The sequence below is a fragment of the Tenacibaculum caenipelagi genome (assembly GCF_004363005.1).
Classification (GTDB): Bacteria; Bacteroidota; Bacteroidia; order Flavobacteriales; family Flavobacteriaceae; genus Polaribacter; species Polaribacter caenipelagi.
In genome coordinates, this window is sequence record NZ_SNYH01000003.1 from 57,672 (window position 1) to 173,014 (window position 115,343).

Consider the following 115,343-nt stretch of genomic DNA (forward strand, 5'->3'; position numbering starts at 1 on the left):
CTTTTGGGAACTTGCTAAATGCTTGCTCAGAACTTAAAATAGATGCTTGCCCTATGGAGGGATTTAATACGATCGCTTATAACAAGATATTAGGCTTAGATAAATTAGGATTAAATGCCACTGTAATTGCTGCTATTGGTTATCGTTCAGAGCAAGATAATTCTCAAAATACAAGCAAAGTGAGAAAACCTATGGAGAATCTTTTTATAGAGCATAAGTAATTACCATATTTAGAGCACAATATTGCAACCGTACACTTTTGTACGGTTTTTTATTTTGTTTTATATTGGCTACGCTAACTAAAAAGAATAAAATTGCTAAAAATTCCGCTTATCCTACCAAAAAAGAGGTATAATGGTAATTTTATTCTGTATATAAACTAGTTGTGTGCAATTTGAGAAATGAAAATACAGAAAGATAATTTAACCCCAAAACAGAAAAAAAATGCATATCTGAAAATATTCTTTTTGGTAATACTCATCTGTGGATTTTTCATTTATAAACATTTTGACAAAACTTACCGAACAAATTTATTAAACAAAAATACTGACTTTACTTTCGGTAAAATTATAGGAAACAGCACTTATAAATCGACACAAAACTTTATTGAGTATGAGGTAAACGGAGTAAAATATGAAATTCGACCTTTAAGTTCACGGATTTTTAATATTGGAGAATTTTATAGTATTAAATATTCTAAATCTAAACCTGAAATTTCAGAAGTTAATTATTCAAAACCAATCATAATAGAAAATTCTGATTTTGACACTCTCGTTGGAATTGTAACCAAAACTTTTGAAAATGAACGTTTGAGTGTTTTATCATTCTCTTATAATTTTAACAACAAAAAATATGACCGAGATGTTATTCTGGAAAAAATAGGAGAATTAAAAAAAGAGAATAGAATAAAAATATTAGTTAATAAGAAAAATCCGAAAATCTCATATTTATCGGAACAAATAAAAACGGAATAAAAACTGCACACAACACCGGCTATAGTTCATTGCTTCTGACTTTCCTATCGGAAAGTCCTCGCAAATTTGCTATCTTCGGTTTACGGCGGAAAATCCTAGCGGATTTTCACGCAACGAAACCATAGCCAAACACGTTACCAACAATTAAAACCAAAATATTGAAAACAGGAAAAATACGATTAACCGACAAAACCAAAATCTCAAAAATTCTGAATAGAAATAATTACCTACTAATAATTGTTGGAATAATTTTCTTAATAGTAGATTATGATTTATTTAGTTCTCAACCAAAGTTTTTGATTACAGAAGGCTTTTTTTGGAAAGGAATTGCGATTGTATATCAATTAATTTTTATAGGAACACTAATACAATGGGAATATAAAAAACAGAGGATTATTGATATTCTCTCAAACGGAACAATTACTCGTGGAAAACTTGAAATGAGCCAAAGAATAAAACCTAATGATACATCTTCGTTTTATATTCATTTATTTGAATATGAGGTTAACAACAAAAAATATGAAGTAACACTAAAAAACAAAAAAAGTAGTGTAAAATCTGATTTCATAATATATCAATCAAATAATCCAAAAATTGGAATTGTTTATGAGGATTTGAAAAATGAACTAAAAACAATGGTTGAGGAAAAAATAATAACTGAATAAATAACCGTTGGTAACAATGTATAACCGCAATTACGGCGGATTCGACTACGTCCGAATCCACTCGGAATTGCTAATGTCAGTGCCTAACCGAAAATTAACACATATAAACCCATAATTGACGGTTATACGAGACCGTTGTACAACATACCCAAAATGAACAAACTACTAACAATTTCACTTCTTATTTTTTTATTTCTGTCTTGTAAAAACGACAAGAAATCTGAATTGGAATATTATGCAGAAAATCAAACTTCATTTTTCGATTTAAGGAACTCGGATTGGACAAAAAACTCTTGGATTAGAAAACCCGAAAACTTAAAAATGGTTCACGAATCATTTAAAAAGTTTGGATATGGAAAACTTGAGAATCTGATTTCAAAAAGCGAAAGTCATTTCCTAATCGAAGGAATTTACATAAAGCGGAATTTTGAGAATTTAATGGACAGTTTGCAATTGACTTACAACAAACCCAAAATCCAAACCAAGTATTACGCTGAATTTTGGAATCGCAGAAAAGCGGAGCAAAATGACTCAATCGTTTATGAAATTATCCGAGAATTTAACTCTATGAAATCGGACAAAAAACAACTGAATTATGAAAACCAGTTTGTAAATGACACTTTGGTTGACTTATTAAAAATTGAGTTTGACAACGACAATCTGAATTTGGAAAAAGCAAAATCGGACTTTTATAAATTAAAAAAATACGGACTTCATCAGTCGGCTTATAACCTACTCTATGAGCGAGCAGAATATTCCGAATTGGATTTAGACCGAGAAAAATTAAAACAGGAATTAAATAAAACAACGGAATACTATAACGCTTGGTTAATAGATACGGAAAAATAAGTACGTTGTACAACACCGGCTATAATTCAGCGTTGCGACAGTGCAAAAACCGAAAGTAAAACCTATATTTAAGCTGATTTCTCTGCGGAATAGTCCTGCGGACGATTCCACGCCGAAATCATAGCCAAACCGTTGTGGGTAATTTGAGAAACGACAATTAAAAAACTAAAAGTTAAGAAATAATACTAATGAATAAACTTTTTTTATCATCTTCATTTGTTGATGTTGCAGAATTTTTAGAACCTTTTTTAGGTGAAAAATTAAAAGATAAAACAATTACTTTTATTCCGACTGCAAGCATTCCTGAAGAATATAAAGGCTACGTAGAAAACGATAGAAAAGCATTTGAAAAACTTGGACTAATTGTAAAAGAGCTAGAGGTTTCAACCGCTTCTCGAAAAGCAGTAAAAGAAACGATTGAAAAAAATGATTTTATCTACGTATCTGGAGGAAACACATTTTATTTACTTCAAGAACTCAAAAAATCAGGAGCTGATAAAATTATAATTTCTGAAATTGAAAAAGGGAAAGTTTACATAGGAGCTTCCGCAGGTTCTATAATTATGTCGAAAAACATAAAATACATAGAGAAAATGGATGATAAAACAAAAGCAAAAGACTTAACAGACAATAATGCTTTAAATATTGTTAACTTTTACACTTTACCACATCATACAAACGAACCTTTTAAAAACTCTGTAGAGCAAATTCTTAATCAATACAAAAATCAAATTGAACTAATTCCCATTAGCAATACCCAAGTCATTCAAGTAGAAGGAAATAAAACATCAATTATTGGAAATAAATAAAAACTGCTCACAACAATGTATAACCACAATTCTGGCGGATTTGACTATGCCCGAATCCACTCGAAATTGCTAACCCCAGTTCTTAACCGAAATGGAAATTATAATTAGAAATGCAGAAATAAAAGATTCAGAATCAATAACCGAACTTTCAAATCAATTGGGTTATGAAGCGGTAAATGCAGAAATTCAAAATCGACTGAAAAAAATTTTAGAGCATCCAGATAATTGTATTTACGTTGCAACCCAAAATAAAAAAGTAGTAGGTTGGATTCACGGATTTTATTCAATGAGAGTAGAATCTGATTTTTTTGTAGAAATAGGAGGTTTAGTTGTTAGTGATAATTTTCGAAAAAACGGAATCGGTAAAAAATTAGTGGATAAAGTAATAGAATGGGCTGATTTGAAAAATTGCAGAAAAGTCAGAGTAAGATGCAATGTGATAAGAACGGAAAGTCATAAATTTTACGAGAAAATCGGATTTGAAATAAATAAAGAACAGAAAATATTTAACAAGCAACTGAATTAAAAACTACTTGCAACAAACAATTGTTTTTTCTCTCCTACTTCTTAAAATCTTCACGGATTTTCTATTTGGTTTGTATTTGCTAAATTAGGTGCTTAAACCACGCAATCTTATACAAACATTGTATGTCATTAAAAACTCAAAATATGAATGAGCGAATAAAATCTTCAAAAAAGCTAACCATTGTCAGGAAATTTGGAGAAGGAAAAAAATATTGGATGACAGACAAAGAATATACTGGCATAGTCGTTAGTAAAGAGGAAACCAATTCTGAATACATAATTTCTGATGGTATAATAGAGCCAGAAGGATTTGTTCCTGATCATTATCATAAATGGGAAGACCAAACTTTTCATATAATAACGGGAAAACTTGAAGCTAAAATTGGTGACAAAGTAGTTCAGGTCGGAGCTGGAGATACCATACATTGCCCAAGAGGGACTTCACATTTTATGAAAAATATAGGAGATTCAGATGTTCGACTTATAAGTTATATTTTTCCTGGAGATTGGGCTGAAGATTTTATGGCAGAAACAAGTAAACAAGTTAAATCTGGAAATATTGACTTGGATTTAATTGAAGAAAAATTTGGGGTGGTTTATTTGAAATAAAAACGAACACACAACAATGTGTAAAATTCATACCCATCGGGATATACACCCGGAACATTGTAGGGCACTTGAATATGAATCTTAATAGGATTAGCAATTGCAATCTTGTGGATAAAATTGAATATAAAGAGAACAAAATTAAACGATTCAAAGAGAAAGTAAACTGATGCATATACCATTACTACAAGACATACTTATACTTCTCGGGTTTTCAGCCATAATTGTTTTTGTGCTTCAAAAACTTAAACTTCCCTCTATTATAGGCTTTCTGCTAACTGGAATAGTAATCGGTCCTTATGGACTTAGCCTAATCAATGCTGTAGAAGAAGTTGAAGTTTTATCTGAAATCGGAGTAATCCTTCTGTTATTTGTAATTGGAATGGAGTTATCTATAAAGCAATTGGCTTCAATAAAGAAAACCATCTTTATTGGGGGATTTCTTCAGGTTGGTATAACAGCAATTGTAACAGGGATTATCTATCATCTCCTTGGATACTCCTGGAGTGAATCTGTTTTTGTTGGCTTTCTTTTTTCATTGTCAAGTACAGCAATTGTTCTAAAAACACTTCAAGACAGGAAGGAAATTTTAACACCGCATGGTCGAAATGCGCTTGCAATCCTAATCTTTCAAGACATTATTATTGTTCCCATGATGCTTATTACACCGCTTATTGCAGGTGAATCAACGAACATTGGAATGAGCATTCTTTCATTGGTTATCAAATCGATTATTGTGATAGTGATTACATTAATAAGTGCTCGTTATATCGTACCTAAATTGATGCATGCTGTAGCAAAAACCAATAGTAAGGAATTATTTCTCTTAGTAACCTTTACGCTATGTTTTGCGATTGCTTTTTTTACTTCTGAAATTGGTTTATCCTTGGCTTTAGGGGCTTTCATTGCAGGTTTAATCATTTCAGAATCTGAATACAGCCATCAAGCAACCAGTATTATTTTACCATTTCGAGAACTATTTACCAGTTTCTTTTTCGTTTCAGTAGGCATGCTACTTGACTTAAGCTTTTTTATTGACAATATTCCGATAATAATGTTTTTTGTGCTTTTAGTATTTATAATTAAATCCGTTATCGCATGTCTTGCAATTGCTGCACTACAATACCCTACAAGAACAGTTTTACTTACAGGTCTTTCCCTTTTTCAGGTCGGAGAATTTGCTTTTATATTATCCAAGGTAGGCATTGAGTACAATTTATTAAGTGCCCAAACCAATCAATATTTTTTATCTGTATCAATTGTTTCGATGATATTAACACCATTCGTAATCATTTTTTCCGAAAGTATAGCTAACAATTTTATTGGAGTTTCTAAAAAAATTGGGTTTTCCCCTACCTTAGTCTTGGATAAAAATATATCGAAAATAGAAGATACTAATTTGGAGAACCACCTTGTAATTATTGGCTATGGAGTAAATGGTAGCAACTTAGCGAAGGCAGCCGCAGCAAGTAATATTCCTTTTATTGTAATTGAAATGAATGCTGAAACAGTTCGTCAGCAAAAAGCCAAGGGGCTTCCAATCATTTTTGGTGATGCTACTCAAGATCATATACTAGAAGCTGTTCACCTTTCTGATGCCAGAGCGGCAGTGATAGCCATTTCAGATAATAATGCAACCAAAGCAATAATTAAAAATATTAGGCATCACTCAGAATCACTTTATCTTGTGGTCAGAACAAGGTATGTCAAAGAGACTTCGGAACTTATCGCTTTAGGTGCTGACGAAGTAATACCAGAAGAATTTGAAACTTCGGTACAAATATTCACTCACGTGCTTCAAAACTTCCTTGTTCCTGAAGACGATATTGACCAACTTGTAGATAAAGTACGTGCTGACAATTATCAGCTGTTTAAGGGAGAACTTAAACTACCAAAAACTTATCGACCCAAAAACATAACCGACTTCAATATAACATGCTTAAGACTAAACTCTGACAGTAATGTGTTTTTAGGAAAACCATTAAACGAATTGAATCTGAGGGCAGATCATGGGATAAACATCTTGAGCATTAAGCGAAAAGACGAAATATTAGATTCTATTCAACCTGAAGAAGTGTTAAAGCAAGGTGATATTATCTACGTTCAGGGAAATCAAAACAAAATTGAGCAATTCCACAAAATGATTAAATAAAAATCAACGAAGACACAACATTGGTTATACATAACACGAACTAAAGTACAGTTACGGTAATCGACTCTGAAGTACCTTGAAACCCCTAACTACATATAGCTATAGAATTGTTAGCACCAACTATGAAAAAACAATTCTAATATTAATTTTTAGTCTTCTGACTAACTTTATGCTTTCACAGAGAGTCCTGTATTAAAAAAGAAAAACTAACATTGAAGGCTGAATAAAATGAACTGAAATTAATTCACCCATAAGTTACCGAATAAAAAACAGAAAATTATTAACTTTAATCCCATAACTAACAGTTATACGAAACCGTTGGTATGTATTATTCTCCTATGTATACAGGACTAAAAAAATATTTAACCAATTACGTTAACCATGAAAAAACTACAGTTTAAAAAAGACATTAACGCATCTGCTGAGAAGGTGTACAACACGATGCTTGGTATTGGCAATATAGAAACCTACGAGCAATGGACAGCCGAATTTAACCCAACTTCAACCTATGAAGGAAACTGGGAAAAAGGAACTAAAATTTATTTTGTAGGAACGGATAAAAATGGTAAAAAAGGTGGATTAGTCTCTGAAATTGTAGACAACATTCCATTTCAGTTTGTTTCCATTCGCCATTACGGAATTTTAGACGGTGAAAATGAAATTACCGAAGGTGCTGAAGTTGAGAAATGGGCAGGTTTACTGGAAAATTATTCATTTCATGAGCATAATGGTATAACAACGGTAACAGTAGAAAGCGAGGTAACTGAAGACTACCTCGATTATTTTAATACAACTTGGGCAAAAGCTCTAAATAAGTTAAAAGAGATTTCGGAAAAATAACACACGGAAAGAGAAACCATACATTAAAAGCAAAAAATGAAAATAGAAAATAGCAATCTTAAAGACGTCGATAAAATATTTGAGCTTTACAAAAACGCAACTGATTTTCAGAAAACAAAATCGGTTGTTCCCTGGCCTGAATTTGATTCAAAACTTATTAAAAAGGAGGTTATTGAAAAAAGACAGTGGAAAATTATCATCAACAATGAAGTTGCCTGTGTTTGGGCAACCACAGAAAGCGACCCTGAAATTTGGCAAGAAAGAAACGATGACCCTGCTATTTACATCCACCGAATTTCGACCAACCCTAATTTTAGAGGGAGAAATTTAGTAGAAGAAATTGTAAAGTGGTCGAAAGACTATGCAGCTAAAAAGAATAAAAAATATGTTCGAATGGACACCGTGGGTGAAAATATAGGATTGATAAAGCATTATAAAAAATGTGGATTTGAATTTTTAGGGCTTTCGAAACTAGAAGATACAGATAAACTTCCGGCACATTATCACAATGCTACCGTAAGTTTGTTTCAGTTATCCGTATAAAAAACCAGCTGGTAACATTAGCACTAAACCGAAAATTAAAGAGACCTTAACTATTATAAATTCTAAGTTAGAAACACTTATAATTGCTATTTAATGAACTTTATTACAAACCACCCCTATATATCAATAATCATAATTATATTTATTTTGAACTCTATAATTAAAAAAATTACACGAGCTAAACATTCTCCAATTGCAAAAGTGTTCTTATTTTTTATTGCAATTATTTCCCAAGCCTGTAGTCCTTTTGCGGGTCCAGTTGATAAATCTGTTTCAGATTCCTATTATTATTCAAAATCAAAAAGTAACATCTGTTATTCCCCCATGGGAAATTGGTTTGAATTGGGCAACACCAAACTAAATGCCGATGTTAAAAGTTTTAAAGTTTTAGGAAGAGAGTTTGGTAAAGATAAAAATCATGTATACTATAAAAGCCATATTATAGACAACGAAGTAGATATCGCTACTTTTTATGTTGACAAAGACAATTATATCTGTTTTGATAAAAATAATGTATACGTAGCTTTTAACTATTTACCATACGATTTTAACAAAGCCAATCAAGAAAAAAACCATCTGTGGAAAGTAGCGAAAGCCAACCCAGAAACATTCCAAAAAATTGATTATGATTGGTCTAAAGATGATAACCATTTTTTTTATAATTATGTTCCAATAGATGCAGATTATACCTCTTTCAAAGTTTTAAATGAAAACTTTGCTAAAGACAAGAACAAAGTGTATTCATTAAAAACGTATGAATTGCTACCAGCCTTGACAATAGATCCTGCTACAACTAAAAAAATCAACGATAGATATATTGCAGATAAAAATAATATTTATGATTTTCAAGAGTATCAAAATAGTGAATTAGTAGATTCACTAATCTCTATACCTCACCAGAACATTGATGATTTAAAAATTTTAGAAGACAAGTTTTTGTTATTTGATAACAATGTTATTTACGATGGTGTAAAAATTAAAAATGTTGATGTTTCGTCTTTTCAAATCATTCAGTTTCCATATTCTAAAGACAAAAATCATGTTTTCTATTACGGAGATATTATAGAAAAAGCAGATCCTAAAACCTTTAGCATTTTAGAAACATCTTTTTATGCAAAAGACAAAAACCATGTATTTGTTTATGGAAAACTATTGAAAGAAGCTGATGTAGCTACTTTTGGTCCTACTAATGAAAAACACTCATTGCTACATAAAGATAAAAACCACACCTATCGAGGTGATGAAATTGTAGAAGGATACTAACAATTATAAGAGACAAGAAATAAAACTCATTTGTATAATACCTATAGATAGGCACAATCATCCCTTTTAAAACCTTAATTTACAATCTATTTTTGTTTAAAATGAGAAAATTAAAAGTTACAAATGCAAATGACCATTAACGGATATATAGCACAACTTAATAGAAAAATAACTGGATGATTTGAAATCCTGACGAAGAACTTATAACTTTTATGTGTTCATTGCTTGATACCTCAGATTACGTATTAGACAAATGTCCTAAAAACGAACATTAACCTCTTAATAGATTTGCATATGATTTAACTAAAAAAATATATCATATGAAAACAATAATTTTAATTGGGGCAAACGGAATAGTGGGAAAAGCAGCTTTAACAGGATTAGGAAAACACAACGTTATAACAGCAGGACGTTCAACTGGTAACTATGATTATCAGGTTGATATTACTAGTGAAGAATCACTAAGAAAACTATACAAAGATGTAGGTCACTTTGATGCTGTTGTAAATGCTGTTGGTGTTTGTGAATATGCTAATTTTACTGAGATGACTGAAAAACAATGGATGAATACCATTCAAAGTAAAATGATGGGACAAATCAATGTAGTACGTATAGGTCAAGAGTATATCGCAGACAATGGTTCTTTCACACTAATTTCAGGAATTCTAAACGTTAAGCCTCTTCCCTATGCTATTGCTGATGCTACAACTAGTGGAGCGATTGACACATTTGTTAAATGCGTCGCTTTTGAAATGCCTAGAGGTATCCGTATAAACTCTGTAAACCCAACTGTTTTAGAAGAAGCTTGGGAAGCGCATGGAGAGTTGATGCCTGGTTTCCAACCTGTTTCTGGAACTTTAGTTGGGAAAGCTTTTGAACGTTCTGTAGATGGGTTTATTACTGGTCAAGTAATTTTTGTAGATGCATAAATAAAAGCTACCCAAACAATATAAAACATAGGGCGTTTGGTACAAAACTAAACGTCTTTTGTATTTATATTGTCTTGTACCAATTTAAAAGAAATCGCATGTCATCAGCCCTACACTTCTTATACCAGACCTTATATAAGAATATCTACTAATACCTCATGTTGAATACCGATTGACCAAAAAAGGAAAATCGCTGAAAGAGAATTTGACTAAAATAAAGGAATAAGGTAATCAAAATCTAAAATGTGGTTTAATGCATTTATAGCAAGTAGAAAATCTTCCTAAGTCGTTGCCTTGTTAAGAAAAAGTTTGTGTAAATTTACTAGGCTTGATTAAAAAACAATACTTATGAGTTTATTATCAGAAAATGTGATTCCAGGAAACCATGGGAAAGTATTCGGAACAAATGCTAAGTATATCAGGGATTTAGAAAAAATAAAAAGCAGGATTTTATCTGTGCATGGAGTGAAAGATGTTATTATTAATTCTGAAGTTTTTCCCAGAGAATTAACAGTGCAAACAACAGAATTGGTTAAGGTAAAAGAAATTGAAGACGCGGTAAAATCTACCGGGTTTCATGTAATACCAAAAGGTTTGTTTGAGTTATAATAGTTGAAACACAACACCTAAATCTAACTTTTTAATTGGGTTAATAGCCCTATTACTGCCCTTTTTGTAAACTAGGAAACTGAATGAACAAAACAATATTTGAAATTACCAAAATGGATTGCCCTTCTGAGGAAAACTTAATCCGAATGAAATTAGAAGGAATTTCAAATATTGCTCATTTAGATTTTGATATCCCCAACCGAAAATTGACTATTTTTCATAACGGACCGATTAATCAAATTGAAAAATCAATTCTCGAATTAAATTTAGGAAGTAAAAAAATCTCAACCGAACAAACCAACCAAACCGATTTTAACAAGAATACCATCCAAAAGAAATTGCTTTGGATAGTTCTTGCTATCAACTTTGCTTTTTTTATCATTGAAATGACTACTGGAATAATTTCTAAATCAATGGGATTGGTTGCTGATAGTTTAGATATGCTTGCCGATTCTTTTGTTTATGGCATTAGTCTTTTTGCTGTTGGTGGTACCATCACAAGAAAAAGAAGAATAGCTAAACTTGCAGGGTATTTTCAAATATTACTTGCAATTATAGGGTTTGTAGAAGTACTAAGACGATTTTTTGGAACAGAAAAGCTTCCAAATTTTTCAACAATGATTATTGTTTCTCTTTTTGCACTTATCGCAAATGGAATATGTCTTTATATTTTACAAAAGTCAAAAAGTCAAAATGAAGCTCATATAAAAGCCAGTATGATTTTTACTTCAAATGATGTGATTATAAATTTTGGAGTAATAACTGCAGGACTTTTGGTTAATTGGTTAAACTCAAACAAACCTGATTTGATTATCGGAACCATCGTTTTTGTCCTAGTAATACAGGGAGCTATAAGAATATTAAAACTCAAATAATATTTTTTGTACGTTTTGTTATCTTAGCTACTCTCGAGCTAAAAGAATAAAATTGTTGAAATTTCCGTTTATTTCTCTAACAATAGAAATACACATCTGTTATTTTATTTTAAAGTGATACCATTTAAAAACTCTTAATGAAATGAACAATAAACTAATAACCAATGTTATTTCCCAACTAAAAAACAACTTAGATGGTAATAACTGGCTTGACGAAAACTTCAAGAAAAAACTTAAAACTGTAACCGAAACAAATGCTTTTATAAGACCTATTCCTGAAGTTCATAGCATTGCTGAATTAGTTGCTCATATTTTAATTTGGCGTGTAGAGGGAATCAAAAAACTTCAAGGTATTAAATCTAAAGTTACCATGGATAGTCCTGAAAACTGGAGAACTAATGATGAGCTAAAAAAAATTGGCTGGAAAAAATTAAAAGAAGAATTGTTTAATAGTCAAACAGCACTAATCAAGTTATTAGAAGATAAATCAGATGATTTTTTGGAAGATAACGACTACGCTTCAGGGTATTCTTATAAATACTTAGTTGACGGATTAATTCATCACGATATCTATCATATGGGGCAAATAGGAACCACCTTAAAACTACTAAACAAAAAATAAATAGCATATTATTTTTCCTCATTCTGAAAAACCTATTGCCTTTAATAATTTATGAACAAAACAAATCTTAATAATTATTTTCATTCTTTATTTCCTATAGAAAAGGGAACTGTTGAAAAGATTACTGAAACTTTCTCAAATTTTACACTTAATAAAAACACCATACTTCTCAATAAAAATACCATCAGCACAAAAACATATTTTTTAGAAGAAGGTTATATGCGTTCATATATTATTAATGAAGATAATGAAGAAGTAACCACAAACATTTATGCTGCCCCTTGTTTCGTAAATGATTTTTTATCGTTTTTTAAAAAGCAACCTACCAAAGAGATTTATGAAACTCTAACTGATTGTTCTTTTTGGGCTACAAGTTTAGAGAACGTACAGGAAAACTTTCATAACATTCCTGAGTTTAGAGAATTCAGTCGATTGTTATTTGTTATCAATTATTACAAATTAAATGATCGATTAATTGAAACCGTGAGTCAAAAAGCAGAAACAAGGTATTTAAACCTTTTAAAAAAACAACCGCATATTTTTCAGCATGTACCTTTGAAAATTATTGCTTCTTATCTTGGTATTACCGACAGTACTTTAAGTAGAATTAGAAAAGATATTACCAAAATGTAATTTCTTGTCATTTGTCAAGTGCCCTTTCGTTCCGATTATCTCATTTTTGTAAAAAATTAAAAATGATGAATAAAAAACATATTGCAATAATAGGACTTGGAGGTGTTGGTGGCTATTTTGGCTTTAAAATAAGTCAGTTTAACGAGACGAATAATCTTCATGATATTTCCTTTGTAGCCAGAGGTAAAACTTATGAAACTATAAAAACCAATGGCTTAACCCTACTCTCACCCGAACATTCAAATAACACAACAAAACCTAACACTGTATACTCTAATATCAAAGAGCTAAAAAATCCTGATTTAGTAATTATTTGTGTTAAAGAATACGACCTAGAAAATGTATGTCTTCAATTATCTGAAGTTATCACGAATACAACTGTTTTGTTACCGATGATGAATGGCGCTGATATTTATGATAGAATTCGTAAAATAATTCCTAGTAACACAATTTTACCTTCTTGTGTTTATGTAGCATCTCATATAAAAGAAAAAGGAATTATAGAACACAAAGGGAAAGCTGGAAAGTTAATTTTTTCAAAAGACCCTCAAAACTCTACTTCTCAAATTGATTGGATAGTAGATTTAATGAAGAATAGTAAAGTAGATTTTGATTTTAAGGAAAATGCTTTAACAGATATCTGGACTAAATTTATTTTTATAGCAAGTTTTGGCCTAGTAACAGCAAAGCATAATTCATCAATAGGAAGAGTTTGTGCTGATGAGTTGCAAAAAGAAGAAGCCATAAAAATTATGGACGAAATTAAAAGTATTGCAGATCAAAAAGATATTGCACTAGAAGACAATATCATTCAGAATACTTTTGAAAAAGCAGCGACTTTTCCTCCTGAAACACCAACTTCGTTACAGCTTGACATACATTCTAATAAGAACAACAATGAGCTAGAGCTATTTGCAGGAGCCATTATAAAATATGGAGAGGATTTAAACATAAAAACACCTTTTACAAGAAAAATATACCACGAAATAAAAGCGCTATAATGTTGAGCTTTATACTAACATTAATTGATCTTTCCCTTTTCTTATAATTTAACCGTACACTTTTTGTACGGTTTTTATTTTATCTTGATTACCATTGAATAAGAAGTACTCAAATTGCTGTAGAATTCCACTTATAAACTACTTATCATCAAGTAAAAAAATACACGTCCAGTTTTCGGTTGTAAAACAAATCTTTCCATCGGTACTTTGCATTAAAACCTTAAAAGATGGAATTTAAAAACTTACACTATCAAGACACTCCTTTAGTTATAGCTAATGTTTGGGATGTGCCAAGTGCCAAAACAGCAGAGTCATTAAACTTTCAAGCAATTGGAACTTCAAGTTCGGCAATTGCAACCCTTCTTGGATACCAAGATGGAGAAGAAATTGAATTTTCCGAATTAGAATATATTATAAAACGAATTAAATCAAGCACTAAGCTGCCCTTATCTGTTGATTTGGAATCAGGTTATAGTCGCAACCCTATAGAAATTGCACAGCATATCAAAAAGTTATCTAATTTAGGCGTTGTGGGAATTAATATTGAAGATAGTATTGTAGAGCCAGCTAGAACCTTACTAAATGCAGAAAAATTCTCTCAAGTAATTTCCAAAATAACTGAAATTCTTCAAAAAGAAAACATAAAAGTTTTTCTAAATGTAAGAACAGATACCTTTTTGTTAGGGCATCCAAACTCAGTTGAAGAAACAAAAAAGCGAATTAAATTATATGAAAACGCAGGTGCTAATGGAATTTTTATACCTTGTATTGAACAGGAAACAGATATAAAAGAAATCGTAAATTTCACCAATCTACCAATCAACGTAATGTGCATGCCTAATCTTCCAAATTTTGATACATTAAACAAATTAGGTGTAAAGCGAATAAGCATGGGTAACTTTTTGTTTGATAAGATGTACAATCAATTAAAAGATATAACAGAAGAAATTATAAATAAAAAATCATTCAAACCTATTTTTTAATGCGAATTACCGACAGTAAAACCATAGATGTTTATTATCAAGCTTTGTTAGAAAAAAAACAAAACTTTGTAGGAATCTTTTTTGTTGGGGTAAAAACAACTTCTGTTTTTTGTATAGCTACCTGCAGAGCAAGAAAACCAAAAAAAGAAAACACTGAGTTTTTTACAACATTTAAAGATGCTTTAGATAATGGCTACAGACCTTGCAAAGTTTGTAAACCAACCGAAAATGCCAATGAAGCACCTAAACAAATTAAAGCTGCAATCAAACTTATAAAAGAAAACCCAAAAGTAAAAGTTACAGATTATCAACTACAAAAAGAAAATATAAGTCCTGTAGCAGTAAGAAGATGGTTCAAGAAAAACTATGGAATGACTTTTCAGTCTTATCAAAGAATGTATCGAATTAATGTAGCTTTTCAAGAATTAAAAAATGGAAAAAACGCAACACAAACTGCCTTTGATTCAGGTTACGAATCATTAAGCGGATTTGGTTATACTTTTAAAAAAATCATAGGTAATTCTCCTAAAAATAGCGACATTGAAAACATAATCTTAATTAGTCGGCTAACAACACCTTTAGGTCCAATGTTTATTTGCGCTACCGAAAACGGAATATGTTTGTTAGAATTTGTTGATCGGAAAATGCTAGAAACAGAATTTAAAGATTTACAAAAACGCTTAAAGGCTAATATCATTGCAGGAGAGAATAAGCATATAAAACAGGCAAAAACCGAAATCGAAGAATATTTTAACGGAACTAGAAAGTTTTTTAGCGTAAAGCTTGAAACACCTGGAACTGATTTTCAAAATTTAGTTTGGAAATATTTACAAAAAATTGAGTACGGAAAAACGTCTACTTATCAAGAACAAGCAAAAAGAATAAATAATCCTAAAGCTGTAAGAGCTGTTGCATCTGCTAATGGTCATAATCGAATTTCAATTATTATCCCTTGTCATCGAGTAATTGGAAAAGATGGAAAAATGACAGGTTACGGAGGAGGAATTGAACGAAAAAAATGGTTGTTACAACACGAGCAAAAAAACGTCAATATATAACAAGACTTATAAAATATAACTATTAAAGCACTTTAGTAAAACAGAAACTTCATAGATTTAGAGCCTGAGTTATATTGAAAATTTACACAATAAAATTGAACAAATTATTTGTAAATAGAGATAAAATCGGCAGATAATACTAGCGAGTTAGGAATTAAAACAAAAGCATATACGTAAAACAAAGATTGATGAAAAAATTTATGGTTATCGAAAGGTTCAAACCTAATTGTATGGAGAAAAACAACGAATTATGGAATAAAAAAGGAAGAATGCTTCCTGAAGGGCTTTACTACTTAAATTCTTGGGTAAATAAAGAACATACTATTTGTTTTCAACTTATGGAAACTAATAATCCTGAACTCTTTGATGAATGGACTGATAAATGGAAAAAGTATACCGATTTTGAGATATTCCCTATTGATTAAAATGTCTTATAACTTTAAAACAAGATAAGAACAAACAATGATTGAACTTAAAAAAGTTGAAAAAAGAACTGAGTTTAAAAGCATTGAAAAATTAGCAAATGAAATTTTGCACGAAGTTTACGACCCTATAATTCCTAGTGAACATACTGATTATTTTTTAGCAAAATTTCAATCTGAAAAGGCTATTGAAAATCAAATTACCAATGAAAACTTTGTGTATTATCTATTAAATTTTGATGGAAAAAGTGTTGGGTATTTGGGAATTCAAATACTGAATAACAAACTGATTTTGAGTAAACTTTATATTTTAAAATCATTCCGTGGATTAAAAATTGGAAAAACAGCTTTAGAGTTTGCCCATAAATTTGCTAGGAAAAAAAGGTTTGATAAGATTGAATTGATTGTCAATCAAAAAAACAAAAATACAATTGATATTTATCTAAAAAATGGGTTCAAAATAGTAGAATCTATTGTCAATTCATTTCCTAATGGACATTCTGTAGAAGATTATAAAATGGAAAAATTGATAACCGAAAATTACTAAGTTACTTGCTGCTATTAACATTTATATGAAGCCTTTTTGTACGTTTTTTCATTTTGTTTTATATTGGCTAGCGCTTAATATAAAAAGAATAAAATTGCTAAAGGTTCCGTTCCGCTTATTCTACCAGAAAAGCAATATAATGGTAAGTTTATTCTGCATATAAACTAGTTGTAAAACATTAAAACTGAATGAAAATAACATTATCAATAATTGCTGTAATCGGAATTGCTTTATTAATATCTTCTTGCACCAATAAGACCAAAAAACAAGAAAGTGAAATTATTACTATTGACCCAAATGAGTTGATTCCTGGACCGATTCAGCATGAAGATTTATCTGAAAATCAATTGACAAAAATTAAATTGATTCACAAGACTTTTGAGGAAGTATATCCAATAACTTTAGAAGAAACAATTACAAATTTTAAACGTGACCTAAATATTGACAGAGAAATAAATCTTTGGATAAAAATGAAAGAAACATTTGAGAATGTTCTGAATGAAAAGCAGTATGACAAAGTCGAAGAAAGAAAAGAAGTTTTTAAAATTATTTTTATGAGCACAATGATGCCGAAAAATAAAGTAAAGAGTAATGTTGAAATTAAGGAGCTATCTGAAAATGATGCAGATTATATATTGAGTGAATTCGAAAAGCAGATGAACAAATAAAAACGTTTTACAACAATGACTATTAGTAATTGCTTGTTCTCTCCTACTTCTGAAAATCCGCGAGGATTTTCAGTTTGGTGTGTACTTGTAAAGTTAACCGCAAATACTCATAGCCGAGACCGTTGTACGAAATTATGAGAAACTATGAAAAATCTAGTATTATTAATCTTACTATATCCAATTTTAATCAATGCTCAAGATAAAAAAATAATAGAACTACAAAATAAATACTTTGACGAAGCAGGCTCAGAATTAACTCACTTGAAAATAAAAAGTGCCTTTACATATTATAGGTTTGCATATGATTTACTTCCTGGTACTGAATTAGGGAAAAAATCGCTAAAATTATCTGATTCTTTAAAAATTATTTTAAGGAAAAACTTAATTACAGATATAGAAGGAAATTGGGAAATAAAGATATTTAATAAATTGAGAACTGAATCAGATAAAAAATTTTACGATAAACTAGGGAGATTTTTACGGATAACTAAAGATTCTATTTTTTATTTTACGAAAAAACGAAAATTAAGACGTAACAAACCTTCTAAAAGAATGAAAATTACCTTTTGCGAATTAATGAATTATTTTCCAAGTTATTCAGACTTTATACACCCAGATAATAAAATTTGGCATTATCGTTCTGATTCAACAGGGAACAAATTAATTATTTTAGATTATGGAAAAATAGAAAATGACCGAAAAAATAGAACGGGAAACATAAGTCATCCGTCAGGATATACATATAATCGAATAAAATAGGAAACTTCGTACAACACCCCATATGCGCCATTAAAATGGAGCATATAGGAAACGTTGTTTAGCATTAAACCGAAACGAAACTACACCACTCTACAGAAACTAAATGCAATGAAAAACTACTTTTCCGATAGAATGAAGAAAACAAGGAAGAATATTGTTAAATATATTCTTGAATTATTAATAGTTGCATTTGGTGTTTTCTTAGGCATTTATGTAGGAGAGCGAAATCACCAAAAAAAAACTGACTTAAATACGAGAAATGCAATAGTTCAAATAATCTCAGAGTTAGATTCTAACGTCAAGAGACTCGGGTCTGCAATTAGATATCATGAGCAAATAGGTGTAGAACTTGATAGTGTTAGGAAGTCACTTAAACAGAGTGATTTTAACTCTATCTATTTCAACAATAAAAAGTTTAATCATAACAATTTACCAAGCTGGACAGGAGTTGGAGTAGTTAGGTTATCAAAATCAATTTATGAAAGTGCTAAAATAGGCGGTGTTTTTCAAGAACTCAATATCTCAACAATCAACCTCATTTCTAGTATTTATGAATACCAAGAGATATACGACGAATTTAGTATGGCTACAGTCGACAAAATGTTAGAAATGGATTCGGAAACAAAAACTAGTGATGTCATTCAACTTTTGAGCCGATTATCTAAACATGATATTATAAAAATAGAAAAAGGACTTTTAAATCAAATTAACAAAAATATTGTAGAATTAGAGAGAAAAATAGAAAATAAATCATTCAAGAAATAACACTACAGAACCCAGTCTATAATTCATTGCCGCCCCATCCTACGGTTAGACAAATAAAAACCGAAAAATGACGATATTTGAAACTTATAACATTAATGATTGGAAGGCGGCAATGCATCATACACCAATCTGTTGGTGACAATTTTTGAAAACAAAACATAAAAAGACTAGAAGAAAATAAAGAATGAATAGACTATTTCAATCGACAGCTTTACTATTATTACTTTTAATAAGTTGCACGACACCAAACAATAAAACTGATTTACTACGAAAAAAAATTGAGAAAATCGTATCTGACAAAAATGCAGTAGTTGGGGTTTCAATAATCGGAAATAAAGGAAAAGATACTCTTTCTCTAAACGGAGATAAACGATTTCCAATGCAAAGTGTGTTTAAGTTCCATATTGCATTAGCAGTATTATCAGAGGTTGATAAGGGGACATTATCATTAGATCAAATAGTAGAAATAGATAAAGATGAACTCTTACCAGAGGACTTTTGGAGCCCCCTTAGAGATGAAAACCCAAATGGAGGTAGCTTTACAATTGAAAGGCTAATTCAATACAATGTATCTCATAGCGACAACACAGCCTGTGATGTTTTAATACGACTTATTGGCACACCTAAAACGATTGAAGAATACATAAAAAAGAGTGGTATAGAAGATATACAGATTACTTTCAATGAAGAAGGATTACAAGCAAGGTGGGAAAATATATTCCAAAATTGGACAACCCCGAATGCCGCAAGTGAAACACTAAAACTATTTTTTGAGAATAAAAATAATTTACTTTCAAAAAGCAGTTATGATTTTTTTTGGGAAACTAATAAAGAAACAACAACAGGAAAAGGCAGAATAAGAGGACAACTACCTAAAGAAACAATTGTTGCTCACAAGACAGGTTGGTCTGGTACAAATAAAGAAACTGGGATTACCGCTGCAGTAAACAATATTGGAATTGTCTTTTTGCCAGATGGGAAGCACTTTATCATCAGTGTTTTTGTGACAGATTCGCAAGAAAATTTTAAAACAAACGAGAGAATTATAGCGGATATGGCAAAAGCTACATATGACTTTTATACTACACAGACGATAAAATAAACTGCTACCAACAATGTGTATAAGTAATAGCGGTTTAAATTATATAACGGAAGTATTAACATAAAACAAAGGTCAGTAGGTTTCTGAGTAGAGACTCCCTACCCTCATACACGAGATCGTTGTACAAAATACAACATACTATGAAAACAGATAAAATAATTTTAGGATTCTTACTTCTTTTTTTAGTTTCTCTTGAAAATTTTTCTCAAAATGATTCTATAAAAAAGCAAATTATAGAAATAATTAATTTTAAAAATAAAAATTTTCCTTTTCCGATTGGTTACGTTAACGACTACGAACAAATTTTCACAAAAGAACAAAATGAAAAACTAGAAAAATTGATTTCTGATTATGAAAAATCAACAACTAATGAAATTGCAATAGTTACGATAAGTTCAATTGAACCATATGACAACATTAACGATTTTGCAACTGATCTATCAAATGATTGGGGAGTTGGAAAATCTAAAAAAGATAATGGGTTAGTAATAATTATTAGTAAAAATTTAAGGCTAATCCGAATTTCAACAGGAAACAATACTGAAAAAATATTAACAGATGAAATTTGTAAAAAAATAATTGACAATACTATGATTCCTGAATTTAGAAAAGGAGAGTTTTATACAGGAATTAAAAAAGGACTTAATAAATTGATATCCAAATGGAAATAAAATACGATATATCATTTTTGCTTAAATTGGTCAAAATTGTAAAATCAAAACATTTTAAAAAGTTAAAGTATATTCAACACAGTAACAACAATTAAACACAATGAAAAAAATTACATTATTACTACTAACATTAACAATAATACTTTCTTGTAAAACAGAAAAACCTACTGAAATAATTATTATTGGAGCTTTACATAAGCCTGAATCTAATTTTAATTCAGAAATTCTATTTAAAATATTAGAAAATGTAAAACCCGATTTTATTTTACATGAAAGAGATTCAGCAGCTTTCGATACCAATTTTAGATTTGTAGAAACTCCTACCGAAAATGAAGGGATGGCTTCTTCAAAGTACATCAACAAATATCCTTCTACTCAATTAAGACCTTATGAATTTGAAGGGCGAAATGAATATAGAATAAATATTGGTTCACGCCCTACTGATGGCTTAACCACAAAGCTTTTAGATAGTTTAAACAAAGCCAATTTATTAACTCCTTCAGAAGCTACAATTCATAATAAATACAACGCTCTTATAGAACCACTAATCGTATTAGCTTCTAAATCACCTGAAAACTTTAACAATCCGAAAACAGATAGTATTTGTGCAGAAAGACAATATTATCAATATAAAATGTTGCAAAAAATAACCAATGTAAGAGATGAATTTGCTACTCATTTTCATACCAAACCAAATGGAGAAAAAATAAGTTACCGTGATGGTTTTAAATTGGCTTCTGATTTTTGGGATTTAAGAAACCAAACAATGGCTAAGAACATAATGCGAATTTCAGAACAGAACAAAGGAAAAAGACTTGTTGTATTGTGTGGATTTATGCATAGATATTATCTTCTGAGTGAATTAAAAAATTTAACCAAAGGAAAAGATATTGTCTTAAAAGAGTTTTACGATTATAAAATATAATTGTAAATAATTACTACAACTCACCTACTCTTATACTATTAAAAGTCAAATATGTCTATAACAAAAGAATCAGAACTTATCGGGATGAAAAAAATTAGTGAAGTGGTTGGATTAACCCTTAAACTAATGAGAGAATATGCTAAAGTTGGAATGTCAACTAAAGAACTAGATGAATACGGTGGAGAAATTTTAAAAAGTTACGGAGCTAAATCGGCACCTTATATAACTTACGGATTTCCTGGTTATACTTGTATCAGCGTAAATGAAGAAGCTGCTCACGGAATACCTTCTAAGAAAAAAATTCTGAAAGAGGGAGATTTGATAAATATTGATGTATCAGCTGAGTTAAATGGCTTTTGGTCAGATAATGGAAGTTCTTTTGTGTTAGGTAAAGATATTCATAATCACCAACCATTAGTAGATGCTTCTAAAAACATTTTACATAAAGCTATAAGCAATATAAAAGGAGGAGTTAAAATAGCTGACATTGGGTATTTAATAGAAACCGAAGCAAGAAAGTATGGCTTTAAAGTAATTAAAAATTTAGCAGGTCATGGAGTTGGAAGAAGTTTGCATGAAAAACCTGAAAACATTTTAAATTATAGAGTAAAAACCAACCGAGAAAGGTTTAGAAAAAATACTACAGTGGCTATTGAAACTTTTATCTCTACAAATTCAACCATGGCTGTTGAACTAAATGATGGTTGGACATTAGTAGGAAACAAAGGAGGATATATAACTCAACACGAACAAACAATACTAGTAACAAATAACTCTCCTGTTATTCTCACAAAATCTAATGAAATCTGGAGTTAAATAGCCTGTGATAATACAAAAACTTGCTTTTTGAAGCTTCACCCCCTTAAGATCTACTCTTAATTTACTTATGAATGAGATTATGCTTTATTGAAAAATAATTAGATATTTTTCAATAAAGCATATTTTGTTAAATAGGTTGTTTAAGTTTTACTTCTTTTCATAGTCTATTATTTATAACAGTTGTATTATAAAATTATACACAGACAGACTTGTCTGTTTGTTTTATATTTTGTATTTTTGTCAAAAAAAGAATCGTATGAATTCACCTAAAGAAAGAATTTTAGAAACAACAGCACACCTATTCCATCAACAAGGCTACAACAGTACTGGGATTAATCAAATTATAAAAGAAGCAAAGGTTGCTAAAGCCAGTTTTTATCAACATTTTGAGTCAAAAGACAAACTATGTCTTCAATACCTAAATAATAGACATACTTTTTGGTTCAATCAATTATCAGAATTCACGGCAATAGCAAAGAATTCAAAAGAGAAAATAGTTCTTGCTTTCGACTTTATAATATATATGAATAAAAAAGAGAATTATAGAGGCTGTAGCTTTCTGAATATCTTATCGGAAATATCAAAAGAACAAAAGGACATTTTAAACATCATTCAATTGCATAAAAACGATTTAAGAAATTTCTTTCGAGAATTGATAGATGACGAACTATTGGCCACCCATATTTATTTACTATTTGAAAGTTCTATAATAGAAAGCCAACTATTTAAATCTAACGAGATTGTAACGAAATCAAAAACGATTGTAACTAATTTAATTTAAAAATAAGATGGAAAAAAAACACCCATTACCTCCATTCACTTTAGAAACTGCCAAACAAAAAATTCAACTAGCAGAAGATGCTTGGAACTCTCAAGATCCTGAAAAGGTTTCATTAGCATATACTGTAGATAGCGAATGGAGAAACAGAAATTTATTTGTGAATGGTAGAGAAGAAATAGTGCAATTTCTTTCAAAAAAATGGCAAACCGAACTTGATTATAAGCTTAAAAAAGAATATTGGGCACATGGAGAAAATCGAATTGCTGTTAGATTTGAATATGAGTACAGAACAAAGGAAGGAAAATGGTTTAGAGCTTATGGTAATGAAAACTGGGAGTTTGACGAAAATGGACTAATGAAAAAAAGATTTGCTAGTATTAATGACTTAGAAATAGACAAATCAGAGAGACATTTGTAAAAACAAAACAGTAATACATTTAAAATAAAAAGCTATATTAGTGACTGTTACACAAACTAACAGTCGCTAATATGTCTAAAAAAAATTGTTTTAAAAGAAGTCTTATCTATAAGTATTAAAGTATCTCTATAGAAATCTTCTCTTCTGCTTTTTAATTGAATAGTTATACAAGAAAAATGAAGCTAATAATTAAACTATGAAAAAATGATTGATAATTTCAGAAATGTTTGGCAAGAGTTTCAACAAAATATTTTAGAACATATTCCCAAAGTTTTACTGGCGTTATTAACTGTTATTGTTTTTGTTTTTATCGCTAGCACCGCTAAAAAAATATGCATCAGGTTTTATAAGAAAGCTTTTAAAGAAAACTATTTAAATATTGAGCAAACTATAGCTTCTTTATTTTATGCTTTATTTATTGCTGCAGGTATTCTATTAGCTCTTCATATACTTGGTTTAGACAAACCTTTTGAAAAATTATTAGCTGGAGCTGGTGTTATTGGAATCATCGCTGGTTTTGCTTTAAAAGATATTGCTTCTAATATGTTTTCAGGACTTTTAGTCGATTTGCAACGCCCCTACAAAGTTGGAGACTGGGTTGAGATTGATGGAAAATATGGTGTTGTATTAGCTATTAATTGGCTTACAACCAAAATAAAAACTGTTCCAGGTCAAGAAGTTTTTGTTCCTAACCAAATTATTTTCAACGCTACTTTTTCAAACTACTCTACTTGGGGTAAACGACGCGTTATTTTAAAAAGTGGGGTATCTTATGGTGATAATTTAGAACACGTTAGGGCTGTTGCTTTGGATGAAGTACAAAAAATAAAAGAATACCTTCCTGAAGAAGGTATCGATTTTTATTTTACAGATATTGGTGGTTCTACCTATAATTTTATATTACGCTATTGGGTAAAGTTTGAATCTAATGATGATTTCTGTAGAGGTATGAACGATATAATTATGCGTATTAAAAAACGTTTTGAACAAGAAAACATTTCTATTGCTTACCCTGTAACAACCTTGGACTTTGCAGTAAAAGGAGGGGTAAACTTATTTGATAAAGAGATAAAAGTTCAGAAATAAAGAAACCTTTCTACCCTTCTTCCAATTTAGAATGCTCTGAATAGGTACGCCATTTCGCTAAACACGCTTCAATATCTTCAGGAATTTCAGAATTAAACTGTAAAAACTCTCCTGTAGTTGGGTGTGTAAATCCTAAGGTTTTTGCATGTAGTGCTTGTCTTGGCAATACCTTAAAACAATTATCTACAAACTGTTTGTATTTGGTAAATGTAGTTCCTTTTAAAATGATATTTCCTCCGTAACGTTCATCATTAAATAACGTATGTCCTATATGTTTAAAATGGGCTCTAATTTGATGTGTTCTCCCAGTTTCTAACTTACATTGCACTAAAGTTACGTAGGTTAATCGTTCAATCACTTTATAATGTGTCACCGCATGTTTACCATGTTCTCCATCAGGAAAAACATCCATCTGTAAGCGGTTTTTTAAACTACGTCCTATATTTCCTTCAATAGTACCCTCATCTTCCTCTATATTACCCCAAACCAAGGCATAGTATAAACGCTCTGTTGTACGATCAAAAAACTGCTTTGACAAATGCGCCATAGCGTACTCTGTCTTTGCAACCACAAGTAACCCACTGGTATCTTTATCAATACGATGTACTAAACCAGGGCGTTCATTTGAGTTTTTAGGTAAATTTTCAATATGGTGAATTAATCCATTAACCAAGGTTCCTGAGTAATTTCCATGACCTGGATGTACCACCATGCCTGCTGGTTTGTTTACTACAATTACCTCGTCATCTTCATACACAATATCAATCGGAATATCTTCAGCAACCAATAAATTTTCGTGTGGTGGGTACGCTAAAACAACTCTAACTACATCTTTTGGTTTTACTTTGTAATTAGGTTTAACCACTACATCGTTAACCAAAACATTTCCTGCTTTAGCTGCTTGTTGTATTTTATTACGAGTAGCGTTTTCAATAAAATTCATCAAAAACTTGTCTACGCGCAAAGGTACTTGACCATCGGTTGCTACAAAGCGGTGATGTTCGTATAAATCATCGTTCTCAAAATCTGGAGTTGTATCTTCCTGCATCAATCAATAATAAAAAATTAATATCCATTTCCATCTCCTAAAATCAGGTCGATGGTTGTTTGTTTTGGTAATTTTGTTCCTGGTTCTATTTTCTTTCCGTTGTGCTTTAATCCACGAACTACATCTTTCCCTATATCATGAACCCAAGTAACATTTTTCCCTACTTTAAAACCTATAGAACGCAAATGTGTTGTTGCTTGACGTCTTGTACGACCATTTAAATCTGGCACCACAACATCACGATACTTAGACGGGTTTAAGGTAAGATATATTTTACGCTTTTCTTTTACAAAATCTCCTGCTTCCGGGTCTTGCTCTATAATCGATTTTTTTGGATATTCTGGATTATAATTTGCACTGTCAATCACTACAAAATCTAAATTCAACTCATCTAATTTTTGTGTTACTTCAGCCAAAGACATCTTGTGTAAATTAGGTACTTGTATTTTTTGATTATGGTTTGTAGTAACTCCCAACCACCATTGCAAAGTAAATACAAACACTAGTAATAAAACTATTGCTATTCCTATATTTTTAACAAATGTTTTACTTTTAATAAATTGAAATAATCCTTTAAGATTTTCTGAAAAATTACTCATATCGATTTTTTGTAAAGAGGCACAAATTTACAGTAAAAATATTACTATTTTAAATTCCACAAGTCTTTAACGAGTTTTTTTGGTAAGTTTGTATAATCCGACGGTCGGATTTTAAACAAACAACGATAAAATACCAATTGAAATACGTTTAAAGTGAAAAAAAACATCGCTATTATTATGGGAGGATATTCCTCAGAAGTAGGAATATCTTTAAAAAGTGGTAATGTAGTATACAAACATCTTAATAAGGAAAAATACAATCCATATAAAATACATATTTTAAAAGATAAATGGGTTTTAGTTGATGATGACGAAATTGAATACCCAATTAACAAACATGATTTTTCTGCAGAAATAAAAGGTGCCAAAATCACTTTTGATGTTGTTTTTAATGCGATACATGGTACTCCAGGTGAAAACGGAGTCATATTAGCTTATTTTGATCTTATAGGTTTAAAACACACCTCTGCCCCATTCTATCAAATGGCATTGACTTTTAATAAACGAGATACCTTAAGTGTCGTAAAAGAATACGGAATTCCTGCTGCTACTTCTGTCTACTTAAATAAAGGAGATAAAATTAGCACCAGTGCTATTATTGAAAAAGTAGGTTTGCCTTGTTTTGTAAAACCTAACGGTGCAGGTTCTAGCTTCGGAATCTCTAAAGTATACACCCAAGAAGAGTTGATTCCTGCTATTAACAAAGCTTATGAGGAAGATTCAGAAATATTAATTGAAAGCTTTTTAGATGGAACCGAAGTTTCGGTAGGAGTAATTCAGTACAAAGGAGAAACTAAAGTATTACCGATTACTGAAATTGTTTCTGACAACGATTTCTTTGATTACAAAGCTAAATACGAAGGAGAGTCACAAGAAATTACTCCAGCTCGATTAACTAAGGAGCAAGAAGTTAAAGTAAATGACATCGCGAAACGCGTATATGAAATTTTAAATATGAGTGGTTTTTCTCGCTCAGAATATATCTTGGTAAATGATGAACCTCATTTCTTAGAGATGAACACTGTTCCTGGATTAACAGAAGCTAGTATTTTACCACAACAAGCCAACCATGCAAATATTTCGTTAACCGAACTATTTGGAAATGCTATTGAAATGGCTTTAAATAACTAACTATAATGAAGAGAGCTATTTTTCCTGGGTCATTTGACCCCATTACTTTAGGACATCTAGATATTATTGAACGCGGTGTTACACTATTTGATGAGCTAATTATTGCTATTGGTATAAATGCCGATAAAAAGTATATGTTTTCTTTAGAAGAACGCAAACGTTTTATTGAAGAGACTTTTAAACATGAACCAAAGATTAAAGTACTTACCTATAGCGGACTTACTGTAAATTTTTGCAAAGAACAAAATGCTCAATTTATTTTAAGAGGCTTAAGAAACCCTGCCGATTTTGAGTTCGAAAAGGCTATTGCCCATACTAATAGAAAACTTTCAGAAATTGAAACTGTTTTCTTACTGACCTCTTCAGGTAAAAGTTATATCTCATCCTCTATTGTTCGCGATGTAATTCGAAATGAAGGAGACTATACTGGTCTGGTTCCTGACGCAGTTAGAATTTAATTCTTAAATAATTTTCTATTGAAAAAGCTAGTTGTACTATTGCTAATAATTACTGTTGCCTGCAAGCCAACTTCAACAAAGGAAACAAAAAATTTTACTACACTGTTTAAAAAATCAAACGGAACGGAGACTCCTACCTATAATGAGGTAATTTCTTTTTATAAAAATTTGGACAAGAAGTACTCAGAAATTTCTTTGTTTGAAATTGGTACTACTGATATTGGCAAACCATTACACCTAGCTGTTTTTAATGCGGATGGAAAAACAGAAATCAACCAAATTTATGAATCGTCAAAAAATAGAGTTTTAATCAACAATGGAATTCATCCAGGAGAATCTGACGGAATAGATGCTTCAATGTTATTATTACTAGATATTGTTCAAAACGATTCGTTAAAAAACAAGTATAAAAACTCTTTGATTTGTGTTATTCCTGTGTACAATATTGGTGGGGCTTTAAACAGAAACTCACATACTAGAGCCAATCAAAATGGACCTAAAGAGTATGGTTTTAGAGGAAATGCTCGTAATTACGATTTGAATCGTGATTTTATAAAACAAGACACTAAAAATGCTGCAACCTTTGCCAAAATATTTCATCTTATTAACCCTGATGTCTTTATCGATAATCATGTAAGCAACGGTGCCGATTATCAGTATGCAATTACTCACCTCTTTACACAACACAATAAATTGGGAGGTAAATTAGGTGAGTTTATTGAAACTAAAATGCGCCCAGAAATAGAACAATCCCTAGCTAAAAAAGACATCATCATAACTCCTTATGTAAATGTCTGGGGAACAACTCCTGAAAGCGGTTGGTCTCAGTTTTTTGATTCTCCAAGATATTCTACAGGATACACTACCCTATTCAATACGTTAGGTCTTATGGTTGAAACTCACATGTTAAAACCTTACAAAACACGTGTAGAACAAACCTATGAACTTCTGTTTTCTGCATTAGATGTTTCAGAAAAAAATACTGTAACTATCAAAAACTTGCGAAAAAAAGCAATACAGGAAATCATTAACAAAAAAACATACCCGATTGCTTTTGAAGTTGATAAAAAAAGTCCTTCTACCCTCGAATTTAAAGGATATGAAGGAGCGTTTATAGATAGTAAAGTTACTAACGGAAAGCGCTTGTTCTATGATAAAACGAAGCCATACACTAAAAATATTTCGTATTACAATAACTACATTCCTACAAAAAAAATTACCATACCAAAAGCCTATATACTAAAACAAGGATGGTATAGCGTTATTGAACGATTACAAAATAATAAAATTGAATTCACTCGTTTTAATAATGATACAATGTTGACTGTTGAAACCCAACACATCAATGGTTTCGAAACTCGAAAAACGGCATATGAAGGTCATTATTTACATTTCGACACAGAAATTATTAAAACTAAAAACCAGAAAATTCAGTTTTCTAAAGGAGACATTTATATTCCTACCAACCAAACAGGAATACGCTATATTATAGAAACTTTGGAAGCTGATGCTATAGATTCTTTTTTTAACTGGAACTTTTTTGATACTGTTTTACAGCAAAAAGAGGGGTATTCTTCTTATGTCTTTGAAGATATTGCAGAGAAGTTTTTACAAGAGAATCCACTAGTTAAACAACAATTTGAAGATAAATTAAAAACAGAGGACAGTTTTGCTAAAAGCCCACAAGCACAATTGTATTGGGTTTATACCCAAACTCCTTATTATGAAACAGCACATAAGAAATTACCTATTTTTAAGTTATATTAACAAAAATATAATCTTCAAATTACATTTTTATACATTTGTGCTGACTTAGAATAACAATCTAATGAATAAAGAACCCTTAAAATCGGTTTGTGAGCAAAAAAATTTTGAAACAATTTTCAATAAGCATTCACAAACTTTAAGAAATTATATATACTATAAATGTGGCGATATCCAACAAGCTGAAGATATCGTTCAGGAAGCTTATATTAAATTGTGGGGTAATTGTGCAAAAGTTATTTATGAAAAAGCAAAATCATTTTTGTATACAGTAGCGAACAATCACTTTTTAAATGAAGTTGCTCATAAAAAAGTAATTCTTGAGCATCAAAAACTGAGCGTTTCAAGCAATACAACAAATGAAACGCCTCAATTTATTTTAGAAGAAGAAGAATTTCATGAAAAACTAAAAAAAGCAATTGCTAGTTTACCAGAAAAACAACGTGAAGTGTTTTTATTAAGCCGAATTGATAAGAAAAAGTATTCTGAAATTGCTGATATTGTTGGAGTTTCAGTAAAAGCTGTGGAGAAGAGAATGAGTAAAGCTTTACTCACATTGAAAGAACAAATAGGTAAAATATAATAAAAAAGAGTATTTGTAGTAGGGTAATTAGCCTTTTAATTGTTTTTAATACAAATAGCACGAACAATAGAAAATGAAAATAGATTATACAGATGAAACTTTTTTAGCTAGATGGATAGCTAATGAATTATCTTCTGAAGAGTTGAAAGCATTTCAACAATCAGATGCATATCATCAATTCAAAGCAATTGATGAGGCTTCTCTATTATTAAAAGTGCCCGATTACAATCAAAAAGAAGCTTTTAATAAAATTCAAGAAAGATTGTCTTCTCAGAAGCAAGATAAGAAGGTTATTAAATTAATTCCTGCATGGATGTATGGTGCAGTTGCTTCAATAGCCTTATTGATTAGCCTTTTTTATTTTAATAACAGTACAACTATTTCAACAACTTATGGAGAACAAATTACTATTACCTTACCAGATAATTCTATAGTACACTTATCACCCAATACTACTATTAAATATAAAGAGCATAATTGGAATAAGAGAAGAAATCTATCTTTAGATGGTAAAGCTTTTTTTGAAGTTGAAAAAGGAAAATCTTTTACTGTAAATACAGAAGAAGGAAATGTAACCGTATTAGGAACAAAGTTTACTGTTGATGCTTCAAAAAATTACTTTGAAGTACTTTGTTTTGAAGGAAAAGTTAAAACTACATCAAAAAACAGTGATGAAACAATTTTAACAAAAGGAAAAGCTTACAGAACCTATAACAACGTTAGTGAAAACTGGGACTTTATTAATAGCTCCCCGTCTTGGTTGCTAGGAGAAACTACTTTTAATAATACGCCTTTATACCAAGTTATAAAAGCATTAGAAAACCAATTCAACTTAAAATTCGATACTTCGAAAATAGACCTTAATCAAAGGTTTACAGGTACTTTTACACATGAAGATGTTAATATAGCATTGAAAACTGTTTTTGCTCCTATGAAAATTTCTTATAAATTAGCAAAAAATAGTTCTGTTATATTAACATATCGTAAATGAAGATAAAATTAAGTATACTTTTTATATGCTTAGCTATGTCTATTTTTTCTCAAGAAAAGGTAGACATTTCTTTTATTGATGCATCTTTACTGACTGTATTAAAAAAAGCAGAAACAAGTTTTGGTGTAAAATTTTCATTTAATGCAGAGGTAATTGAAAAAAAGACTTTTTCTTTCAAAAAAAGAAACTGCCTACTAATTCATCTTATTACAGAGATTGAACGTCAAACTCCTTTAGTTTTTAATCAGATTAATGAACGTTACTATTATATTACCATCAACAAAAACCATATCCCTATAGACTACAACTTATTAAATGAAGTTCTAGTTACAAGTTATGTTACATCTGCTATTAATAAAAAGAAAAATAGTTCTATATCTATCAACCCTCAACAATTAGGACCTTTACCCGGACTTACAGAACCTGATGTTTTAGAAAGTTTAAAAATTATTCCAGGAGTGCAAAGTCCTAATGAAACAGCATCTGGTATTTATATAAGAGGAGGTACTCCGAATCAAAACCTAGTATTATGGGATGGAATAAAAATGTATTCCTATGGTCATTTTTTTGGGATGTTATCTGCATTTAATCCATATACTACAAAAGAAATTATACTCTCAAAAAGTGGTACGGAAGCTAGATATGGAAATCGAATTTCTGGGGTAATAGATATTAAAACCAAAGAAAACATTCCTGAAAAAATTACAGGAAATTTTGGTTTTAACATGACTCATGCTGATGCTTTTTTGAATATTCCTTTTTCTGATAAAACTTCTGTCTCTGTCTCAGCTAGAAGATCTATTTCTGATCTAATAAAGACTTTTACTTTTAATAAGTTATTTGCTCGTGTATTTAGCACATTTGACAGTAATCAAAAAGATAATAATATTATAGACAAAGAAATTAAATTTAATAGAGTTAATCAACTCGACTTTTATGACTATACTACAAAATTTGTTTATAAACCTTCTGAAAATGAATCTTTTCACCTTAGTTTTTTACATACTGGTAATAAAATGTATAATGATCTTGTTGTTCCTGAATACGAAGACCATTATAATGACAAACTAAATATAAAAAATACTGGTGTTAGTGTTAATTGGAAAAAAATATCAAATGAAAAAACTACACATAATGTAAAAGGTTATTACTCTAATTATAATTTGGCCTATAAAGGAGCCTATAGCTACTTAGATAAGTACCTCGATTTAGTATCTTCTAAAGATAATGCTATAAATGATTTTGGTTTTACATATAACCTGAACTATTCTTTTAATAAACAATCAGATTTATTTTTAGGATATGATTTTTCATCTACTAAAGCAAAATATGAATTAGATTATTCCTATGCTATTGAGGGAGAAAACAAATATTCATCTAATGAAAAAGATACAGGAACCAATAATACGCACTCTGTTTTTGGCGAATATCAATATGATGATAATGATTGGAATATTAATACGGGTGTAAGGTTTAACTATTTTTCTAAAATTGACAAATTTGTATTAGAACCTCGATTGTATTTTGAAAAAAAGCTTCATAAAAATTTTAACTTCAAAGCATCTTTTGAACAAAAACACCAAGCTTTAATTCAATTAATAGAATTTCAAACTTCTAGCTTAGGTTTCGACTTAGAAAATGAAATATGGACACAAGTAAACAATGATAACATTCCTCTTCAAAAAAGTTTACAAACTTCTTACGGAATCATTTTCAATCAAAAAAACTGGACTATAAATATAGAATCTTATTATAAAATGGTAAGTGGTATGACATCACTTACAAGTGGCTATAATGATCAAACAGATGATTTTTCAAATGGAAAAGGGAAAGTCTTTGGAGTAGATCTTCTTATTAGCAAACATTTTAATAATTATAAAACTTGGATTAATTACTCTTACACAAAAAATAGATTCAAATTTTTAGATTTAGAAAACATATATTTCCCTGCTAATCATGATATTACTCATTATTTTTCTTGGTCTCAAGCCTATAAATTAAAAAATTATGAGTTTTCTTTAGGATGGATTTATAGAACAGGTAACCCATATACTGCTGTAAAAGAATTTAATACTGATAGTGATGGTAATCCTTATATCGATTTAGATTCAGATAATATTAACGCTCATCGCTTACCTAATTATCATCGTTTAGATGCATCGATGTCTTATTCCTTTAATTTTTCACAAAAGTGGAAAGGGAAACTAGGGTTTTCCATTTTAAACATATATAATCAGAAAAATATTTTTAATAGATATTATACTGCTATTCCTGTAAGAAACTTAAACAATGAAATAGAATACCAGCTCAAACAAGTTGATAAATATTCTTTAGGAATCACACCTAATATTGTTTTTAGGGTTAGTTTTTAAACAAAAAAGCTTTACAAATTTGTAAAGCTTTTTTGTTTTAATAATTTCTATATTGTTTTGTTTCTTCAAAAACGTGTTCTAAAATTTGTTTCTCTCTTTCATTAAACTCAATGCCTCGTCTTTTCATTACCACTTCTGCAACTTCAAACACTTTATTCGTTTTATACTCAGTAAATCCTGAAGCTCCTCCCCAACTAAATGATGGAACAAAATTTCTTGGAAAGCCACTACCGAAAATATTAGCAGAAACACCAACAACTGTACCTGTATTAAACATTGTATTAATGCCACATTTAGAATGGTCCCCCATCATTAAACCACAAAACTGTAATCCTGTTTTAGCAAAACGTCCTGTTTCATAGTTCCACAATCTAACTTCAGCATAGTTATTCTTAAGGTTCGAATTGTTACTATCGGCTCCTATATTACACCACTCTCCTAATACCGAATTACCTAAAAATCCATCATGACCTTTGTTAGAGTACCCAAACAGAACAGAATTATTAACCTCTCCTCCTACTTTACAGTACGGTCCTAAAGTAGTAGCTCCGTATATTTTTGCTCCTAATTTTAAGACTGAATGTTCACACATTGCTAGTGCCCCTCTAACTACAACACCTTCCATAATCTCAGCATGCTTACCTATATAAATTGGTCCTGTAGAAGCATTTAACGTAGCAAATGTTAATTTAGCTCCTTTTTCTACAAAAATATCATCTCTATTAATACAATTAACAGTTACTGGAATTGGTTGTGATTTTCTACCTTCTGTAATTAAATCAAAATCAGCACGAATAGCCTTATCATTTAATGAGAAAATATCCCATGTATTTTTAATCTGTGTAATATCATCTTCAAATTCGATATGCTCATAAGAGGAGAAATCAACTTCATCTTGAGTATCAATTGTATAAAAAGCAATTACATCTTCTTCTTTAAAAATAGCTTGATTAGGTTGTAAGTTCTTTACCATTTCAACCAAAGGCTTTGTTGGTAAAAAAGACGCATTTAATAATACGTTTTCTTCCATTTCAACCATTGGGTATTTTTCTTCTAAATATTCTTCGGTTACAGTTGTAGTAGTTATCCCTAGATGTTTTTCCCATTTTTCTCTAATGGTTAAAATACCCACTCTTATATCAGCAACTGGTCTTGTATATGTAAATGGTAGTAAGGCAGTACGCACATCACCATCAAATAAAATATAATTCATTTTAATTGTTTTTTTGAAGCAACACAAACTTACCACTTTCAATTCATTTTACAAGTCAAAATATAAAGCTTACTTTTGTTATTATACATTCTTCAAATTTTTACTATGAAAAAAATCTTAGCTTTAATTTTAGTCGGTATAGTTTTACTCGCTGCCTTATACTATGCTTTTATTTACTTTGTTCCGTATAGTGAAGGTGTTCGCTCTGGAGAATTGATAAAAATTAGTTATAAAGGTGTACTAGTAAAAACTTGGGAAGGAGAAATTAGCCAAGGTATTTCTGGTGCTCAAATTTTTGCTTTTTCTGTAGAAGGTAACCAAAAAGAAGTAATCGATAAACTTCAAAAATATCAAGGTCGTTATGTAAAAGTTACCTATAAAGAACGCTTTGGAACATTTTTTTGGCTAGGTGATACTAAATATTTTATAACAGATGTTCAAGAAGAACAATCTCCTCATTTTAGAGGAATAACTAATGATAATGAACAATAATAATTACAGAAATATAGAAGATACATGCATTACTATTTCAGAGCTAATGCTTCCTTCACATGCTAATTTTAGTGGTAAAATTCACGGTGGTTACATTTTGAACTTAATGGATCAAATTGCTTTTGCTTGTGCTTCAAAACACTCAACAAACTATTGTGTTACGGCTTCAGTTGATACTGTTAATTTTATAAACCCTATTGAAGTAGGCGAATTGGTTACCATGAAAGCCTCAATAAATTATGTAGGAAAAACATCAATGGTGGTTGGTATACGTGTTGAAGCTCAAAATATTCAAACAGGAAACACCAAACATTGCAATTCTTCCTATTTTACAATGGTTGCAAAAGACGAAAATGGTAATAACTCAAAAGTACCGGGCATAATTATTCGTAATGATAATGAAATGCGTCGATTTTTAGAAGCTATTCACAGAATTGAAATGAAAAAGAATAGACAAGAACAATTTGACAGTGATAACTTCACTTCTCAAGACTACCTAAAAAGTTTAGAAAATCATAATGTAAGAATTGAATTATAAAACATGCCAGAAATTATAGATTTAAGTCAGGAAATCTTCCATGGAATGCCTGTGTATAAAAGTCTCCCTCAAGTTAAAATGTCAGTTCATAACACCCATGAAGAATGGGATGACATAGAAAATCCAACAACTCAAACACCTGCAGTTTATAAATTAGAAATGGGAGAGCATACAGGAACACATGTAGATGCTTTAAACCATATGGCTGCTAAACACAAAGGAAAATCAATAGATACAATGCCTCTTTCTATGTTTTATACGGAAGGTATTTGTTTAGATTTTTCTCATAAAAACTTACAAGAATTAATTACTTCTGAAGAAGTTAAAGAGCAATTACAAAAAGAAAAATTGAGTATAAAAAAAGGAGATACTGTTCTTTTTTGTACCAATCATTATACTAAACACTTTAACACAGAAAACTGGGGAAAAGGTCCTGGTATTACTGCTGAATGTGCTACTTGGTTGGGTGAACAAAAAATTGCTGCTTTTGGTGTAGAAACGATGTCTCCTGGTATTCCTAAAATTTCAAATAAAGAAGTACATCATATTTGTGGTAATATGGGTTTTACTCATTATGAAAATATGATAAATTTAGATAAATTGATAGGCAAAGGAAGATTTCGATTCATTGCTCTACCATTAAAAATAAGAGGAGGAACAGGTTCTCCTGTTAGGGCTGTTGCTATTTTTGAGTAGTCCAATTTCACTCTTATCCCCTATAATTAAAACCTTATTCTTTTTCTACCAGAACATGCATAAAACCAATAATCTTTTTATGCATGTTCTGGTACTTACTTTTTTAATATCAATTATTACCATGCTCTTTTAAGGAAAACATATATACATTCCATAATATATTTCCTGCTAAAAAAAAGGGAAAACCCCCACTATAAATTAGATCTTTTACATCCTGACAAAACCTTTCTCTAAAGCTAATTTTACACATTCAAAATCAACATATTAACCAAAACTAATGTAATGAAAAAATTAGCTATTTTATTTATTAGCGTGTTTATGAGTAGTAACTTGTTTTCTCAACAAGTAGATATCAAATACAATGTTAATAATCATTCCTTAACTGGAAAGTTAAACAAAACCCCAATTTCTTTAGTTATAAAAGAACTTTCAAAACAAAACTTTCTTTTATTTATAGTTGTGGACAATCAAAATTTTAACGTCACAGGCCAATTATCTAATACTCCTGTTGACGATGCCCTTTCAAAAATCATTCCTCCCAACATTCGATACTTCTACAAAGTAGATTCTGAAGAAGGTGAGAAAAATATGATTTCGAAATCTACAGAAAATAACAGAATCAATTTAACTGCTTCTAGCTCTAAATTGATGTTATCAAAACAAACAAATGATAAAAATGAAAATGCAGACAAAAACAAACCCCAATTAGGAGTTACCTCAAAATTAATCAATGTTAAAAGTCTAAACACTTTCAAAAACATTAATATTAAAAGGGTAAAAGATCCTTTTCAACCTAAAAACATAAGGTTTGCAGGAACTTCAGCTATGGCTAGTACTGCTAAAATTAAAGCTGCATCGGCTAGAAGTATCAGAAAAGTTGACAACTTATCACCAGAGCTTAATCTACAAAGAAATAAAACTGCAAAAAAACATCTGGTCGTAACGTATAAAATAACTAAAAATGGAATAGCTCCTGTTTCCAAAACTGAAGAAGATGGTGCTTATGTTTTATCTACTGAAGAATCTGGTGATTGGGCTATTATTGGTTTAGAAGGAGATAATGCTGTGTTAGCAGAAACTTTCGAAAACCCACTTAGTTATAGAACAATTTTTGACCCTAAGAAAAGTGACCATAAAGAATTTACAGCTGAAGAAGCTTATGTTTCTGTAAAAATGCCAATAAAATATAAGTCAAAAGTAGCTTCAGAGAAATTAGATCTTAAATTAGTTAAGTTCAAAGATGTTTCAAAAGCTGAGAACATCTTACAAAAAGTAAAAAGAAAACAACTACGAAAAAACGATTTGAATACTTCTTTTCAAATCTTAAAGACGGCTTCAAGAGTCGACTTTTCTAAACTAAAAAAAATTACTAACCAATAACGAAAAAAATGAAAAATCTAAATAAAGCATTAATTTTATTAATGTCCCTTATAACTATTGCTGCTTTTTCACAAACTAAAACTACATTATTATACAATGGAAGTTCAGCTTCAAAATTTGATATTGTATTTATGGGAGATGGTTTTACTTCATCTAACCAAAGTGAATTTAACAATTTAGTATCCGATTATTTTAAAGCTATGTTTACTCATGACAATGGTAACTTAGACAATGTTCTATCTGAACTACAAGATGCTTTTAATATATATAGAGTCAATTTAAACTCTACTCAATCTGGTGTAACGCAGTATACTTGTAGCAATGATGACTGTAGTAGTAATACAGCTAGTAGTAAAAATACTGCTTTAAATTTTAAGTACTCAGGATGTTGGAATTGCTGTTGGATGCAAAAATCTAGTAATACTGATAACAAAATCAATAATGCGTTAAGTACTGTTGGTTTATCAGGCGCTGATTTTGTGGTAGTTATCTTAAATGAACCTGGTTTTGGAGGATGTTCTTACGGAAAAGTTTTGTCTATTACTAAATCTATGAGTAACAATGTATTACTACACGAACTAGGGCATTCAGTTGGAAGATTAGCAGATGAATATTCAAAACCTGGTTGTTTTAGCGGAACCAATCCTTCTGCTGTAAATGTTGATAAAAACGATAATCCTAGCAAATGGAATAAGTTTGCTAAAAGTACTATTACAACTGGAGCTCCTACTGAATATAATGTCGATGGATTTGAAGGTGGACGTTATAATACAAGCTGTATCTACCGTCCTTCTAGTAACAGTACAATGAGAGGAAATACAAGCCTATTTAATCCGCCAAGTTATAATGAATTCTGGAAAAGAAACAAATCAAAAAGTAACTATAACTTTAACAAACCAATTATAGGTAATTTTCAAGGAAACAGCTATAACGATGTGGTACTTCATTACGGTAATTATATTACAGCTTACCCTACTGAACACCCTAAAGGTTTTACAGGTAGTGGAGCTGGTATTACACGCCCTGCTAATTCCTATGTTACCACCAAAAGAGTTAAAGGTCCTGGAGGTACTTGGTACGTATCGTCAAAAGACAAATTCTACGTAGGAGATTTCACAGGTGATGGTTATGATGACCTACTTGTATTTTATCCTAACAATCAATATTCTAGATTAGGAATTTTAAAATCTACCCCTACTGGTTTTGAATGTATTAAAAAGATATACTACAACTTACCCGGATGGCAAATGCGCAATGGAGATCAATTTTTTATTGCTGATTTTAATGGAGACGGAAAAGATGATTTCTACATTTTTAATGCTGTAAACTGGAATCAAGGGTATATGGGAATGTTTAAATCAACTGGTAGTAATTTTTCTTATGTAAAAAGATATGACAAATATTTACCTGGACATTTCATGAGTTCTACGGACAAATATTTTGTAGCAGATTATACTGGAGACAATAAAGAAGAGCTAATCTTATTCAATACCAATTCAAAAGTTACTAGAATGTTTAAATCTTCAGGTATTTCACTTTCTAAAACGAAAGAGTATTTTGCTAGCTTACCTGGTTGGACAAGTAAAGCTGGAGATAAATATCATATTGCCGATATAAATGGTGATGGAAAAGATGATGTTTATATTTTTAATGGCACAAACTGGGGACCAGAATACTTACTATTACTTAGATCTGATGGAAACGAATACAAGTATATAAAAAGATATGACGATGCTTTACCAGGTTGGAATATGAATAACCATGATAAATTTTACGTAGCCGATATAAATGGTGACGGAAAAGATGATTTATATGTTTTCAATAATCAAGACTGGTCTACACAATACCTAGGTCGCGTAATAACCAATGGTAGTACTGTAAGTGTAAATTACCAAAGTGATTGGATTGGTGGTTGGAATTTGGGTAGCGCAGATAAGTTAATCGTAGACAATCGTAAAACGGGAAGAGATAACTTATTTATACATAATACAAATTGGTTTGCATATATGTGGTCAGGTACTTCTAACATGTACATAAAAGGAATGTATAAAGATTATATTCATGCTTTTAAGTACCATGATTACGGATGGTATTAATTCACAACTTCATAAAAAAGAATAACATAGCTATTAATAGCTATGTTATTCTTAATTTTAAAGATATTTAAAATACAAAAGCCACTATTATGAAATATTATGCTTTACTACCTTTAATTTTTCTATTCTCTGCTCTTAACTGTAAAAATTATACTTCAAAAGATTCTCAAAACTACCGTCATAAATCAGAAGATGTTTCTATAAATCAAGGGTTTTATTTTACAGTCAATTTTGAGTTTACCCAAGACAACTATCAATTAATATCAAAACACCAAAATGATGGAAACTTGTCTTTTGATATTCAAATTCCTACCGATATGTTCTTAGTAGCTTATAAGAAGGACAAACTGTTTTTTTATAGTGAACTTACCGATCCGTTGACTATGAGAACAGTTGGTGAACGTGAAATGGAAGAAACAATGGAAAAAGGTTCTTTAAATATTAATCTACCTAAAGAGTTTGCGAATAAGGATAGCACAAAGAATCTTGATATCTATATTTATAAAGTAAATGAGTATATGGAAAACTTTGAGTCTTCTGTAGTTTTGAAAGAAAAGTTAGAAGAATTAGAACAACAACAGGTTATTCGAAAAAGATATACCATTAACGCCAGCCAATTAGCTCACTTCTTAAATCAATAAAAAAAATCCGAAGTAATTACTTCGGATTTTTTTTATCTATATATAATTAAGCTCTTATTTGCTCAAATACATTTTACGTCTTGCATATAGTTCATAAAACTGATCATCTCTTAAACTTTCAATAAATAAGATACTTTCTCCTGTTGACTTCATTTCAGGTCCTAGCTTCTTATTTACATTTGGGAATTTATTAAAAGAGAATACTGGCTGCTTAATTGCAAATCCTTCTAATTGTGGATTAAAATCAAAATCAGTTACTTTTTTCTCTCCTAACATCACCTTAGTCGCATAGTTTACATAAGGTTCTTTATATGCTTTTGCAATAAATGGAACGGTACGAGATGCACGTGGATTCGCTTCAATGATAAATACTTTATCATCCTTAATAGCAAACTGAATGTTAATTAATCCAACTGTATCAAGTGCTAAAGCAATAGTTTTGGTATATTCTCTAATTTGCTCTAGTACTAATTCTCCTAAATTAAATGCTGGTAATGTTGCATTTGAATCTCCAGAATGAATTCCACAAGGTTCAATATGCTCCATAATACCTATGATATACACATTTTCTCCGTCACAAATAGCATCAGCCTCTGCTTCAATTGCCCCTTCTAAATAATGATCTAATAATAATTTGTTATTAGGAATCTTACGTAATAAATCTACTACATGTTCTAGTAACTCCTCTTTATTGATTACAATCTTCATTCCTTGTCCTCCTAATACGTAAGATGGACGTACTAAGATTGGGAAATCTAACTCATCGGCTAAAGCTAGAGCTTCATCTGCATTTTCTGCAACACCAAACTCAGGATAAGGAATATTATTTTCTTTTAATAAAGTTGAGAAACTTCCTCTATCTTCAGCTAAATCTAAAGCTTTATAGCTAGTTCCTAAGATAGGAATTCCATAACGCTCTAATTTTTCTGCTAATTTTAAGGCTGTTTGCCCTCCTAACTGAACAATAACTCCTTCTGGTTTCTCATGTTTAATGATATCGTAAATATGTTCCCAGAAAACTGGTTCGAAGTATAACTTATCCGCTGTATCAAAATCGGTAGAAACTGTTTCAGGGTTACAGTTAATCATAATGGTTTCGTAACCACACTCTTTTGCTGCATATACTCCGTGAACACAACAGTAATCAAACTCAATTCCTTGTCCAATTCGGTTAGGTCCAGACCCTAATACGATTACTTTCTTCTTATCTGTAACTACACTTTCGTTTGATACAGAAACCTCTCCTTCAGCTGTTTCTATTTCACTCTCAAATGTTGAATAATAATAAGGAGTTTGCGCTTTAAACTCAGCAGCACATGTGTCTACTAACTTATAAACACGTTTTATATTTAACTCTTCACGTTTCTTATATACTTGACTTTCTAAACAACCTAGCATATGTGCAATTTGACGATCACCATATCCTTTTTGTTTAGCCTCTAATAACAATTCTCTATCAAGTGTATCAATAGTATATTTAGAAATTTCTTTTTCTAATTCGTATAACTCTTCATACTGACGTAAATACCACATATCAATCTTAGTGATTTCGTGAATTTTACTCAATGGCATTCCTATTTGAATAGCATCATAAATAGCAAAAACACGATCCCAAGAAGCATACTTTAGCTTCTCTTTAATTTGATTGTAGTCTCTATAGCTTTTACCGTCAGCTCCAATTCCGTTACGTTTAATCTCTAACGATTGTGTCGCTTTATGTAAAGCTTCTTGGAACGAACGTCCAATTCCCATCACTTCTCCAACCGCCTTCATCTGTAATCCTAAAGTTCTATCAGAACCTTCAAACTTATCAAAATTCCAACGAGGAATTTTTACGATTACATAATCTAACGTTGGTTCAAATAATGCAGAAGTAGACTTGGTAATTTGGTTATCTAACTCATCTAAAGTGTATCCTGTTGCTAATTTAGCAGCAATTTTTGCAATAGGATACCCAGTTGCTTTCGATGCTAATGCCGATGAACGAGATACACGCGGATTGATTTCAATAGCGATAATATCTTCTTTTTCATCTGGAGAAACTGCAAACTGTACGTTACAACCTCCTGCAAATTCACCAATAGAACGCATCATTTTAATAGCCATGTCACGCATCTTCTGGAACGTTTTGTCTGAAAGCGTCATCGCTGGAGCTACTGTGATAGAATCTCCTGTGTGGATTCCCATTGGATCCATATTTTCAATAGAACAGATAATTACAACGTTATCGTTATCATCACGTAATAACTCTAACTCATATTCTTTCCATCCCATCATTGCTTTATCGATCATTACCTCATGGATTGGAGAAATTTCTAACCCTCTTGATAATAATTCTTCAAACTCCTCCTCATTATAAACGATAGAAGCTCCTGCTCCTCCTAAGGTAAACGAAGCTCTAATACATAAAGGAAATCCAAATTCTTGAGCTATTTCTTTACCTTTTAAAAACGAAGTTGCTGTAGCTTGAGGTGCCATTGGCACTCCTATTTTTTCCATTAATAAACGGAACTTATCTCTATCTTCCGTAATATTAATAGCATCAATATCTACTCCTATAATTTCTACACCAAAATCTTTCCAAATCCCTTTTTCATCAGCTTCTATACAAAGGTTTAATGCAGTTTGCCCTCCCATAGTAGGCAAAACAGCATCAATTTGTGGATGCTCTTTTAAAATTTGAACAATTGATTTTGTGTTCAAAGGCAACAAGTATACATGATCAGCCATTGAAGGGTCTGTCATAATTGTTGCAGGGTTTGAATTAATTAAGATGGTTTCAATTCCGTCTTCTCTCAAAGATCTTAACGCTTGAGATCCTGAATAATCAAATTCACATGCTTGACCAATAACAATTGGTCCAGATCCAATAATTAAAATCGATTTAAGGTCTTGTCTTTTAGGCATTTTAATTCGTGTTGTGTTGTATGTAAAAATAAAAATTGTTTAGTTATAAAAAAAGGCGATACTAAATAGTAACGCCTTTAAAATATTAACAATAGTTAATCATTATCTTTTTGGTCTTGATTCAGATGAAACAGACAATTTCTTTCTTCCCTTTGCTCTTCTTCTAGCTAATACTTTACGTCCATTAGCAGAAGCCATTCTTTCGCGGAAACCGTGTTTGTTTCTTCTTTTTCTCTTCGATGGTTGGTACGTTCTTTTACTCATTACAGTATATCTTAAATATCGTCTTTAAAAAATGTTTTGCTTTTGTGAAATTCCGTCTGCTAAAAGCGTGGGCAAATATACAACAGTTTTTCAGTCTGACAAACCCTAATTTTATTTTTTTTAAAAAAAAGGTCGTTTGGCAAAAATACATAAATTTTCAGTATGTTTTTTCTCTTTTTTATTTGCTGTAATTGTCAGACTTCTTACTTTTGCGCAAACCTAACAACACCATGAATAACACAAAATACGTTTTTGTAACCGGAGGCGTAACTTCATCACTAGGAAAAGGTATTATTGCCGCTTCTTTAGCTAAATTATTACAAGAAAGAGGATACTCAGTAACCATTCAAAAGCTAGACCCATATATTAATATTGATCCAGGAACATTGAATCCATATGAACATGGAGAATGCTATGTTACCGATGATGGTGCCGAAACCGATTTAGATTTAGGACATTACGAGCGTTTCTTAAACATCCCTACTTCACAAGCTAATAATGTTACTACAGGTAGAATTTATCAATCTGTAATAAATAAAGAGCGTAAAGGTGAGTTTTTAGGAAAAACTGTTCAGGTAATTCCTCATATTACTGATGAAATTAAAAATAGAGTCCAAATTTTAGGAAATACTGGCGATTTTGACATCGTTATTACTGAAATTGGAGGTACAGTAGGTGATATTGAATCATTGCCTTATATTGAAGCTGTTCGTCAATTACAATGGGATTTAGGAGAAGATAACGCTGTTGTTATTCACCTTACATTAGTGCCATATTTAGCCGCAGCAGGTGAGTTAAAAACAAAACCTACACAACACTCTGTAAAAATGTTAATGCAAAGTGGTGTGAGTCCTGATGTTTTAGTGTGTCGTTCAGAGCATGAAATTTCTGATGATATCAAGCGTAAATTAGCATTATTTTGTAATGTTAAGAAGCAAAACGTAATTCAGTCATTAGATGCTGAAACTATTTATGATGTTCCTAATTTAATGTTTAAAGAAGGATTAGACTATGTAGTTTTAGACAAGTTACGTTTGTCTACTCGTAAACAGCCTAAATTAACTGCTTGGAATCGCTTTTTAGAACGTCATAAGAACCCTACTTCTACTATTGAAATTGGCTTAGTAGGAAAATATGTAGAATTACATGATTCGTACAAATCTATAACTGAAGCTTTTATTCACGCAGGTGCCGCTAACAAAACGAAAGTAAATGTTCGTTGGATTCACTCTGAAGAATTAACTCCAGAAAATGCTATAAAACAACTAGAAGGTGTCGATGGAGTTTTAGTAGCACCAGGATTTGGAGACAGAGGAATTGAAGGAAAAATAGCCGCAGTACAATATGTACGTGAAAATAACATCCCATTTTTAGGAATTTGTTTAGGTATGCAAATGGCTGTAATTGAGTTTTCTCGTAATGTGCTAAACTTAAAAGACGCTAACTCTACTGAAATGAATTCTAAAGTAACTCACCCAGTAATAAACTTAATGGAAGAACAAAAAGGAGTTACTGATAAAGGAGGTACTATGCGTTTAGGAGCTTGGGATTGTCAGTTAGCACAAGATTCAAAAGTTTTTGAAGCTTATAAAAAAGAATTGATTAGTGAGCGTCATCGTCATAGATACGAGTACAATAACGAATACAAAGAACAATTAGAAGCTGCTGGTATGAAAACTGCTGGTATAAACCCTAAAACTGGTTTAGTAGAGATTGTTGAAATCCCTACTCACCCATGGTTTGTTGGTGTGCAATATCATCCAGAATATAAAAGTACAGTATTAAACCCACACCCTTTATTTGTGAGTTTTATTAAAGCAGCTTTAAAACAATCAAAAAAATAAAATTAGAAAATCCTGTAACTAAAATTACAGGATTTTTTCTTCTATACTACAATTTGGAATACAGTTTGAGCTACTATAAGCTTCAAAATTAATCACAGTAAAACCCATAAAAATCTGTATGGTTTTACTACATTTGTCGGGTTTTTCTATAATCTGAAAAACATTTAATGACAAGTTGACATTATAATATATATCGATGGAACAAAAAAAAATTGATTTCAATTCCTTTATAGGAATGCTTTTATTAGGGGGAATAATGCTTTGGTGGATGAACACTCAAAAACCAGAAGAAACTCCTGAAACTACTACACAAACTGAACAAACAACAGATACTACTGCTCAAGTTCAAAACACATTAACAGAGAATACTGTTATAAATGACTCGCTACAACAAATCGCTTTACAAAATAAGTTTGGGGCTTTTGCTTATGGAGCATCTACAAGTAAAGAAGGAAATATTTCTATCGAAAATAATCTTGTAAAGCTAACTATTGATAACAAAGGTGGACAAATTATTGAAGCTTTAGTTAAAAATTATAAAACATATGATTCATTGCCTTTATACTTAGTTAAAGATAAAAATGCATCATTCAATATAAACTTTGGTACTACTGATAACCGAATTTTAAACACTAAAGATTTACTATTTAGTCCTACTTTAACTAAAAATGGAGATACGCAAGTACTTTCTATGAAATTAAAGGTTGCTGAAGATAAATTCTTAGAATACCGTTATGAAATGAAAGAAGGTGATTACCGCGTAGGTTTTACTGTTCGCTCTCAAGGATTAAGTAGTGTTATTAATAGCTCTCAAGAAATTAATTTAGATTGGAGTTTAAAAGGTTTTAGACATGAAAAAAGTTTAAAAACCGAAAACATGTACTCTTATTACTACTATAAAGCAGATGATGAAGTAGATTACTTACAGATGAATGATGATGAAGTTGCTAATGATATTGATTGGGTAGCATACAAACAACACTTCTTTTCATCTATATTAACTTCTAAAACTCCTTTTAATAATGCAACTCTAAAATCTGTTGATTTTGCAGGCGAAGAAAAGGATAGTGTTTATACAAAAACCTTTGGTTTAAAAACACCGTTAGCCTTGACTAATGGAGAATTAAACTATGATATGCAATGGTTTTATGGACCTACAAATTATAATTTATTAAAGTCTTACGAAGGAACAAGTCTTGACCAAATTGCTGATCTAGGTTGGGGAATTTTCGGTTTCTTAAACCGTACCGTTTTCTACCCTGTATTTAATATGTTAAAAGGATTCATTGGTAACTACGGATTAATCATCATTTTAATGACGATTGTTGTACGTATAATCATGTCTCCTGTATTATACAAGTCGTATTTATCAAGTGCAAAAATGAAAGTGATTCGTCCAGAAATGGAAGAAATCAACAAGAAATATCCTGGTAAGGAAAACGCGATGAAGCGTCAACAAGAAATTATGGCTGTACAACGAAAAGCCGGAGTTAGTATGATGTCAGGTTGTATTCCTGCCTTAATGCAAATGCCTGTATTCTTTGCCTTATTCAAGTTTTTCCCTACGAATATAGACTTCCGTCAAAAAAGTTTCTTGTGGGCTAATGATTTATCATCGTATGATACTATTTTTAAACTTCCTTTTAAAGTTCCATTTTATGGAGACCATGTAAGTTTATTCCCAATTTTAGCATCAATCGCTATTTTCTTCTACATGAAAATGAATCAAAGTCAACAAGCTAACATGCAAGCTCCTACTCAAGAAGGGATGCCAGACATGAGTAAAATGATGAAATGGATGATATACTTCTCTCCTATCATGATGTTATTCTTCTTTAACAACTACGCTAGTGGATTAAGTTTATACTATTTCATTTCTAACTTGTTAACAATTGCAATTATGTTTGTTATTAAAAACTATGTAATTGATGAAGCTAAGATTCACGCTAAGATTGAAGAAAACAAAAAGAAACCTGTTAAAAAGAGTAAGTTCCGTGAACGTTTAGATGCTGCCATGAAACAAGCTCAAGAACAACAAGCGGCACAGCAACGTGCTAAGAAAAAATAACTGAGTTAAAAAGTCTTTTAACTACACAATAAAAAAGGGTGCTATATAGCACCCTTTTTTATTTAACATTCCTTTAACTAAACCCCATTAAACCTTTAAGGAAATTTGCTGTCTAAAAGCTTTTATAAATCAACATTAATGAAAAAATTAACACTACTTTTTCTACTTATAGGTTTTACTGCTATGGCGCAACGCCCAGTAAAAAACAAAATGCCCAAAATCATATTAACAGGTAAAGTTTTAGAAACAAATTCTAAACAACCTTTAGAATATGCTACTTTAGTACTAACAAACACTAATACACAGCAAATTGTTGGAGGAGTAACCGATGCTAGTGGTGGATTTTCTATAGATGCTTCATCAGGTACTTACACTATAAAAGTTGAATTTATAGGCTTTAAAACAAAAAACTTAGGCAATTATAATTTAACTAAAAATAAAAATTTAGGAACTATTTTTCTTTCAGAAGACACAGAAACTTTAGAAGAGGTTGAAGTTATTGCTGAAAAGTCTACCGTAGAAATTCGATTAGACAAAAAAATATACAATGTTGGTAAAGACATGACTATTAAAGGAGGAAGTGCCTCAGATGTTTTAGACAATGTACCATCTGTTAATGTTGATGCAGAAGGAGCTGTAAGTTTACGTGGTAATGAAAATGTTCGTATTTTAATTGATGGAAAACCTTCTGCTTTAGTTGGGTTAAGTGGTACAGATGCCTTACGTAACCTACCTGCAGATGCAATTGAAAAAGTAGAAGTTATTACCTCTCCATCTGCTCGTTATGATGCAGAAGGTACTGCCGGAATCTTAAATATTATTCTTAGAAAAGGAAAAATTAGAGGATTTAATGGTTCTGTAAACTTATCAGTAGGTAACCCTGATTTATACCAAGCAAGTAGTAATTTAAACTATCGTACAAAAAAGATTAACCTTTTTTCTAATTTAGGATATTCATATAGAAAAGGACCTGGAAATGCGTTCAGTGACTTTACATACTTAACCGATGGAGTTATTGATAGTTTAAGTATTGAGAAAAGAAAATATGATAGAGAAAACAAAAACTTTAATGGTTCTATTGGGTTAGAATACTATTTAAATAAAAAAAGTTCTATAACTGGTACGTTTTTCTATAGAAATAATGATGGGAACGATATAGTAACAAACAATACTAATGTTTTCAATCCAGATAATACTCCTAAACGTAATGTTAACAGAGTAGAAAATGAAATAGAAGATGGTATAGACACCCAATACTCAATCAATTATACCAATAACATTGATGATAAAGGACAAAAACTGACCATTGATTTGCAGTATGGAGAAAGTGACGACAATGATAACTCTACTATTACCAATAATGGTGTACTTACTGAAATAAACAGTCAAATAACCAAATCTAAAAACAGATTATTACAAATAGACTATGTACTTCCTTTAGGAGAAAAAAGTCAGTTAGAATTAGGTCATAAAGCTGATTTACAAGATTTAACATCAGATTTCAAAGTAAGAGATGCAGATGGGAACCCTAAGGAGTATGATCCTTCTAATGCTATTGATTTTAAACAATATATTTATGCTTACTATGCTCAATACGGAAGCAAAATAGATAAGTTTTCATACCTTTTAGGGCTACGTGCTGAATATACCGATGTAGACCTTTTGGTATTAACAGATAATACTTTTTCTGATAAAAACTACACTCAATGGTTTCCTACCGTAAACTTAGGCTACGAGTTTAGTGAAACAGACAACCTAACTTTGGGCTACGCCCGTAGGTTACGTAGACCACGCCACTGGTTTTTAAACCCCTTTGAAACAAGAAGTTCTGACACTTATGTATTTAAAGGAAATCCTGACTTAAATCCAACGTATACTAGTTCTTTTGATTTAGGTTATACTACTAGAATTAGTAAAGTAACATTAAACTCATCATTATACTACCAATATTCCACAGATTTAATACGACCAGTATCAAGAATTGAAACAAGAGAAAAAGGAAATGTTTTTGTTCGTCAGTTTTTAAACTTAAATAATGAAAGCCGTTATGGATTTGAGTTAACAACCAATTATAATCCTGCTAAATGGGCTCGCTTATCAGCAACCTTCAATTATTTTAAGTTTAAAACAGATGCTTTCGATTATACCTATTCATACACTAATCCTGATGATGGAAGTATTGTTACCGAAACCGAGTTTTTACCTGAAGTGAATAGTAATAGCTGGTTTGCTCGTTTTAATTCAAGAATTACCTTACCAGCAAAAATTGATTGGCAAACACGTATTATGTACAGAGGACCACAAGATGATGCACAAGGAAGCAGAGAAGGTATTTTTGTTACCAACTTAGCTTTTAGTAAAGATTTGTTTAAAGACAAAGCTTCCTTAGTTTTAAATGTTAGCGATTTATTTAACGAACGTAAAAGAAAAAGCTATACTAATACTTCTAAAGTAGTTTCTTACCAAGAATTCCAATGGAGAGAGCGTCAAATCACATTGAGCTTTACGTATCGTTTCAATCAAAAGAAAAAACGTGAACGTCCTGATCGAAATGGTGATTTTAATGGAGGTGAAGGTTTCAATCCATAGTCAAAATATACTTATTTATAAAAGAGGAGGTTTTAAAACCTCTTCTTTTATTTTAACATCATTTTATCAAATTACAGCTAAACCTTTTGGATTTTATAATGTCATAAGGCAAACTAAATAATCATTTATGAAAAATTTCATCTTAACTAGTTTGCTTTTCCTTTTGCTAACTGGAAAGTCTTTTACTCAACAACAAAATACCGACAAAATAATTGATCAACTGTTAGAAAAAGTGCAAGAAAAACTTAAGCTAGACAATCTACAAATAGCCATTATTAAAGAGATTATCTTAAAATTCAATCAAGAAAAAAATAACTTAAGAAACAAAGACATCCCTATTGACGAAAAGAGAATTCAATTTCAAGAAATCAACATAAGGCAAGAAAAAGAACTTAGTAAATTTTTAACTGAGGAGCAGGTAACTGCATTCAAACAAATTATGAAGGAGCATAAAAGTGGCTTCCGAAAAAATGCATCATCTAGTAAAAATCGAAATGGTTTAAGAAAAGGAAGACGTAGATAAATTTACTCTAAACTAAAAAACCACGCAACATGCGTGGTTTAATTATATATTGTATAAAAAGCTTACTTACCTTCCTCAGCAGCTCTTTTAGCTTCTCTTTTTAATTTCATGTTCTCCCAGATAGTTCCACCAATCCAGTAAGGAACTACAAATGTTAATAAGAAAATTAACAGCCAAAATCCAGCTGTAAAAATAAACATGAATAATACCAATCCTGAAAATTCTGAAAAATCTAACATTTGTTTCTTATTAATAATTGTTATGCGACAAAATTATAACTATTTTTCTTTTCATCCAATAAAATCTAATAAAAATCATCATTAAAAACTATTAGAATTTGTAATTTTGGACATCATTAATTTTAAGCATTTTAAATCATTTCAAATGACAAAATATAGAATTGAGAAAGACACTATGGGACAGGTAGAAGTGCCTGCTGATAAATATTGGGGAGCACAAACTGAGCGTTCTCGTAACAATTTCAAAATCGGTCCTGCAGCTTCTATGCCTTTAGAAGTAGTACACGGATTTGCTTACTTAAAAAAAGCAGCTGCCTATACCAACTGTGAACTAGGAGTTTTAGCTCAAGAAAAGCGTGATTTAATCGCACAAGTATGTGATGAAATTTTAGCTGGAAAACACGATGATCAATTTCCTTTAGTAATTTGGCAAACAGGTTCTGGTACACAAAGTAACATGAACGTTAATGAAGTAATTGCTAACCGTGCTCACGAAATTGCAGGACATGTAATTGGTGAAGGTGAAAAGACTATTCAACCAAACGATGATGTGAACAAATCGCAATCGTCTAACGATACCTTCCCTACAGGAATGCATATTGCAGCTTACAAGAAGATTGTAGAAGTGACTATTCCTGGTGTAGAGCAATTACGCGACACGTTACAAGCTAAAGCAGAAGCTTTTAAAGATGTAGTTAAAATTGGTCGTACACACTTAATGGATGCTACTCCCCTTACCTTAGGTCAAGAGTTTTCTGGATATGTAGCACAATTAAACTTCGGATTAAAAGCTTTAAAAAACACTTTAGCACATTTAGCACAATTAGCTTTAGGAGGAACTGCGGTTGGAACAGGGCTAAACACACCAGCTGGTTACGATGTATTAGTAGCTAAATATATTGCTGAATTTACTGGATTACCATTTGTAACTGCTGAAAATAAATTTGAAGCCTTAGCTGCTCACGATGCTTTAGTAGAAACACACGGAGCCTTAAAACAATTAGCTGTTTCATTAAATAAAATAGCAAACGATATTCGTTTAATGGCATCAGGACCTCGTTCTGGAATTGGAGAGATCATCATTCCTGCTAACGAACCAGGATCTTCTATCATGCCAGGAAAAGTAAACCCTACACAAGCAGAAGCTATGACTATGGTTTGTGCACAAGTAATGGGGAACGATGTTGCGGTAACTGTAGGTGGTACACAAGGGCACTACGAATTAAACGTTTTCAAACCTATGATGGCTGCTAACGTATTACAATCGGCTGAATTAATTGGAGATGCTTGTGTATCGTTTGATGTAAATTGTGCTGCAGGTATTGAACCTAACCAAACACGAATTACGGAGTTATTAAACAACTCGTTAATGTTAGTTACAGCATTAAATACTAAAATTGGATATTACAAAGCTGCTGAAATTGCCAATACAGCACATGCAAACGGAACTACTTTAAAAGAAGAAGCGGTACGTTTAGGATATGTAACTCCTGAACAATATGACGAATGGGTAAAACCAGAAGATATGACTGGAAGTTTAAAATAATGTAAACTTATTTATAGATATCTAAAATCCACAACGTTTTGTTGTGGATTTTTTACTTAAATTAAGTTATATTTTTTGATAAGTCTCTGCGACTTCTTTTATTCTTTCTTGTGTCACAGTACCTTTTTGAACTTCATAATCTTCGGCCATTTTTCTTGGTATACAGATTGACCCATTAGATAGCTTCACTGTATATGCAAAATATTCATTTATAAAATGCTCTTTATATGAACCTATTTTTTTATCTATTAAACTTGCTTCGTGAGTAATACTCATTACTCCTTTTTTATCTCTATCTGTCTTTGTCATAATTATTTATTTAATTTTTAATCGTTTATTTTTTTAGTTTTTGTTGTGTTTAAACAACATATAATTTATGATAGTACACCGTTACACCTACACGTAGTGCACTCTTAATTCAATCAAAAAATAAAAGGAATGTAGTAAGGATTACTTTTGCTTTTTCAAAGTTTGAAGGTACGAATAACTAACAGCAATACAAAAAGATATGTGTTATTATATCCCCTACTCCATATAACCGTATAGCACTGTTAACATATATTATTTCTAACGATTGTAAGTTTTTATAAATCGAAAATATCATAATACTTTCTTATGGTTTTATTCTAGGACTTGATTTTTACTTCTTTTCATCAAGAAAAAAAATAATTGCGACAACCACGTCACTATCGCTCCTTGTTATGATGGAATGCCATTAGGTTTCGTCATTTCAATCAAAAGAAGAAACCGTAAGGTTCAGCGGAGCTAAATCTGTTTAAGATTAGTTGCTCTCCCTAATGAGATTTCTCCTCAGTTGCTTCACAATATACTTTCAATCAAAATATATTTTGATTTTAGTAGCATTCTGAGTGACGGTAAAAAACTTCTCTCTCAAATATCAATATTCATTATCCAATACCAACAACTAATACCCAAAAACAAAACGTTCATGATTTTTTAAAAATCACTTTACTTTTTATTTCTTATTTTTAAAGAAATTCAACTACATTTTAAACAAAAATTGTCAAACCCTAACTAACCAAACAATGACAAAACCCTCACAAGATCAATCTTCATCATGCTGGAACTGCGATGGAGACATTACCCAAGTTACACAACGTTTAAAAGAAATGTTTGTGGAAATGGGGCAAAAAACACGCATTGAAAACGGACAACAGCCTGCAGAAAGAGCAGTATTTAGAAAACAACACGGTATTGCCTACGGTCGTTTTGTTGTAAACAAAGACATCGAAGAAAAGTTCAAAATCGGAATTTTTGCTGGTGATACTTACGAATGTGCTGTTCGTTTTTCAAGTGATACTACCCCCACTTCTCCCGACTTACACTCTACCTTAGGAGTTGGTTTAAAACTCTTTGGTGTAGAAGGTCCTAAATTATTAGGAGACGGTACCAATGCCGATTTTATCTTTCAAAATATCGACCGTTTCTTTGCACGTGATGCACAACAGATGTGTAACTTTACCACTGCTGGTGTTATTGATCGAGATTACGATTCGTACATAACAAAACACCCTGAATTAGCTAGTATTTTAAAAGCTATGACCAAAGAAGAAGCTAGTGTACTGAGTGCTAACTACTGGGCAATTCTTCCTTTTAAATTAGGCGATTCACAAATTATAAAATATCGTTTAGTTCCTGAAGACACCTATAAAGGAACTCCTTTTAACGACAACAATTACTTAGGTATCGACTTACAACAACGGTTGTTAACCAAAGAAGCGACCTTCCGTTTCGAAATACAATTGCGTACCAACGATGCCACAATGCCGTTAGATGATGCACAAGTAGTTTGGAGTACGGAAGAAAGTCCGTATATCTGCATTGCTAAATTACACTTACCTCAACAAGATGTAGCTAGTATTGGTCAAGCAGAGTTTGGAAGTAATTTAGCCTTCAATATTTGGAGAACGCTACCGCAACATGAGCCTTTAGGGTCTATTGCACAAGCAAGAAAAGTGGTTTATGCAGCAAGTGCCGAAGCACGACATCAAGCCAACGGACAGCAATTACAAGAACCTAAAGAAATCAACCCTCATTTTGAAGGAAATACTGATGAAAATAGCGACTGTATTGTAAAAGCAGGTATCTACCCTCCTATTGGTGTCATGCGTGTAGGAAATAGTGAATACGAATATTTTATTGGTCCATTAGTTGACAATCCTGAACCACAAACCGACCCGTATGCATATCGAGATAAAACAGGAGCCTTAAAAAGACAAGCAGCACAATTTAGAATTTACGGATTTAATGCCGCTGGAAAAGCGGTAAAGGAATTAACTGCTGAAAATGCAAAAATCACGTGGCATAGTCATTTAGCCAACCAAAAATCGTCTTGGTATCAGTTTAATATTGCCTTAGACATTCCTGAAGCAGCAGATATGCCTCCTTCTATGCTACGAAATATTGATGTAAAAGATCGTAACTCATTATTAATTGATGGTGGCGCAAAATCTGTTACTGGAACCAATGTTATCGAAGGTCCTTTCTTTGAAGGAGAATTTCTTTCGAAAAAAGTATACTTAGGTGAAATGCGTACCGATGAAAAGGGACGTTTGATTATGTTAGGCGGACACGGAAAATCGGAAAACATCAATGGTGATATTGCCATTACTTTTGCAAATAACGAAGGTTGGCACGATGATATTTCTGACGGTCCTGTTACTGCGGAAGTAGAATACGAAGGAACAAAATTAAAAGTAGATCCAGCCTGGGTTATTTGTGCACCTCCAGATTATGCACCGATGCAAAAATCGGTACGTACTATGTGGGATTTAATGCGTGATGTGGCTGTAAAATCTAAAATGTTAGTGCGTCCTACCAGACCATCTTTTACCAAAGATATTTTACCAATCTTTCAACGTATGACCGATTTACAGTGGGTAAATGCTGGTTTTGCTGGAGCCTTTGGTTTTGGAGGTCAGTTTAATTATACTACTAACGAATGGATAAAACGATTAGGAAATCCGTCGCCTGCTTATATGGAAATGCGAAGAACGATTTCTAACAACTTCCGACGTTTTGATGTATCAGGAGCAGAAGCACCTCAGCTATGGCCTTGGTTGTATGGTGATGCTATAAGTATTCCTTCTACAGGTTCTGTTCGACAACATGCTACCTTATCAGATTTACAATTAGAATTTTTAGATCAATGGGTACAAGGTGATTTTGAAGCTGATTATGTAGACATGACTGGATGTCCTCACATTCCAAAACCACCTACGATAGACGAACTTCCTGTTTCAGAACAACCAGATATGTTAACTAAAGCTGCTATGGAGTTTTGTTTAGCTGATGCTTTTCACCCTGGTTGTGAAATGACGTGGCCTATGCGTTCATCAGGAATGTACATGGCTCCTTTTAGAGTTAAACATGCACCTAAAACACCGCCTGTAAACACCACGTATTATGGTCCAATGATGAATAACGATATATTACCATTGGCAAAAGGTCCTATTTTAGGCGGACAAGTAGCTGGGGGAATTACTCGTTGGATGGCAATACCTTGGCAAACAGATACAGCTAGTTGTAGAGACGGATACACTAGTGAATACGATCCGTATTTACCAACATTTTGGCCTGCTAGAGTACCCAATAACGTTTTAAATGAGAAACGTTATAAAGAAACAATGGATCCTAATTTATCAGAGGAAACCCGTATTCAAGCCTTTAATTTCCGTTCTGATTGGCTAGATAATCTTCCCTTAGATGGTGAAGCTCCAACCTATACGAATCAAATTAATAGCATGATTAAGTATTTTGACAAGTTAGCCGTGGTTCAAAAGCGTCCAGGGGTTCAGCATAACCCTAATTTCCCTGAAGAAATGCAGGTAGGTATTACTCCTACTCCAGAACAAGAGGCAGCATTATTAAAAGCTACTATACAAGATTTACAAGGTGTTTTAACAGCTAAACGTACGTTAAAAAAAGGTGTTCAAAATACAATAGATGCAGCCGTAGATAAACTATCACACGATAATTTATTAAACGAGCAATTTGTATTGGAAGATGTTCGACGTAGTTTATTGATCTTAACAGAAGATGAACTGGTAAAAGACTTTAAAGCAACACCAAATGTTATTAAAACCATACATTTAATTGCTTCTAAGTTACACCACATGAAACAGTCTGATTCGCATCAAGAAGCAGCTCCTAAAAGAGTTGAAGTTGGTATTCCTGAGAAAATGACACGTTTTTCACGATATATTCCTAAATAACTGATGAGTGTTGAAAGAATATAATAGTACTACTGACATACTAATTATAGGTGGTGGCATTGCAGGTTGCATTGCCGCCATTTCTCTGGTTAAAGATTATAATGTTACATTACTAGATAAACTAGTTGAACCTGTTGATAGAATTGGAGAATCGCTAGCACCTGCAGCACAACGAATTTTAAAAGAGCTAGATTTATTAGAAAATGAATCGGATACTGTAAAACAAACCATATATCGTAACAATTTAGGAATGCAATCCTACTGGGGAAGTAATCAACTTCAAATTGTCGATCATATGAGAAACCCCGATGGCTTCTCTAAAAGTTTGAACAGGAAGAACTTTGAGGTTTACCTAAGACAAGTTGCTATTGAAAGAGATGTTGACTGTATTTGGGGAACACGACTTTCTAGTAGTTCTTATGAAGATAATTACTGGAAAGTAACTACAAAGTCCGATGATTTAAAAAACAGAACCACACATACTATTCAGGCAAAATTTGTAATTGATGCAACTGGTAAACAGTCTCATTTTGCAAAAAGCTTAGGTATTAAACGTACACACTATGATAAGCTTATATCTTGTTGGATAAGCTTACCTAATACCCTAGAAAATACTATGAGCACCATTGTTTCTGATGAATTGGGTTGGTGGTATAGTACTGTGACACCTAACAACAAAAGAATTGTCGCTTTTCAAACAGATGCTGACTTAGTAGACAAAAATATATTTAAGCAACTAGATTCTTTTTTACAATTTAGCAAACAACATGAACTGATATCTCCTTTAATTGAAAGCAACAAAGCATACATCAACTTTCACGGTACTGTTAGTGCAAATTCTACTCGTTTAGAACAGATAGCTGGTAACCAATGGATTGCTTTAGGTGATGCTGCAATTAGTTTTGATCCTCTTTCCTCACAAGGAATGTTCAATGCCATGGCAAATGCTATGCAAGTAAAAAAATTACTTCGTAATTTTAATTTTATCAAAGATTTAGATTCCAATAAAATGAAACAATTTAATACTGCATACAATCATCAAGTAAACCAAGTCTGGAATCACTATACACAACACAAAAACTTTTTTTACAAGTCAGAAACAAGGTGGAAAGAAGCTCCTTTTTGGAAAAGAAGACAAAACAATATTTAACACCTTAAAACAGTTTTTAAAACAAAGAAATCGCTTAATTTTGCCTTTCCGTTTTATTTAAAAATACAAAGATGAATACACACGAAGAATATATGAGTGAAGCTGTAAAAGCAGCTTTAAAAGGAATGCAGAACAACGAAGGTGGTCCGTTTGGATGTATTGTTGTAAAAGATGGAGAAATTATAGGACGTGGTAACAACAAGGTTACCTCTACCAACGACCCAACTGCACATGCCGAGGTAACTGCTATTAGAGATGCCTGTAAAAAAATAGGTTCTTTTCAGTTAGATGGATGTGTGGTTTATACATCTTGTGAGCCTTGTCCTATGTGTTTAGGAGCTATTTATTGGGCTCGTCCTGACAAAGTATACTACGGAAGTAATCAACAAGATGCGGCAAATATTGGTTTTGACGACGAATTCATTTACAAAGAAATTCCGTTACCATACGAAAAACGTAGCATTCCTTTTGAGCAAATAGGACGTGACATTGCTTTAGAACCTTTTCAAAAATGGTCTGAAAAGGAAGATAAAATAGAGTACTAAAACAAAAATCCCTTATTAATTAATAAGGGATTTTTTTATTTTTATCAATAAACAATATGTTTATTGTAAACTTTTCTTCATAAACTGCTCTACTTCTTGTTTTGCTTTCAGCAATTCAATTTCGTTTTTCGCTCTTCCTTCAGATGTATTCATAAACGCATCGAAAATATGACTTATATAAATAGGAGATTTATCTCCACTATAACTAATTGCATTGTGGCAACTAAAACAATTGGCTAAATTGTTTACGTTTATTTCTGATATATCACTCTGAAACGTCTGGGTAAAAGTTTCCATAGTTACATTGGCATTATTTAAAGATCCTCTTGCCACAGAACCTGGAGTAGCCTTATCTATACTTCCTCCTTCATCTACAAGTAACGTTGCTTGCTCTTCTGGTGTTAAACCATCTGTATCAATCCAAAGAGAGCCGTTATAAAAGTAATGTTTAAAAACATCTTTTAAATTCTCTTTTACACAAGCATTAATGTCTCTCACATTATCATAATTAAGTGGTTCTTGCTGGCAGGTAGTCATAAACCCTCCAACACTGTCTCTAGGTACTCCGTATTGAAATAAATCAAAAGCTTTATTTGGCAGTTTAGCACTGTTAGTACTTGTATTCCAAACAATCCCATCAATTCCCGTAGTATTTCCTTCAGCAAATACTAATTTATTCGTATCAGATGAAGCTTCGTTCTTTTTCCAATCGTAGTTCGGTGCTAGATCTTCATGTTCAAATGTAGCCCAAATAAATTCTGGATGATTTTCAACAACACCTACAACATGCATTCCTAACAAAGCAACTTCTGTATTCGTATAGTTTTCTCCATCTCTACTCACAGCAGCTGTAGTGGTAAAGTAATTTGCAACCTTATCACTTGCTATAGCACTTGTAGCTACCCAAGAGACTTTTAATTCTAACGAGCCTACTGGGAAAGACGATAAATTATTCTTGTCTAATGTTCCTGCTAAAATTGAATCTTTAAATTTATCGGCCGCTTTTTTCATAATATCACTCGTGTGTATCGAATAAAACACCGTTTCAGACGTATTTGAGGTGTTATACGCTGGATTTGTTGTTAATATCGCCGAATCACGTCCTGCCTGTGCAGTATCTATTAATACTACTGCTGCTCCTTCTTGTTGTTTAACCAACTCCATCTCTGAAGTAACCTGATGAATTGACCTGTTACTTAAAAACAATGGTAACTTGGTTTCTGAAATAGGTTTGGTTACCCATAAAAATTTTTGCCATGACCATTGATGAAAAATAGCATTAGTTGTACTCGACGCATCAAATGGGCTTCCTTTTCCTTCTTTAGGAGGTGGTGTTTGACTGTGCGGAAACCAAGAACTAGAACATAAGGTATCGCTAACAGCGATATTATATTCAGCTGTTTTTTCTTTTTCTTCATTTGATTTTTCTTTGTTCTTACAAGAGTAAAAAACACTTATACTAAACATTAGTAGTACGAGGGACTTAAGTGTTCGTTTCATTATTTAAAGTTTTTAAGTTGATACTACCAATTTATTGTTTTTTTTTATACAAACCTCAAAAAAGTTACAAGTGTCTATTTATTGAGCATAAAAATTAAAATATCAGGTTTGAAAGATTGATGCTATTTTAGTTAGGACTTGGTGTAACTTTATAAAAAAAAGTCTTATGTAATGGTGAAAAAATTGTCTCAGATTAAGAAAAGTAAAAATATTTAAGCTTTTAAACAGGTTGCTAAAAAGCAGCCATTACACCAAACAAAACACTAATAAACAATATATTACCAAAACAAAAACATTGTACCTTGTTTATATTTTTTGTACCTTGTTATGTTGAAACCTCTTAAATTAATTTAGGGGAAGCCGAAAACCAACTAGAGTAGGCATTAATTAATTTTCTTACCATGAAAAAGCTAGCTAACTTTTCAACAAAACTTACTTTAACTTTATTCCTTATTCTTTTTATTACAAGCTGTAATAATAAACCAACAAAAGACACAGAAAGTACAAATAACGAACCTGTCTTTGATTTGAATACAGCCAAAACAGAAATAGAAGCTGCAAACAAAGCTTATTCCGATTTTTTTGCCGCTAAAGATTCTGTAGGACTAGCCAACTTGTATTCAGAAGAAGGTAAATTTATGATGAATGGTAGCCCATCTATAGTTGGACGACCAAGCATACAATCAATATTTTATGGATTCATAAATTCAGATCTTACTAGTCTTGACCTTAAAACTATTGATGTTTGGGGAACCCAAAACCTAGTTACTGAAGAAGGTGCATACACCCTATATTCAGGTGATAAAAAGGTTGATGAAGGAAAATATCTTGTACTATGGACAAAAGAAAATGGTAAGTGGCTATTACATAGAGATATATTCAATTCAGATATGCCTACTGAATAACCAAACATCTGTAAAAAGATTTTTAAATTTATATACAACGCACTACTACCACTAAAATAAAGGTAGTGGTCGTTGTTTTTTAGTTATAAACTACAAAGCTTACTCTTTACTTTAATTGTGCTATTAAGAATTGAGTACTTTTTTTGCTTCTTCATATTCTTCTTTAGTTATTTCACCTTTCGCAAATCGTCTTTTAAGAATATCTAATGGAGATTCTTTTTTGGTAACTTGAAAAAATGAACTATAAAACAGAAAAAAAAGCACTCCAACAACTATCCAAATAACCCACCATACAAAGTGCATGCCCCAAAAATGACCATCATGATAATGCATATGCTTGAATTTTATACAGGAAAGTAACTTACGTCCTGTAGATTATTTACTTATCTCTTTTTGCATACCAGAGTACTAAAAGAATTATCAAAAATGAAATAATCCATAAAGACATCATAACTTTTAGCTTTTAGTATTTCTTTGTTTTTTTATAGTAATCATAACTCTTCTCAATCATTATCGTATTACACAGTTGATTTTCAACATCTAAACTTTCACTAAGATACAAATTTATACCTTTTGTTTTCGAGTTTAATTTTCAATAACTTCGTTTTTTGAACATACAACTATTAATCTCAATTTAAAAAAGCTATGCAATTAACACAAGAAGAAATTAAAGAGTTAGAGAACCAATTAAGTTGTCCTGATGGTAAATTAGGCGTTGAAGTTGGAAAAAACATGAACGAGACTAATATTGGGATGACCTTAAGTACCATTGATTTTTTGGAGTTAGAAGACGCTAATTCGGTGTTAGAGCTTGGTCATGGTAATTGTGGACATTTACAGCACTTATTAACTATAGCAAACAATATTGATTATTTTGGATTGGAAGTTTCTAAAACAATGTATGAAGAGGCTCAAAAAAACAATACAACTAAACAAGCTAAGTTTTCTTTGTACGACGGAGAAACTATTCCGTTTAAAGACAATTCTTTTAACCGTGTTATGAGTGTAAATACAATTTATTTTTGGTCAAATCCTCAAAAGCTGATAACTGAAATTGAACGAGTTTTAAAACCTAATGGTATATGCATTTTAACCTATGCCAATAAAGAGTTTATGAAAAATTTACCTTTTGTAGGTGATAAGTTTCAGCTTTTTGGCACAAAAGAAATGGAGGCGCTTATTAGTACTTCTAACTTAAAAGTTGACGAGTTTATACATAAAACTGAACAAGTTACAAGTAAAGCGGGTGATTCTGTTGAACGAACATATACCCTAGCGAAAATAAAGTTACATCAACAATAAAAAACATAGGCGATGTGTCGTTTTAAAGACACATAACCTATGTTATTTCAAGAGTATCTTATATACTCTTTTCTTTTATACTTCTAAAACTTAAAGAGAAAGTGTTTTTTCTTGCGATTTCTGAGTTACAAAAGGCTCCGCAAAGACAGCATTTAAACTAGCAATGATTTCTGTATGGCTACCACCTGCCAACGGAACTCTTACGGTAGCCCCTTTAAATGCTACTAAACTTTGTCCTGCCTCAGCAGATTGTTTAAAAGGTGTTTGCATAATTGAACCGTTCATAGTTCCGAAAGGACCATAAGAAGCTCCGCTTTTACCTGTTAAAGTTATCTGTAATACACATTGCCAACCATATCACATACCTGTATAACCAGAAACAGCTACGATTGGGTCATTTAGAGGAATATCTATCGTTTGAGCTACTCCACTATTTCCACCATGTTGTAACAAAGTAAACACGCCTCTATTGTTACCTTGAGTACCCGTATTATAAGCTCCTGTTCCAGTATTTACGGTCTGAATAGCATCAAGAACATCGCCCGAACGAATCGTCATTTGAGTTATATTTGGATTACCCGCCGCTCCAACTATCGAAGTATCGTCGAATATATTACTTGTTAATGGATTGAATAGTTGATTAAGAATCATAAATTGAGCTTGCTCAAACTGAAAGTTTCCAGAATTCAAACGCCACATAAAAATATTTTGATATTCATAAGAGGTTCCATTACTAGTAAATCCATTAGAAACCTTGCTCCAAACTTGTTGAGCGCTAGTGTTAGGTGCTGCGTTTCCTGGTTCAAATTGCGCTCCATAACCAATTTTTTCTGGTGATATTCCTGCATTTATAAAGCTAGATAACGGTGTACCATCATAAAACTGCGGTGATACAAAATCGAATGCGCTATTCACGGTCGGATAATCAATCGAACTCGTTGGCCATGCAGGAGTGAACGACAAGTAATATTTTACTTGCTGCTGATCAAACACAGAGCGAATCGTAGAAAACAAGACTTTAAATTGAGATTGAGTCATACGTGTAGACACATTACCTTCCCAGTCGACATCCAATCCGTTCATTCCATTATCTTTTAGATAAACAACCAGATTATTTGCAAAATTAGTAGCCTCTTCTTGTTCGTTTCCGCCTGGTGAAAAAATTGATGCTAGCGTGTTTTCTCCCGAATAAACCATGGTTGCTAAAAACTTAATATTCGGATTCACTTGACGTGCATCTCTAAGTACAAAATTTAAATAATCTTGATTTGTAAGCCCACCCGGATGGGATGAATCACCAATTTTAATGGTAGAACCTTTGGTAGCTGGAACTACCTCAAAAAAAGCAATTCCAAGAGATGTTACACTGTTATATACTTTATATTTAATAAGTGATTGAAAACAGCTATCAGGACTATTGTAGTTCGTCTTTGGTGGTTCATCTTCATTTAAAAAGATCCAAGCGTTAATGCCGTAGGGAAATTGAGAATTTTTCATAATATATTGTATTTAATTATTTGCTATTATAAAGTTGAGAAATTAATAGACCCAACCTTTAAAAAACACCACAAACACCTGATAATCAATCACAAAAACACAAATCCTATCCATAAAAGAAAAAGGACTACACATAACTAACTGTTGTACAACTCTATAAAAAATATAAAATCTTTCTTTTTATAGCTTTTGGTTTTTACAGTGTTAACTTATATTTCGGTTTCACAAGTTTTAAAGTTCTTGTATTTATTTTTTTATATTTGAGAGAATAAAAATTGCTAAGACTTCCGATTATCTTACCGTAAAGGGTGTATAACAGTAATTTTATTCTGTATATAGACTAGTTAGTGGCAATTTGAAAAAATGAATAGTAAAGATTTAACAAGTTTCGGATTAATCATAATTGAATCGCTTGATGACAATGATAATACTGGATATGATTTATTTTCATCTGTAATGAAGAAAAAAGTGTTTCAAGAACCAGAAATTAATGCAGAATTTTACGATATAAATAATCGAATTGAGTTGTTTGAATTACTAACTGAATTAGTAAAAAGAGCAACTGAAAACAATGAATACTTTCTATTGCACTTTGAAATTCATGGATATGAAGGTGGTATTGAATTAAAGGATGGCGAGCAAATTAATTGGTCATATTTACTTCCATATTTTCGTGAAATAAATGTTCATTACAAAAATTCACTAACTATATATTTAGCAGTTTGCTATGGTGCTTCTTTAGTAGAAAATATCAGACCAAACGAAAGAGCACCTTTTAGAGTTTTAATTTCTTCTGAAAAAGAAATTTGGCACAAACATTTTGTAAAAGGATTTGTGGCATTTTATGAACATTTCTTCTTTTCTTTCGACACAAAAGAATCATTGGAAAAATATAATTCTGTTATTGAAAGTGATGATGATAAATTAGTAATGCTTTATAGTGAGTTCTTTTTTGACCAAGTTGTGGATTTAGAAAGAAAGACAATTAACAAGGAGTCTTTAATTAAAACATATAAAAATTCAATGATTAAGAGAGGTGCATCCGAAAGTGAAATGAATAAGTTATCTGAAGAAAAAATAATGAATGAGTTGAAATCAATATTTAAGAAAATGAATTTTAGCAGGGATTACTTTATGATGAAAGATATCTCATAAAAGCTGCCACTAACAATATATACAAAACATAGCTATTAAAATCTTTACCAAAGGTTTGTGTCTATTTGCGAAGACCTCCAAATTTTTAAATTTGGCTTATAGAAAAAAAGATAATACGAAAAATTTAAAAATTCGGCTCGTGTTTAATCCGAAACGATAGCGTTTTTTTAAACGTTACGTTTCATATACGGAGGCGTTATAGTTAAGTTGTGAAACCATTTAACCACAGAAAATATACATATGAAAAAACTCGAACTATATTGGCAAGATATTAATATCGGAACATTGACTGAAACAAATTGGGATATAAGAAGTTCGGGAAACATTCAATTCAAATTTAAATACCAAGAAAAAACAACGGAAAACAGCCATTTAGCTGAGTTCATTAATCACTCAATAAAGACAAATGATTATTTAGAAAATGATGATCAGAATAAATACAATATGATGTGTGAAGAGGAAATTAAATTTCTTGATTTGATTGACAGTTCTGAATGGAAACTTATTAATTCAAAAAGCGAAGAAATTAAAATCCTATGCCCAATATTCCACAATAATAATGAAATAACCTGGCAGAGAGAATAAAGCAAAGTAAATAAAGAAAGGCTACAAACAACTATGTATAAAATAATTGCTTAGTAAGTTTGTATCTGTAATTTTAGGTTTCAAGGTACAACTGTTCTTGCACAACACCATAACCTAACTAGCTCACCTTAAAAACTCTATCAACAACCCAACCACACCCAAAAACAAACATAATGGAGAAAAAAACTTGGTATCGTTTATGGCGAAATCAGTTGTTTTAATTTTCTTAAAAAAGCCTACATACCTAAAATCACCTATAGCTCTAATGAGAAAAATAATGGCTACAACATAAAGTCCATAGTCTTGTAACCATGTAGGCATTGAACGTAACGTAAATAGTTGTATTTTTTCTGCATACACAACAGCAAAACCGCTGATAACCATCGCTACTACAAAAGTTAGTAGTTTAGGCGGATTCATTGCTCTTTCATTTGCTGTTTTAGTAGGTATTACTGCATCTACCCATAAAGTTCCACCAAAAGCCCAATAAACGTGAATTAACGAGATAAAAAAGAGTATTAAAACGCACATCACTCCTAAAAAATGTATCATAAATTGTAGTTTTTACCGTAAGTTTGTCTAACAAATTTAAGCATTCAACATGACAACTTTATTCATAAACATCAAAGAATTAATTCAAGTAAGAGAGACAACAACTAAAAAAGTATCGGGAGCTGAAATGAACATTTTACCTACCATTAAAAATGCTTTTTTATTGGTTGAAAATGATGTTATTATTGATTATGGAAGCATGAAGAAAGCTCCAAATTCGGCCGATAAAACAATTGACTGTACAGGTAAAATGATCTTACCTACTTGGTGCGATTCACACACGCATATTGTGTATGCAGGAAATCGTGAACAAGAATTTGTGGATAGAATTAACGGATTGAGTTATGAAGAAATAGCCAACCGTGGTGGGGGTATTTTAAACTCCGCAAAAAAACTACAAGAAACCTCTGAAGAAGAGTTGTATCAACAATCGGCTAAACGATTAGAAGAAGTCATTGCTTTAGGTACAGGTGCAGTTGAAATAAAATCTGGCTATGGTTTAACCGTTGCCGCAGAATTGAAAATGTTACGTGTTATTAAAAAACTACGTGAGAACTATAACATTCCTATCAAAGCTACTTTTTTAGGAGCCCACGCTTTTCCTACAGAATATAAAAACAACAAAGAAGGATACATCAATTTAATTATTGAAGAAATGTTGCCTAAGGTTGCTGAAGAGAATTTAGCAAATTTTGTAGATGCTTTCTGTGAAACTGGGTATTTCTCGGTAGAAGATACTGATAGAATTTTAACTGCTGCGCAACAATACGGATTAACTCCAAAAGTACATGTAAATCAGTTTACAACTATTGGTGGTGTTCAGGTAAGTGTAAAACACAATGCGTTGTCGGTAGATCATTTAGAAGTAATGAATACAGAAGATATTGAAGCGTTGAAAGGAACACAAACCATGCCTGTGGCATTACCTTCGTGTTCGTATTTTTTAAGTATTCCGTACACACCTGCTCGTGATATTATGAATGCTGGATTACCTCTTGCTTTAGCTACTGATTACAATCCTGGATCAACTCCTTCTGGAAATATGAATTTTGTCGTAGCAACGGCTTGTATTAAAATGAAAATGACACCAGAAGAAGCGATTAATGCAGCAACGATTAACGGAGCGTATGCGATGAATTTATCTGATGAAGTTGGTAGTATTACCAAAGGGAAGAAAGCGAATTTAATTCTTACAAAAGAAATTCCTTCTTACGGATTCCTACCTTATTCCTTTGGAAGTAATTTAATCGATTCAGTATTTATTAATGGGAAAGAAATGTAATAAACCAAACTAAGGATAAACGCTTGTCATTCCTGCGTAGGCAGGAATCTCTTAGAGGGTATTAAGATGCATAAAACTAATCATCAATATTATATTTATATCATCACTAATAAAAAAGATGGTGTTTTATATATTGGTGTTACTAACAACCTTGAAAGAAGAATCTTTGAGCATAAAAACAAACTTATAAAAGGTTTTTCTTCAAAATATAACCTAGATAAATTGATTTACTTTGAAGAACACCAATTTATTGAGGAAGCTATAAAAAGAGAGAAAAACATGAAAAAGTGGAAAAGAGCATGGAAAATAAACTTAGTCGTTAAAGAGAATCCTAATTGGGACGATTTAGCTAAAAACTGGTACAACTAACAAAAGATTCCTGCCTACGCAGGAATGACAATACAACAATATGCTAACAATATTCAACGAAAAAGACATACAGCAATTTGTAACTCCTCGTGAAGGAGAAACAAAATTAGGAGAATGCGTTGCTGTCATCAATCCTAAAAAAGAATTACAAAAAGAACTTGAAAATTCTGATGCTTCCTTTGTAATTTTAGGTGTTCCTGAAGATATTGGCGTTCGTATGAACGGAGGAAACGGTGGTGCACACACTGCTTTTATTCCTGCCTTAAAGTCTTTTTTAAACACCCAACAAAATCAATTCGTTGACGGAAATGACATCTTAGTTTTAGGTTATTTAGACTGTTTAGATGATGTATATAGTTTTGATGTTTCTGATAGAGAAAGAGGTGATTTATTGGTAAAATCGATAGATAAAGAACTCTCAAATCTCATCAAACTTATTGTTGAAAGTGGCAAGACTCCAATTATTATTGGTGGAGGGCACAACAATGCATACGGAAACATCAAAGGACTTTCACAAGCTAAAAAGAAACCTGTAAACGTAATTAATTTAGATGCGCATACCGATTTACGTCGTTTAGAAGAACGACACAGCGGTAATGGATTTTCATATGCTTTACATGAAGGTTTTATTAATAAGTATTTTATGTTTGGATTGCATGAAAATTATACACCTCAGTATATTTTTGAGATGATTCATGACAACCTCAACCTAGAATACAATACTTTTGAAGAATTAGAGGTATATCAGTCTACTTCTTTTGAAGGAGAATTACAACGTGCTGAAAATTTTATACAAGATACAGCTTTTGGAATTGAAATCGATTTGGATTGTATTCAACATTTCCCAAGTAGTGCCATGACTCCAAGTGGATTTACCCCACAACAAGCACGTCGATTTACCCATTCTTTTGGAAAATTATCAAATGCTGCCTATTTACATATTTGCGAAGGCGCACCAGCAGTAGTAAAAGATGAAATTGCTAACGGACAAGTAGGAAAATATATCAGCTATTTAATTTCTGATTTTATTAAGGCGAAAAGTAATTAAGTATCCGTCATTGCGAACATAGTGGCAATCTTTATATTTTGAGTTCTAAATAAACAGATTACTTCGTCGTAACCTCCTCGTAATGACGTAAGAAACAAGTATGTCATTTCGATCGAAGGGAGAAATCTCATTGAAGTGAGTTACTCATTTTCTTGAGGTTTCTCTCACTCCGTTTCACTCGGTTCGATATGACATTAATTCTTACGATTCTATTATAAGTCTTGATTTTTGGTTCTTTTCATCAAGAAAAAGAATATTAAACTCCTTTTAAAAAGATAACCACGTCGTTACCACTCCTCGTTATGACGGTAAAACATGTTTATAATCTTATCTTAATAAAATCTCTCTTCGTACCTTGTTCAGAATGACGATTTACATTAAAGTTTTGGCTATCGTTCTACGATTAAAACAACTGCTGTTTTTTCACTTGTTGATATTCAGCAACAATAGTTTCTAACACTTCTTTGGCTGGTTTAATTTCATGAATTAATCCTGCAACCTGACCTATTTCTAGCTCTCCATCCTCTAAATTCCCTTCAAACATACCACGTTTAGCACGAGCACGTCCTAACAATTCTTTTAACTGTTCTATCGTTGGTCCTTGTTGTTGATATAACTCTTGTACTTCTTCATAAAACTTATTTTTTACCAAACGTACAGGAGCTAATTCTTTTAGAGTTAAATGTGTATCTCCCTCTTTTACATCTACAATCGTCTTCTTAAAATTCTCATGTGCTGAAGATTCTTCTGTAGCTGCAAAACGACTTCCTATTTGTACTCCATCTGCGCCTAATACCATCGCCGCTAGCATTCCTCTACCCGATCCGATACCTCCTGCTGCAATTACAGGAATCTTCACTTGTTCTTTAACCATAGGAATTAACGTAAACGTCGTAGTTTCTTCACGTCCGTTATGACCTCCTGCTTCAAAACCTTCACATACAACAGCATCTACCCCCGCAGCTTCTGCTTTTAATGCAAATTTTACCGAACTTACTACATGCACCACTGTAATTCCTTTTTCCTTTAAAAAAGAAGTCCATGTTTTTGGATTCCCTGCAGAAGTGAACACTATCTTCACACCTTCTTCTACAATGATATCCATGATTTTTTCAATCTCAGGATACAACATAGGTACATTGACTCCAAAAGGCTTATCGGTTGCTTTTTTACATTTTTGAATGTGTTCACGCAATACTTCTGGGTACATAGAACCCGAACCTATTAAGCCTAATCCGCCTGCATTTGATACTGCCGAAGCTAACTTCCAGCCACTAACCCAAATCATTCCTCCTTGAATAATTGGATACTGTATATTAAATAGTTTGGTAATTTTATTTTGCATCGCGTAAATGTACAATCATTAAATAGTAAGCACAAAAAAACCTCGAAAAAATCGAGGTCATTTATTATTTTTTTATGTTGATTATTTACGAAATCACTCCCGAACCTAACAACTCCTCATTTATATACCAAGCTACAAATTGTCCTTCTTGAATAGCTGATTGTGGGTTTTCAAACTCCACATATAAGCCATTTTCCACTTTATATAAAATTGCTTTTTCTAAAGATTGACGGTAACGAATACGTGCTTCTACTTCCATAGACTCACCTGTTTGTAATGCCAAATCTTCACGTACCCAATGCAGTTCTTCGTTTGACACAAATAATATATTGCGATACAATCCTGGATGATTTTTACCTTCTCCTGTATAAATAACATTGGTATCAACATCCGTTTCTATAACAAATAGAGGTTCTTTAGTTCCTCCTACCGCTAATCCTTTACGCTGACCTTTGGTAAAATAATGCGCTCCTTGATGCTTACCTACTACTTTTCCATCATCTTTCTTATATGAAAACTTCGTAGAAAAATAGGCTAACTCAGCTTCTTTATTCTCAAATTTAGGAACCGAACGATTGTATTGCTCAAAATCTGTAGGAATCTGAACAATTTCTCCCTCTTTAGGTTGTAGTTTTTGTTGTAAAAAATCGGGTAACCTTACTTTTCCGATAAAACATAACCCTTGACTATCTTTTTTATCGGCTGTAATTAAATCTGCTTCTTTTGCTTTTTCTCGAACCTCAGGTTTTGTCAACTCACCAATTGGAAACAATGCTTTTGACAATTGTTCTTGTGATAACTGACATAAGAAATACGACTGATCTTTATTGGTATCTTTTCCTGCTAGTAATTTATATACAGGCTTTCCATCAATAATTTCTTCTGCTTTTCTACAATAATGACCTGTTGCCACGTAATCGGCTCCCAAACTTAAAGCGATGTCCATAAACACATCAAACTTAATTTCACGATTACATAATACATCTGGATTAGGAGTACGTCCTTTTTCATATTCGTTAAACATATAGTCAACAATACGTTCTTTGTATTGTTCACTTAAGTCTACTGTTTGAAAAGGGATTCCTAATTTTTCTGCAACAATCATTGCGTCGTTGCTATCTTCTAACCACGGACATTCATTAGAAATAGTCACCGAATCATCGTGCCAGTTTTTCATAAACAGCCCTATGACTTCGTACCCTTGTTCTTTTAGTAAATAAGCTGTTACACTACTATCTACACCTCCTGAAAGTCCTACTACTACTCTTTTCATTTTCTACTTTTGAAGCTGCAAATTTACGAAATAATAAACGTTTTTATTATGGAAATAATTGATGACGTCATTGTAAAAATTGATGAACTCTAATATATCTTAGTTCATCATCACCATCTCTTAATTTCAAAGTCAGTATGTTATCTTTTAATGAAAAATTATAAAATTTAAATTTTGGGTTTTCACCGTAATTCACCATTTGTAACTCTGGTTTGTGTCCATGAATTTTATATATACCAAATTCTTTTTTTTCTGATGAATTTTGTTGAACATAAGTATTATCCCACTTTAAGAATAAAGTTGATTCATCATCAACTTTATTTATATTCCCATTATCATTAAAATTATTTGATTTTAATTTCCATAATCCCAATAATTCATTCCCTTTTGAGGTTGGAATTTTATTTATTCTTTTAAGAAGAACTACTACATTTTCTCCGTCTTCTATCCTACTCCATTTCATTGTTTCATCTTTTAACTCAACATTAAATGGTTCTGCTGTATCTGAAATTCCGTTTTTGTTTTCTATTGATAATAAGCTGCCTTTTAATTTCCATGCACCAAAGGAGTGTTGAAACCAACCATTTCCTGAAGTTTGTGTCGAATCTTTTTTAAAATTCACCCATCTTGCATTTGGGGTCATCTCTTCATTACCAATCTTTACTTTTTCAACTAACCAAAGTCCAACAATAGAGTTCTTATGCTCTCCTATTTTATTACAAGAAAGCAAAAGGAAGATAATAAATAATAAACTTATCTTTATGTTCACTATATCAAGAGGTTAATTTTTAGGAATTGAATGTACATTTCTTTTTCTCTTACCTGTAACGATTTCTCCATCCATATAAAACTCCCATTTACCATCTCGTTTACCATTTTTATACATTCCTTTTTCTTTTAAACTCCCTTTCAAATCATAATATTTACCTTCTCCTTCTAATTTACCATCCACATAGTAAACTTCTTCAATTAGGATACCCGATTCTGTAAAAATTTTAGATAATCCGTTTTTCTTACCTTCTTTATAGTTTGTTTCTTCAGTTAAATTTCCGTTTCTGTAATAATTTTTTAAAACTCCGTCTAATTTTCCATCAACATATTCTTCTTCTGAAAACAACTTCCCATTTGTAAAGTAATAAGTCCATTTACCTACTCTTTTCTTACCTATAGTCCAACCTTTTGTTTTTACTTTTCCTTTAGGCGTATAAAATTGTACAAAAGCACTATCTGATTGTACCGAAAACTCTTTCGTTATTGAAGGTACTCCATAAGAATTTCGTTCATAAAATTTAAAAATACCTACTTCTTTTCCGTTTTTAAACTGTCCTGAATATCTTATTTTATTAACATTATCATCGTAATATTTTTTCCAAACTCCATCTCTTTTTCCATTAGCATCAAGCTGATTTATTTTTTGTGCTTGCGTTGTCGTTATAAAAATTACAGACAATAAAAGTGCTGTTGAAAATATCCTTTTTATATTTATCATGCTATTATTTCTTTGATCATTCAAATTTACATAAACCATACCAAAATGAGTATTGAATTTTTAACTTCTGTATTAGAAAATGTGGATAACCCTGCTAGGATAAACAGAGATAATGCTTCAAATATTGTATTAGCACAACCTGAATTGATAAAATATTTGGTTGATTTTACTTTTGATGTAGATTCAAAACTCTCAATTAAAGCTGCTTGGGTATTGGAATGGATGTGTACGCATAACGGAATAGAAAATATTCTTCCTTATCTTGATATGTTTACTGAACATATTTCTAGAGTACATTTTGATAGCGCCATTAGACCCTGTGCTAAAATTTGTGAGCATATCGCTATTGCTTACACCTCAAAAAAAGAAAATAATACTAAAAAACTCTTAACTCAGCATCATATTGATTTACTTGTTGAAACTGGTTTTGACTGGTTAATTACTGATCAAAAAATAGCAGTGAAAGCTTATACTATGAATACTTTATATCTTTTTGGCCTTCAAAAAGATTGGATTCTCCCTGAACTTGAACATATTATAAGCACCAAAGTCATACATGAAAGTAAAGGTTGTGAAGCGAGAGGTAAGAAAATTTTAGGATTGATTGAAAAAAGGTCTACTTTTTGATGATATTTAAAAAAGTGCTATGAAAAAATTAATTTACTTTTTAATTCTGCTAGGAACAGTTTCTTGTAAAAAAGAATTCAATCCTGAAAATTTTAAGGGGGTTTGGATGAACATTGATAAAGATGGTTCTTTTTCAAGTTTACCTACAATAATGTTTAAAAATGATTCTGTCTATCTTGAAGACATCTACACCTATGTTTCAAAAGGAAAATTCAAAATATCAAAAAATAGAATAAGTTATTATTTAAAAAATGACACTTTAAACTATAATTTTTCATTCAATTCTAATGATTCAACAATTGTTATAAATAATTATAAATATAGTTTTTGGGAAGATTATTCTTATAACGAAAACTTAATTACTTATGACTTAATTGGAATAAAAAAATTGGGTATGATTACAACTGACTCATTAGTAAGATTTGATGGAGGTATTCATTTGTTTAAAAATAATTCTGGAATTACAATATTAAAGCTGAACGAAGAAATTACTTCTAATTTTAATGAAATACATCGTTTTCAATTTGACATACATTTTGACATTCCTGTTTCTGTTATTTATTTAGGCTCTAATCTTGAAACTATTGATGTCATTAATTCTTATTTTGAATTAGGTAGTATTAATAGAAGAGCTGCTTTATTATTAACAAGCTACGACCCAAAAACAAATTTATACAATGGTTTTTTAGACAAATTCCAACTTTGGGATTCACAAATTGAAAAATATTATGATTATAAAATACCTAAACAAATACCAAAATCATTAAGTAGAGAAGAGTACTTTAAAAAATATTCTCCTAGTTTAATAAAAATTAACAATAAAAAAGACATCAATAAATTAAATACTTTAAAACCTGAATCTAGTTATGTAATCTCAATAAATCCGAAAATTCAAATTGAAAATTATTTATCATTAAAAAAACAACTTTTAGACATTGGTAATAAAAATGACATTAATATAAGAACGGAATTTAACCTATACTTCAAATAATTCAAGTTTAGATTTTTTACAACTAGAGTTTTATTTAATTCCAAAAAACAATTATAAAACCTCAGAAGAAAAATCTTCTGAGGTTCTTTTATTATTTTACAAGCAACTAAATAGTTATAGTTTATTTTATTACCATGCCCATCCTTTAGTAGATGAAACCTGATCGTTCCAAGATTTTCTCCAGAACCACCAACCTGACATAGTATACCATTTAAGGTTAGCTATTCCAAAACCTGAAGGACCTGTTGATTGATAAAAGCCTATAACTTTTCCTCCATAACAAGAATGTTGGTATAAGTACACCAAAGCTCTTCTATTCCATGGTTTTTTTACAATTAAAGAAGATAGTTGATCGTTATAGCCACTTCCTACCCAATAATCTCGGTAATAATATCTGTTTGTTCTACTCATACCACTCATATATGTATTGTAATATATGTGTTTATAGAAGTAAAAGTTACCTGAGCCATAAATGTCATAATCACTACATCCTTTAGATGCTTTTCCTTCTGTAGCTACTTGATCTCCTGGAAATTCTTCTGCTACTTTTGAAGCATACTCTTGTAAGTCTTCTCCATTGTCAAAAACATTTATTCTTATATCTGTACTTCCTTCTTCTGGATTGTTAAGGAATAATGATTTTGGAGCTCTTTCTTCATCTCCAAAAATTTCTTGTGCCATATTAACATCTCCATCTGCTTTTAGTACTTCACCTGTTTCTTCATCATACACATACGACACCTTAAATTCTTTTCCATAATAATCGTACGTGTGATTAATAACTACGGCACTTTCTCTAGCTAATTCTGTTTCTTTTCCTTTAGCTTCATTTTCTACAACTTCTTCATTTTGGCAACTGATAAATATTGTTAGAAACATAACAGCCATCCATAATATATTTTGTTTTTTCATTTTTTCTTAATTTTTTAAAACTCTTAATCTTTATTAAGAATTTGTTTGATTAGTTAGTTTTTTAATTTTTTACAGGTATTAAAACCTCTCCGTTTTTAAAACGAGAATAATCTACAACGTATTTACCTGCTCGTAAAGTAATATTAGTTTTCTCTAACTCCTTTACTATATCACCTCTTAGATACACATCTTCTGAAATAATGAAGTCTTCTTCTTCTAAACTTCTTGAAAATACCAATCGTAATGATTCGCCTTCATTTCTAAACGCTATTACACCATTATCTTCATCGTTATTTCCTTCCATAAGTTTTGAGAAAGTTTCTTTTACTTCTTCAGATGAGCCTGAACTTGCATTTCCATATACAAGAATATCTCCATCATCGTTTTTAAAGCATACTCCAGGACCTGTAGCACATGTTTCTCTACTAAAACGCCAATCCATTACATACACCCAGGGAGGATTGTACATACGAGCTTGCTTGACCTCTAAATTTGTGTTGTTTAATAATTCATTTGCGGAATCTTCTTTTTGGCAGGATGATAACATCACAAAAGCGATTCCTACAAATACAAAGTTTTGTAGTTGTTTCATATTATAGTTTTTTAGGGTTAATTATTACTCCCAAATGTATATGAACAACATCGCAAAATCTTCAGGGGAATGGTTATTTGTTGTATAGGAAAAACACCCCTCACCAAACAAGCAAACAACTAAAAAGCAATAACTTAATTTTATCCTTAAATATTTTTTTAACTCCTCTTATAAGTAATTTCTTAATACAAAAAAAGGGACGTAACCTAAGTTCATCCCTTTTTAATTCTTAATTTTTATACCTCATTCATATTTGTTGGTTTCCGATACCCCTGAAAAGGTTGCTTTAAAAGTTCAATCAGGTTAGAATTTTTTTTCTCATCAGGAAAAGTATCCACTCCGTATACTATTTTCTCTCTATCCAACTCCATGTAGGTTCCTAATAATCGATCCCAAATAGAAAAGATATTTCCGTAGTTAGAATCGGTATAAGGCAATAAGTTATGATGGTGAATCTTGTGCATATCTGGTGAAACAATCACATAACTCAATACCTTATCTAATTTTTTAGGCATTTTTATATTGGCATGGGTTAATTGTGTAAATACCAATGACATCGATTGATACAACATTATTATACCTATTGGAGTTCCTACCAAAAATACTCCTGTTAATGTAAATATAAAACGAATGATACTTTCTATAGGGTGATGTCTGTTTGCTGTAGTAGTATCTACCTTATGATCTGAATGGTGAACTAAGTGAACCATCCACAATGGTTTTACTTTATGTTCTACCAAATGTGCCAAATAGGCTCCAAAAAAATCTAAAAACATCACTCCTAATAAAACATACAACCACAAAGGCATTTCTGGCAACCAATTAATCAATCCAAAGTTATTTACTTGTACCCAATCGGCAGTTTTTAACAACAGAAAAGCCAATGTAAAATTGATAATAATGGTAGTTGCTGTAAAAAACAAATTAGGAAAAGCATGTTTCCATTTATTGTAGTTAAATTTAAATAATGGCACAGCTCCTTCTAGTAACCAAAAAAAGGTTATTCCACTCACTAAAATGATACTTCTGTGACTAGAAGGTATGGTTTCAAAATAATGTATAAGGGTTTCCAAAGTGTTATATTTTTCCCTTAAAAATAGAAAAAATATATGATTTGTTATTTCTTATTGAGGTAACCTTTTTTTAAGTTCTTCCACTATTCTGTAAGTGGCTGGACAAACCTCAGTATTCTTAATTGTTAAATCAGCTAACTGAATAAATTTCTTTCGATTTGTATGTGGATATTCTGAACAAGCTTTGGGACGTACATCATAAATAAAACACGTATTATCAGACTCATCTAGAAAAGTACACGGAGCTGATTGTAATACCATGAAATTGTCCTCATCTCTTTGCAAGTATTGTTTTGTGAAATCAACTACTTTCATTTTTAAATGCTTTGCAATACGCTCAATATCTTTCTCGGTAAATATTGGAGAAGTTGTTTTACAACAGTTAGCGCATGTTAAACAATCGGTACGTTCAAATTCTTCATCATGCAGTTCTTGCATTAATAAATCCAACCGTTTAGGTGTACGTTTTTTTAGTTTTTGAAAATACTTCTTGTTTTCCTGTAAAGCGTCTTTCGCTAATTTCGATAAGTTTTCAAGGTCTTTGTCCATGGTGCAAAGGTACAAAAGCAGTGTTGAAGTATATCATAGATACACATCAAAAAATCATAGGTAAAATCGTGGGAATAAAAAATTAAAAACACTAATTTTGTCCGATAATCAAAAAGAACCAATGAATATTCAATCGTTAATTGAAGCGAAAGTAAAAGAAGGATTTTTAGCCTTATATGATGTAGAAATTCCAACTGTAGAATTTCAAGCAACCCGTAAAGATTTTGAAGGAGACATTACTGTTGTTGTTTTTCCTTTATTACGGTACAAAAAAGGAAATCCGGTTCAAATTGGTGAAGATTTAGGAAAGTATCTGGTTGAAAACATCAACGAAATTAATAGCTACAATGTTGTAAAAGGTTTTTTAAACTTGGTGGTTAACGATTCTTTCTACGTAAACTTTTTTAATCAAATAGCCACCGATGCAACTTATGGTTTCGTGAAAGAAAACGAAACTGATGCTCGTATGGTAGAATATTCATCTCCAAACACCAACAAACCACTACACTTAGGACACGTTCGTAATGTGTTATTAGGATATTCGGTTGCAGAGATTTTAAAAGCTGCGGGACATAAAGTTTATAAAACACAAATTATCAACGATCGTGGTATCCATATTTGTAAGTCGATGTTGGCTTGGCTAAAATTTGGAAATGGTGAAACGCCTGAATCTACAGGATTAAAAGGTGATAAACTAGTTGGTAATTACTATGTAAAGTTCGATCAAGAGTATAAAAAAGAAATAGCTGAATTAGTTTCTAAAGGAGTTTCTGAAGATGACGCCAAGAAGCAAGCTCCACTTTTTGTTGAAGCACAAGAAATGTTGCGTAAGTGGGAAGCTGGAGATAAAGAAGTTGTGACTCTTTGGGAAATGATGAATGGATGGGTATACAAAGGTTTCGACGTTACCTATGAAAACATTGGAGTTAACTTTGACAAATTATACTACGAAAGCAACACCTATTTATTAGGAAAAGATGTTATTGAAGAAGGACTTAAAAATGATGTTTTCTTCAAAAAAGAAGATGGTTCTGTTTGGTGTGACTTAACTGACGAAGGACTAGACGAAAAACTAGTGTTACGTTCTGACGGAACAGCAGTGTATATGACCCAAGATATTGGGACTGCTATTCAACGTTCAAAAGATTTTCCTGATGTAAACGGAATGGTATATACCGTAGGTAACGAACAAGATTACCACTTTAAAGTATTGTTCTTAATCTTACAAAAATTAGGGTACTCTTGGGCGAAACAATTATTCCATTTAAGTTATGGAATGGTTGATTTACCTTCTGGGAAAATGAAGTCTCGTGAAGGAACGGTAGTTGACGCTGACGATTTAATGGATGAAATGACGAATACAGCTCGTGAAATTTCACAAGAATTAGGAAAATTAGAAGGATATTCAACCGAAGAAAAAGAGGAGTTGTATAAAATCATCGGATTAGGAGCTTTAAAATACTTTATTTTAAAGGTTGACCCTAAAAAGAGAATTTTGTTTGATCCGCAAGCATCGGTAGATTTCCAAGGAAATACAGGTCCGTTTGTTCAATATACCTATGCAAGAATTCAGTCTATCATACGTAAAGCTGATTTTGACTATTCAACACCTGTATCTGTAGAATTACACGAAAAAGAGAAAGAATTAATCAAGCAATTAGAATTGTATCCTGAAGTAATTCAGCAAGCGGCGAGTAATTATTCACCCGCTGTGATTGCCAATTACACGTACGATTTGGTAAAAGAATTTAACTCATTCTATCAAAACGTATCAATTTTAGGAGAAGAAAATCAAGATAAAAAAGTATTTAGAGTTCAGTTATCTAAAAAAGTAGCTGACACTATAAAATCAGCATTCAATTTATTAGGAATTCAAGTTCCTGAGAGAATGTAATAATTAGTTAATTTGAAAATGTAGTAACAGTTACAACTTTACTACTTTAAAACTTAAATAAAACAAACAACATGAAATACGACGTACTAATAATCGGAAGCGGTCCTGGAGGTTATGTAACTGCAATTAGAGCCTCTCAATTAGGGTTTAAAACCGCGGTAGTTGAAAAAGAAAACTTAGGTGGAATTTGCTTAAACTGGGGATGTATTCCTACCAAAGCATTATTAAAATCTGCGCAAGTATATGATTATTTAAAACATGTTGATGAGTACGGTTTAAAAGCAGAAGCTATCGATAAAGATTTCGAAGCTGTGATTAAACGTAGTCGTGGTGTTGCTGAAGGAATGAGCAAAGGTGTTCAGTTCTTAATGAAGAAAAATAAAATTGATATCATCGATGGTTTTGGTAAGGTAAAACCAGGAAAAAAAGTAGATGTTACTGATAAAGATGGTAAAGTTACTGAGTATTCAGCAGACAATATTATTATTGCTACTGGAGCTCGTTCTCGTGAATTACCTAGTTTACCTCAAGATGGTAAAAAAGTAATCGGTTACCGTGAGGCAATGAGTTTACCAACGCAACCTAAATCGATGATTGTTGTAGGTTCGGGTGCTATTGGAGTTGAGTTTGCACACTTCTATAACTCAATGGGAACTGATGTAACCGTTGTTGAATTTATGCCAACAATTGTTCCTGTAGAAGATAAAGATGTTTCTAAACAAATGGAGCGTTCTTTCAAAAAAGCAGGAATAAAAGTAATGACAAGCTCTTCTGTTGAGTCTGTTGATACTTCTGGTGATGGAGTAAAAGCTACCGTAAAAACTAAAAAAGGAGAAGAAATTTTAGAAGCAGACATCGTATTATCTGCAGTTGGAATTAAAACAAATATTGAAAACATCGGTTTAGAAGATGTTGGAATTATTACTGATAGAGATAAAATCTTAGTAAACGATTGGTATCAAACAAACATTCCTGGATACTATGCAATTGGAGATGTAACTCCTGGTCCTGCATTAGCACACGTTGCTTCAGCAGAAGGAATTACTTGTGTTGAAAAAATCGCTGGTTTACATACTGAAGCTATTGACTATGGAAATATTCCAGGTTGTACATATGCTACTCCAGAAATTGCCTCTGTTGGTTTAACAGAAGACCAAGCTAAAGAAGCTGGTTACGAATTAAAGATTGGAAAATTCCCATTCTCTGCATCTGGTAAAGCAAAAGCTGCTGGTACTCCTGACGGATTTGTAAAAGTTATTTTTGATGCTAAGTATGGTGAATGGTTAGGATGCCACATGATTGGTGCTGGTGTAACCGACATGATTGCTGAAGCTGTATTAGGTCGTAAATTAGAAACTACTGGTCATGAAGTATTAAAAGCTATTCACCCTCACCCAACCATGAGTGAAGCGGTTATGGAAGCTGTAGCTGATGCTTATGATGAAGTAATTCACTTATAATTAGAATCACTAGATTTTTAGAAAATATAAAGATTGAAAAACCTCGCCTTTTGGTGAGGTTTATTTTTTATATAACATTTATTACTCTTAGATTCTAAAACTAATATCTTCGCTTCCTTATAATAATACTCATCAGAGTGGTGAGTAAAGAATCAAATAAATATGAAAAATACAATTACCCCTAAAAAACATGAAAGAGTAAATATAAATAGAGTTGAAATTTATTACGAAGTATATGGTAAAGGTGAGCCTCTTATCTTACTTCATGGTTACACACAATCTTCAATTGCTTGGTTAGAATATGTAAAAGAGTACTCTGATAATTTTGAAGTATACTTAATAGATCTTAGGGGGCATGGAAAATCAAGTAAGTTTGAATACCAGTTTTCTGTAAGAGCTGCTTCAGAAGATGTGCTAACTCTTATGAAACATCTTAATATTGATAAAGTTAAAGGAATTGGTTTGAGTTTTGGCGGAGATGTACTTCTTGAATTAAGTAGTATGAATCCTGAACTTGTAGAATCTATGGTTATTATAGGAGCTAATGGAAACTGGGATAGTCAAGACTTTCCATCTATGCTAAGCACATTCAACTACGATAATATTGAAAAATTCCAGTGGATTAGAGACTATCATACAGGTGGAGAAGAACAAATTAAAGGCATTTTAGATCAACTAGCTAACTATAAAATAAAACTAACAGATGAAGAACTAAAAAGAATTAAAGCCAAGACTTTACTTATTTTAGGTGATAAAGCTGAACAAATACCTATCGATTCTGTGGTAAAGCTTCACCAAACACTTGATGATTCTCAGCTATGGATAGTTCCTAATACAGGGCACTATGCCCATGATGGTGATAATAAAACTGAGTTTTTAAGGCTATCAAAAGCGTTTCTTCTCAATACACTCAAATAAAAATTCTTAATCAAAAATGCACTTCAATAAATTTTTACTAACTAAAAAGACTATTTAATACATTTTCGGCACAATAATTGCTTTTAAGAAAACATTAACATAATATCGTTACTATGAAAAACTATCTACTAAACAGTTTAACATTGAGGGGATAATTGTTATTGAAAAAGAAAAAACTCGAAGCTGCTAACTTCGAGTTTTGTTTTATAATAAGATAACTGAATATTATCTAATCAATTTCTTGTATTTGATACGTTTTGGCATTAAATCACTTCCCAAACGTTTCTTTTTATTCTCTTCATAATCAGAGAAAGAACCTTCAAAGAAGTATACCTGACTGTCTCCTTCGAAAGCTAATATGTGTGTACAAATACGATCTAAGAACCAACGGTCGTGACTAATTACTACAGCACATCCTGCAAAGTTTTCTAAACCTTCTTCTAACGCTCGTAAGGTATTTACATCTAAATCGTTTGTTGGCTCATCTAATAAAAGTACGTTTCCTTCTTCCTTTAACGTCATTGCTAAATGCAAACGGTTACGCTCTCCACCTGATAACGTTGCTACTTTTTTGTTTTGCTCATTTCCTGAGAAGTTAAAACGGCTTAAGTAGGCTCTAGAGTTTACTTGCTTTCCTCCCATCATCACTAAATCTTGACCTTCAGAGAAGTTTTCCCAAATTGATTTTTCAGGGTCAATATTTGAATGCGATTGGTCTACATACGCTATTTTAGCAGTTTCACCTACTGTAAAACTTCCAGCATCAGGAGTTTCTTCTCCCATAATCATTCTGAAAATAGTAGTTTTACCAGCTCCGTTTGGACCAATAATTCCTACGATTCCAGCTTGCGGAAGATTAAACTCTAAGTTTTCGTATAATAATTTATCTCCGTATGCTTTAGAAACACCTGTAGCTTCTATTACATTAGTTCCTAAACGTGGACCATTTGGAATGTAAATTTCTAATTTTTCTTCCGTTTGTTTTTGGTCTTGACTCATTAACTTTTCATAGTTCTTCAAACGAGCTTTTTGCTTTGTTTGACGACCTTTAGCTCCTTGACGAACCCATTCTAACTCTCGTTCTAAGGTCTTTTGACGTTTAGAAGCTGTTTTACTTTCTTGTGCCAAACGTTGAGATTTTTGATCTAACCAAGAAGAATAGTTTCCTTTCCATGGAATACCTTCACCTCTATCCAATTCTAAAATCCAACCTGCAACGTTGTCTAAGAAATAACGGTCGTGCGTTACCGCAATTACCGTTCCTTTATATTGCGCCAAATGATGCTCTAACCAATGTACAGATTCTGCATCTAAGTGGTTGGTAGGCTCATCTAATAATAAAATTTCTGGCTCTTGTAATAATAAACGGCATAATGCTACACGACGACGCTCTCCACCAGATAATACTCCAATTTTCTTATCTCCTTCAGGTGTACGTAACGCGTCCATAGCTATTTCTAACTTGGTATCTAATTCCCAAGCGTTAGAAGCGTCAATTTTGTCTTGTAATTCAGCTTGACGCGCCATTAACTTATCCATTTTATCTGGATCAGAATACACTTCTTCTAATCCAAACATATCGTTTATTTTATTGTATTCATCTAAAATAGCAACGGTATCTGCTACTCCTTCTTTAACAATTTCTAAAACGGTTTTATCTTCATCTAATTGAGGTTCTTGCTCTAAGTATCCTACCTTATATCCTGGAGAAAACGTTACATCTCCTTGATAGTTTTTTTCTACTCCTGCAATAATCTTTAACAAGGTAGATTTACCCGAACCGTTTAAACCTAAGATACCAATTTTAGCTCCGTAAAAGAAACTTAAATAAATATCCTTTAAAACTTGTTTTCCTGTACTTTGATAGGTCTTAGAGACCTTATTCATTGAAAAAATGACTTTTTTATCGTCGCTCATTTCTATGTTATTTCTTTAATTAAACTCTCCCTTTTAAGGCGTTAAACACCCATGCATTAGCGAAAAAACCTAAACCAACAGCTCCAAATCCGTATCCTGCTATTTCATCATACTTAAAAACTGCTAATCCAATAAGTAAAATTCCCATTAAAATCATTACAAGTGTTGCCCAACCTAGGACAGTGTTTTTGTTCATTGCCATAATTTACTTTTTTCAAAAAATGTGAGCTACAAATATCGGTAATTATTTAGACTTATTCACTCTCTTATTACGCATAAAAAAAGTCTCACATAAGTAAGACTTCTTTAGTGATTTTAAATTTATATAAAACTAGAGTTCAGCAGCTAACCTGCTTCCTTGATTTATCGCTCTCTTAGCATCTAATTCTGCTGCAACATCTGCGCCTCCTATTACATGAACTTTCATTCCTTTAGCTTCTAAAGGTTCTAACAATTCTTTAAAAGGAACTTGACCTGCACAAATTATTACATTATCTACCGGCAATACTTTTCGCTCTTCATTTTGAATATAGTGTAAACCTTCATTATCTATTTTAGTGTATTGAACCTCTCCTATAAATTGTACTTTTTTCTTCTTTAGTACTGCACGATGTATCCAACCAGTTGTTTTTCCTAAACTTCCTCCAAACTTTCCTTTACTTCGTTTAAACATAAAAATTTCTCTAGGAGATGGATCAAACTCAGGCGTAACTCCTTCTATACCCGCACGAGATTTTAACGTTTTATCAATTCCCCATTCTTTTAACCATGCATCTATATTTTGAGAAGTACTTTCTCCTTCATGGGCTAAATATTCAGATACATCAAAACCAATTCCTCCTGCTCCAATAACTGCTACACGCTTGCCCACAGGTTTCTTCAATTTAACCACATCAATATAGCTAAGTACTTTTTCGTGATCAATTCCGTCAATTCTTGGAGTCCTTGGAGTAATTCCAGTTGCTAAAACAACCTCATCAAAATTACCTCTAGTCAAATCTTCTGCTGTAACTCGTGTATTTAATTTTATAGTTACCTTATGTAATTCTAATTGTTTATTAAAATAGCGAATGGTTTCATAAAACTCTTCCTTTCCTGGTATTTGTTTCGCTATATTAAACTGTCCTCCTGTTTCTTTATCTGCATCAAATAATGTTACTTCATGCCCTCTCTGAGCTGCCACTGTTGAAGCTGCCAAACCTGCTGGACCTGCTCCTACAACAGCTATTTTTTTCTTTGTTGAAGTTGGATTGTAATTCAATTCCGTTTCATGACACGCTCTTGGATTTACCAAACAACTAGCTACTTTCTTTTGAAAAGCATGATCTAAACAAGCTTGGTTACAAGCAATACATGTATTAATTTCATCTACTCTTTCCTCTTTAGCCTTATTTACCCATTCTGGATCAGCTAAAAATGGACGTGCCATAGAAATCATATCTGCATGTCCTTCTGCTAATACTCTTTCAGCTGTAGCAGGCATGTTGATTCGGTTAGAAGTAATTAGGGGAATGGATAATTCTTCTTTCATTTTCTGAGTTACCCAAGTAAACGCTGCTCTAGGAACCGACGTTGCTATGGTAGGAATACGTGCTTCGTGCCAACCAATACCTGTATTGATAATTGTTGCTCCTGCCTTTTCTATCTCTTTTCCTAATTGTACTACTTCTTCCCAAGAACTACCCTGTTCTACCAAATCTAACATTGACAATCGGTAAATGATGATAAAATTTTCACCTACAGCTTCTCTTATTTTACGAACAAGTTCAACAGCTAAACGGATTCTGTTTTCATATTTTCCTCCGTAATTATCTGTTCTTTTATTGGTTCTTGTAACAAGAAACTCGTTAATTAGATATCCTTCAGACCCCATGATTTCAACACCATCATACCCTGCTTCTTGTGATAACTTAGCACAGTTTACAAAATCTTTAACTGTTCTTCGTATTCCTGATTGTTTTAGCGCAAAAGGCTTGAATGGCGTTATTGGTGATTGAATTTTTGAAGGTGCAACATTAAATGGATGATATCCATAACGTCCTGAGTGTAAAATTTGCATACATATTTTACCTCCTTCTTTATGCACTGTTTCTGTAATTACCTTATGCTCACGCGCATGCTTTTTTGTGCTCATACGAGCTGAAAAAGGCGCTGTCCACCCTTGAATATTAGGTGAAATCCCTCCAGTAACAATTAACCCTACACCACCTCGAGCACGTTCTGCATAATATGCAGCTATACGTTCCATACCGTTTTTTTCTTCTTCTAATCCTGTATGCATTGACCCCATCAAGATTCGGTTTTTTAAAGTTGTAAATCCTAAATCTAAAGGTTCAAAAATATGTTTGTACTTCATTGTTTTAATTTTAAAATATTATGCACGCATAACAAATGGCAAGATACAATTTTTTGGAAAATAAAAAACTCGAAGAATACATCTTCGAGTTTTTATATATTAGATTTTTATTGTTTAAACCGTAATTTTTGTACCATTTCAGGAGAGAGTGAATCGGCATAAACTCCGTAAGCATCCACCAACACTCCTTTGGTGCCGTTGGCTGTTTCTATAGCATAGACTACTGAATTATCACCTGCACTACTCATACCTTCGAATCGGTATACCTCTACAACTTCAAAAACTTCAGGTGGGTATGTTTCTTTTGTATGCCTGCACTCTAGAACACTTTCTGTTAAGTTAAAATCTAGTGTATATCCTCTTTTATCTAAATCATCTAAGGCTTCTGAAAGTGTATCATAAATGTGCATAATTTCTTTTTTTTTCTCCTTTTTAAAGATACAACTTTTAACTCAAAACCTTCTATTTCACATATAAAAAAGGTGTGAAAACAAAAAAATTATTGTCTTATCTTATCTAGTAAACTACTTAATGTTATAGCCTCTTCTTCTGTAAGGTTTTCAATAAATTTAAACTGTAAAGTATCGTCAATTTCATTTAATAATATCAATCCTTCTTCAGCAATGCTAATGTAAACCACTCTTCTATCATGTTCACATCGAATACGTTCTATTAACTTTTTCTCACACAATTTATCCATTAAACGTGTAGCATTAGGTGCACGTTCAACCATTCTATCTTTAATTGTCTGAACTTTAATTGCTTTTTTAGCTCCTCTTAAAATTCTAAGTATATTATACTGTTGTGGAGATATTCCATAAGGTCTAAAAAATTCATTTTCCTTACTTGTAATCCAATTAGCAGTATATTTGATATTAATAAAAGCTTTCACTTTATTATTTGGAAATTTTGAATTAATGTCTTTCGAAATATCTCCCATACTTAATTATCCTCTTAGCTTTATATCTTGCATTAATTTATTAAATGTATCTGATGTTGGTGTTAAATACACTTCATCATCAATAAACAACGTAGGATATTTTATTTCTCCCTCGTACAATTTTTTACTATGCTCTTTTGCTTCTTCATCAACTGAAACATCTTTATATTCAAAAGGTACTTCAGCTGATTTTAAAAAGTTTTTATATGCTACTGTATGTGCATGTCCTTTTTTACCGTATAAAACTATCTTCATTTTACTCCCCTATTTAACTACAAAAATACGAAACCCCTACTTACTTTCTAAGAAATATACCTTCTCAAGATATTATGCTAACACATCTTTATAATTAGAAGTTTTATCAAATACCGCTTTTGCAAATGGACATAGTGGAAGTATTTTTACCCCTTTACTTCTTGCAAAATTAACTGAGGCTTCTACCAATTTATATCCTACCTTTTTACCTCTTAAACGATCTCCTACTTCTGTATGGTCTATAATTATTTTATCTTCTCCTGCCCAAGTATAAGTCATTAAAGCTTCCCTTTTCCCATCAACTTCAACATAAAATGTTCCTTTTTTACCATTATCTTCTTGCTCTACTTGCATAATTACCCTTTAAATTCAACTTTTACATGAGCCCCATCACAATAGGGTTTGTTTTGTGATGCCCCACATCTACAAAAAGCTGTCGTTTTATTTTTCTTTTCAGTTTTACCGTCAGAAGTAGTTACGTGTAAGGTTCCATAAATTAATAAAGGACCATTCTCTAAAGCTTCAACCTTTGTTTCTGTATGTGCAGCCGCTTGATTACCTGCTTCTTTTGAGAGATAAGACAATGCTCCTGAAGGGCATTCTTCAACCTGTCTTTTTATTCTTTCGGTAGTCGCACCACTCATATTAATCCATGGCTTATTTTGAGGATTGAATACTTGTATCAATCCTTTCCAGCACTTTTTTGAATGAATACACTTGTGAGGTTGCCAAACAACCGTAATATCATCATTACTGTATTTTTTTGTAATCTTTTTGCTGTCTGACATAACTTTAATTTTATAGTGATACTGCGTTTTCGAAAGTTACAACTACTTTTTGGTGAACTTCTTTAAGTTCTTCATTTACAATACTTCCGTCCTTAAAGTTATCATAAAATTTTGGTAAAGAAAAATCGGCTATCAAATTTGCTCCCATATGTGGAAAACCATTTTTTGCAATAGCCATAGAAGATGCTCCTCCTCTACCTCCAGGAGATGCAGAAAGTAATAACATGGGTTTGTTACTCCATAATTTTTGTTCAATACGCGACATCCAATCTACAATATTCTTAAAAGCCGCGGTAAAATTTCCGTTATGCTCTGCTAATGATAAAATAATACCATCAGATTCCTGAATTTCTTTTAGAAACTTCTTTGCATTTTCTGGAATACCCTTTTCCATTTCCTCATCAATTCCATAAATAGGCAATGGATAATCATTTAAATCTAATATCGTAACTTCTACATTTTTTAATAATCCTGAAGTATATGTTGCTAATTCTTTATTAATTGATTTTTTACTATTACTGCCTGCAAAGGCTATTATTTTTTTCATTTAAGATGTTATTTTTGAATCAATCTCTGTTGCTTCTTTCACCATTTTAGCTACCGGACATTTAGCTGCTATTTCTAACAATTTAGCTCGCTGTTCTTCTGTAACTTCTTTTTCAAAAGAGATTTCTTCTATTAATGATTTTTTTATTCCATTTGGAGTTAACTCTTGTTTCTGATTTACATTTACTGTAATTTTTCCTAAATCCCACCCCTTACGTTCTGCGTACATTCGTAAGGTGATAGCCACACAGCCACCTATAGCTGTTAATAAATATTCTACTGGTGTCGGACCATTATCATCGCCTCCTTTATCTAAGGGCTCATCAATTACAGCAAAATGATTTCTCATTTTAGCTTCTGCTAAGTAATTACGACTTGTTAACTCTACTTTTGAAGATGGATTATTGCTCATTATATTTTTTTCTTATAAATATAAGAAAGTATCAATAATACCATTGCAATTACTGCCCCAGTTTGTTCTCCGTCACCAATCATAAAATGAGCAAAAAATGCCAAAATAAAAGCAAAGAAGAATCCCGCATACGCCCATTCATTTAAAAACTTCCCTCTAAAAAACCAAAGTGCTACCAATCCTAATATTTTGGCTATTGCATACGGATAGATGATATAAGTTGGATACCCAAATGCAGTAAACATACTTGAAACCGCTTCGTTATTAAAAATATACATTCCTGCCGACATTAACATCATAAGAGTCAACAATCCTGTAGATACATAAAAAATAATTTTGTCTCTTTTCATTATTTATTTAATTAAAATTTCTGAGACAAAGATATAAAAAATAATCAAATATTAACCATGGAATATATTATCATGGAATATAAATTATTTTGTAGATATGTTATTTTATTTTATAAATTTGTATAAGTACTTATATAAATACTTAATTTTAAAAGATATAATGGACGCTTTACAAGGTATTGGAGAAATAGGCATAGGATCAAGATTAAAAAGAGTAAGTGAATATATGATGAGAGAAACACAAATTGTATACGACACCTTTGATATAGATTTTGACCCTTACCTATTTCCTACTTTTAAGATAATTAAAAATAAAGATGGTGTTACCAATACCGAAATCAATGCTAGTTTGAGGACAACACAACCTGCCACTACTCAAGCTATAAACAAACTGATGAAAAAAAGGTTAATTGAATTAAAAGAAGATAAAGATGATAAACGTAAAAAGATTATCTACCTCTCTGAAAAGGGAAAAAAGCTAGTTCAAAAAATAACACCTATTTGGAATAGCATTGAAGAAACTATTAAAGAATACACCTGTATCAAATCAAACTCATTAATTGAACACTTAAACATTCTAGAAGAAAAGTTTCAAAAGAAATCATTTAGCACAGCAATTATAGAACATATAAAAATGAATACACAACAACTTCAATCGGTTGAAATTATTAATTATAAAAATGAGTATGCTTCTCATTTTTACGATTTAAATATTGAATGGTTACAAACCTTTTTTTACGTTGAACCTTATGATGAAGAAGTACTAAGTAATCCTGACAAATATATTATTAACAAAGGAGGTCGTATTTTCTTTGCTAAAATAAATGATGAAATTGTAGGTACTGTAGCCTTAATGCCAATGGGAGAATCAAACACTTATGAATTGACAAAAATGGCTGTATCCCCTAATCATAGAGGTCATAAAATTGGACAACATCTTATGCAGCATTGTATTAACTACGCTCAAGAAAATAATTTTGATAAGCTTATTTTATACTCTAATACCATACTAGAAAACGCAATATACATTTATCGAAAATATGGTTTTATAGAAATTCCTGTGGAGGAGAATTGTCCATACGAAAGATGCAATATTAAAATGGAGTTAAAATCTTTATAAGATAACACTATGAATAATACTCAAGTATTAAACTTACATCAAGAATCTCTTAAGCTAAAAGATTATTTTTCTCCAAAAATAGTTTCAGAGGTTAACGATCAATATGTTAAAATAGCAAAGATTAAAGGAGAAGATATTCCTTGGCATAATCATGAAAACGAAGATGAGTTATTTTATATTATTGATGGAAACCTTTTAATGGAAATTGAAAACCAACCTAGTTTTACAATGAATACTGGTGATTTATTTGTTGTTCCTAAAGGTATAAACCACAGGGTTAGTGCTACTGAAGATTGTTTAATCATGTTGATTGAAACCAAATCAACAAAACACACCGGGGATGTAATAACCTCCATCACAAAGTCTATTGACAATCAAAAATATTAAAGTATCAACATAAAAAACATACATTAATTCTTATTAAAATTATAACAATAAAAAAAGGTAGTTTCTTAAAAACAACTACCTTTTCTTTAAAATATATTATTTATTCCAATAAACTGAAGCTTGTCCGTATTGAAAATGAATAGGCACATTCGAAGGATCATTTTGGAACATATATAATTTATGAGGTGGTTTTTCAAATAGCATAATAATATCTGAACCTCCAAATCTAAATTTACCAAACTCTTGACCTTTCACTACTGTTTGTCCTTGTAGTTCAGTATACATATCTACGCCAGAAACCTGACACATTCCTATTGGTAAAATAGCGACTTTTCCCACTTCAGGTCCCGCATCCATAATTACTAATCCTCTGGCCTGTGAAAACTCATATCCATTTTCACCACCATCTGGAGCATCAAACTGTCCACCAGATACTGTTTCAACATTCAAATACACTTTTCCTTGCACAGGAAGAATCTCTAAAATTTTTCCACTAACTGGTGTATGAAAACGATGATAATCAAAAGGACTTAAAAAATAATGAATAAATGTACCTCCATAAAAACTTTCTCCATACTTACTGTACTCCAACAACTCATCTACACTACCAATAGTATGTGTTCCTTTCAATGTAATCTTATCTACATTCCCTTTTTTATCAATTGGATAATATGCTTTAAAAGTACAATCTGCAGGAGAAACAATAATAGTATTATCATCTGGAGCTGCTATAGGGCGCAAAGGAGAAATTCCCGTTTTAGGATCTGCATCATTAAATTCTCTATAAAAAAATTGATTGAATGTCTTCCAACTACTTTCATTTTTTGAATACAAAGGAAAATTATAAACACTTTCACCTTGAGCATTTTTATCATCTTTAAATGATTGTAGCGTTTCCTTTGTTAAAGAAGCTTCCGTATCTAAGAAAGTTCCCCAAGCATTTGCAAAACTCACTAACCAATCAGCAAACTCAGGATAACTCTGCATCGTATTTCCTTCTGAATCTGCTTGGTCTATCAACCAATAGGATTGACAAAGTAAATCGTATACTTTTTGATTGTATCCATTTTTAGTTCCATCACTTGTCCAAGCATTAGGATATTCAGGATCTCTACTTTCATTTGGAATCATTTGTACATAAAGATCTAAGTAGTCATAATATGCAGCTACGGTTTCTGGCCATCCTTTTCCTCTAAATTCTTTATCAATTGCTTTGTAAAGATCTTTATTTAAAGGAGGTATAGTTTTATCAGGACTTCCATTTTTTGATAATTCAACCGCTTTTTTTAATGAATCTCCAAGACTTTTTGCCATTGCTGGATTACCATCTAAAATACTTTTCAGTTGTTCAACAACTGCTTTATGAGTTTCAATAGTTGTTGTTTCCATAATTAGTTAAGTTTTTAAATAATTCCTACTCTTTTATTGGAGGTTTTTCGGATACCACCCGTACAAATAAAAATTCTGATAAAACAATCATCATCAACCATGTAACCATGTTATCAGATTACTCAAATTTGAAAAATAAATCCATTAATCTCAGAGGAAAAACCATAAGCATCTGATTTTTACACATAAACGCACCAATTTCAGTAATAAAAAACAAGTCAATTGTATCTTTATAGTAGTATTAGAAACAATGCAGATAGTATTTGAAGTTTATTATTTCTATTAAAAAACTCCACTTACTTATATAAGTGGAGTTCAACTTCAAAATAAAACTTACAACTGCTAATTATAAATTTATAATATGTAAGCTCGTAAGTAAAATTCCCGCTATGTAAACAAACAATTGAAACAAACCAAACATAAACGGGAAATTTACAAACTAATAATATTAAACCACTTCAGCTACTTCTTCCACAATCTCATTCTTTTTTGAAGAAGCTTCAAATTGATTAGAGGTATTCTTTTCTCCTCCTGCCTTTAATGCTTTTTCTCCTGCAAAAAACGTTTTGTGATCGTCTCCTAAATCAGACCCAGCCATTCGTTGGTGTTTTACGCACGATACACCTTTTCTAATTTCTTGTCTTTGCACACCTTTTACATAAGCTAACATACCTTCTTTTCCAAAATAACCTTCGGTTAAATCGTTCATATGTAATGCCGTTGTATGATAGGTTGGCAACGTAATTAAATGATGGAAAATCCCTGCTTCTCTTGCTCCATCTATTTGGAAAGTGCGGATTTTCTCATCTGCCAACTGGCAAAGTTCTGAACCATCATACTTGACATCCATTAAATTATTTCTGTCATACATTGAAACATCATATCCTTGTATTACCATTTCATCATATACTTGGTTACGGAAATTCAATGTCCAATTAAACGATGGAGAGTTATTGTACACCAACTTCGCATTAGGAACCACAGCTCTTACTCTATTTACCATATGAGCAATTTGCTTCACATGAGGTGTTGGAGTTTCAATCCATAATAAATCTGCCCCATTTTGTAAACTTGTAATACAATCTAGCACTACCCTATCAATATTTGTTCCTTCTCTAAACTTATATAGTCCATTAGCCAAACGTACAGGGCGTACTAATTTTCCATCACGTTTTAACAACACGTCATCTTCTCTTGCTTCGTCAATAGTAATTTCTTCAGCTTCAACAAATGCTAAATACTGAGAAGCTAAATCTCCTGGTTCTTGGCTCACAGGTAACTTTTGAGTTAAACTCGCTCCTTCCGAATCGGTTCTAGCTACAATAACTCCATCTTCTACACCTAACTCTAAAAAAGCATATCGAATGGCATTTAATTTTGCAATAAAATCCTCATGTGGTACCGTTACTTTTCCGTCTTGATGTCCACACTGTTTAGCATCTGAAACTTGATTTTCTATCTGAATAGCACAAGCACCAGCTTGAATCATTTTTTTTGCTAATAAATATGTTGCTTCTTCATTTCCGAAACCAGCATCTATATCTGCTATGATAGGTACGATATGCGTCTCAAAATTATCTATTTGATCTTGTACATCTTCTCCTTTTTCTAACCTTCTAAACAAATCATTCAATTCAACTGCATCTGCTTGACGTAAAAAATCATAAATTTCTTCTATTAAAGCTGGAACTGCTGTTTTTTCATGCATTGATTGGTCTGGTAACGGTCCAAATTCTGAACGCAATGCAGCAATCATCCATCCCGAAAGATATAAATAACGTTTACTTGTGGTTTTGTGATGTTTTTTTACAGCAATCATTTTTTGCTGTGCTACAAACCCATGCCAACACCCTAACGATTGTGTATAGTTAGACGAGTCCTCATCATAATCAGCCATATCTTTTCGCATAATAGCCGCAGTATATCTTGCGATATCTAAACCTGTTTTAAAACGATTTTGCGCTACCATTCTAGCAGCATTTTCTGGAGAAATCGAATTCCAAGTATTTCCGAACTTTTTCTTTAATTCTTGTACAGTTTGTAAAGCTGAACTATAATTAGCGTGTGCTAAATTTTTCATAATTTTGTAATTGATAAGGTTATTAATTTATATTGATAGCTTGCCCTTTTAAATGTTGCCGCATTTTTAAGGGCTTTTTTTTTTCGATAATCGAGATTTAATTATTTCGATTTTAGTCTTTAATTTAAAATGTTTTTCGCTATAAGTATCTTCTAGACTTATACCAAAAATAGCTTACTCTAAAAATATTGATAAGCCGGTAAGGTTAAGAATTCTTCAAATTCTTCTGACAATACTAAACTGTCAAATAATTCTATGGCCTTATTAAACCTTCCGTTCGCAAATCTATCTGCTCCTAAAAGGTTTTTAATTTTTTGAATTTCTTCTTTTTTGAATTGCTCATACATCCCTTTAGTAAATGTTCTACCATCTTCTAACAATTCATTTTTTTGTAACCATAGCCATACCTGTGTTCTAGAAATTTCGGCAGTCGCTGCATCTTCCATTAAATTATACAAAGCAGCTGCCCCTTGTCCCATCAACCAAGATTCTATATACAAAATCCCTACATTGATATTTTCTCTAATCCCTTCTTCTGTGATAGTTCCCTGTGGTTGTTGCACCAAAGCTTCTTCTGTTATATCTACATCTTCTCTTAGCTTATCAATTTGATTTGATGTTTTCATATGTGCATCAAACACTTCCATCGCTAGTGATACCAATCCTGGATGTGCTACCCAAGTTCCATCATGACCATTCAACACTTCTCTTTCTTTTCCTTTTCTCACCTTATCAAAAGCTAATTTATTTGCCACTTCATCATTTTTTACAGGGATTTGAGCAGCCATTCCCCCTACTGCATGTACTCTACGTTTATGACAGGTTTGGATAACACGTAACGAATAGGCTTCCATAAATGGAGTTTCCATAGTTATTTGTGCTCGGTTTGGTACAAAAAAATTGGAGTGATTTCTAAACTTTTTAATGTATGAAAAAATATAATCCCAACGTCCGCAGTTTAAACCTGCCATATGATTTCTTAATTCATAAATGATTTCGTCTAACTGAAAACTTGCTGTAATCGTTTCAATTAATACCGTTGCTTTTATTGTTTTTTGAGGTACCTCTAAATAATCTTGTGCAAACACGAAGACGTCATTCCACCAACGAGCTTCTTTATAGTGCTCTAATTTTGGTAAATAAAAATAAGTAGCACTTCCCTGCTCAAATAATGCTTTTATGTTATGAAAAAAGAACAAACCAAAATCTACTAGAGAACCTGACATTTCTATGCCATCAATCAACAAATGTTTTTCATTTAGATGTAGCCCTCTTGGACGCACTAGTAAAGTAGCTATGTTCTCATTCAATTGATACGTTTTATCTTTTAAAGCATTATAAAATGAAATCGTTTTGTTAACTGCATCTCTTAAATTTACTTGTCCATCTAAAATATTTTGAATTGTAGGTGCATTGCTATCTTCAAAATCGGCCATAAACATTTTTGCTCCAGAATTTAGAGCATTGATAACCATTTTTCGTTCAACAGGTCCCGTAATTTCTACTCTTCTGTCTAATAAATCACTAGGCAATTCTGCACAAACCCAATCACTTTCTCTTATTTCTCTAGTTTCTCGAGGAAAAGAAGGAAGATTGCCTGCATCAAAATAAGCTTGTTCTATTTCTCTTTCTTCTAATAATTGAAGTCTTTGATTATTAAATTTTTTATGCAGTTGTACCAAAAATGTTTTTGCTTTTTCAGTCAAAACACTTTTATACTTGATTTCATCAAAACCTACACATTGAATTTCTTTAACTAAAACATCTTGATTCATACTATTTTATTTTTTATTGATTGACATTTCAATATTAAAAAAAAGAACTCAAACAAAAAAGCGAACGTTCGCTAAAAATATAAAATTTACTAATTTTTATTAATTCGCTAATTTTTATACCTTTGAATTACGAATCTTTTAATAAAAACACTTTGGAAGAAGAATACATCAGACTTGTTTTTGGTTTAAAACTTAAACAAATACGAAATGATAAAAACCTATCACTCTTTGGATTAGCCAAACTAACAGGCTTATCAAAATCGTATTTAAATGAAATTGAAAAGGGTAAAAAATACCCAAAAACAGACAAAATCGTCATCCTTTCTGAGAAGCTAGAAGTACCCTACGACCATTTGGTATCCTTAAAGCTTGATAAAAATTTAGCTCCTATAGGTGAGATTTTACAGTCAAAAATTTTAAAAGAAATCCCTTTAGACTTATTTGGTATTCAAGAAAACAATTTAATAGATATTATTGCAAATGCTCCAGCCAAAGTAAATGCGTTTATCAGTACTATTATTAAAATTGCTCAAAATTACAATCTAACAAGAGAGAGCTTTTTTCTTGCAGCCTTACGTTCTTATCAAGAAGCTCACAATAATTACTTTGAAGACATAGAGAGTAAAGTAATCGAATTTGCTAAAGCCTATCATATAAGATTAGACAAACCTATTAACTCAAAAGATTTAGAAGATATTTTGGTTGAAGAATATGGTTATACTATTAATACCGAAGAATTATCTCAACATCAAAAGCTATCTGAACTAAGAAACATTTTTATTCCAAAAACAAAGACTCTTTTATTATATAACGATATAAATGAAGCCCAAAAAACATTCATTTATGCAAAAGAACTAGCATATAACTACCTAGAAATTGAAAATCGTCTGTATACTTTTCCTTGGATAAAATTTGAAAGCTTCGATCAGGTATTGAATAATTTTATAGCCTCTTATTTTGCAGGTGCATTGATTATCCCTAAAGACGATTTAATTCAAAAACTAACACAACTATTCTCTTTACAAACATGGCAACCGTTACAACTGCATAAAATTATTAGAAGCTACAATTGTTCAGATGAAACTTTTTATCAGCGATTAACCAACATTTTACCCAGACATTTCAACATTAAAAACTTGTTCTTTTTGCGCTTTACACATAAAGAGAACTCACCTTTATTTAGACTTTCAAAAGAATTACATATAACGCAACAGCAATCTCCGCATGCAAATCGCAATAACGAACATTATTGCAGAAGGTGGATTGCTATTAAAACTATTCAAGATTTAGAAACTTCCAAAGAAAAAAAATCTGCCTACGGAATTCAAATATCGTCTTACGAAAACTCAGACAATGAATATCTAGTATTATCTGCAGCTACAGCTGATCCTTTTAAAGAAAACATTAATCGAAGTGTAAGTATCGGTATGTTGCTTTCTCCTCACTTAAAACGAAAACTAGAGTTTTTTAACGAAGATACTTTCACTAAAAGAATAGTAGGTATTACCTGTGAAACTTGTGCTGTACAAAACTGTAAAGAACGTGTAGCTGAACCTTCTGTTCTAATAAAACAATCAAGAAACAAAGAAATAGAAAAAATCGTAGAAAACATCATTCAATCACATACCTAAACACCTTGTTTTATACACTGTTTTTCTTATTTTAGCACTCGCAAACAAATAACTTACCATGGATCTTAACTTCAATAAAAACGAAGACCACAACAAACTTTTAGCATCAGATTTACGTCAACGCCTAGCCAAAGTAAAATTAGGAGGTGGACAAAAACGTATTGATAAACATCACGAAAAAGGAAAAATGACTGCTCGTGAACGTATTGACTACTTACTAGACAAAAAATCAAAGTCTATTGAAATAGCTGCTTTTGCAGGTGAAGATATGTACAAAGAACACGGTGGGTGTCCTTCAGGAGGTGTTGTTGTTAAAATGGGATATGTAAGTGGTAAGCAATGTATTGTTGTTGCTAATGATGCTACCGTAAAAGCTGGTGCTTGGTTTCCTATCACCGGTAAAAAAAACTTAAGAGCTCAAGAAATAGCAATTGAAAATAAACTACCTATTATTTATTTGGTAGATTCTGCTGGTGTATACTTACCTATGCAAGATGAAATTTTCCCTGACAAAGAACATTTTGGAAGAATTTTCAGAAACAATGCAGTAATGAGCAGTATGGGAATTACGCAAATAGCTGCAGTTATGGGAAGCTGTGTTGCTGGTGGTGCTTACTTACCAATTATGAGTGATGAAGCTTTAATTGTAGATAAAACAGGTAGTATTTTCTTAGCAGGAAGTTATTTAGTTAAAGCTGCTATTGGAGAGACAATTGATAATGAAACTTTAGGTGGTGCAACCACACATTGTGAAGTATCGGGAGTTACCGATTATAAAGCAAAAGATGATAAAGATGCTTTAGATACCATTAAAAACTTAATGGATAAAATTGGAGATTACGACAAAGCTGGCTTCAACCGCAAAGAAACATTTCCTCCAAAAGAGAATGAAGATGATATTTTCGGTATTTTACCGAAAGCTCGTAACGAGCAATATGACATGATGGAAATTATCAAACGTTTAGTTGATAATTCAGAGTTTGAAGAATACAAAGCAGGCTATGGTCAAACCATTATTACCGGATATGCTCGTATTGATGGATGGGCTGTGGGTATTGTTGCTAACCAACGTAAAATTGTAAAATCGAAAGGAGCAAAAACGAAACCTAGTGAAATGCAGTTTGGTGGAGTAATTTATAATGATTCTGCTGATAAAGCTACACGATTCATTGCCAACTGTAACCAAAAGAAAATCCCGTTAGTCTTCTTACAAGATGTTACCGGATTTATGGTAGGAAGTAAATCAGAACACAGCGGAATAATTAAAGACGGGGCTAAAATGGTAAATGCCGTGAGTAACTCTGTAGTTCCTAAATTCACTGTTGTTATTGGTAATTCTTACGGAGCAGGAAATTACGCGATGTGTGGTAAAGCATATGACCCTCGTTTAATTGTTGCGTGGCCTAGTGCAGAATTAGCAGTAATGAGTGGTGCATCTGCAGCAAAAGTATTATTGCAAATTGAAACTGCTGCTTTAAAGAATAAAGGAGAGAAAATTACTCCTGAAAAAGAAGCTGAGTTATTCGATAAAATAAAATCGAGATACGACAATCAAATATCTCCTTATTATGCAGCTGCAAGAATATGGACCGATGCTATTATTAACCCATTAGACACCAGAACTTGGATTTCTATGGGAATAGAAGCAGCAAACCACGCTCCTATTGAAAAGCAATTTAATTTAGGAGTTTTACAAGTTTAAAGCACAAAAACAGCATGAAAAGAAAAGTATTTTGGGCTATTATTGCCCTTATAATTGGCTTTGTCATCTATCAAGTTTATATTTTTACTTTATCTGAAAATGATAATATTAAATCTATTTACTTAGTTCCTGATGATGCTGTTTTTATAGTTGATACTGAAAGACCTATTGACACTTGGGATGAAATAAGTTCAAGTGAAATCTGGACACACCTTCAAACAAATCAACAAATCAATAAACTATCTGAAGGTCTAAATAACTTAGACGAAACCTTTAAAGCAAAAAAAGAAATTATTGACTTTATTGGGGAGCGTAATCTAGTTATTTCTGTACACGTATTCAGTACCAAAAGATATGGGTTGTTATATATAGCTGATTTACAAAAACTCTCCAAGCTTATTTTCTTAAAAAGAGCTATAAGTAAGTTAGCGGAAGATGATTACAAAGTAACCAAACGAGTATATAAAGAACATGAAATTATTGAACTGTACAATAAAGAAACGCGAGAAACTTTACACCTTTCCTTTATTAAAAATCAGTTTGTAGCTTCATATACTCACCTTTTAGTTGAAAAATCAATTGACCAATACTTAAATCCAGTTATTGGACGTGATATAAACTTTTTAGAAATTAAAAAGAAAACAGATACCGATGGCTTTTTTAATATTTATCTACAACATAAATATCTAAAAGACTTCTTAAGTTGTTTTACCAATTCTAGTAATTTAGACCTCTTAAATAAAGAAGCATTTTTTTACACAGGTTTAGATATATCAATTAAAGAAGGTGTTATAGTTCAAGCCACTGGTTATACAAATGTTGATAGCAATTCACAAACCTACTTGAAAGTGTTACAAAAATCAGGTGTAGGTAAACGTAGTGTTGCCAAAATAGCTCCTAAAAACACTTCTTTATATCTCAGTTTTACTTTTGATGACTTTAAAACTTTTAACCATAATTTAGAGACACTTCAACAAGAAAATCCAGCTGATTTTAAAATATATTCTGATCAATTAGCAATGGTTGAGGATAAATTAAACATTAATATTTCTGAACACATTTATAGTTGGATTGGTAGTGAAATAGCCCTAATTCACTTTAATACTGAACTCTCAAAAAACAAAAAAGATATAGCTGCCATTATTAAAGCTGATGACATTGAAGACGCTAAAGAAAATCTTCAATTTGTTCTTTCTAAAATAAAAGAAAATACTCCTTTGAAATATAAACAAATCAATTATAGAGGATATCCTATCAATTTTTTTGATCTAAAAGGATTCTTTAAAATGCTAGCGGGAAATATGTTCTCTAAGATGGAGAAACCTTACTTTACAATAATTGATGATTTTGTAGTTTTTAGTACTAGTCCAAATACCATTAAAGAAATTATTAATAATCATTTAATAGGATACACACTTGAAAGTTCTGAAAATTTCGATGATTTTAACGATCTTTTTGAAAAAAAATCTAGTGTTTTTGCTTATATAAATACTCCTAACTCATACAAAGATCTTTTAAGTTTAGTTGACAATAAAACTCGACATCAACTTCAAAAGAACAAACCATACATTGCTTGTTTTTCTCAAATAGGTATGCAGCTTGTTGCTTCTGATGAGTTATTTGAAAGTAATATTTCTTTTGCTTTTGAAGACCCTAAAAACATTGATATAAGCACCGAAAAAGAACAAAAACTAAGAGAAAAACTACTACAAGAGCTAATTCCTTATAAAGACTCTACAAATACTTTAAATTCATCAACTTTTTTTAACCTTCCTCCTATACATCCATCAGATTTAAGTGCTAAATCTTATAAAGAGTATTATGAAAATGGAACTTTAAAGCTTGAAGTTGATTTAGATGATGGTTTAAAAGATGGAATCTATAAATCATATTACCAAAACGGAAATATAAAAGTTAAAGGACATTACAAAAATGATAAGCAGAGTGGAACATGGAAAGCTTATGATGAACATAAAGGTAATGTAATTTTCAAAAAACATTTTTAATTGCAATATTTTATAGCATTGGTTACATTTGCCATGCAAAATTAAAAACAGAATACACATGGGAAGAGCATTCGAATTTAGGAAAGCAAGAAAGATGAAACGTTGGTCAGCTATGGCTAAAACCTTTACTCGTATTGGTAAAGATATCGTCATGGCAGTTAAAGAAGGTGGTCCCAACCCCGAAACCAACTCTCGTTTACGTGTTGTAATTCAAAATGCGAAGGCCGCCAACATGCCGAAAGACAACGTTGAGCGCGCCATTAAAAAAGCATCTGATAAAAATACCGAAAATTATAAAGAAGTATTGTTTGAAGGATATGCACCTCATGGAGTAGCTGTTTTAGTAGAAACTGCCACCAACAACAATAACCGTACAGTAGCTAATGTTCGTGCTGCTTTTAATAAGTGTAACGGAAACTTAGGCACTTCTGGTTCAGTTGCTTTTATGTTTGACCATGTAGTTAACTTTAAAGTAAAGGAAGATTCTTTAGGAATGGATTTAGAAGAATTTGAAATGGAAATGATCGACTTTGAAGTTGAAGAAGTTTTTGCTGACGAAGAAGACAGTTCTATTATGCTTTATGCTCCATTTGAACAATTTGGTGCTATTCAAAAGTATTTAGAAGAAAACAATATTGAAATTCTTTCTTCAGAATTTGAACGTATTCCAACCACAACTACTGCTCTTTCTGACGAACAAAAAGAAGAAGTAAACAAACTTTTAGATAGACTTGAAGAAGATGACGACGTAAACAACGTGTATCATTCGATGGAAGAATAAACACTAATAAACATACAACTTACAAGCAAAAACCCCAGTTTTACTGAGGGTTTTTATTTTTTATAATTGTTTATATTTGTTTATTATTTATTAATTTTTGAACTAATATTGAACAAATGGTTTTTTCTTTTCAAATTAGCAGTTATAAAAAGCAAAACGGCACATTCTCAATTAGGTTAAGATTTTTTACTTCAGCTAACGATAATCAATATATTGACACTAAAGTTTCTGTAAAAAAAACTCAATGGGATGACAAAAAACAATCTATTAAGAGACATCATTTGGAAGAAGATCTCAACGCTAAAATAAATCAAGTAAAAACAGAAGTTCAAAAATTGTATTATAAGAACGAAGGAGTTTCAGCTAAACGTCTTTTACAGATATATAAAGACACAAAAAAATACAACACTAAGTCTTATTTAGATTTTTTTCAATCTGTTATAGATGAAACTAAATTGCGTGGAAAAACAAGAAGTGCAAAAACTAAGCAACACTATCATGATAAACTAAAAATATTCTCAAATCATATACCATTTTCAGACATCGATCACAATTTCATGAAAGATTATGAGTTTTGGCTCTTAAAAAGAGGAAATGCTAAGAATACTATCGCCTCTAATCTTAGGGCAATTATTACTGTTTGTAATTTAGCTGTGAAAGCTGGCATCATTTCCAAAAATAATGCAAAAGGATATACTATAGAAAAAGAAAATGTAGAAAAACAATCACTTTCACTTGATGAGATACAGAAAATTATTGAATTAGAAATACAACCAAGGCATAAAGGCATGATAAAAGCTCGAGATGTATTTTTGTTTTGCTTCTATACAGCTGGAATGAGATTTACTGATATATGCTTGTTACAATGGTCAAATATAGTAGGTGATGATATTGTTTATACAATGAACAAAGTAAAGGGGAGATCTGGTTCAAGAAGAAACATTCCTTTAAATCCTAAATCAAAAGAAATTCTAGAAAAATACATAGGTAAAGATGATTTTTTTGTTTTTCCTATGTTATATGGTTTTGAAAATAAAAATCAGGAAGAAAAAGAATACAGGATATACATACAAAACAATAATTTAAATCGATCATTAAAAATAGTAGCAAAAAAATGTGGAATAAACAAGCCAGTATCAATGCACATGGGTAAACACTCTTTTACAGATTATGCTGTAAAAAGTAATGTTAGTTTGTTAATGATTTCAAAATTGCTAGGACATACTAGGTTAGCCACAACACAACATTACCTCAAAGATTTTTATCAAAAAGAAGAGTCAGATACAATTAATCAATTATTCGGATAAATTGATTACTTTTGATTTAAGTAATAGAGACGTCTATTAACTATTTCTTTTTCATAGCAATTTTACCACTCACTTGAGTGGTTTTTTATTTAGATGCATTTTCATACCCAAACCTCCTTAAAAAATCTAGATCAAGTTCTTCTTTAAACTCTTTTTTTATAAGACCTATAACCCTTGTGTTGTTGTCTATTATTTTTGATAAACTTTTTGTTTCTTCCTTGCTTTCTAAATCTTTTTTATTAGCCACAAGAACCATGTTAGAAACATATAATGCAGGAAGCACTTCATCTACAATAAAAGCTCCTTTTTTTAATTTTGACTCCATAATTATTCCATTTTGAGCAAATATAATTAAAGATAAATCTACCTTTGTAGACAAACCCCTAGAAAATTTAGATCTATTATTCTATGAATATTTCAGAATTAGAAATACTATGCAAACAAGAAGCCAAGAAAGTATTTGAAAATTTTAAATACACAATCAACAAACCTCCTTTTATTGAATTAAAAAACATTGAAGACTATATAGAAGATTCCATAAACTTTCAAATAATACAAGTTTATGAATAAATACATAAATGAAGTGAAGTCTGATAAACAAATGAAATATTTGCAATCAGTCATAAATAAATACAAAGAAGTAGTTATTAAAACAGCATACAATTACGCTAAGAAACACTTTTACCAACCCCCTACTCCTTTTCAATTATAGTTACTTTACTGGTACCACATGAAGCTTTTGGCGTGAATTTTATCTCTCTTCCACCTAAACGCAAACCGAATAACCATTTTACTTTTTTTCGTCTACCTTTATGTTTAATCAATACAGTTTCATTGTTGAATTCTCTTTTATCTACGGTAACGTTTAAACTATCGTTACGATAAATAAGTTTTCCACTAACTATTAAACATGCGGTTGAGTCTTTCCATGTCGTAAGTTCTGGAATATTGTTTCTTATACTTGTTATAATTGGCGAAACATCGATTTTACTTGTAACACTGTCAACATACATTTGTTGTTGATAATACAAAGCTTCAATCCTTTTGGTTTTAATTTCAGCTTTTTCAACCAAACTATTAAGATCTTTATTTTGGTTCAATAGTTCTTTAATTTCCTCTTCTTTATTTACTTTGAAAAGAGCTACTTTTAAGCTATCAAGTTTTAAAGCAGTCTGATAATTGCTTACCATGCGCTGGTTTTCTTTTTTAAGCAATTTATTTTGATGAAATAGATAAGCTCCAAAACCAAGTAATGCGATTAACAACACATATCTTAAGTCTTTTAATGTAAAAAGTTTTAATAACCACATAACCTAATCTTTTACTAATCTTCTATACTCAAGTAATTTGTATTTGGAATAAGCAGATATTTTAACCTGGTTACTTTGATTACCTCCCAATACATAGATGTAATCAACATCTTCTCTGATAAAAAAACCAACATGACCTTTCCAACTATCAGGTTTTTCCCGCCATAACACAACAATATCTCCAATTCTAGGTGTATCAGTTTTACAACCAACTTTTAACCAACTACGCGCATTTAATTTACATGTGTATGGCAACCCAGCCTTTTTACATACCCAATTTGCAAAAGCACTACACCAAGCAGTCTCATCTTTTAATTTAGACCCATCGTAACCAATCTCATTAAAGTATTTTAAAACTTCAGGGTTGTCTTGCCTTCCAACGATTTCTTTTATTCCTATTTGCGATAATGCAATCTCTATCAATTTCATTACTTACTTTATGTTTCTTCTTCTTTTCTCTTTTATTTTATCTCTAACCTTAATCACATAAGGTTGTAAAAAAACCCACACAATCCCTGATACAATTGGAATTAAAAACCTTATAATGTTATCGGTAGGCGTCACTATTGCTGCTGCAATTGACGCCATGATTATTTTAATTTCTAAAGGGTTGATGTGTGTCATTTTTCTAACTTTTCTTTTCTTGTTTGCAACCCTGCTTTTTTTCTTGCAAACTCTAAAATGGTTAATGGTGCAGCAATAGCTATAATACCTAATGACAGAAACAGAATAATAATTCCTATTTCTTCAATAGTCATATTTTTAAAGTCAGCTATAATGATAGAATACAATACTCTACTCAAAATACCCAACCCTACTAAAAACACAACATATTCCCATACACCGTATTTTTTTAGTAATGTTTCTTTTAATGATTTCATAACTAACTTGATTAAAACTGATTTTTTGAACCATTAATGAACAACCAATCCGAATCACCAATTCTAACATACATTTGATGAGTTGCTCCTATACTAGTACTTGTATTTACTACAATAGTTCCAATAGGGTTATCAGCTAATGGAAATTCTGTATTCAGGTTGGCTGTTGTCTGTGTATCTAAGGAGCTTGTAGGTTTCGCTTTTATGTCTTTTAGTAACGCAATATTACCGTCTTCGTCTTGAAACCTTTGTGTTTTATTTCCTCCAGCTATAGAGACAGGTCTAGAAACTGTTAATTGATTACCGTTATCATAAAACAATAAACCTTGGTTTTCTAGTAACGAATAATTGTTAGCTATACTTGGATTAAAAACTGTTACTGCTGTACTTGAAATATTTACATTTGTAAAGTTATTTGTTTTTAGAGCAATACCAGTATAATCTATATAAGTACCAACTAAATTCCCGAAAACATCTTGTCTTGTAATTAAGGATTTGTCTGTTATGTTTCCTGCAGTTATTACGTTATCTAAAGTTTGAGCAGGTAAGTTTTTCAATTGACTTCCATCTCCATTTTCCAATAATAATCTACCAGGTAAAATAGGTAACTCTACATCTACATCGAAAAAAGAAGGAGTGTCTGCTAACTTTATATTTACATTACCTCCGTTAGCATCTGTGTCATTAATTTGAATTACTGGAGTAGAATGTCCAGCCCTCAATGTTTTAGCTGATATTTGACCTGTTATTGCTGTAATATTATTAGCAAATAAATTCGAAAACGTTAATTGACTTCCATCCCCTTGAAAAGTATTACCAATAACATTTCCTAATTTATCAACAGTAAATGTATTTGCTCCTTGATTTTGACCAACATAATTATACCCTGTGGATGTAGCTGTAGCGTCTGCTACTATATTATCCCCATTACTTTGATTAATAGCTTTAATTCCAACACCCGAGTTTGCATTAAATGAATAAATACCTGAATTTGTTGAACTTCCATTATAAGACCGAAATCCAATACCATTTCCATAATTTTCTGAATCTATTCCGGTGCCTGACGATTGGTTATTAGAATAAACACCTTTTCCAGTACTATTATTTTCAGAATAAATACCCGTTCCCCCTGCTTCATTTACGGAGTAGACACCTTCTCCATCAGCACTATTTTGAGAATATAATCCATTACCATCTGCATTATTTTGAGAATAAATACCTGCGGAAAATGCTGAATTAATTAACTGCAATCCGATTTGCCCCTCAGTTGTAACATTAGTTAATTTAGTCACATAGTTTGATAAATCAGGAGTAATTTGTGATTGTGGAATATGTTTAAAGTTACCTTTACCATCAGCAACAACCAAATTATCATTTTCAGTTCCAAGGGGTAAATTTTTAACTTGTAACTTGCCCGTAGATATTTGGTCTTTTCGTTGAGCATTTGAAGTTATTGTAAACATCAATATTGCTAAAATTACTATAAATCTTGTTTTCATTATTACTATTCGTTTTTTGATTAATGATTAATGTTTGTTAGTGTAAACTTCTACAGTTACTGACTTAGTTGTTTCAACTATTAGACAATGTGTTTCTAACATACCTAAGCTTTCAGTTTTAGAATTACTTCCACTCGAAATTTCGTTGTTGTTTTCAACTGTTTTAATAACATATCCTGTTGGTTCTGAAAAAATAATTCCTGTGGTAACTTCTCCATTTGCAAATGGGAAATACAATGTTTCATTTGCTGTTGATTCTTTTGAATGCACCTCTTTAATTACTTGTTTTGTGTTCATTTGTATTTAATTTTGATTAATGAATTATTTACCATTGAAATATCATTGGTGTTATAGTTATATCTGTGTCTGATTCGATGAACAGACTAGTTTCGTTTAAAAAACCAACTTGCCAAGTAACCGCTCCTGAAGTGGTAATATCTCCGAAATCATCAGATCCAGAAGTAGTGCCTATTTTTACAGAAGAGGCTCCACTTATTCTTATTGCATATAAGTCAGCATCTTGTGGTAATGTATATTCGTGAGGTTGATTTGCAGTAAGAGCAATTGGTTGTGATGGTTTTAATCCTTTAACATATTCTGGATTAATAAATGACTCTGAGTTTAAACCGACATATCCATCTGCTTCATTTTTTTCATTTTTATTTTGATATGCAGAAAAGTCTTGATTTACTAAAAGATATTTTACAGTTTTATTTTGAGTAGTATCAAAAACGACAATAAAAGCTCCTGAGCTTAATTCATTAACTTCATCAAGTTCAATTATAAACTTACTATCAGTTGATAATTGAGATAATTTTTTATTTATTGATAAAAATTCTTTTACAACCCAATCTTGAAACATCATAATCAATACTTTATAATGTAAAAATAAGTTTTAACCACTTTTTTAATTGTTCTAAATTGTTTAAATAAGGGTATTTGTGTATATTTGTTTCTATGGACTTTATTATTACACTTTTTGTTATTTTAGTAGGTGGTGGTTGGATTATAGGTAAACTAGTAGGTGGTGTTTTATTTTCAAAAGACCACAATTTTGAAACCTATAAACCATACAAAAATTCACCTACCATTATAAATAACTCCTACACCCAAAACAATCTTAATGTTACAGAAGAACAGTTCGATAAACTAAAAGACAGTCTTAAATCTTAATATAACCTCCATCAACTTTTATAAATGATGGCAACTCTAAGAACCCTCCTGAAGCGGGTTTACTCTTGTCAAACGTTTTTGACTTATGCGTTTCATTTGCTTTTCTTAAAATTGCATTTATTACATATAAGTTTGTGTCACCTAGTCTCCCTTCTACTTCAGGCACCTCAGACACAACATACTTGGTGCCATCTAAATAAAATATTCTATGAAAAAATGAAAGAAACACTTTTATCATCATACCCCTAGTTACAGGTAGTGTTTTTATTTTTTTTCCTTCAAAAGCGTCTCCTTTTTCTAAAATAGTCCTTGTGTCTGTTACATGTTGTTTTACACTTCCATCTGGTTTATCACTTATATCGTCTAGTTTAACCCAAAATTTATGTTGAATACCTGTTGAATAAAACACATCAGTATTAGTGTCGTTACTATAGATAAATTCTGAAAAGTCTTTTAAATTCTCTTTTACCGATATGTCTTCACTTCGATAAGTTAATTCTGGAAAATTATCGTCTAGGTTTACTATCTTAACAAAGAAATTCTTGTTCAAATAATCTAGCATTTCTAAATCAAATTCAAATACCTCATAATTTTCTCTATTATATATTGAACCTACTTTTACTATTGATTCCAAACCGTTGTAAGGAACATCAATAATTAAAACTACAGATTGCTTTTCTCCTGAAGGAATTATGTTTTCTATTTGATACCATGCAGATTCTATTTTAATATATTCTCCTGATTTAGCCCATTCCGGTAGCTTACCATTTAAGCTATAATCATTATCTAAATCAAAACCAGTATCAAAATCATATCTTTTACCTGACATGAAATAAATCCCTGTTTTTCCACTTCCATAGTTATATCTTATAGCATCTCTACTGTCTTTTAACCTTAAATTATTACTTATTTTGTTGACTAATAAAGACGTTTCATTCCCTTCTTCGTCTACAGCAATAGCAGACACATTAGAATAGTTAGATTTGAATTGTGTGGTATCAATATCATCTTTTGTAAAATAATGTGTCTCCTTATAAACTATATTAACGTCGTCCTCAAAGGATAATCTGTTTTCGTCTATTTTTTTGTTTGAAGCTACTCCTCCTTCACTTGATTTAACAAACCTTAAAGAGTTTGATTTTGAAATATGAAAATAAGGGTCACTTACTCCGAATTCTTCTACAACGAATGATTTAACAACTGTGCATCCTAAATTATCTTTAACATAAAATGTATAAGTGTTTGGAGGTAAACTGTCAAAAGTGTTAGAATCTTTCCAGTTTAAATTATCTAAAGAATATTCTAAATTAAAAAGGTAAGAATCTTTTAAGTTAGCTATTGCTGTTGCACCATTTGGGGAGTTATTAACCTGAATTGATAAGTTAGCACTACTTAAAAGATATGGTATAGATATTCTTTCTCTAATTTGTTGTCCGTCAGAGCTCTTTAAATCCAACCATATTAACCCTGACCCTTTTAACAATTCAAATTCAATTGGGTTTTGTGTGTTGTTTTCAATCTTAACAGGCTCTATTAATTCTGTTGCTAATTCACTTGTAGTAATCCTAATTTTAACATGAGTACATGGATTTGATGCTTGCAAAAAATCTAATGAACTAATACTAAAAATATTTCCTGTAAAATTATTAATTGTAAATCCAACATTTAAAAGAGCCTCATTATTAATTGCTATAGGATCTGAAAACTGAAAGTAAGGATTGTTGGCTTTTATTGTGACTTCATTGCCTACTCTAGTAATTGTGTATATAGAATATCCATTATAATCTAATTCAAAAGAGGTAATGAAATTGATGGCTGTTCTTTCTCCTATAGTAGGCGTAACATTACCTAATGTTCCTACCTCATTTTTTCCTTTTCTAAAAAGTACCCATGTTTCAGATAGAAGTAGTCCTGGTTCATTTGGATACAAGCTACTTTTTAATAAAAATGATATACCACTTCCTTGAGATAACTCTTCATTAAACTGTATTTTAATTTCTGAATATGTCATTTAACTAGCTTTTAAAACTGTCCATTTGGCTTTACTATTAGGTTTTAATTTCTCAAATCTGCCTCTCTCAACTTCTCCTTTTTCATTTATGAATTCAATTATTCCATAAATATTCTGCACTTCTTTTCCGTTTATTATTGTTGTTCCTTCTAATTGCTCCTTTATGTCATAATTAAACTCGTGTTCAAATTCTATCTCTTCAGGCAAATGGTATGGAACCCCTAAATCGGAACACAATACATCTCCGTTTTCTGAGAATTCCTTTTTATTTTTTTGCTTTGTTTTTAACCCGATATTTCCTTCAGAACTACCAAATCTTAAATAATCTTTCAAATGTTTTTTTAAAGAAGAGGCTATTGTTCGTCCATGCTTTAACAACAAGTTGACAGGAGAGTATTTTAAATTATAGGCAGTTTCTGGGCTATAAACTCCTTTTGGTTCTGAATCAAAATCATCTTGCCATTTTCTTAAACTGAAATAACCATACTCTCTTTTAAGTGCGAAAGGAAAAATTGCTTTATCGTTTCTATGGTCTAAATTAGGATAGTCTGATTTTGGTTTTCTTCTTATAAATTCACCTGCATAAGAAGCGTAAATGTATTTAGTTAGTTGTTTGAATTCATTTTTAACTCTTATTATAGGTGTGAAAAAATTAGACTGTGTATTGTACTCATCTAATCCCATTGCTTCCTCGTTTTCCCATCCTTTTTCACAACCAATTAATACACTTGAGTAATAGTGTTTATTCGCTGATTTTCTTTTCACATTACTTACTTGGTATGGTAGCTTTATGGTAACATAGTCTACATAAAAATCCTCTATTGGTCTAATAACAATTCTTTCTTTAAACCCAATCTTCTCAATTCCCATACCGACATTTTCAGTTGCCATTAAATCTTCTAAAAAATCTTTAAAAGAGGTTGTAAAAGGCTTATACTTATTACTGTCATTTATTGGTAATTTGTCAAATCCTCTCAACCAATGCCCGCAAGAATATCCCTTTAAAGAACCTTCACCGTCTTTTTCATACCCTAATTCTTTACGTCCTAAATATTCTGAATAAAAAACTCCCTTTCTTCCTGTAATAATTTCTAAAAGTCTCTCTCCCAACTCATGAGCAAGTATAATTTTTGATGAAGTTTTTTCAAAAAAAGAATTTTCTTGAATATCCAAATCAATTTCTAAATTTTCATAAACATGGTCTAGACGCCCTCTATCAAACCAATTTCCATTATCTGCTCCAGTCCAAAAAAACAATCCTAAGCTATCTCCTTGTTCTAAATATAAATTCTGTTTAAAATCAAAATTAATAGTTCTACTTCCCCATTTTGTAGGGTATAGGTCATCATGAATAATATATGTTTCTTTTATATTGTAATCGCTACCTCCTGAATAATGAACTAGAACTAATCTTAAAAAAGCACTATGATTAATTTCATCTTTAGAAACAAGTTTAACTGTAAACTTTCCTTTGGCGCTTAATAAATGTTCTTTTTCCCTATCGTTATGACCATAAAATATTAACGACGCGTCTGGATTGTTAATATGAAACTGATTAACAACTGGTTCATGAAACAGCTCGTCAGATTTGTTTACTAATTTCATCCCAAAAGGAACAGCTTTTTCTCCCCAGCTCCCTTTTCTGTGAGGTATTTCTGTCTTTACAGTAGAAGAATTATCACCTATAAAGTTGGTTTGTAAAAATATCTTCCTCCCTTCAAATTCTATATTATGCGTTGACAATGAAGAAATGTTATGACCATCTAAAGAGGTGTTTCTCTCTATCTCTACTTTTTCAGATTCTCTTGCTTTAATTTCTGTTTCTAAACCACTAGAATTAAATTTTACTTTAACAGCAAAATCTTCCATTTCCCAAGTAGACAAATCTAATACACCATCATAATCTAATGTCCAAACATCTGTGTATGGATGCCTTTCTTCTCTTTTTAGCCAAATCTCAGCATTAACATCGTATGTATCTCTTATGTAATTTATATAATCTGCCCCATCTTCTACAAATCTTAAATTGTTTGAAAACTTTGTGATGACACCTTTATATTTTTTGTGACGAGAATATTCTTTATCACTTGTATCCCATCCTTCAGGTTCAGTAATAATTTTTGAACCATACTCTTTATGGCTTAAAGTATATCTTACTCTATCTCTATATGTAGGGTTAATTCCTGACATTATTAATCCCAATTAGTTACATTATTACTAAATATTGCATGCGCTATCTTATCAGCTATTTTATCACTATTGTCTTGTACACTTACATTTGTTTTGCTTCTTTGTACAGCCTTAGTATTCCTTTTAGTTTCTTCTAATAATTCAGACATTAAAGCATTATTAAAGCTTCCTTGTTTTTCTTGATAGCTCTGTAATTGTTTATTTTCAATATCAAGAGAAGCAAATATTGAAGCTCTTTGTAGTCTTTTATACTCTTCAATACTAGGAATTACTTTAGTTCCTATAGGTAAATCCAAAACAGACGGTTTATCTGCTATGTATGGATTTTTATTAGGTTCAAAAATTACCTCTGGTCTTTCTTCCCCTACTAAAGCTTTTCCTCCTGGATGAAACTCTGTACCTTTTGCGTACTTAGGTATTGGCTTTGATGCTACTGCTGCAATCTGAGCTAAACCTAGGGCACCGACTAAAGCTGTCATTATACCAGCAGAAACTCCAAAATCAAACTTTGGTACTTGTGCCCAAATTCCAAGAATTGCTTGTGCTGTGTTCATTCCTATTTGAAATATGGCAGCAGCTTTTTGAAATTTGGCTTGTTTTTCCTGTTCTTTACGTTTCTTTTTTTCTAATTCTTCTCGTTTCTTTTCTTGCTCATCTCTTAATAAATCTTGTTTGGCTTTATCTCCTTCTGCAAGTTCAATCTGTCTATTGTAATACTCATCATTAACTTCAATTTGGTTGTTTATCTCGTCAATATTTCCTTGGTAAATTGAACCCATTACATCTCCAACAATTGACGCAGCAGAAGATATTCCATTTAAAACTCCTTCAATACCTTCACCAAAACCGTCTACTATACCATTTAAAAACTTTTCAAGATTAGCAGCATCAAGATTTAAACTTTCGGCTATAACATTTGAAGCATTTCTAATTTGTTCTGTTTTAAATTCTTGAACTCTTCTCTCTGCTTCTTTTTGTTCTTCAAGATCTGCAACTATACCTTTAGTAGTTGTCTGAGATAAAACTAATTTTGTATCTGAAAGCAGTTTTGCTAATTGCTCTCGTTGCTCTTTAGTATAACCTTCCTTTTTTAATTCTTGCTCCAGAAAGGCTATTTGTATTTTTAAGTTTTCTTTTGCTGCTTCTAACTTTATTTTAGAAACTCTTTTCTCGTGCTCTTTAATTAGCTTTTCACGCTCTCTTAAACTTAATCCTTCTCTCTGAAGAGCTATATTTAGATTGTTCTGTTCTTGGGTTATTCTATCCTGAAGTTCTTGCTCTCTGTTTTTCTTATCATCTTCAATGGCTTTTTTTCTCTTGTTAAAGCCATCTTCAAGTATTTTTTGTGCATTTTCTTGCCCTTCTTTTTCAATTTTTGCTTTATCAGATTGAAACTTTAATTCAATCTGTTTAATCTTATCAGGTCTATCTTTAGCGTTTTTTATAGCTTCTTTTGATTCAAGTCTTAGTAATTCAATGGATTTATCAACAAATGATTTGTTTGAAAGTAATCTTTTTACCAAAGACTCTTCTTGATTTTTAATTATGTCTTCCTCAAATTCAATACTTTGTTTAAGCTTAAACCTCTCTAACTCAAAACCATCTTTTTCTAGTTGTTTTCTTCTTTTTTCATCAATTTCCTTTTTCTCTTTATTTGAATCTCTATAAAGTCTTATTACCTCGTTTTCTTGTCGTTTTAGATATTCTAAGTATTTTTTTCTCTCATCAATTTCACCCTGTATATAAGAAGCTCCTAAAGCATCTTTTCTTTCTTCTAGAACTAGTTTTTTATCTTTTTCTCTTTGCTCTATCTCTTTCTTAAATAAATTTGATCTATCTCTAATCAGTTTCAATTGCTCATTTAGAGACTGCTTTTTTATAGCTATTTTTTCACTCTCGCTTTTTGCAAGTGATAAATTGTTTTTTTCTCTTTCTTTAACTTCATCTAGTTCTAATCTTAAACTATTTTTAAGTCCTGATAGATATTCATTTATATTGTTTGACCCTGCTTTTATTGCTTCATTTAGTGTCATTTGTGCTTTAGCAGCTTCATTAGCTCCATCTGAAAAGCTTTGAAATATCTCATAAGCCGAACCAAGTATTACTAAAAACAACCCTACACCACTTGCTGCAGTTGCAGCTTTCATAGCTTTCATTGAAACAATAACCTTTTTTATACCTCCATTGATAGCAATTAAAGTGAGTCTATACAAAGTGTTTGCTCTAGCTGCTAGACCCATTGCAAAATTTGTAGCTAAAACAACACCTTTATAAATCACAAACCACTTAACAATTTTTACTGTAGTATTTATAACTGTCTCTAAATTGTCAGACAGGAATTTTAATATTTTCTTTAAATCATTTGAAGCCCCTGTTGATTTATCTGTATTAAGAATATACTCCTCCCA

The 115,343-nt window shown here is 31.5% G+C and carries 118 protein-coding genes (2 of these 118 cut by a window edge); 73 read left to right on the forward strand and 45 right to left on the reverse strand.

What is annotated here, in order from left to right; genetic code table 11:
• The 31 genes from DFQ07_RS06615 to DFQ07_RS06775 form a co-directional block, all read left to right on the forward strand.
• On the forward strand, positions 1-221 hold the 3' end of the coding sequence (locus DFQ07_RS06615; RefSeq protein WP_133535505.1) for an NAD(P)H-dependent oxidoreductase. Its footprint begins 412 nt before the window's first position; 221 of the gene's 633 nt are visible here — the last part of the coding sequence; its start codon lies off the left edge, out of view; it ends in the stop codon at positions 219-221.
• A 180-nt stretch (positions 222-401) separates the two neighbouring features.
• The gene (locus DFQ07_RS06620; protein ID WP_133535506.1) at positions 402-974 is read left to right on the forward strand and encodes a hypothetical protein; all 573 of its coding nucleotides are present in this window, start codon (positions 402-404) and stop codon (positions 972-974) included.
• 158 nt (positions 975-1,132) lie between these two features.
• The gene (locus DFQ07_RS06630; protein WP_133535507.1) at positions 1,133-1,639 is read left to right on the forward strand and encodes a hypothetical protein; all 507 of its coding nucleotides are present in this window, start codon (positions 1,133-1,135) and stop codon (positions 1,637-1,639) included.
• A 153-nt stretch (positions 1,640-1,792) separates the two neighbouring features.
• Positions 1,793-2,488, forward strand: coding sequence for a hypothetical protein (locus tag DFQ07_RS06635; protein ID WP_133535508.1), 696 nt, complete (start codon positions 1,793-1,795; stop codon positions 2,486-2,488).
• A gap of 188 nt (positions 2,489-2,676) precedes the next feature.
• Positions 2,677-3,297: a Type 1 glutamine amidotransferase-like domain-containing protein gene (locus DFQ07_RS06640; RefSeq protein ID WP_133535509.1), complete on the forward strand. Its 621-nt coding sequence runs from the start codon at positions 2,677-2,679 to the stop codon at positions 3,295-3,297.
• Between the two features lie 91 nt (positions 3,298-3,388).
• Positions 3,389-3,823: a GNAT family N-acetyltransferase gene (locus DFQ07_RS06645; RefSeq protein ID WP_133535510.1), complete on the forward strand. Its 435-nt coding sequence runs from the start codon at positions 3,389-3,391 to the stop codon at positions 3,821-3,823.
• Between the two features lie 143 nt (positions 3,824-3,966).
• Positions 3,967-4,431, forward strand: a complete 465-nt coding sequence (locus DFQ07_RS06650; protein WP_166627734.1) for a cupin domain-containing protein — start codon at positions 3,967-3,969, stop codon at positions 4,429-4,431.
• A gap of 166 nt (positions 4,432-4,597) precedes the next feature.
• The gene (locus tag DFQ07_RS06655; RefSeq protein WP_133535512.1) at positions 4,598-6,580 is read left to right on the forward strand and encodes a monovalent cation:proton antiporter family protein; all 1,983 of its coding nucleotides are present in this window, start codon (positions 4,598-4,600) and stop codon (positions 6,578-6,580) included.
• A 381-nt stretch (positions 6,581-6,961) separates the two neighbouring features.
• Complete coding sequence (locus tag DFQ07_RS06660) at positions 6,962-7,420, forward strand: SRPBCC domain-containing protein (RefSeq protein ID WP_133535513.1); 459 nt, start codon at positions 6,962-6,964, stop codon at positions 7,418-7,420.
• A 36-nt stretch (positions 7,421-7,456) separates the two neighbouring features.
• Positions 7,457-7,963: a GNAT family N-acetyltransferase gene (locus tag DFQ07_RS06665; RefSeq protein WP_133535514.1), complete on the forward strand. Its 507-nt coding sequence runs from the start codon at positions 7,457-7,459 to the stop codon at positions 7,961-7,963.
• A 93-nt stretch (positions 7,964-8,056) separates the two neighbouring features.
• Positions 8,057-9,226 (forward strand): DKNYY domain-containing protein, encoded by a 1,170-nt coding sequence (locus DFQ07_RS06670; RefSeq protein ID WP_133535515.1) that lies wholly within the window; start codon positions 8,057-8,059, stop codon positions 9,224-9,226.
• Positions 9,227-9,546: 320 nt separating this feature from the next.
• Positions 9,547-10,155, forward strand: coding sequence for a short chain dehydrogenase (locus DFQ07_RS06675; RefSeq protein ID WP_133535516.1), 609 nt, complete (start codon positions 9,547-9,549; stop codon positions 10,153-10,155).
• Positions 10,156-10,503: 348 nt separating this feature from the next.
• Positions 10,504-10,764: a heavy-metal-associated domain-containing protein gene (locus DFQ07_RS06680; protein ID WP_133535517.1), complete on the forward strand. Its 261-nt coding sequence runs from the start codon at positions 10,504-10,506 to the stop codon at positions 10,762-10,764.
• Positions 10,765-10,847: 83 nt separating this feature from the next.
• Complete coding sequence (locus DFQ07_RS06685; RefSeq protein WP_133535518.1) at positions 10,848-11,639, forward strand: cation transporter; 792 nt, start codon at positions 10,848-10,850, stop codon at positions 11,637-11,639.
• A 142-nt stretch (positions 11,640-11,781) separates the two neighbouring features.
• Positions 11,782-12,261: a DinB family protein gene (locus DFQ07_RS06690; RefSeq protein ID WP_133535519.1), complete on the forward strand. Its 480-nt coding sequence runs from the start codon at positions 11,782-11,784 to the stop codon at positions 12,259-12,261.
• Positions 12,262-12,312: 51 nt separating this feature from the next.
• Positions 12,313-12,894, forward strand: coding sequence for a Crp/Fnr family transcriptional regulator (locus DFQ07_RS06695; RefSeq protein ID WP_133535520.1), 582 nt, complete (start codon positions 12,313-12,315; stop codon positions 12,892-12,894).
• Positions 12,895-12,959: 65 nt separating this feature from the next.
• Positions 12,960-13,895 carry a ketopantoate reductase family protein gene (locus DFQ07_RS06700; RefSeq protein WP_133535925.1) on the forward strand — a complete coding sequence of 312 codons (936 nt, stop codon included), beginning with the start codon at positions 12,960-12,962 and terminating at the stop codon, positions 13,893-13,895.
• 227 nt (positions 13,896-14,122) lie between these two features.
• Positions 14,123-14,878 (forward strand): isocitrate lyase/PEP mutase family protein, encoded by a 756-nt coding sequence (locus DFQ07_RS06705; protein WP_133535521.1) that lies wholly within the window; start codon positions 14,123-14,125, stop codon positions 14,876-14,878.
• The gene (locus tag DFQ07_RS15845; RefSeq protein ID WP_133535522.1) at positions 14,878-15,936 is read left to right on the forward strand and encodes a bifunctional transcriptional activator/DNA repair enzyme AdaA; all 1,059 of its coding nucleotides are present in this window, start codon (positions 14,878-14,880) and stop codon (positions 15,934-15,936) included. The genes DFQ07_RS06705 and DFQ07_RS15845 overlap by 1 nt, the downstream gene beginning before the upstream one ends.
• A 188-nt stretch (positions 15,937-16,124) precedes the next feature.
• Positions 16,125-16,361: a DUF3303 domain-containing protein gene (locus DFQ07_RS06715; RefSeq protein WP_133535523.1), complete on the forward strand. Its 237-nt coding sequence runs from the start codon at positions 16,125-16,127 to the stop codon at positions 16,359-16,361.
• A 37-nt stretch (positions 16,362-16,398) separates the two neighbouring features.
• Entirely contained in the window at positions 16,399-16,905 is a 507-nt protein-coding gene (locus tag DFQ07_RS06720) for a GNAT family N-acetyltransferase (RefSeq protein WP_133535524.1), read from the forward strand.
• Positions 16,906-17,093: 188 nt separating this feature from the next.
• Positions 17,094-17,573 carry a hypothetical protein gene (locus tag DFQ07_RS06725; RefSeq protein ID WP_133535525.1) on the forward strand — a complete coding sequence of 160 codons (480 nt, stop codon included), beginning with the start codon at positions 17,094-17,096 and terminating at the stop codon, positions 17,571-17,573.
• Between the two features lie 144 nt (positions 17,574-17,717).
• On the forward strand, positions 17,718-18,332 hold the full coding sequence (locus tag DFQ07_RS06735; protein ID WP_133535526.1) for a hypothetical protein: 615 nt from the start codon (positions 17,718-17,720) through the stop codon (positions 18,330-18,332).
• A gap of 108 nt (positions 18,333-18,440) precedes the next feature.
• A complete protein-coding gene (locus tag DFQ07_RS06740; RefSeq protein WP_133535527.1) occupies positions 18,441-19,097 on the forward strand; it encodes a hypothetical protein in 657 nt (218 codons plus the stop codon).
• Between the two features lie 184 nt (positions 19,098-19,281).
• Positions 19,282-20,199 carry a class A beta-lactamase, subclass A2 gene (gene bla, locus DFQ07_RS06745; protein ID WP_133535528.1) on the forward strand — a complete coding sequence of 306 codons (918 nt, stop codon included), beginning with the start codon at positions 19,282-19,284 and terminating at the stop codon, positions 20,197-20,199.
• A gap of 140 nt (positions 20,200-20,339) precedes the next feature.
• Positions 20,340-20,870, forward strand: coding sequence for a TPM domain-containing protein (locus tag DFQ07_RS06750; protein WP_133535529.1), 531 nt, complete (start codon positions 20,340-20,342; stop codon positions 20,868-20,870).
• Between the two features lie 100 nt (positions 20,871-20,970).
• Positions 20,971-21,795 carry a hypothetical protein gene (locus DFQ07_RS06755; protein WP_133535530.1) on the forward strand — a complete coding sequence of 275 codons (825 nt, stop codon included), beginning with the start codon at positions 20,971-20,973 and terminating at the stop codon, positions 21,793-21,795.
• 51 nt (positions 21,796-21,846) lie between these two features.
• Positions 21,847-22,611 (forward strand): type I methionyl aminopeptidase, encoded by a 765-nt coding sequence (gene map / locus DFQ07_RS06760; protein WP_133535531.1) that lies wholly within the window; start codon positions 21,847-21,849, stop codon positions 22,609-22,611.
• A gap of 259 nt (positions 22,612-22,870) precedes the next feature.
• Positions 22,871-23,395, forward strand: a complete 525-nt coding sequence (locus tag DFQ07_RS06765) for a TetR/AcrR family transcriptional regulator (RefSeq protein ID WP_133535532.1) — start codon at positions 22,871-22,873, stop codon at positions 23,393-23,395.
• Positions 23,396-23,402: 7 nt separating this feature from the next.
• Positions 23,403-23,813: a nuclear transport factor 2 family protein gene (locus DFQ07_RS06770; RefSeq protein WP_133535533.1), complete on the forward strand. Its 411-nt coding sequence runs from the start codon at positions 23,403-23,405 to the stop codon at positions 23,811-23,813.
• A gap of 204 nt (positions 23,814-24,017) precedes the next feature.
• Entirely contained in the window at positions 24,018-24,899 is an 882-nt protein-coding gene (locus DFQ07_RS06775; protein WP_133535534.1) for a mechanosensitive ion channel family protein, read from the forward strand.
• A gap of 10 nt (positions 24,900-24,909) precedes the next feature.
• On the opposite strand, the gene DFQ07_RS06780 is transcribed toward DFQ07_RS06775, so the two are convergent.
• Together DFQ07_RS06780 and DFQ07_RS06785 are read right to left on the reverse strand one after the other, a co-directional pair.
• The gene (locus tag DFQ07_RS06780; RefSeq protein WP_133535535.1) at positions 24,910-25,947 is read right to left on the reverse strand and encodes an RluA family pseudouridine synthase; all 1,038 of its coding nucleotides are present in this window, start codon (positions 25,945-25,947) and stop codon (positions 24,910-24,912) included.
• A 17-nt stretch (positions 25,948-25,964) separates the two neighbouring features.
• A complete protein-coding gene (locus tag DFQ07_RS06785; protein ID WP_133535536.1) occupies positions 25,965-26,546 on the reverse strand; it encodes a PASTA domain-containing protein in 582 nt (193 codons plus the stop codon).
• A 153-nt stretch (positions 26,547-26,699) separates the two neighbouring features.
• Here DFQ07_RS06785 and DFQ07_RS06790 point away from each other — a divergent pair, with 153 nt between their 5' ends.
• The 6 genes from DFQ07_RS06790 (at position 26,700) to DFQ07_RS06815 (ending at position 33,845) form a co-directional block, all read left to right on the forward strand.
• The gene (locus tag DFQ07_RS06790) at positions 26,700-27,677 is read left to right on the forward strand and encodes a D-alanine--D-alanine ligase (RefSeq protein ID WP_133535537.1); all 978 of its coding nucleotides are present in this window, start codon (positions 26,700-26,702) and stop codon (positions 27,675-27,677) included.
• A 5-nt stretch (positions 27,678-27,682) separates the two neighbouring features.
• Positions 27,683-28,135: a pantetheine-phosphate adenylyltransferase gene (gene coaD, locus DFQ07_RS06795; protein WP_133535538.1), complete on the forward strand. Its 453-nt coding sequence runs from the start codon at positions 27,683-27,685 to the stop codon at positions 28,133-28,135.
• A gap of 18 nt (positions 28,136-28,153) precedes the next feature.
• Complete coding sequence (locus tag DFQ07_RS06800; RefSeq protein WP_133535539.1) at positions 28,154-29,902, forward strand: M14 family metallopeptidase; 1,749 nt, start codon at positions 28,154-28,156, stop codon at positions 29,900-29,902.
• A 61-nt stretch (positions 29,903-29,963) separates the two neighbouring features.
• A complete protein-coding gene (locus tag DFQ07_RS06805; RefSeq protein ID WP_133535540.1) occupies positions 29,964-30,482 on the forward strand; it encodes an RNA polymerase sigma factor in 519 nt (172 codons plus the stop codon).
• Between the two features lie 73 nt (positions 30,483-30,555).
• Complete coding sequence (locus tag DFQ07_RS06810; protein ID WP_133535541.1) at positions 30,556-31,473, forward strand: FecR family protein; 918 nt, start codon at positions 30,556-30,558, stop codon at positions 31,471-31,473.
• Positions 31,470-33,845 carry a TonB-dependent receptor plug domain-containing protein gene (locus DFQ07_RS06815; RefSeq protein WP_133535542.1) on the forward strand — a complete coding sequence of 792 codons (2,376 nt, stop codon included), beginning with the start codon at positions 31,470-31,472 and terminating at the stop codon, positions 33,843-33,845. The genes DFQ07_RS06810 and DFQ07_RS06815 overlap by 4 nt, the downstream gene beginning before the upstream one ends.
• Before the next feature lie 37 nt (positions 33,846-33,882).
• Here DFQ07_RS06815 and DFQ07_RS06820 read toward each other — a convergent pair whose 3' ends face one another.
• A complete protein-coding gene (locus DFQ07_RS06820; protein ID WP_133535543.1) occupies positions 33,883-35,058 on the reverse strand; it encodes a GlmU family protein in 1,176 nt (391 codons plus the stop codon).
• Between the two features lie 105 nt (positions 35,059-35,163).
• Between DFQ07_RS06820 and DFQ07_RS06825 the strand changes: the two genes are divergently transcribed.
• The 6 genes from DFQ07_RS06825 to DFQ07_RS06850 all read left to right on the forward strand — a co-directional run bounded on the left by DFQ07_RS06825 (position 35,164) and on the right by DFQ07_RS06850 (position 40,901).
• On the forward strand, positions 35,164-35,550 hold the full coding sequence (locus DFQ07_RS06825) for a 6-phosphogluconate dehydrogenase (protein WP_133535544.1): 387 nt from the start codon (positions 35,164-35,166) through the stop codon (positions 35,548-35,550).
• Positions 35,540-36,088 (forward strand): acyl-CoA thioesterase, encoded by a 549-nt coding sequence (locus tag DFQ07_RS06830; protein WP_133535545.1) that lies wholly within the window; start codon positions 35,540-35,542, stop codon positions 36,086-36,088. The genes DFQ07_RS06825 and DFQ07_RS06830 overlap by 11 nt, the downstream gene beginning before the upstream one ends.
• 3 nt (positions 36,089-36,091) lie before the next feature.
• Positions 36,092-36,784, forward strand: coding sequence for a cyclase family protein (locus DFQ07_RS06835; RefSeq protein WP_133535546.1), 693 nt, complete (start codon positions 36,092-36,094; stop codon positions 36,782-36,784).
• Positions 36,785-37,066: 282 nt separating this feature from the next.
• Positions 37,067-38,164 (forward strand): hypothetical protein, encoded by a 1,098-nt coding sequence (locus DFQ07_RS06840; RefSeq protein WP_133535547.1) that lies wholly within the window; start codon positions 37,067-37,069, stop codon positions 38,162-38,164.
• 8 nt (positions 38,165-38,172) lie between these two features.
• Entirely contained in the window at positions 38,173-40,260 is a 2,088-nt protein-coding gene (locus tag DFQ07_RS06845; protein ID WP_133535548.1) for a M64 family metallopeptidase, read from the forward strand.
• 89 nt (positions 40,261-40,349) lie between these two features.
• The gene (locus DFQ07_RS06850; protein ID WP_133535549.1) at positions 40,350-40,901 is read left to right on the forward strand and encodes a hypothetical protein; all 552 of its coding nucleotides are present in this window, start codon (positions 40,350-40,352) and stop codon (positions 40,899-40,901) included.
• Positions 40,902-40,955: 54 nt separating this feature from the next.
• Here the strand turns inward: DFQ07_RS06850 and carB are convergent, their stop codons facing one another.
• Positions 40,956-43,808, reverse strand: a complete 2,853-nt coding sequence (carB, locus tag DFQ07_RS06855) for a carbamoyl-phosphate synthase large subunit (protein WP_133535550.1) — start codon at positions 43,806-43,808, stop codon at positions 40,956-40,958.
• A 102-nt stretch (positions 43,809-43,910) separates the two neighbouring features.
• Complete coding sequence (gene rpmH, locus DFQ07_RS06860) at positions 43,911-44,072, reverse strand: 50S ribosomal protein L34 (RefSeq protein WP_133535551.1); 162 nt, start codon at positions 44,070-44,072, stop codon at positions 43,911-43,913.
• Positions 44,073-44,302: 230 nt separating this feature from the next.
• Here rpmH and DFQ07_RS06865 point away from each other — a divergent pair, with 230 nt between their 5' ends.
• From DFQ07_RS06865 to DFQ07_RS06880, 4 genes are all read left to right on the forward strand, one after another.
• Positions 44,303-45,916, forward strand: a complete 1,614-nt coding sequence (locus DFQ07_RS06865; protein ID WP_133535552.1) for a CTP synthase — start codon at positions 44,303-44,305, stop codon at positions 45,914-45,916.
• Between the two features lie 196 nt (positions 45,917-46,112).
• Positions 46,113-47,984: a membrane protein insertase YidC gene (gene yidC, locus DFQ07_RS06870; protein ID WP_133535553.1), complete on the forward strand. Its 1,872-nt coding sequence runs from the start codon at positions 46,113-46,115 to the stop codon at positions 47,982-47,984.
• Positions 47,985-48,122: 138 nt separating this feature from the next.
• The gene (locus tag DFQ07_RS06875) at positions 48,123-50,573 is read left to right on the forward strand and encodes a TonB-dependent receptor domain-containing protein (protein ID WP_243743946.1); all 2,451 of its coding nucleotides are present in this window, start codon (positions 48,123-48,125) and stop codon (positions 50,571-50,573) included.
• Positions 50,574-50,700: 127 nt separating this feature from the next.
• Complete coding sequence (locus DFQ07_RS06880) at positions 50,701-51,096, forward strand: hypothetical protein (protein ID WP_133535554.1); 396 nt, start codon at positions 50,701-50,703, stop codon at positions 51,094-51,096.
• Between the two features lie 62 nt (positions 51,097-51,158).
• Here the strand turns inward: DFQ07_RS06880 and DFQ07_RS15520 are convergent, their stop codons facing one another.
• Complete coding sequence (locus DFQ07_RS15520; RefSeq protein WP_028891109.1) at positions 51,159-51,335, reverse strand: hypothetical protein; 177 nt, start codon at positions 51,333-51,335, stop codon at positions 51,159-51,161.
• A 145-nt stretch (positions 51,336-51,480) separates the two neighbouring features.
• Between DFQ07_RS15520 and fumC the strand changes: the two genes are divergently transcribed.
• The gene (fumC, locus tag DFQ07_RS06885; protein ID WP_133535555.1) at positions 51,481-52,881 is read left to right on the forward strand and encodes a class II fumarate hydratase; all 1,401 of its coding nucleotides are present in this window, start codon (positions 51,481-51,483) and stop codon (positions 52,879-52,881) included.
• Between the two features lie 66 nt (positions 52,882-52,947).
• On the opposite strand, the gene DFQ07_RS06890 is transcribed toward fumC, so the two are convergent.
• The gene (locus DFQ07_RS06890; protein ID WP_133535556.1) at positions 52,948-53,190 is read right to left on the reverse strand and encodes a hypothetical protein; all 243 of its coding nucleotides are present in this window, start codon (positions 53,188-53,190) and stop codon (positions 52,948-52,950) included.
• Positions 53,191-53,927: 737 nt separating this feature from the next.
• Here DFQ07_RS06890 and DFQ07_RS06895 point away from each other — a divergent pair.
• From DFQ07_RS06895 to DFQ07_RS06905, 3 genes are all read left to right on the forward strand, one after another.
• The gene (locus DFQ07_RS06895; RefSeq protein ID WP_133535557.1) at positions 53,928-57,116 is read left to right on the forward strand and encodes a LodA/GoxA family CTQ-dependent oxidase; all 3,189 of its coding nucleotides are present in this window, start codon (positions 53,928-53,930) and stop codon (positions 57,114-57,116) included.
• A gap of 7 nt (positions 57,117-57,123) precedes the next feature.
• A complete protein-coding gene (locus tag DFQ07_RS06900; RefSeq protein WP_133535558.1) occupies positions 57,124-58,266 on the forward strand; it encodes an NAD(P)/FAD-dependent oxidoreductase in 1,143 nt (380 codons plus the stop codon).
• Between the two features lie 71 nt (positions 58,267-58,337).
• Positions 58,338-58,811 (forward strand): nucleoside deaminase, encoded by a 474-nt coding sequence (locus DFQ07_RS06905; protein ID WP_133535559.1) that lies wholly within the window; start codon positions 58,338-58,340, stop codon positions 58,809-58,811.
• 60 nt (positions 58,812-58,871) lie between these two features.
• Here the strand turns inward: DFQ07_RS06905 and DFQ07_RS06910 are convergent, their stop codons facing one another.
• The gene (locus DFQ07_RS06910; RefSeq protein ID WP_133535560.1) at positions 58,872-60,311 is read right to left on the reverse strand and encodes a hypothetical protein; all 1,440 of its coding nucleotides are present in this window, start codon (positions 60,309-60,311) and stop codon (positions 58,872-58,874) included.
• A 401-nt stretch (positions 60,312-60,712) separates the two neighbouring features.
• Here DFQ07_RS06910 and DFQ07_RS06915 point away from each other — a divergent pair, with 401 nt between their 5' ends.
• A complete protein-coding gene (locus DFQ07_RS06915; protein WP_133535561.1) occupies positions 60,713-61,216 on the forward strand; it encodes a YybH family protein in 504 nt (167 codons plus the stop codon).
• A 123-nt stretch (positions 61,217-61,339) separates the two neighbouring features.
• Here the strand turns inward: DFQ07_RS06915 and DFQ07_RS06920 are convergent, their stop codons facing one another.
• A complete protein-coding gene (locus DFQ07_RS06920) occupies positions 61,340-61,549 on the reverse strand; it encodes an SHOCT domain-containing protein (protein ID WP_133535562.1) in 210 nt (69 codons plus the stop codon).
• Between the two features lie 312 nt (positions 61,550-61,861).
• On the opposite strand from DFQ07_RS06920, the gene DFQ07_RS06925 reads away from it, so the two are divergent.
• A complete protein-coding gene (locus DFQ07_RS06925) occupies positions 61,862-62,518 on the forward strand; it encodes a class I SAM-dependent methyltransferase (protein ID WP_133535563.1) in 657 nt (218 codons plus the stop codon).
• Positions 62,519-62,608: 90 nt separating this feature from the next.
• Here the strand turns inward: DFQ07_RS06925 and DFQ07_RS06930 are convergent, their stop codons facing one another.
• A complete protein-coding gene (locus tag DFQ07_RS06930; RefSeq protein ID WP_166627736.1) occupies positions 62,609-62,803 on the reverse strand; it encodes a hypothetical protein in 195 nt (64 codons plus the stop codon).
• A 72-nt stretch (positions 62,804-62,875) separates the two neighbouring features.
• Positions 62,876-64,015 carry a glycoside hydrolase family 18 protein gene (locus DFQ07_RS06935; protein ID WP_133535565.1) on the reverse strand — a complete coding sequence of 380 codons (1,140 nt, stop codon included), beginning with the start codon at positions 64,013-64,015 and terminating at the stop codon, positions 62,876-62,878.
• Between the two features lie 363 nt (positions 64,016-64,378).
• On the opposite strand from DFQ07_RS06935, the gene DFQ07_RS06940 reads away from it, so the two are divergent.
• A complete protein-coding gene (locus tag DFQ07_RS06940; protein WP_133535566.1) occupies positions 64,379-65,170 on the forward strand; it encodes a hypothetical protein in 792 nt (263 codons plus the stop codon).
• A 240-nt stretch (positions 65,171-65,410) separates the two neighbouring features.
• Positions 65,411-65,755 carry a hypothetical protein gene (locus tag DFQ07_RS06945; RefSeq protein WP_133535567.1) on the forward strand — a complete coding sequence of 115 codons (345 nt, stop codon included), beginning with the start codon at positions 65,411-65,413 and terminating at the stop codon, positions 65,753-65,755.
• A 123-nt stretch (positions 65,756-65,878) separates the two neighbouring features.
• On the opposite strand, the gene DFQ07_RS06950 is transcribed toward DFQ07_RS06945, so the two are convergent.
• Positions 65,879-66,307, reverse strand: coding sequence for a DUF3995 domain-containing protein (locus DFQ07_RS06950; RefSeq protein WP_133535568.1), 429 nt, complete (start codon positions 66,305-66,307; stop codon positions 65,879-65,881).
• A gap of 49 nt (positions 66,308-66,356) precedes the next feature.
• On the opposite strand from DFQ07_RS06950, the gene hutI reads away from it, so the two are divergent.
• The 3 genes from hutI (at position 66,357) to DFQ07_RS06965 (ending at position 69,006) form a co-directional block, all read left to right on the forward strand.
• Positions 66,357-67,589, forward strand: coding sequence for an imidazolonepropionase (gene hutI, locus DFQ07_RS06955; protein WP_133535569.1), 1,233 nt, complete (start codon positions 66,357-66,359; stop codon positions 67,587-67,589).
• 66 nt (positions 67,590-67,655) lie between these two features.
• Positions 67,656-67,958: a GIY-YIG nuclease family protein gene (locus DFQ07_RS06960; protein WP_133535570.1), complete on the forward strand. Its 303-nt coding sequence runs from the start codon at positions 67,656-67,658 to the stop codon at positions 67,956-67,958.
• A 40-nt stretch (positions 67,959-67,998) separates the two neighbouring features.
• The gene (locus tag DFQ07_RS06965; protein WP_133535571.1) at positions 67,999-69,006 is read left to right on the forward strand and encodes a formimidoylglutamase; all 1,008 of its coding nucleotides are present in this window, start codon (positions 67,999-68,001) and stop codon (positions 69,004-69,006) included.
• Positions 69,007-69,409: 403 nt separating this feature from the next.
• Here DFQ07_RS06965 and DFQ07_RS06970 read toward each other — a convergent pair whose 3' ends face one another.
• From DFQ07_RS06970 to DFQ07_RS06985, 4 genes are all read right to left on the reverse strand, one after another.
• Positions 69,410-70,351, reverse strand: a complete 942-nt coding sequence (locus DFQ07_RS06970) for an NAD(P)H-dependent flavin oxidoreductase (RefSeq protein WP_133535572.1) — start codon at positions 70,349-70,351, stop codon at positions 69,410-69,412.
• A gap of 85 nt (positions 70,352-70,436) precedes the next feature.
• On the reverse strand, positions 70,437-71,624 hold the full coding sequence (gene mnmA / locus DFQ07_RS06975) for a tRNA 2-thiouridine(34) synthase MnmA (protein WP_133535573.1): 1,188 nt from the start codon (positions 71,622-71,624) through the stop codon (positions 70,437-70,439).
• 67 nt (positions 71,625-71,691) lie between these two features.
• Positions 71,692-72,393 (reverse strand): hypothetical protein, encoded by a 702-nt coding sequence (locus DFQ07_RS06980; RefSeq protein WP_133535574.1) that lies wholly within the window; start codon positions 72,391-72,393, stop codon positions 71,692-71,694.
• 12 nt (positions 72,394-72,405) lie between these two features.
• Positions 72,406-73,113, reverse strand: a complete 708-nt coding sequence (locus tag DFQ07_RS06985; protein WP_133535575.1) for a toxin-antitoxin system YwqK family antitoxin — start codon at positions 73,111-73,113, stop codon at positions 72,406-72,408.
• 45 nt (positions 73,114-73,158) lie between these two features.
• Between DFQ07_RS06985 and DFQ07_RS06990 the strand changes: the two genes are divergently transcribed.
• Both DFQ07_RS06990 and DFQ07_RS06995 read left to right on the forward strand, forming a co-directional pair.
• Positions 73,159-73,740, forward strand: coding sequence for an adenylosuccinate lyase (locus tag DFQ07_RS06990; RefSeq protein WP_133535576.1), 582 nt, complete (start codon positions 73,159-73,161; stop codon positions 73,738-73,740).
• A gap of 19 nt (positions 73,741-73,759) precedes the next feature.
• A complete protein-coding gene (locus DFQ07_RS06995; RefSeq protein ID WP_133535577.1) occupies positions 73,760-74,731 on the forward strand; it encodes a hypothetical protein in 972 nt (323 codons plus the stop codon).
• A 129-nt stretch (positions 74,732-74,860) separates the two neighbouring features.
• Here the strand turns inward: DFQ07_RS06995 and DFQ07_RS07000 are convergent, their stop codons facing one another.
• From DFQ07_RS07000 to DFQ07_RS07015, 4 genes are all read right to left on the reverse strand, one after another.
• Positions 74,861-75,643, reverse strand: a complete 783-nt coding sequence (locus DFQ07_RS07000; RefSeq protein WP_133535578.1) for a hypothetical protein — start codon at positions 75,641-75,643, stop codon at positions 74,861-74,863.
• A 61-nt stretch (positions 75,644-75,704) separates the two neighbouring features.
• Positions 75,705-76,235 carry a hypothetical protein gene (locus DFQ07_RS07005; protein WP_133535579.1) on the reverse strand — a complete coding sequence of 177 codons (531 nt, stop codon included), beginning with the start codon at positions 76,233-76,235 and terminating at the stop codon, positions 75,705-75,707.
• 236 nt (positions 76,236-76,471) lie between these two features.
• The gene (locus DFQ07_RS07010; protein ID WP_133535580.1) at positions 76,472-77,308 is read right to left on the reverse strand and encodes a sterol desaturase family protein; all 837 of its coding nucleotides are present in this window, start codon (positions 77,306-77,308) and stop codon (positions 76,472-76,474) included.
• A 51-nt stretch (positions 77,309-77,359) separates the two neighbouring features.
• Positions 77,360-77,857, reverse strand: a complete 498-nt coding sequence (locus DFQ07_RS07015; RefSeq protein WP_133535581.1) for a YkgJ family cysteine cluster protein — start codon at positions 77,855-77,857, stop codon at positions 77,360-77,362.
• A gap of 121 nt (positions 77,858-77,978) precedes the next feature.
• Here DFQ07_RS07015 and argS point away from each other — a divergent pair, with 121 nt between their 5' ends.
• The 3 genes from argS (at position 77,979) to DFQ07_RS07030 (ending at position 82,129) form a co-directional block, all read left to right on the forward strand.
• Positions 77,979-79,751: an arginine--tRNA ligase gene (gene argS / locus DFQ07_RS07020; RefSeq protein ID WP_133535929.1), complete on the forward strand. Its 1,773-nt coding sequence runs from the start codon at positions 77,979-77,981 to the stop codon at positions 79,749-79,751.
• 71 nt (positions 79,752-79,822) lie between these two features.
• On the forward strand, positions 79,823-81,211 hold the full coding sequence (gene lpdA, locus DFQ07_RS07025; protein WP_133535582.1) for a dihydrolipoyl dehydrogenase: 1,389 nt from the start codon (positions 79,823-79,825) through the stop codon (positions 81,209-81,211).
• Between the two features lie 162 nt (positions 81,212-81,373).
• Positions 81,374-82,129, forward strand: coding sequence for an alpha/beta fold hydrolase (locus DFQ07_RS07030; protein ID WP_133535583.1), 756 nt, complete (start codon positions 81,374-81,376; stop codon positions 82,127-82,129).
• Positions 82,130-82,354: 225 nt separating this feature from the next.
• On the opposite strand, the gene ettA is transcribed toward DFQ07_RS07030, so the two are convergent.
• From ettA to DFQ07_RS07085, 11 genes are all read right to left on the reverse strand, one after another.
• The gene (gene ettA / locus DFQ07_RS07035; RefSeq protein ID WP_133535584.1) at positions 82,355-84,046 is read right to left on the reverse strand and encodes an energy-dependent translational throttle protein EttA; all 1,692 of its coding nucleotides are present in this window, start codon (positions 84,044-84,046) and stop codon (positions 82,355-82,357) included.
• Between the two features lie 19 nt (positions 84,047-84,065).
• Entirely contained in the window at positions 84,066-84,242 is a 177-nt protein-coding gene (locus DFQ07_RS07040; protein WP_243743952.1) for a CAL67264 family membrane protein, read from the reverse strand.
• Positions 84,243-84,377: 135 nt separating this feature from the next.
• Complete coding sequence (locus DFQ07_RS07045; protein ID WP_133535586.1) at positions 84,378-86,402, reverse strand: NADPH-dependent 2,4-dienoyl-CoA reductase; 2,025 nt, start codon at positions 86,400-86,402, stop codon at positions 84,378-84,380.
• A 107-nt stretch (positions 86,403-86,509) separates the two neighbouring features.
• The gene (locus tag DFQ07_RS07050) at positions 86,510-86,812 is read right to left on the reverse strand and encodes a phosphoribosylpyrophosphate synthetase (protein ID WP_133535587.1); all 303 of its coding nucleotides are present in this window, start codon (positions 86,810-86,812) and stop codon (positions 86,510-86,512) included.
• Positions 86,813-86,901: 89 nt separating this feature from the next.
• On the reverse strand, positions 86,902-87,342 hold the full coding sequence (locus tag DFQ07_RS07055) for a MarR family winged helix-turn-helix transcriptional regulator (protein ID WP_133535588.1): 441 nt from the start codon (positions 87,340-87,342) through the stop codon (positions 86,902-86,904).
• 6 nt (positions 87,343-87,348) lie between these two features.
• A complete protein-coding gene (locus DFQ07_RS07060; RefSeq protein WP_133535589.1) occupies positions 87,349-87,597 on the reverse strand; it encodes a glutaredoxin family protein in 249 nt (82 codons plus the stop codon).
• A 72-nt stretch (positions 87,598-87,669) separates the two neighbouring features.
• Positions 87,670-87,951: a GNAT family N-acetyltransferase gene (locus DFQ07_RS07065; protein WP_133535590.1), complete on the reverse strand. Its 282-nt coding sequence runs from the start codon at positions 87,949-87,951 to the stop codon at positions 87,670-87,672.
• 2 nt (positions 87,952-87,953) lie between these two features.
• The gene (locus tag DFQ07_RS07070; RefSeq protein WP_133535591.1) at positions 87,954-88,385 is read right to left on the reverse strand and encodes a (4Fe-4S)-binding protein; all 432 of its coding nucleotides are present in this window, start codon (positions 88,383-88,385) and stop codon (positions 87,954-87,956) included.
• Positions 88,386-88,395: 10 nt separating this feature from the next.
• Positions 88,396-88,932 (reverse strand): NADPH-dependent FMN reductase, encoded by a 537-nt coding sequence (locus DFQ07_RS07075; protein ID WP_133535592.1) that lies wholly within the window; start codon positions 88,930-88,932, stop codon positions 88,396-88,398.
• Positions 88,933-89,343: an OsmC family protein gene (locus DFQ07_RS07080; RefSeq protein ID WP_133535593.1), complete on the reverse strand. Its 411-nt coding sequence runs from the start codon at positions 89,341-89,343 to the stop codon at positions 88,933-88,935.
• Positions 89,343-89,693, reverse strand: coding sequence for a DoxX family protein (locus tag DFQ07_RS07085; RefSeq protein WP_133535594.1), 351 nt, complete (start codon positions 89,691-89,693; stop codon positions 89,343-89,345). Before DFQ07_RS07085 ends, DFQ07_RS07080 begins: the two co-directional genes overlap by 1 nt.
• Before the next feature lie 160 nt (positions 89,694-89,853).
• On the opposite strand from DFQ07_RS07085, the gene DFQ07_RS15850 reads away from it, so the two are divergent.
• Both DFQ07_RS15850 and DFQ07_RS07095 read left to right on the forward strand, forming a co-directional pair.
• A complete protein-coding gene (locus tag DFQ07_RS15850; protein ID WP_166627737.1) occupies positions 89,854-90,813 on the forward strand; it encodes a GNAT family N-acetyltransferase in 960 nt (319 codons plus the stop codon).
• A 9-nt stretch (positions 90,814-90,822) separates the two neighbouring features.
• The gene (locus DFQ07_RS07095) at positions 90,823-91,200 is read left to right on the forward strand and encodes a cupin domain-containing protein (protein WP_133535596.1); all 378 of its coding nucleotides are present in this window, start codon (positions 90,823-90,825) and stop codon (positions 91,198-91,200) included.
• Between the two features lie 96 nt (positions 91,201-91,296).
• On the opposite strand, the gene DFQ07_RS07100 is transcribed toward DFQ07_RS07095, so the two are convergent.
• The 3 genes from DFQ07_RS07100 to aceB all read right to left on the reverse strand — a co-directional run bounded on the left by DFQ07_RS07100 (position 91,297) and on the right by aceB (position 96,444).
• Positions 91,297-92,589, reverse strand: coding sequence for a phosphatidylserine decarboxylase (locus DFQ07_RS07100; RefSeq protein ID WP_133535597.1), 1,293 nt, complete (start codon positions 92,587-92,589; stop codon positions 91,297-91,299).
• Positions 92,590-93,037: 448 nt separating this feature from the next.
• A complete protein-coding gene (locus DFQ07_RS07105; protein WP_133535598.1) occupies positions 93,038-94,669 on the reverse strand; it encodes an isocitrate lyase in 1,632 nt (543 codons plus the stop codon).
• Between the two features lie 179 nt (positions 94,670-94,848).
• On the reverse strand, positions 94,849-96,444 hold the full coding sequence (aceB, locus tag DFQ07_RS07110; RefSeq protein ID WP_133535599.1) for a malate synthase A: 1,596 nt from the start codon (positions 96,442-96,444) through the stop codon (positions 94,849-94,851).
• Between the two features lie 152 nt (positions 96,445-96,596).
• Between aceB and DFQ07_RS07115 the strand changes: the two genes are divergently transcribed.
• From DFQ07_RS07115 to DFQ07_RS07135, 5 genes are all read left to right on the forward strand, one after another.
• A complete protein-coding gene (locus DFQ07_RS07115; RefSeq protein ID WP_133535930.1) occupies positions 96,597-98,075 on the forward strand; it encodes a helix-turn-helix domain-containing protein in 1,479 nt (492 codons plus the stop codon).
• A 58-nt stretch (positions 98,076-98,133) separates the two neighbouring features.
• Positions 98,134-99,777, forward strand: coding sequence for an acyl-CoA carboxylase subunit beta (locus tag DFQ07_RS07120; protein WP_133535600.1), 1,644 nt, complete (start codon positions 98,134-98,136; stop codon positions 99,775-99,777).
• A gap of 14 nt (positions 99,778-99,791) precedes the next feature.
• Positions 99,792-101,783: a DUF3352 domain-containing protein gene (locus tag DFQ07_RS07125; protein ID WP_133535601.1), complete on the forward strand. Its 1,992-nt coding sequence runs from the start codon at positions 99,792-99,794 to the stop codon at positions 101,781-101,783.
• Positions 101,784-101,841: 58 nt separating this feature from the next.
• Positions 101,842-102,564, forward strand: coding sequence for a YebC/PmpR family DNA-binding transcriptional regulator (locus tag DFQ07_RS07130; protein ID WP_133535602.1), 723 nt, complete (start codon positions 101,842-101,844; stop codon positions 102,562-102,564).
• Positions 102,565-102,680: 116 nt separating this feature from the next.
• Entirely contained in the window at positions 102,681-103,871 is a 1,191-nt protein-coding gene (locus DFQ07_RS07135; protein WP_133535603.1) for a site-specific integrase, read from the forward strand.
• An 85-nt stretch (positions 103,872-103,956) separates the two neighbouring features.
• Here the strand turns inward: DFQ07_RS07135 and DFQ07_RS07140 are convergent, their stop codons facing one another.
• Positions 103,957-104,196, reverse strand: coding sequence for a hypothetical protein (locus tag DFQ07_RS07140; protein ID WP_133535604.1), 240 nt, complete (start codon positions 104,194-104,196; stop codon positions 103,957-103,959).
• Positions 104,197-104,279: 83 nt separating this feature from the next.
• Here DFQ07_RS07140 and DFQ07_RS15525 point away from each other — a divergent pair, with 83 nt between their 5' ends.
• Together DFQ07_RS15525 and DFQ07_RS15530 are read left to right on the forward strand one after the other, a co-directional pair.
• Positions 104,280-104,441 carry a hypothetical protein gene (locus tag DFQ07_RS15525; protein ID WP_166627738.1) on the forward strand — a complete coding sequence of 54 codons (162 nt, stop codon included), beginning with the start codon at positions 104,280-104,282 and terminating at the stop codon, positions 104,439-104,441.
• Positions 104,434-104,583 carry a hypothetical protein gene (locus DFQ07_RS15530; RefSeq protein ID WP_166627739.1) on the forward strand — a complete coding sequence of 50 codons (150 nt, stop codon included), beginning with the start codon at positions 104,434-104,436 and terminating at the stop codon, positions 104,581-104,583. The genes DFQ07_RS15525 and DFQ07_RS15530 overlap by 8 nt, the downstream gene beginning before the upstream one ends.
• Here the strand turns inward: DFQ07_RS15530 and DFQ07_RS07145 are convergent.
• From DFQ07_RS07145 to DFQ07_RS07175, 7 genes are read right to left on the reverse strand one after another with little or no spacing between them, the layout of a single operon-like run.
• Positions 104,564-105,181 carry a hypothetical protein gene (locus tag DFQ07_RS07145; RefSeq protein WP_133535605.1) on the reverse strand — a complete coding sequence of 206 codons (618 nt, stop codon included), beginning with the start codon at positions 105,179-105,181 and terminating at the stop codon, positions 104,564-104,566. The genes DFQ07_RS15530 and DFQ07_RS07145 overlap by 20 nt on opposite strands.
• Positions 105,182-105,184: 3 nt before the next feature.
• Complete coding sequence (locus tag DFQ07_RS07150) at positions 105,185-105,610, reverse strand: TIGR02594 family protein (RefSeq protein ID WP_133535606.1); 426 nt, start codon at positions 105,608-105,610, stop codon at positions 105,185-105,187.
• 3 nt (positions 105,611-105,613) lie between these two features.
• Positions 105,614-105,805, reverse strand: coding sequence for a hypothetical protein (locus tag DFQ07_RS07155; protein WP_133535607.1), 192 nt, complete (start codon positions 105,803-105,805; stop codon positions 105,614-105,616).
• Complete coding sequence (locus DFQ07_RS07160; RefSeq protein ID WP_133535608.1) at positions 105,802-106,062, reverse strand: hypothetical protein; 261 nt, start codon at positions 106,060-106,062, stop codon at positions 105,802-105,804. The genes DFQ07_RS07155 and DFQ07_RS07160 overlap by 4 nt, the downstream gene beginning before the upstream one ends.
• 11 nt (positions 106,063-106,073) lie before the next feature.
• A complete protein-coding gene (locus DFQ07_RS07165; protein ID WP_133535609.1) occupies positions 106,074-107,561 on the reverse strand; it encodes a hypothetical protein in 1,488 nt (495 codons plus the stop codon).
• A gap of 27 nt (positions 107,562-107,588) precedes the next feature.
• Positions 107,589-107,858: a hypothetical protein gene (locus tag DFQ07_RS07170; protein ID WP_133535610.1), complete on the reverse strand. Its 270-nt coding sequence runs from the start codon at positions 107,856-107,858 to the stop codon at positions 107,589-107,591.
• Between the two features lie 28 nt (positions 107,859-107,886).
• A complete protein-coding gene (locus tag DFQ07_RS07175) occupies positions 107,887-108,426 on the reverse strand; it encodes a hypothetical protein (protein WP_133535611.1) in 540 nt (179 codons plus the stop codon).
• A 92-nt stretch (positions 108,427-108,518) separates the two neighbouring features.
• Here DFQ07_RS07175 and DFQ07_RS07180 point away from each other — a divergent pair, with 92 nt between their 5' ends.
• A complete protein-coding gene (locus DFQ07_RS07180; RefSeq protein ID WP_133535612.1) occupies positions 108,519-108,734 on the forward strand; it encodes a hypothetical protein in 216 nt (71 codons plus the stop codon).
• Here the strand turns inward: DFQ07_RS07180 and DFQ07_RS07185 are convergent.
• The 3 genes in view from DFQ07_RS07185 to DFQ07_RS07195 are tightly spaced (at most 2 nt apart) and all read right to left on the reverse strand, a layout consistent with a single transcriptional unit that may run on beyond the window.
• The gene (locus tag DFQ07_RS07185) at positions 108,724-110,745 is read right to left on the reverse strand and encodes a hypothetical protein (protein ID WP_133535613.1); all 2,022 of its coding nucleotides are present in this window, start codon (positions 110,743-110,745) and stop codon (positions 108,724-108,726) included. The genes DFQ07_RS07180 and DFQ07_RS07185 overlap by 11 nt on opposite strands.
• Complete coding sequence (locus DFQ07_RS07190) at positions 110,746-112,935, reverse strand: hypothetical protein (RefSeq protein ID WP_133535614.1); 2,190 nt, start codon at positions 112,933-112,935, stop codon at positions 110,746-110,748. It abuts the gene before it with no gap.
• 2 nt (positions 112,936-112,937) lie between these two features.
• Positions 112,938-115,343: the 3' portion of a phage tail tape measure protein gene (locus DFQ07_RS07195; protein ID WP_133535615.1), read on the reverse strand. The gene runs 1,506 nt beyond the window's last position; the window shows 2,406 of its 3,912 coding nt (coding positions 1,507-3,912); the start codon falls outside the window, past its right edge; it ends in the stop codon at positions 112,938-112,940.

What these genes read in the sequence shown, in the direction of transcription:
- DFQ07_RS07055 (WP_133535588.1), bottom strand. Translation starts at nt 87,342, where the DNA reads ATGGGAGATATTTCGAAAGACATTAATTCAAAATTTCCAAATAATAAA.
- DFQ07_RS07015 (WP_133535581.1), bottom strand. Translation starts at nt 77,857, where the DNA reads ATGGACAAAGACCTTGAAAACTTATCGAAATTAGCGAAAGACGCTTTA.
- DFQ07_RS07130 (WP_133535602.1), top strand. Translation starts at nt 101,842, where the DNA reads ATGGGAAGAGCATTCGAATTTAGGAAAGCAAGAAAGATGAAACGTTGG.
- DFQ07_RS06740 (WP_133535527.1), top strand. Translation starts at nt 18,441, where the DNA reads ATGAAAAACTACTTTTCCGATAGAATGAAGAAAACAAGGAAGAATATT.
- DFQ07_RS06720 (WP_133535524.1), top strand. Translation starts at nt 16,399, where the DNA reads ATGATTGAACTTAAAAAAGTTGAAAAAAGAACTGAGTTTAAAAGCATT.
- DFQ07_RS06780 (WP_133535535.1), bottom strand. Translation starts at nt 25,947, where the DNA reads ATGCAGGAAGATACAACTCCAGATTTTGAGAACGATGATTTATACGAA.
- DFQ07_RS15520 (WP_028891109.1), bottom strand. Translation starts at nt 51,335, where the DNA reads ATGTTAGATTTTTCAGAATTTTCAGGATTGGTATTATTCATGTTTATT.
- DFQ07_RS07000 (WP_133535578.1), bottom strand. Translation starts at nt 75,643, where the DNA reads ATGAAAAAACAAAATATATTATGGATGGCTGTTATGTTTCTAACAATA.
- argS (WP_133535929.1), top strand. Translation starts at nt 77,979, where the DNA reads ATGAATATTCAATCGTTAATTGAAGCGAAAGTAAAAGAAGGATTTTTA.
- DFQ07_RS06905 (WP_133535559.1), top strand. Translation starts at nt 58,338, where the DNA reads ATGAATACACACGAAGAATATATGAGTGAAGCTGTAAAAGCAGCTTTA.
- DFQ07_RS07105 (WP_133535598.1), bottom strand. Translation starts at nt 94,669, where the DNA reads ATGAAAAATTTAGCACACGCTAATTATAGTTCAGCTTTACAAACTGTA.
- DFQ07_RS06865 (WP_133535552.1), top strand. Translation starts at nt 44,303, where the DNA reads ATGAATAACACAAAATACGTTTTTGTAACCGGAGGCGTAACTTCATCA.
- DFQ07_RS07095 (WP_133535596.1), top strand. Translation starts at nt 90,823, where the DNA reads ATGAATAATACTCAAGTATTAAACTTACATCAAGAATCTCTTAAGCTA.
- DFQ07_RS06635 (WP_133535508.1), top strand. Translation starts at nt 1,793, where the DNA reads ATGAACAAACTACTAACAATTTCACTTCTTATTTTTTTATTTCTGTCT.
- DFQ07_RS07155 (WP_133535607.1), bottom strand. Translation starts at nt 105,805, where the DNA reads ATGACACACATCAACCCTTTAGAAATTAAAATAATCATGGCGTCAATT.
- DFQ07_RS06675 (WP_133535516.1), top strand. Translation starts at nt 9,547, where the DNA reads ATGAAAACAATAATTTTAATTGGGGCAAACGGAATAGTGGGAAAAGCA.
- DFQ07_RS06695 (WP_133535520.1), top strand. Translation starts at nt 12,313, where the DNA reads ATGAACAAAACAAATCTTAATAATTATTTTCATTCTTTATTTCCTATA.
- DFQ07_RS06725 (WP_133535525.1), top strand. Translation starts at nt 17,094, where the DNA reads ATGAAAATAACATTATCAATAATTGCTGTAATCGGAATTGCTTTATTA.
- DFQ07_RS06835 (WP_133535546.1), top strand. Translation starts at nt 36,092, where the DNA reads ATGCCAGAAATTATAGATTTAAGTCAGGAAATCTTCCATGGAATGCCT.
- DFQ07_RS15530 (WP_166627739.1), top strand. Translation starts at nt 104,434, where the DNA reads ATGAATAAATACATAAATGAAGTGAAGTCTGATAAACAAATGAAATAT.
- mnmA (WP_133535573.1), bottom strand. Translation starts at nt 71,624, where the DNA reads ATGAAAAGAGTAGTAGTAGGACTTTCAGGAGGTGTAGATAGTAGTGTA.
- DFQ07_RS06995 (WP_133535577.1), top strand. Translation starts at nt 73,760, where the DNA reads ATGAAAAAATTAATTTACTTTTTAATTCTGCTAGGAACAGTTTCTTGT.
- DFQ07_RS06815 (WP_133535542.1), top strand. Translation starts at nt 31,470, where the DNA reads ATGAAGATAAAATTAAGTATACTTTTTATATGCTTAGCTATGTCTATT.
- DFQ07_RS06755 (WP_133535530.1), top strand. Translation starts at nt 20,971, where the DNA reads ATGAAAAAAATTACATTATTACTACTAACATTAACAATAATACTTTCT.
- DFQ07_RS06770 (WP_133535533.1), top strand. Translation starts at nt 23,403, where the DNA reads ATGGAAAAAAAACACCCATTACCTCCATTCACTTTAGAAACTGCCAAA.
- DFQ07_RS06910 (WP_133535560.1), bottom strand. Translation starts at nt 60,311, where the DNA reads ATGAAACGAACACTTAAGTCCCTCGTACTACTAATGTTTAGTATAAGT.
- DFQ07_RS15850 (WP_166627737.1), top strand. Translation starts at nt 89,854, where the DNA reads ATGGACGCTTTACAAGGTATTGGAGAAATAGGCATAGGATCAAGATTA.
- DFQ07_RS07190 (WP_133535614.1), bottom strand. Translation starts at nt 112,935, where the DNA reads ATGTCAGGAATTAACCCTACATATAGAGATAGAGTAAGATATACTTTA.
- DFQ07_RS06665 (WP_133535514.1), top strand. Translation starts at nt 7,457, where the DNA reads ATGAAAATAGAAAATAGCAATCTTAAAGACGTCGATAAAATATTTGAG.
- DFQ07_RS06925 (WP_133535563.1), top strand. Translation starts at nt 61,862, where the DNA reads ATGCAATTAACACAAGAAGAAATTAAAGAGTTAGAGAACCAATTAAGT.
- DFQ07_RS15525 (WP_166627738.1), top strand. Translation starts at nt 104,280, where the DNA reads ATGAATATTTCAGAATTAGAAATACTATGCAAACAAGAAGCCAAGAAA.
- lpdA (WP_133535582.1), top strand. Translation starts at nt 79,823, where the DNA reads ATGAAATACGACGTACTAATAATCGGAAGCGGTCCTGGAGGTTATGTA.
- DFQ07_RS06825 (WP_133535544.1), top strand. Translation starts at nt 35,164, where the DNA reads ATGAAAAAAATCTTAGCTTTAATTTTAGTCGGTATAGTTTTACTCGCT.
- DFQ07_RS06785 (WP_133535536.1), bottom strand. Translation starts at nt 26,546, where the DNA reads ATGAGTAATTTTTCAGAAAATCTTAAAGGATTATTTCAATTTATTAAA.
- DFQ07_RS06705 (WP_133535521.1), top strand. Translation starts at nt 14,123, where the DNA reads ATGGAATTTAAAAACTTACACTATCAAGACACTCCTTTAGTTATAGCT.
- DFQ07_RS07060 (WP_133535589.1), bottom strand. Translation starts at nt 87,597, where the DNA reads ATGAAGATAGTTTTATACGGTAAAAAAGGACATGCACATACAGTAGCA.
- DFQ07_RS07050 (WP_133535587.1), bottom strand. Translation starts at nt 86,812, where the DNA reads ATGCACATTTATGATACACTTTCAGAAGCCTTAGATGATTTAGATAAA.
- DFQ07_RS06655 (WP_133535512.1), top strand. Translation starts at nt 4,598, where the DNA reads ATGCATATACCATTACTACAAGACATACTTATACTTCTCGGGTTTTCA.
- DFQ07_RS07070 (WP_133535591.1), bottom strand. Translation starts at nt 88,385, where the DNA reads ATGTCAGACAGCAAAAAGATTACAAAAAAATACAGTAATGATGATATT.
- DFQ07_RS07175 (WP_133535611.1), bottom strand. Translation starts at nt 108,426, where the DNA reads ATGATGTTTCAAGATTGGGTTGTAAAAGAATTTTTATCAATAAATAAA.
- DFQ07_RS06680 (WP_133535517.1), top strand. Translation starts at nt 10,504, where the DNA reads ATGAGTTTATTATCAGAAAATGTGATTCCAGGAAACCATGGGAAAGTA.
- DFQ07_RS07180 (WP_133535612.1), top strand. Translation starts at nt 108,519, where the DNA reads ATGGACTTTATTATTACACTTTTTGTTATTTTAGTAGGTGGTGGTTGG.
- DFQ07_RS07085 (WP_133535594.1), bottom strand. Translation starts at nt 89,693, where the DNA reads ATGAAAAGAGACAAAATTATTTTTTATGTATCTACAGGATTGTTGACT.
- DFQ07_RS06715 (WP_133535523.1), top strand. Translation starts at nt 16,125, where the DNA reads ATGAAAAAATTTATGGTTATCGAAAGGTTCAAACCTAATTGTATGGAG.
- DFQ07_RS06685 (WP_133535518.1), top strand. Translation starts at nt 10,848, where the DNA reads ATGAACAAAACAATATTTGAAATTACCAAAATGGATTGCCCTTCTGAG.
- DFQ07_RS07125 (WP_133535601.1), top strand. Translation starts at nt 99,792, where the DNA reads ATGAAAAGAAAAGTATTTTGGGCTATTATTGCCCTTATAATTGGCTTT.
- DFQ07_RS06840 (WP_133535547.1), top strand. Translation starts at nt 37,067, where the DNA reads ATGAAAAAATTAGCTATTTTATTTATTAGCGTGTTTATGAGTAGTAAC.
- ettA (WP_133535584.1), bottom strand. Translation starts at nt 84,046, where the DNA reads ATGAGCGACGATAAAAAAGTCATTTTTTCAATGAATAAGGTCTCTAAG.
- rpmH (WP_133535551.1), bottom strand. Translation starts at nt 44,072, where the DNA reads ATGAGTAAAAGAACGTACCAACCATCGAAGAGAAAAAGAAGAAACAAA.
- DFQ07_RS06620 (WP_133535506.1), top strand. Translation starts at nt 402, where the DNA reads ATGAAAATACAGAAAGATAATTTAACCCCAAAACAGAAAAAAAATGCA.
- DFQ07_RS06775 (WP_133535534.1), top strand. Translation starts at nt 24,018, where the DNA reads ATGATTGATAATTTCAGAAATGTTTGGCAAGAGTTTCAACAAAATATT.
- DFQ07_RS06920 (WP_133535562.1), bottom strand. Translation starts at nt 61,549, where the DNA reads ATGCATTATCATGATGGTCATTTTTGGGGCATGCACTTTGTATGGTGG.
- carB (WP_133535550.1), bottom strand. Translation starts at nt 43,808, where the DNA reads ATGCCTAAAAGACAAGACCTTAAATCGATTTTAATTATTGGATCTGGA.
- DFQ07_RS06965 (WP_133535571.1), top strand. Translation starts at nt 67,999, where the DNA reads ATGCTAACAATATTCAACGAAAAAGACATACAGCAATTTGTAACTCCT.
- DFQ07_RS07165 (WP_133535609.1), bottom strand. Translation starts at nt 107,561, where the DNA reads ATGAAAACAAGATTTATAGTAATTTTAGCAATATTGATGTTTACAATA.
- DFQ07_RS06645 (WP_133535510.1), top strand. Translation starts at nt 3,389, where the DNA reads ATGGAAATTATAATTAGAAATGCAGAAATAAAAGATTCAGAATCAATA.
- DFQ07_RS06830 (WP_133535545.1), top strand. Translation starts at nt 35,540, where the DNA reads ATGAACAATAATAATTACAGAAATATAGAAGATACATGCATTACTATT.
- DFQ07_RS06845 (WP_133535548.1), top strand. Translation starts at nt 38,173, where the DNA reads ATGAAAAATCTAAATAAAGCATTAATTTTATTAATGTCCCTTATAACT.
- DFQ07_RS07005 (WP_133535579.1), bottom strand. Translation starts at nt 76,235, where the DNA reads ATGAAACAACTACAAAACTTTGTATTTGTAGGAATCGCTTTTGTGATG.
- DFQ07_RS07145 (WP_133535605.1), bottom strand. Translation starts at nt 105,181, where the DNA reads ATGTGGTTATTAAAACTTTTTACATTAAAAGACTTAAGATATGTGTTG.
- DFQ07_RS06765 (WP_133535532.1), top strand. Translation starts at nt 22,871, where the DNA reads ATGAATTCACCTAAAGAAAGAATTTTAGAAACAACAGCACACCTATTC.
- yidC (WP_133535553.1), top strand. Translation starts at nt 46,113, where the DNA reads ATGGAACAAAAAAAAATTGATTTCAATTCCTTTATAGGAATGCTTTTA.
- DFQ07_RS07100 (WP_133535597.1), bottom strand. Translation starts at nt 92,589, where the DNA reads ATGGAAACAACAACTATTGAAACTCATAAAGCAGTTGTTGAACAACTG.
- DFQ07_RS07075 (WP_133535592.1), bottom strand. Translation starts at nt 88,932, where the DNA reads ATGAAAAAAATAATAGCCTTTGCAGGCAGTAATAGTAAAAAATCAATT.
- DFQ07_RS06650 (WP_166627734.1), top strand. Translation starts at nt 3,967, where the DNA reads ATGAATGAGCGAATAAAATCTTCAAAAAAGCTAACCATTGTCAGGAAA.
- DFQ07_RS06880 (WP_133535554.1), top strand. Translation starts at nt 50,701, where the DNA reads ATGAAAAATTTCATCTTAACTAGTTTGCTTTTCCTTTTGCTAACTGGA.
- DFQ07_RS06660 (WP_133535513.1), top strand. Translation starts at nt 6,962, where the DNA reads ATGAAAAAACTACAGTTTAAAAAAGACATTAACGCATCTGCTGAGAAG.
- DFQ07_RS07080 (WP_133535593.1), bottom strand. Translation starts at nt 89,343, where the DNA reads ATGAGCAATAATCCATCTTCAAAAGTAGAGTTAACAAGTCGTAATTAC.
- DFQ07_RS07030 (WP_133535583.1), top strand. Translation starts at nt 81,374, where the DNA reads ATGAAAAATACAATTACCCCTAAAAAACATGAAAGAGTAAATATAAAT.
- DFQ07_RS07120 (WP_133535600.1), top strand. Translation starts at nt 98,134, where the DNA reads ATGGATCTTAACTTCAATAAAAACGAAGACCACAACAAACTTTTAGCA.
- DFQ07_RS07160 (WP_133535608.1), bottom strand. Translation starts at nt 106,062, where the DNA reads ATGAAATCATTAAAAGAAACATTACTAAAAAAATACGGTGTATGGGAA.
- DFQ07_RS06805 (WP_133535540.1), top strand. Translation starts at nt 29,964, where the DNA reads ATGAATAAAGAACCCTTAAAATCGGTTTGTGAGCAAAAAAATTTTGAA.
- hutI (WP_133535569.1), top strand. Translation starts at nt 66,357, where the DNA reads ATGACAACTTTATTCATAAACATCAAAGAATTAATTCAAGTAAGAGAG.
- DFQ07_RS06875 (WP_243743946.1), top strand. Translation starts at nt 48,123, where the DNA reads ATGAAAAAATTAACACTACTTTTTCTACTTATAGGTTTTACTGCTATG.
- DFQ07_RS07150 (WP_133535606.1), bottom strand. Translation starts at nt 105,610, where the DNA reads ATGAAATTGATAGAGATTGCATTATCGCAAATAGGAATAAAAGAAATC.
- DFQ07_RS06950 (WP_133535568.1), bottom strand. Translation starts at nt 66,307, where the DNA reads ATGATACATTTTTTAGGAGTGATGTGCGTTTTAATACTCTTTTTTATC.
- DFQ07_RS06930 (WP_166627736.1), bottom strand. Translation starts at nt 62,803, where the DNA reads ATGAACGGTTCAATTATGCAAACACCTTTTAAACAATCTGCTGAGGCA.
- DFQ07_RS06690 (WP_133535519.1), top strand. Translation starts at nt 11,782, where the DNA reads ATGAACAATAAACTAATAACCAATGTTATTTCCCAACTAAAAAACAAC.
- coaD (WP_133535538.1), top strand. Translation starts at nt 27,683, where the DNA reads ATGAAGAGAGCTATTTTTCCTGGGTCATTTGACCCCATTACTTTAGGA.
- DFQ07_RS06915 (WP_133535561.1), top strand. Translation starts at nt 60,713, where the DNA reads ATGAAAAAGCTAGCTAACTTTTCAACAAAACTTACTTTAACTTTATTC.
- DFQ07_RS06700 (WP_133535925.1), top strand. Translation starts at nt 12,960, where the DNA reads ATGAATAAAAAACATATTGCAATAATAGGACTTGGAGGTGTTGGTGGC.
- DFQ07_RS07065 (WP_133535590.1), bottom strand. Translation starts at nt 87,951, where the DNA reads ATGCAAGTAGAGCAAGAAGATAATGGTAAAAAAGGAACATTTTATGTT.
- DFQ07_RS07045 (WP_133535586.1), bottom strand. Translation starts at nt 86,402, where the DNA reads ATGAAGTACAAACATATTTTTGAACCTTTAGATTTAGGATTTACAACT.
- DFQ07_RS06810 (WP_133535541.1), top strand. Translation starts at nt 30,556, where the DNA reads ATGAAAATAGATTATACAGATGAAACTTTTTTAGCTAGATGGATAGCT.
- DFQ07_RS15845 (WP_133535522.1), top strand. Translation starts at nt 14,878, where the DNA reads ATGCGAATTACCGACAGTAAAACCATAGATGTTTATTATCAAGCTTTG.
- DFQ07_RS06850 (WP_133535549.1), top strand. Translation starts at nt 40,350, where the DNA reads ATGAAATATTATGCTTTACTACCTTTAATTTTTCTATTCTCTGCTCTT.
- map (WP_133535531.1), top strand. Translation starts at nt 21,847, where the DNA reads ATGTCTATAACAAAAGAATCAGAACTTATCGGGATGAAAAAAATTAGT.
- DFQ07_RS06935 (WP_133535565.1), bottom strand. Translation starts at nt 64,015, where the DNA reads ATGAAAAATTCTCAATTTCCCTACGGCATTAACGCTTGGATCTTTTTA.
- DFQ07_RS06945 (WP_133535567.1), top strand. Translation starts at nt 65,411, where the DNA reads ATGAAAAAACTCGAACTATATTGGCAAGATATTAATATCGGAACATTG.
- DFQ07_RS06670 (WP_133535515.1), top strand. Translation starts at nt 8,057, where the DNA reads ATGAACTTTATTACAAACCACCCCTATATATCAATAATCATAATTATA.
- DFQ07_RS06890 (WP_133535556.1), bottom strand. Translation starts at nt 53,190, where the DNA reads ATGACAAAGACAGATAGAGATAAAAAAGGAGTAATGAGTATTACTCAC.
- DFQ07_RS06895 (WP_133535557.1), top strand. Translation starts at nt 53,928, where the DNA reads ATGACAAAACCCTCACAAGATCAATCTTCATCATGCTGGAACTGCGAT.
- DFQ07_RS06750 (WP_133535529.1), top strand. Translation starts at nt 20,340, where the DNA reads ATGAAAACAGATAAAATAATTTTAGGATTCTTACTTCTTTTTTTAGTT.
- DFQ07_RS06820 (WP_133535543.1), bottom strand. Translation starts at nt 35,058, where the DNA reads ATGAATTATATTTTATTTGATGGTGATGTGCGTACTGCCTTACTACCA.
- DFQ07_RS06940 (WP_133535566.1), top strand. Translation starts at nt 64,379, where the DNA reads ATGAATAGTAAAGATTTAACAAGTTTCGGATTAATCATAATTGAATCG.
- fumC (WP_133535555.1), top strand. Translation starts at nt 51,481, where the DNA reads ATGACAAAATATAGAATTGAGAAAGACACTATGGGACAGGTAGAAGTG.
- DFQ07_RS06640 (WP_133535509.1), top strand. Translation starts at nt 2,677, where the DNA reads ATGAATAAACTTTTTTTATCATCTTCATTTGTTGATGTTGCAGAATTT.
- DFQ07_RS06990 (WP_133535576.1), top strand. Translation starts at nt 73,159, where the DNA reads ATGAGTATTGAATTTTTAACTTCTGTATTAGAAAATGTGGATAACCCT.
- DFQ07_RS06960 (WP_133535570.1), top strand. Translation starts at nt 67,656, where the DNA reads ATGCATAAAACTAATCATCAATATTATATTTATATCATCACTAATAAA.
- DFQ07_RS06985 (WP_133535575.1), bottom strand. Translation starts at nt 73,113, where the DNA reads ATGATAAATATAAAAAGGATATTTTCAACAGCACTTTTATTGTCTGTA.
- DFQ07_RS06970 (WP_133535572.1), bottom strand. Translation starts at nt 70,351, where the DNA reads ATGCAAAATAAAATTACCAAACTATTTAATATACAGTATCCAATTATT.
- DFQ07_RS07140 (WP_133535604.1), bottom strand. Translation starts at nt 104,196, where the DNA reads ATGGAGTCAAAATTAAAAAAAGGAGCTTTTATTGTAGATGAAGTGCTT.
- DFQ07_RS07185 (WP_133535613.1), bottom strand. Translation starts at nt 110,745, where the DNA reads ATGACATATTCAGAAATTAAAATACAGTTTAATGAAGAGTTATCTCAA.
- DFQ07_RS06735 (WP_133535526.1), top strand. Translation starts at nt 17,718, where the DNA reads ATGAAAAATCTAGTATTATTAATCTTACTATATCCAATTTTAATCAAT.
- DFQ07_RS07040 (WP_243743952.1), bottom strand. Translation starts at nt 84,242, where the DNA reads ATGAACAAAAACACTGTCCTAGGTTGGGCAACACTTGTAATGATTTTA.
- aceB (WP_133535599.1), bottom strand. Translation starts at nt 96,444, where the DNA reads ATGAATCAAGATGTTTTAGTTAAAGAAATTCAATGTGTAGGTTTTGAT.
- bla (WP_133535528.1), top strand. Translation starts at nt 19,282, where the DNA reads ATGAATAGACTATTTCAATCGACAGCTTTACTATTATTACTTTTAATA.
- DFQ07_RS07135 (WP_133535603.1), top strand. Translation starts at nt 102,681, where the DNA reads ATGGTTTTTTCTTTTCAAATTAGCAGTTATAAAAAGCAAAACGGCACA.
- DFQ07_RS07170 (WP_133535610.1), bottom strand. Translation starts at nt 107,858, where the DNA reads ATGAACACAAAACAAGTAATTAAAGAGGTGCATTCAAAAGAATCAACA.